Annotated in this window: 101 protein-coding genes and 1 riboswitch (2 of these 102 running past the window's edge); of the genes, 86 read left to right on the top strand and 15 right to left on the bottom strand. The window is 37.9% G+C overall.

Annotated features, from left to right (window positions below):
* Both EIH20_RS00985 and EIH20_RS00980 read left to right on the top strand, forming a co-directional pair.
* A protein-coding gene (locus tag EIH20_RS00985) for a DRTGG domain-containing protein (RefSeq protein WP_420894246.1) crosses the window boundary here: on the top strand, positions 1 to 127 show its final stretch. 1190 nt of this gene lie to the left of the window's left edge; the window shows 127 of its 1317 coding nt (coding positions 1191-1317); its start codon lies off the left edge, out of view; the stop codon is at positions 125 to 127.
* Positions 128 to 140: 13 nt separating this feature from the next.
* Positions 141 to 1127, top strand: a complete 987-nt coding sequence (locus EIH20_RS00980; RefSeq protein WP_124057482.1) for a DHH family phosphoesterase — start codon at positions 141 to 143, stop codon at positions 1125 to 1127.
* Between the two features lie 167 nt (positions 1128 to 1294).
* Here EIH20_RS00980 and zwf read toward each other — a convergent pair whose 3' ends face one another.
* Entirely contained in the window at positions 1295 to 2737 is a 1443-nt protein-coding gene (zwf, locus tag EIH20_RS00975; protein ID WP_124057481.1) for a glucose-6-phosphate dehydrogenase, read from the bottom strand.
* A gap of 207 nt (positions 2738 to 2944) precedes the next feature.
* On the opposite strand from zwf, the gene EIH20_RS00970 reads away from it, so the two are divergent.
* On the top strand, positions 2945 to 4282 hold the full coding sequence (locus EIH20_RS00970) for a DEAD/DEAH box helicase (RefSeq protein ID WP_124057480.1): 1338 nt from the start codon (positions 2945 to 2947) through the stop codon (positions 4280 to 4282).
* A gap of 43 nt (positions 4283 to 4325) precedes the next feature.
* On the opposite strand, the gene EIH20_RS00965 is transcribed toward EIH20_RS00970, so the two are convergent.
* A complete protein-coding gene (locus EIH20_RS00965; protein ID WP_164470831.1) occupies positions 4326 to 5177 on the bottom strand; it encodes a DUF1189 family protein in 852 nt (283 codons plus the stop codon).
* 64 nt (positions 5178 to 5241) lie between these two features.
* Positions 5242 to 7959: a YfhO family protein gene (locus EIH20_RS00960; RefSeq protein WP_124057478.1), complete on the bottom strand. Its 2718-nt coding sequence runs from the start codon at positions 7957 to 7959 to the stop codon at positions 5242 to 5244.
* A gap of 278 nt (positions 7960 to 8237) precedes the next feature.
* Here EIH20_RS00960 and EIH20_RS00955 point away from each other — a divergent pair, with 278 nt between their 5' ends.
* Together EIH20_RS00955 and ndk are read left to right on the top strand one after the other, a co-directional pair.
* The gene (locus EIH20_RS00955; RefSeq protein ID WP_124057477.1) at positions 8238 to 10319 is read left to right on the top strand and encodes a peptidoglycan D,D-transpeptidase FtsI family protein; all 2082 of its coding nucleotides are present in this window, start codon (positions 8238 to 8240) and stop codon (positions 10317 to 10319) included.
* A gap of 91 nt (positions 10320 to 10410) precedes the next feature.
* A complete protein-coding gene (gene ndk / locus EIH20_RS00950) occupies positions 10411 to 10809 on the top strand; it encodes a nucleoside-diphosphate kinase (protein ID WP_206424083.1) in 399 nt (132 codons plus the stop codon).
* A 163-nt stretch (positions 10810 to 10972) separates the two neighbouring features.
* Here ndk and EIH20_RS00945 read toward each other — a convergent pair whose 3' ends face one another.
* A complete protein-coding gene (locus EIH20_RS00945) occupies positions 10973 to 11590 on the bottom strand; it encodes a hypothetical protein (RefSeq protein ID WP_124057476.1) in 618 nt (205 codons plus the stop codon).
* A 14-nt stretch (positions 11591 to 11604) separates the two neighbouring features.
* Positions 11605 to 12009: a hypothetical protein gene (locus tag EIH20_RS00940; protein ID WP_124057475.1), complete on the bottom strand. Its 405-nt coding sequence runs from the start codon at positions 12007 to 12009 to the stop codon at positions 11605 to 11607.
* A 219-nt stretch (positions 12010 to 12228) separates the two neighbouring features.
* Here EIH20_RS00940 and rpmG point away from each other — a divergent pair, with 219 nt between their 5' ends.
* From rpmG to EIH20_RS00915, 5 genes are all read left to right on the top strand, one after another.
* Complete coding sequence (gene rpmG / locus EIH20_RS00935; protein WP_070755656.1) at positions 12229 to 12381, top strand: 50S ribosomal protein L33; 153 nt, start codon at positions 12229 to 12231, stop codon at positions 12379 to 12381.
* Between the two features lie 78 nt (positions 12382 to 12459).
* Positions 12460 to 13032, top strand: a complete 573-nt coding sequence (locus EIH20_RS00930) for a 5-formyltetrahydrofolate cyclo-ligase (protein ID WP_124057474.1) — start codon at positions 12460 to 12462, stop codon at positions 13030 to 13032.
* A complete protein-coding gene (locus EIH20_RS00925) occupies positions 13022 to 13732 on the top strand; it encodes a rhomboid family intramembrane serine protease (protein ID WP_164470830.1) in 711 nt (236 codons plus the stop codon). The genes EIH20_RS00930 and EIH20_RS00925 overlap by 11 nt, the downstream gene beginning before the upstream one ends.
* Positions 13733 to 13750: 18 nt before the next feature.
* Entirely contained in the window at positions 13751 to 14728 is a 978-nt protein-coding gene (locus EIH20_RS00920; protein ID WP_124057472.1) for an ROK family glucokinase, read from the top strand.
* Between the two features lie 2 nt (positions 14729 to 14730).
* On the top strand, positions 14731 to 15123 hold the full coding sequence (locus EIH20_RS00915; RefSeq protein WP_124057471.1) for a rhodanese-like domain-containing protein: 393 nt from the start codon (positions 14731 to 14733) through the stop codon (positions 15121 to 15123).
* 36 nt (positions 15124 to 15159) lie between these two features.
* Here the strand turns inward: EIH20_RS00915 and EIH20_RS08715 are convergent, their stop codons facing one another.
* Positions 15160 to 15300 carry a DUF4044 domain-containing protein gene (locus EIH20_RS08715; protein WP_420894245.1) on the bottom strand — a complete coding sequence of 47 codons (141 nt, stop codon included), beginning with the start codon at positions 15298 to 15300 and terminating at the stop codon, positions 15160 to 15162.
* Positions 15301 to 15439: 139 nt separating this feature from the next.
* Here EIH20_RS08715 and gndA point away from each other — a divergent pair, with 139 nt between their 5' ends.
* The 3 genes from gndA (at position 15440) to EIH20_RS00895 (ending at position 19247) form a co-directional block, all read left to right on the top strand.
* A complete protein-coding gene (gndA, locus tag EIH20_RS00905) occupies positions 15440 to 16882 on the top strand; it encodes an NADP-dependent phosphogluconate dehydrogenase (protein WP_124057469.1) in 1443 nt (480 codons plus the stop codon).
* Positions 16883 to 17046: 164 nt separating this feature from the next.
* Positions 17047 to 17748, top strand: a complete 702-nt coding sequence (locus tag EIH20_RS00900) for a response regulator transcription factor (protein WP_124057468.1) — start codon at positions 17047 to 17049, stop codon at positions 17746 to 17748.
* A complete protein-coding gene (locus EIH20_RS00895; RefSeq protein ID WP_124057467.1) occupies positions 17748 to 19247 on the top strand; it encodes a sensor histidine kinase in 1500 nt (499 codons plus the stop codon). Before EIH20_RS00900 ends, EIH20_RS00895 begins: the two co-directional genes overlap by 1 nt.
* A gap of 67 nt (positions 19248 to 19314) precedes the next feature.
* On the opposite strand, the gene yidC is transcribed toward EIH20_RS00895, so the two are convergent.
* Together yidC and EIH20_RS00885 are read right to left on the bottom strand one after the other, a co-directional pair.
* A complete protein-coding gene (yidC, locus tag EIH20_RS00890) occupies positions 19315 to 20259 on the bottom strand; it encodes a membrane protein insertase YidC (RefSeq protein WP_124057466.1) in 945 nt (314 codons plus the stop codon).
* A gap of 89 nt (positions 20260 to 20348) precedes the next feature.
* Positions 20349 to 20624: an acylphosphatase gene (locus EIH20_RS00885; RefSeq protein ID WP_164470829.1), complete on the bottom strand. Its 276-nt coding sequence runs from the start codon at positions 20622 to 20624 to the stop codon at positions 20349 to 20351.
* 140 nt (positions 20625 to 20764) lie between these two features.
* On the opposite strand from EIH20_RS00885, the gene EIH20_RS00880 reads away from it, so the two are divergent.
* From EIH20_RS00880 to queA, 19 genes are all read left to right on the top strand, one after another.
* A complete protein-coding gene (locus tag EIH20_RS00880) occupies positions 20765 to 23497 on the top strand; it encodes an FtsK/SpoIIIE family DNA translocase (protein ID WP_420894244.1) in 2733 nt (910 codons plus the stop codon).
* Between the two features lie 118 nt (positions 23498 to 23615).
* Positions 23616 to 24641, top strand: a complete 1026-nt coding sequence (locus EIH20_RS00875) for a BMP family lipoprotein (RefSeq protein WP_124057464.1) — start codon at positions 23616 to 23618, stop codon at positions 24639 to 24641.
* A 145-nt stretch (positions 24642 to 24786) separates the two neighbouring features.
* The gene (locus tag EIH20_RS00870) at positions 24787 to 26343 is read left to right on the top strand and encodes an ABC transporter ATP-binding protein (protein ID WP_124057463.1); all 1557 of its coding nucleotides are present in this window, start codon (positions 24787 to 24789) and stop codon (positions 26341 to 26343) included.
* Positions 26343 to 27434 carry an ABC transporter permease gene (locus EIH20_RS00865; RefSeq protein ID WP_124057462.1) on the top strand — a complete coding sequence of 364 codons (1092 nt, stop codon included), beginning with the start codon at positions 26343 to 26345 and terminating at the stop codon, positions 27432 to 27434. Before EIH20_RS00870 ends, EIH20_RS00865 begins: the two co-directional genes overlap by 1 nt.
* A complete protein-coding gene (locus tag EIH20_RS00860) occupies positions 27431 to 28384 on the top strand; it encodes an ABC transporter permease (protein WP_124057461.1) in 954 nt (317 codons plus the stop codon). Before EIH20_RS00865 ends, EIH20_RS00860 begins: the two co-directional genes overlap by 4 nt.
* 56 nt (positions 28385 to 28440) lie before the next feature.
* Positions 28441 to 29706, top strand: a complete 1266-nt coding sequence (locus EIH20_RS00855; protein ID WP_124057460.1) for an insulinase family protein — start codon at positions 28441 to 28443, stop codon at positions 29704 to 29706.
* Between the two features lie 3 nt (positions 29707 to 29709).
* Positions 29710 to 30942 carry a M16 family metallopeptidase gene (locus EIH20_RS00850; protein WP_124057459.1) on the top strand — a complete coding sequence of 411 codons (1233 nt, stop codon included), beginning with the start codon at positions 29710 to 29712 and terminating at the stop codon, positions 30940 to 30942.
* Between the two features lie 90 nt (positions 30943 to 31032).
* Positions 31033 to 32028: a helix-turn-helix domain-containing protein gene (locus EIH20_RS00845; RefSeq protein WP_124057458.1), complete on the top strand. Its 996-nt coding sequence runs from the start codon at positions 31033 to 31035 to the stop codon at positions 32026 to 32028.
* Positions 32029 to 32049: 21 nt separating this feature from the next.
* The gene (gene pgsA, locus EIH20_RS00840; RefSeq protein ID WP_124057497.1) at positions 32050 to 32625 is read left to right on the top strand and encodes a CDP-diacylglycerol--glycerol-3-phosphate 3-phosphatidyltransferase; all 576 of its coding nucleotides are present in this window, start codon (positions 32050 to 32052) and stop codon (positions 32623 to 32625) included.
* A gap of 67 nt (positions 32626 to 32692) precedes the next feature.
* Complete coding sequence (locus EIH20_RS00835) at positions 32693 to 33979, top strand: competence/damage-inducible protein A (protein WP_124057457.1); 1287 nt, start codon at positions 32693 to 32695, stop codon at positions 33977 to 33979.
* 80 nt (positions 33980 to 34059) lie between these two features.
* Positions 34060 to 35103, top strand: coding sequence for a recombinase RecA (recA, locus tag EIH20_RS00830; protein ID WP_124057496.1), 1044 nt, complete (start codon positions 34060 to 34062; stop codon positions 35101 to 35103).
* 195 nt (positions 35104 to 35298) lie between these two features.
* Positions 35299 to 36861, top strand: coding sequence for a ribonuclease Y (rny, locus tag EIH20_RS00825; RefSeq protein WP_124057456.1), 1563 nt, complete (start codon positions 35299 to 35301; stop codon positions 36859 to 36861).
* 117 nt (positions 36862 to 36978) lie between these two features.
* The gene (locus tag EIH20_RS00820; RefSeq protein WP_124057455.1) at positions 36979 to 37794 is read left to right on the top strand and encodes a TIGR00282 family metallophosphoesterase; all 816 of its coding nucleotides are present in this window, start codon (positions 36979 to 36981) and stop codon (positions 37792 to 37794) included.
* A 17-nt stretch (positions 37795 to 37811) separates the two neighbouring features.
* On the top strand, positions 37812 to 40418 hold the full coding sequence (gene mutS / locus EIH20_RS00815) for a DNA mismatch repair protein MutS (RefSeq protein ID WP_124057454.1): 2607 nt from the start codon (positions 37812 to 37814) through the stop codon (positions 40416 to 40418).
* Between the two features lie 19 nt (positions 40419 to 40437).
* Positions 40438 to 42411, top strand: a complete 1974-nt coding sequence (gene mutL, locus EIH20_RS00810; RefSeq protein WP_124057453.1) for a DNA mismatch repair endonuclease MutL — start codon at positions 40438 to 40440, stop codon at positions 42409 to 42411.
* The gene (gene msrB, locus EIH20_RS00805) at positions 42408 to 42842 is read left to right on the top strand and encodes a peptide-methionine (R)-S-oxide reductase MsrB (RefSeq protein ID WP_124057452.1); all 435 of its coding nucleotides are present in this window, start codon (positions 42408 to 42410) and stop codon (positions 42840 to 42842) included. The genes mutL and msrB overlap by 4 nt, the downstream gene beginning before the upstream one ends.
* Entirely contained in the window at positions 42842 to 43438 is a 597-nt protein-coding gene (ruvA, locus tag EIH20_RS00800) for a Holliday junction branch migration protein RuvA (RefSeq protein ID WP_124057451.1), read from the top strand. Before msrB ends, ruvA begins: the two co-directional genes overlap by 1 nt.
* Positions 43439 to 43458: 20 nt before the next feature.
* Positions 43459 to 44484, top strand: coding sequence for a Holliday junction branch migration DNA helicase RuvB (gene ruvB, locus EIH20_RS00795; protein WP_124057450.1), 1026 nt, complete (start codon positions 43459 to 43461; stop codon positions 44482 to 44484).
* Positions 44478 to 45512, top strand: coding sequence for a tRNA preQ1(34) S-adenosylmethionine ribosyltransferase-isomerase QueA (gene queA, locus EIH20_RS00790; RefSeq protein ID WP_124057449.1), 1035 nt, complete (start codon positions 44478 to 44480; stop codon positions 45510 to 45512). The genes ruvB and queA overlap by 7 nt, the downstream gene beginning before the upstream one ends.
* Positions 45513 to 45622: 110 nt before the next feature.
* Here queA and EIH20_RS00785 read toward each other — a convergent pair whose 3' ends face one another.
* On the bottom strand, positions 45623 to 45853 hold the full coding sequence (locus tag EIH20_RS00785) for a YjzD family protein (RefSeq protein ID WP_124057448.1): 231 nt from the start codon (positions 45851 to 45853) through the stop codon (positions 45623 to 45625).
* Positions 45854 to 46001: 148 nt separating this feature from the next.
* Here EIH20_RS00785 and EIH20_RS00780 point away from each other — a divergent pair, with 148 nt between their 5' ends.
* From EIH20_RS00780 to EIH20_RS00730, 11 genes are all read left to right on the top strand, one after another.
* Complete coding sequence (locus EIH20_RS00780; protein ID WP_124057447.1) at positions 46002 to 49352, top strand: DNA polymerase III subunit alpha; 3351 nt, start codon at positions 46002 to 46004, stop codon at positions 49350 to 49352.
* Positions 49353 to 49473: 121 nt separating this feature from the next.
* A complete protein-coding gene (pfkA, locus tag EIH20_RS00775) occupies positions 49474 to 50451 on the top strand; it encodes a 6-phosphofructokinase (RefSeq protein ID WP_124057446.1) in 978 nt (325 codons plus the stop codon).
* A 14-nt stretch (positions 50452 to 50465) separates the two neighbouring features.
* Positions 50466 to 52223: a pyruvate kinase gene (pyk, locus tag EIH20_RS00770; protein WP_124057445.1), complete on the top strand. Its 1758-nt coding sequence runs from the start codon at positions 50466 to 50468 to the stop codon at positions 52221 to 52223.
* Between the two features lie 135 nt (positions 52224 to 52358).
* Entirely contained in the window at positions 52359 to 53246 is an 888-nt protein-coding gene (locus EIH20_RS00765) for a CvfB family protein (protein WP_124057444.1), read from the top strand.
* A gap of 5 nt (positions 53247 to 53251) precedes the next feature.
* Positions 53252 to 54148: a site-specific tyrosine recombinase XerD gene (gene xerD, locus EIH20_RS00760; RefSeq protein WP_206424086.1), complete on the top strand. Its 897-nt coding sequence runs from the start codon at positions 53252 to 53254 to the stop codon at positions 54146 to 54148.
* A gap of 19 nt (positions 54149 to 54167) precedes the next feature.
* Positions 54168 to 55337, top strand: a complete 1170-nt coding sequence (deoB, locus tag EIH20_RS00755; RefSeq protein ID WP_124057442.1) for a phosphopentomutase — start codon at positions 54168 to 54170, stop codon at positions 55335 to 55337.
* Positions 55338 to 55400: 63 nt separating this feature from the next.
* Positions 55401 to 55832, top strand: a complete 432-nt coding sequence (locus EIH20_RS00750) for a GNAT family N-acetyltransferase (RefSeq protein ID WP_124057441.1) — start codon at positions 55401 to 55403, stop codon at positions 55830 to 55832.
* Between the two features lie 2 nt (positions 55833 to 55834).
* A complete protein-coding gene (locus EIH20_RS00745; RefSeq protein WP_124057440.1) occupies positions 55835 to 56587 on the top strand; it encodes a segregation and condensation protein A in 753 nt (250 codons plus the stop codon).
* On the top strand, positions 56588 to 57181 hold the full coding sequence (scpB, locus tag EIH20_RS00740) for an SMC-Scp complex subunit ScpB (RefSeq protein ID WP_124057439.1): 594 nt from the start codon (positions 56588 to 56590) through the stop codon (positions 57179 to 57181). It abuts the gene before it with no gap.
* Positions 57182 to 57189: 8 nt separating this feature from the next.
* Positions 57190 to 57930, top strand: coding sequence for a pseudouridine synthase (locus EIH20_RS00735; protein ID WP_124057438.1), 741 nt, complete (start codon positions 57190 to 57192; stop codon positions 57928 to 57930).
* A gap of 43 nt (positions 57931 to 57973) precedes the next feature.
* A riboswitch (FMN riboswitch) is annotated at positions 57974 to 58089 on the top strand.
* Positions 58090 to 58192: 103 nt separating this feature from the next.
* On the top strand, positions 58193 to 58801 hold the full coding sequence (locus EIH20_RS00730) for an ECF transporter S component (protein ID WP_124057437.1): 609 nt from the start codon (positions 58193 to 58195) through the stop codon (positions 58799 to 58801).
* On the opposite strand, the gene EIH20_RS00725 is transcribed toward EIH20_RS00730, so the two are convergent.
* Positions 58798 to 58998: a ferredoxin gene (locus tag EIH20_RS00725; RefSeq protein WP_124057436.1), complete on the bottom strand. Its 201-nt coding sequence runs from the start codon at positions 58996 to 58998 to the stop codon at positions 58798 to 58800. The two genes, EIH20_RS00730 and EIH20_RS00725, sit on opposite strands and share 4 nt — an antisense overlap.
* 189 nt (positions 58999 to 59187) lie before the next feature.
* On the opposite strand from EIH20_RS00725, the gene EIH20_RS00720 reads away from it, so the two are divergent.
* The 13 genes from EIH20_RS00720 (at position 59188) to nth (ending at position 72963) form a co-directional block, all read left to right on the top strand.
* A complete protein-coding gene (locus EIH20_RS00720; protein ID WP_124057435.1) occupies positions 59188 to 59805 on the top strand; it encodes a LysM peptidoglycan-binding domain-containing protein in 618 nt (205 codons plus the stop codon).
* 72 nt (positions 59806 to 59877) lie between these two features.
* On the top strand, positions 59878 to 60561 hold the full coding sequence (gene cmk / locus EIH20_RS00715; RefSeq protein WP_124057434.1) for a (d)CMP kinase: 684 nt from the start codon (positions 59878 to 59880) through the stop codon (positions 60559 to 60561).
* Between the two features lie 155 nt (positions 60562 to 60716).
* Positions 60717 to 62018: a 30S ribosomal protein S1 gene (rpsA, locus tag EIH20_RS00710; protein WP_124057433.1), complete on the top strand. Its 1302-nt coding sequence runs from the start codon at positions 60717 to 60719 to the stop codon at positions 62016 to 62018.
* Positions 62019 to 62089: 71 nt separating this feature from the next.
* Positions 62090 to 63403: a ribosome biogenesis GTPase Der gene (gene der, locus EIH20_RS00705; protein ID WP_124057432.1), complete on the top strand. Its 1314-nt coding sequence runs from the start codon at positions 62090 to 62092 to the stop codon at positions 63401 to 63403.
* A 144-nt stretch (positions 63404 to 63547) separates the two neighbouring features.
* Positions 63548 to 63823 carry an HU family DNA-binding protein gene (locus EIH20_RS00700; protein WP_124057431.1) on the top strand — a complete coding sequence of 92 codons (276 nt, stop codon included), beginning with the start codon at positions 63548 to 63550 and terminating at the stop codon, positions 63821 to 63823.
* A gap of 113 nt (positions 63824 to 63936) precedes the next feature.
* Positions 63937 to 65238: a tetratricopeptide repeat protein gene (locus EIH20_RS00695; RefSeq protein ID WP_124057430.1), complete on the top strand. Its 1302-nt coding sequence runs from the start codon at positions 63937 to 63939 to the stop codon at positions 65236 to 65238.
* 20 nt (positions 65239 to 65258) lie between these two features.
* Positions 65259 to 65807 carry a YpiB family protein gene (locus EIH20_RS00690; RefSeq protein ID WP_124057429.1) on the top strand — a complete coding sequence of 183 codons (549 nt, stop codon included), beginning with the start codon at positions 65259 to 65261 and terminating at the stop codon, positions 65805 to 65807.
* Positions 65797 to 67029, top strand: a complete 1233-nt coding sequence (locus EIH20_RS00685) for a CCA tRNA nucleotidyltransferase (protein WP_124057428.1) — start codon at positions 65797 to 65799, stop codon at positions 67027 to 67029. Before EIH20_RS00690 ends, EIH20_RS00685 begins: the two co-directional genes overlap by 11 nt.
* Before the next feature lie 22 nt (positions 67030 to 67051).
* Complete coding sequence (locus EIH20_RS00680) at positions 67052 to 69571, top strand: exonuclease domain-containing protein (RefSeq protein ID WP_124057427.1); 2520 nt, start codon at positions 67052 to 67054, stop codon at positions 69569 to 69571.
* A gap of 60 nt (positions 69572 to 69631) precedes the next feature.
* A complete protein-coding gene (locus EIH20_RS00675) occupies positions 69632 to 70114 on the top strand; it encodes a PepSY domain-containing protein (protein ID WP_124057426.1) in 483 nt (160 codons plus the stop codon).
* A gap of 39 nt (positions 70115 to 70153) precedes the next feature.
* Positions 70154 to 71452 (top strand): asparagine--tRNA ligase, encoded by a 1299-nt coding sequence (asnS, locus tag EIH20_RS00670; RefSeq protein WP_124057425.1) that lies wholly within the window; start codon positions 70154 to 70156, stop codon positions 71450 to 71452.
* 86 nt (positions 71453 to 71538) lie between these two features.
* Complete coding sequence (locus EIH20_RS00665; protein ID WP_124057424.1) at positions 71539 to 72288, top strand: DnaD domain-containing protein; 750 nt, start codon at positions 71539 to 71541, stop codon at positions 72286 to 72288.
* A 24-nt stretch (positions 72289 to 72312) separates the two neighbouring features.
* Positions 72313 to 72963, top strand: coding sequence for an endonuclease III (nth, locus tag EIH20_RS00660; RefSeq protein ID WP_124057423.1), 651 nt, complete (start codon positions 72313 to 72315; stop codon positions 72961 to 72963).
* An 82-nt stretch (positions 72964 to 73045) separates the two neighbouring features.
* Here the strand turns inward: nth and EIH20_RS00655 are convergent, their stop codons facing one another.
* Both EIH20_RS00655 and recU read right to left on the bottom strand, forming a co-directional pair.
* On the bottom strand, positions 73046 to 75517 hold the full coding sequence (locus tag EIH20_RS00655) for a PBP1A family penicillin-binding protein (protein ID WP_124057422.1): 2472 nt from the start codon (positions 75515 to 75517) through the stop codon (positions 73046 to 73048).
* On the bottom strand, positions 75518 to 76144 hold the full coding sequence (gene recU / locus EIH20_RS00650; RefSeq protein ID WP_124057421.1) for a Holliday junction resolvase RecU: 627 nt from the start codon (positions 76142 to 76144) through the stop codon (positions 75518 to 75520).
* 236 nt (positions 76145 to 76380) lie between these two features.
* On the opposite strand from recU, the gene tig reads away from it, so the two are divergent.
* From tig to addA, 9 genes are all read left to right on the top strand, one after another.
* Positions 76381 to 77661: a trigger factor gene (gene tig, locus EIH20_RS00645; protein WP_124057420.1), complete on the top strand. Its 1281-nt coding sequence runs from the start codon at positions 76381 to 76383 to the stop codon at positions 77659 to 77661.
* 122 nt (positions 77662 to 77783) lie between these two features.
* A complete protein-coding gene (gene clpX / locus EIH20_RS00640; protein ID WP_124057419.1) occupies positions 77784 to 79022 on the top strand; it encodes an ATP-dependent Clp protease ATP-binding subunit ClpX in 1239 nt (412 codons plus the stop codon).
* A gap of 14 nt (positions 79023 to 79036) precedes the next feature.
* Entirely contained in the window at positions 79037 to 79621 is a 585-nt protein-coding gene (yihA, locus tag EIH20_RS00635; protein ID WP_124057418.1) for a ribosome biogenesis GTP-binding protein YihA/YsxC, read from the top strand.
* A 50-nt stretch (positions 79622 to 79671) separates the two neighbouring features.
* Positions 79672 to 81543: a DNA primase gene (dnaG, locus tag EIH20_RS00630; RefSeq protein WP_124057417.1), complete on the top strand. Its 1872-nt coding sequence runs from the start codon at positions 79672 to 79674 to the stop codon at positions 81541 to 81543.
* A gap of 12 nt (positions 81544 to 81555) precedes the next feature.
* Positions 81556 to 82707: an RNA polymerase sigma factor RpoD gene (gene rpoD / locus EIH20_RS00625; protein ID WP_124057416.1), complete on the top strand. Its 1152-nt coding sequence runs from the start codon at positions 81556 to 81558 to the stop codon at positions 82705 to 82707.
* Positions 82708 to 82803: 96 nt separating this feature from the next.
* Positions 82804 to 83517 (top strand): tRNA (adenine(22)-N(1))-methyltransferase, encoded by a 714-nt coding sequence (locus EIH20_RS00620; protein ID WP_124057415.1) that lies wholly within the window; start codon positions 82804 to 82806, stop codon positions 83515 to 83517.
* A 1-nt stretch (position 83518) separates the two neighbouring features.
* Positions 83519 to 84319 carry a Nif3-like dinuclear metal center hexameric protein gene (locus tag EIH20_RS00615; RefSeq protein ID WP_124057414.1) on the top strand — a complete coding sequence of 267 codons (801 nt, stop codon included), beginning with the start codon at positions 83519 to 83521 and terminating at the stop codon, positions 84317 to 84319.
* Positions 84320 to 84343: 24 nt separating this feature from the next.
* On the top strand, positions 84344 to 87967 hold the full coding sequence (locus EIH20_RS00610; RefSeq protein WP_124057413.1) for a PD-(D/E)XK nuclease family protein: 3624 nt from the start codon (positions 84344 to 84346) through the stop codon (positions 87965 to 87967).
* Positions 87968 to 87970: 3 nt separating this feature from the next.
* Positions 87971 to 91885: a helicase-exonuclease AddAB subunit AddA gene (addA, locus tag EIH20_RS00605; protein WP_241152357.1), complete on the top strand. Its 3915-nt coding sequence runs from the start codon at positions 87971 to 87973 to the stop codon at positions 91883 to 91885.
* A gap of 73 nt (positions 91886 to 91958) precedes the next feature.
* Here the strand turns inward: addA and EIH20_RS00600 are convergent, their stop codons facing one another.
* The gene (locus EIH20_RS00600; protein ID WP_241152355.1) at positions 91959 to 93269 is read right to left on the bottom strand and encodes a putative glycoside hydrolase; all 1311 of its coding nucleotides are present in this window, start codon (positions 93267 to 93269) and stop codon (positions 91959 to 91961) included.
* 87 nt (positions 93270 to 93356) lie between these two features.
* On the bottom strand, positions 93357 to 93998 hold the full coding sequence (locus EIH20_RS00595) for a YkyA family protein (protein WP_124057410.1): 642 nt from the start codon (positions 93996 to 93998) through the stop codon (positions 93357 to 93359).
* A gap of 133 nt (positions 93999 to 94131) precedes the next feature.
* Here EIH20_RS00595 and lspA point away from each other — a divergent pair, with 133 nt between their 5' ends.
* The 21 genes from lspA to EIH20_RS00490 all read left to right on the top strand — a co-directional run bounded on the left by lspA (position 94132) and on the right by EIH20_RS00490 (position 114265).
* The gene (gene lspA / locus EIH20_RS00590) at positions 94132 to 94590 is read left to right on the top strand and encodes a signal peptidase II (protein WP_124057409.1); all 459 of its coding nucleotides are present in this window, start codon (positions 94132 to 94134) and stop codon (positions 94588 to 94590) included.
* Positions 94590 to 95537: an RluA family pseudouridine synthase gene (locus tag EIH20_RS00585; RefSeq protein ID WP_124057408.1), complete on the top strand. Its 948-nt coding sequence runs from the start codon at positions 94590 to 94592 to the stop codon at positions 95535 to 95537. Before lspA ends, EIH20_RS00585 begins: the two co-directional genes overlap by 1 nt.
* 29 nt (positions 95538 to 95566) lie before the next feature.
* Positions 95567 to 96292 (top strand): DUF2786 domain-containing protein, encoded by a 726-nt coding sequence (locus EIH20_RS00580; RefSeq protein ID WP_124057407.1) that lies wholly within the window; start codon positions 95567 to 95569, stop codon positions 96290 to 96292.
* Positions 96289 to 96963: an HD domain-containing protein gene (locus EIH20_RS00575; RefSeq protein WP_124057406.1), complete on the top strand. Its 675-nt coding sequence runs from the start codon at positions 96289 to 96291 to the stop codon at positions 96961 to 96963. Before EIH20_RS00580 ends, EIH20_RS00575 begins: the two co-directional genes overlap by 4 nt.
* A gap of 22 nt (positions 96964 to 96985) precedes the next feature.
* Complete coding sequence (locus tag EIH20_RS00570) at positions 96986 to 97936, top strand: magnesium transporter CorA family protein (RefSeq protein ID WP_124057405.1); 951 nt, start codon at positions 96986 to 96988, stop codon at positions 97934 to 97936.
* A 139-nt stretch (positions 97937 to 98075) separates the two neighbouring features.
* Positions 98076 to 98630 carry a QueT transporter family protein gene (locus EIH20_RS00565; protein WP_124057404.1) on the top strand — a complete coding sequence of 185 codons (555 nt, stop codon included), beginning with the start codon at positions 98076 to 98078 and terminating at the stop codon, positions 98628 to 98630.
* 12 nt (positions 98631 to 98642) lie between these two features.
* The gene (locus tag EIH20_RS00560) at positions 98643 to 98864 is read left to right on the top strand and encodes a DUF2829 domain-containing protein (RefSeq protein ID WP_124057403.1); all 222 of its coding nucleotides are present in this window, start codon (positions 98643 to 98645) and stop codon (positions 98862 to 98864) included.
* Positions 98865 to 99647, top strand: coding sequence for a 3-oxoacyl-ACP reductase (locus EIH20_RS00555; RefSeq protein ID WP_241152354.1), 783 nt, complete (start codon positions 98865 to 98867; stop codon positions 99645 to 99647).
* Positions 99648 to 99661: 14 nt separating this feature from the next.
* The gene (locus EIH20_RS00550; protein WP_124057402.1) at positions 99662 to 100618 is read left to right on the top strand and encodes a nucleoside hydrolase; all 957 of its coding nucleotides are present in this window, start codon (positions 99662 to 99664) and stop codon (positions 100616 to 100618) included.
* A gap of 168 nt (positions 100619 to 100786) precedes the next feature.
* Positions 100787 to 103408, top strand: coding sequence for a pyruvate, phosphate dikinase (gene ppdK / locus EIH20_RS00545; RefSeq protein ID WP_124057401.1), 2622 nt, complete (start codon positions 100787 to 100789; stop codon positions 103406 to 103408).
* A 22-nt stretch (positions 103409 to 103430) separates the two neighbouring features.
* Complete coding sequence (locus EIH20_RS08590; protein ID WP_124057400.1) at positions 103431 to 104057, top strand: helix-turn-helix transcriptional regulator; 627 nt, start codon at positions 103431 to 103433, stop codon at positions 104055 to 104057.
* 3 nt (positions 104058 to 104060) lie between these two features.
* Positions 104061 to 104873, top strand: coding sequence for a pyruvate, water dikinase regulatory protein (locus EIH20_RS08585; protein ID WP_124057399.1), 813 nt, complete (start codon positions 104061 to 104063; stop codon positions 104871 to 104873).
* A 402-nt stretch (positions 104874 to 105275) separates the two neighbouring features.
* Positions 105276 to 106223: an ABC transporter substrate-binding protein gene (locus tag EIH20_RS00530; RefSeq protein ID WP_124057398.1), complete on the top strand. Its 948-nt coding sequence runs from the start codon at positions 105276 to 105278 to the stop codon at positions 106221 to 106223.
* Positions 106224 to 106241: 18 nt separating this feature from the next.
* Positions 106242 to 107120 (top strand): ABC transporter permease, encoded by an 879-nt coding sequence (locus EIH20_RS00525; RefSeq protein ID WP_124057494.1) that lies wholly within the window; start codon positions 106242 to 106244, stop codon positions 107118 to 107120.
* Positions 107121 to 107132: 12 nt separating this feature from the next.
* Positions 107133 to 107933 (top strand): ABC transporter ATP-binding protein, encoded by an 801-nt coding sequence (locus EIH20_RS00520; RefSeq protein WP_124057397.1) that lies wholly within the window; start codon positions 107133 to 107135, stop codon positions 107931 to 107933.
* A gap of 485 nt (positions 107934 to 108418) precedes the next feature.
* Complete coding sequence (locus tag EIH20_RS00515; protein ID WP_124057396.1) at positions 108419 to 109735, top strand: bifunctional folylpolyglutamate synthase/dihydrofolate synthase; 1317 nt, start codon at positions 108419 to 108421, stop codon at positions 109733 to 109735.
* A 106-nt stretch (positions 109736 to 109841) separates the two neighbouring features.
* Positions 109842 to 110396, top strand: coding sequence for a GTP cyclohydrolase I FolE (gene folE / locus EIH20_RS00510; protein ID WP_124057395.1), 555 nt, complete (start codon positions 109842 to 109844; stop codon positions 110394 to 110396).
* Positions 110396 to 110878 carry an HD domain-containing protein gene (locus EIH20_RS00505; RefSeq protein ID WP_124057394.1) on the top strand — a complete coding sequence of 161 codons (483 nt, stop codon included), beginning with the start codon at positions 110396 to 110398 and terminating at the stop codon, positions 110876 to 110878. The genes folE and EIH20_RS00505 overlap by 1 nt, the downstream gene beginning before the upstream one ends.
* A gap of 11 nt (positions 110879 to 110889) precedes the next feature.
* Positions 110890 to 111699: a 2-amino-4-hydroxy-6-hydroxymethyldihydropteridine diphosphokinase gene (gene folK / locus EIH20_RS00500; protein ID WP_124057393.1), complete on the top strand. Its 810-nt coding sequence runs from the start codon at positions 110890 to 110892 to the stop codon at positions 111697 to 111699.
* A gap of 137 nt (positions 111700 to 111836) precedes the next feature.
* Positions 111837 to 112856 carry a tryptophan--tRNA ligase gene (gene trpS / locus EIH20_RS00495; protein ID WP_124057392.1) on the top strand — a complete coding sequence of 340 codons (1020 nt, stop codon included), beginning with the start codon at positions 111837 to 111839 and terminating at the stop codon, positions 112854 to 112856.
* 116 nt (positions 112857 to 112972) lie between these two features.
* Positions 112973 to 114265, top strand: coding sequence for a ferric reductase-like transmembrane domain-containing protein (locus tag EIH20_RS00490; RefSeq protein ID WP_124057391.1), 1293 nt, complete (start codon positions 112973 to 112975; stop codon positions 114263 to 114265).
* Positions 114266 to 114466: 201 nt separating this feature from the next.
* Here the strand turns inward: EIH20_RS00490 and EIH20_RS00485 are convergent, their stop codons facing one another.
* A protein-coding gene (locus EIH20_RS00485) for a glutamate mutase L (RefSeq protein WP_164470828.1) crosses the window boundary here: on the bottom strand, positions 114467 to 115343 show its 3' portion. Its footprint extends 500 nt past the window's final position; only the last 877 of its 1377 coding nucleotides appear in the window; its start codon lies beyond the right edge, outside the window; the stop codon is at positions 114467 to 114469.

Below are 115343 nucleotides of genomic sequence, written 5' to 3'. Positions count from 1 at the left end.
AATTCAATTCAAGGCTGAAATTTTCTATCAAAATCGGCGGTCTGTCTTGAGTCAAGTCGATGTGTACCATGAGAACAGTTTAGTTGCGCGGGCAATTGTAACTAGCCAAATTATTGAACAAAATTAGAAAAGAGGATTCTATGTATATTGAACAAGAACTCATTAACGAATTCGTCAAGTTGATTGAAAAGTATGAAACCATCATTATCCATCGTCATGTTCGTCCTGATCCAGATGCTCTAGGATCCCAACTAGGACTAAAATATATTTTGCAAAATCGCTATCCAGACAAACGGATTATGGCTGCCGGTACCACTTCCAAAGGTTTGGCTTGGATAGGTTCAATGGATAAGGTTACTCGTGAAGATTATCAAAATGCCCTAGTGGTCATCTGCGATACAGCTAATCAGCCACGGATTGATGGGGAACATTTCCTAAAGGGTTCACAGTTGGTAAAAATTGACCATCATCCGGTTGTGGATGCATATGGTGATTTGCAACTTGTGTATCCTCAAGCTAGCTCATGTAGTGAAATAATTAGTTTGCTTGTTGAAAATGCTGGAAATAGTTGGAAAATGACTAAAGAAGCAGCTTCTTGTTTGTATGCGGGTATCGTTGGTGACTCAGGACGCTTCCTCTTTCCTTCAACCAGTCCACTAACAATGGCAGTAGCAGGGCGTTTGATGGCGCATGGAATCGATTTTTATCAGATTAATGATCGCTTCCGTTTAATGACCTTAGCGGAAGCTAAATTTCAAGCATATTTATATGACATCATGCAATTAAATGATGATGGTGTAGCCCATGTAGTTATCCACCAAGCGGATTTAGCTCGGTTTGGTTTAACCGAGGAACAAACGAATGCTTGTGCGGGTCTTTTTGGAGCGATTGAAGGTGTTCTTTCATGGTGTCTCTTTGTTGAGCAAGTGGATGGCAATCCTCCTTATCGATGCCGCTTACGCTCTAAAGGCCCTCAAATCAATCAAATTGCTGCTCAACATGAAGGGGGCGGCCATCCTCTTGCAAGTGGGGCTAATGCTTACAACCAAGCTGATATCGATCAAATTGTAGCTGAATTAAGTGAAAATGCTTGTGCCTATCGTGACATTCATATATCAAAAGGCTAATTTGAATAAATCATTTTTAAAAAGCAAGGTTCAATCATCCTACTGTACACTTAAGACTGCAAAAAAGCGCATTATGACCAATCATTGGTCATAGTGCGCTTTTTTTTATGTTTGGAATAATTTATTATTGTTTGATGAACTCGTCTTTGAGAACAGCTACAAATTTCTTAAAGGCCTAACCATTTGAAGCCATCGCGGGCCAATAAATTTTTAGCCGCTTCGGGACCATTTGTACCTGCTGCATAATTCGGAAAAGCTATTGGGCCAATTTCTTGCCAATAGTAACGAATTTGATCTACAAACTGCCAAGCATATTGAACTTCTTGGAAATGGGCATAGTGACTTTTATCCCCTATCATACATTCATAGATTAAGCGTTCATAGTCATCGGGACTGGAGGCAGCTTGTTGGTCAGTATAGTCGGTTTTAAAGAGCTTCAATTCAGACTGCCGTTGGTAGCCCATTTTCTTATGATTTAACCATAGTTCGCATGATAAGTCCGGTGAAATTTCGATGTGTAAGAAATTTCCACACAAATCAGGTCGAGTGGATTTAAATTGAACATCAATAGTGGTTGCTTTATGTTTCATTCGTTTACCAGAGCGAATATAGAAGGGGACACCTTGCCACTGCGGTAAATCTAACTCAAGTCTAAGCGCTAAAAAGCTTTCAGTTTGAGAGTCTTCAGCCACATTTGCTTCTTGACGATAGCCATTAAGTTGACCATCCATTGAGGGACCATATTGTCCGCGAATGACGTTTTTAGCGACGTCTTCGGCATCCTTATAGGGAATGATATGTTGGAGGACTTTAATTTTTTCTGTTTGAACAGCATGATTAGACGTATCTTTTGGACGGTCCATTGCAATAAGAGTTAGTAATTGTAAGGCATGATTTTGGATCATATCGCGAAGTACGCCACTTTGTTCATAGTAGGCGCCGCGTTCTTCAACACCAACAGTTTCGGCTAGGGTGATTTGAATGTTATCAATCGTATCTTTATTCCAAGATTGACTGAAAATAATATTGTCAAAGCGCAAATTATCAATACCTTGGACAATTTCTTTGCCTAAATAATGGTCAATACGGAAAATTTGATCTTCGTCAAAGGCTTCATTTAATTGGCTTTGAAGTTGGTTGGCAGAGACTAAATCATGGCCAAATGGTTTTTCAATCATAAGGTGGTTATAACCTGTTTGTGAGAGTAATCCCTGAGTTTTTATATAGCCAGCAATAGTTGGGAAGAAGCTTGGTGAGGTGGAAAGATAGAATAGACGGTTACCACTGAGTTGATATCGCTCTTCTAATTCAAGAGCTTTAAGTTTTAATTTTTGATAATGCACACTATCAGTGACATCATGGGCTTGGTAATAAAAGTGACTAATAAATTCTTGTGCGAGCTCTTGTTCCTGTTGAGAGGGTTCAATAGAAGAGAGAACGACCTGCCTAAAGTAGTCATCTGACCAAGGGCGCCGAGCGGTGCCAATTAAAGCAAATTGGCGACTGATTCGACCGCTTTTATAGAGTTTATAAATAGCTGGATAGAGTTTGCGTGCTGCTAAATCGCCACTCGCACCAAAAAGTGTGATTAATACATTGTTTTCTTTCATAATCAGCCTCCAAAAATTCTCAAGTCTTATTATATTTAAATTCCTAATAGAAGACAAATTCTTTTTGATAACTTAAGACAATGTTTAGACAAGCCAAGCAAAGTCTGTTATGCTAAACAACGATAAGAAAAGGAAATAGAATTAGAAGGGATACTTAAACTTCTCTTTTCTGCATAAAATACCGGCAATCAATCTTAAGGAGTAAATATGACAACATTTAATGAAATTAATTTAAAACCATTTATTCAACAGGCTTTAACAGATTTAAAATTTAAAACCATGACCCCAGTTCAAACACAAGTTATTCCGCCAGCTTTAGCAGGGGATAATTTAATTGTTCAATCACAGACAGGTTCAGGTAAATCGCACAGCTTTTTAATTCCAGTTTTTGAAAAAATTCAAGCTGACTTAGCTCAAGTTCAAACGGTAATAACGGCGCCTAGTCGCGAATTAGCACAACAGCTTTATCAAGATGCTAAATTTATTGCTAGTTTCTCACCACATACGATTACTGTTCAAGCGTATATCGGCGGAACAGATAAAAATCGACAAATCGAAAAATTACAAACTGGTGATCAACCTCAAATCGTCATTGGTACACCGGGGCGAATCCTTGATATGATGAAAGAAAACGCCTTGCAGTTACAAACAGCGACGTGTTTAGTCGTAGACGAAGCAGATATGACCATGGACTTAGGTTTTCTATCAACAGTCGATGACATTGCTTCACGAATGAATGAGCAGCTCCAATTAATGGTCTTTTCAGCTACCATTCCTCAACAATTGTCAGTCTTTTTAAATAAATATGTGACAAGTCCGATTAAGGTAGAAATTGAGCCTGAACAGGTTCTCTCAGCAGAAATTGAGAATTTTCTGATTAATACTAAAGGAAGAAGTCGAGAAGAATTAGTCTATGATTTGGTGACAATGGGACATCCTTTTCTTGCTTTAATATTTTGTAATACCAAAAAATATGTAGAAGAATTAAGTCAATATTTAAAAGAACGTGGATTAAAAGTGGCTGCCTTACATGGTGATTTAAGCCCAAGAGAGCGTACTCGCTTAATGAAACAGATTAAAAATTTAGAATTTCAATATGTGGTAGCGTCTGACTTAGCGGCTCGTGGAATCGATATTCCTGGTATATCCATGGTAATTAACACCGAAATCCCGACGGAACTAGAATTTTTTGTCCATCGTGTGGGACGTACTGGGCGTAACAAAGTAGCTGGGCAAGCTTATACTTTTATCACACCAGATGATGACCAAGCTATTATTGCTCTGGAGAAGAAGGGGATTCAGTTTACACAGGTTGATTTGGTTAAAGGCCAAATTAAACCAGTGGCATCCCGTCATCGTCGTATTGAACGCCAGGATACCAAAAAAGATTTGGATGATCCTAAAGTAAGAGCCATGGTCAATCAAACCAAGAAGAAGAAAGTTAAGCCAGGCTATAAACGTAAGTTAAACTATAAAATTAAAGAACATCGACGAGCTGAAGCTAAACGGCAAGGGCGTCAACAAAGACGCAAAGAAACAAATTAATCAAACTATTTTTGATAAAAAAGAAGACTAAAGCCTTACTGCTTTAGTCTTCTTTTTTATTCATGTCATCTTCATGTTGGTTTAATTCTTGCAATTGTTCCATTAAGGCATGCACAAAGCGCGTATGTTCTTTGAAGGCTTGATATATTAACCAGAGAGAAGCGAAGACGATTAAGGAAAGTCTTTGCTGAAATCCCGGGATTACAATCGCTATTATCTGGACTAGCGCCCATGGAATAAAACTTGTTGTCATAGCTAGTTTTATTCGACTGGCTAGAGGAACTCGTTTGGATAAGCGGGCATTAAAGAAACCAGCCAGTAACCCAATGAGTAAAATTAACAGCCAGTAACTTATCATTGATCCAAAAAATGAAACGACAAATAATAGTAAGGGTAATGATTTTTTCAAACTAGCCAGATACTTGATTAATCCTTTGCGACTAATGGACAGTTGATTAAAATCTTTAAAAGGAACTAAGCGCTGATTAACAACAAGATAAGTTTGCTTTTTAAAGGCGTATAAACCCATTGGGATTTCTGGATTTATTAAATCAGCCTTATTGTCAGGTAAGGATAGGGATTTTTGCGGGTTAGTTTGATCAACTTGATCATCAAATACTAATTGAAATAAATCCGTTTGGTAGTAAAGTGGTTTGCTAGCAAGCTGTAACTCATGATTCTTAAACGAATAATTTGGAATAATTTGAATCATTTGTTGAATATCTTGATCCATTTTTTGCAAATAAGGGAATTGGTTTGAGGAAATGGAAAGGGCCATTAATAAACAAGCCAAAACATTTAATATTAAAAGCTGAGTCCAATCAAAACGAATGGTCTCAACAAAATATCTTGGATTGTCTAATCCTTGGCGAATAAGTTTAAACAGATTTTTCAAAATGAACATCCTTCACTTGGGTATATTTAACAACTACTTATCATACCGAACATCAATCATCATTTCAAGCATCTACTGTTTGAGGAGAAGCTTTTTGGCGACGCCATATCCACCATGATATGGCTAAGCATAACAAACTTATTCCCCAACCATAGAATAAACTAATGGGTAGATAAGTGAGTTCAATCTGATGATGTCCTGCAGTAATCGGGATAGCTAATAAAGTTTGATTGAGGGCGGCAACGGTTTTTACGCGCTTTCCATCCACTTTGACCTGCCAAGACGAATCAAAGGGAATGGTAAACAGGACGTAGCCTTTACTTTGTTGGGCTTTGATTTCTCCCTTGATCCAATGATGATGAAATTCGGTGACTTTAAATTGATTAGCCTGGTGTTTCTTCACTAGTTGTTGATAACGCGGAAGGTCAAATTCGTAAAGTTTAATCAAATTGGCTTTAAGTTTATCTTCTTTTAATTCAAAGCTAAGGACTTGATTATTGCGGATACTTTTATAACTCGCATTGGTGATTTGTCGAGAGCGAATAGGACTATAAAAGGCGTAAGGCTGATTATTTAACTTTAGGCGGACATTATCTTGACTAAATTGGCTAGGTAAAGTGAAATAATATGGATTTTGACTTTGGGTGTCAAAAAATAGGGATACACTTGGGTGATGCTTTGATGAGGAAGATGGATGGGTAGAATCTTGAACCTGATTGATAATCTGTTTAAGATTAGGTTTGGTTTTTTGATAGGTATAAAAATCTCCGTCGCCCTTATCGGTAATTTTAACCTGATTAAGTTGTGTTTTAGAGAAGTTACGCGGAATATAAAACGGAGAGGTTGAGCCATCAAAATTGATGAGGGAAAGGAGAAGTTCTTGGTTTTCGATAGGTTGGTTGCTGCTCAACCGAGTTTGTGGATCAGTGAGTCGAGCAGAAACTTCGAATCCTAAACCAAATCGATCCGTATTTTCTCGAATTTGATAGCGTTGCTGTTTAGCGATAATTGGATAGGCCTCGTTATCAATATCTAAAGCAGAAGGAGATAATTGATATTGGTTGCTTCGTGTATAGTGACCACTTTGAGGACTAGGTTCTAAGAGATAACGAACAGAAAATAGATCATCGGTGAATAAAGTTCCGTTAGAATAATTTGCAAAACCTTTGCTCGCAGGCAGACCTAATTTGGCGAACAAATCAGTTGTAGGCGCTTCGATGGTAGAGGCAAAATGGTCTAAACCATAATAATTTCCATAAAAAGCTTCATTTTTGGTACGTTGAAAGGTCTTATGGATACGATAGAATTCATTTGGACCTTGTTTATAGGGATCAGTAGCGGATCGGAGTTGTTGAGTATAATCATAGAATTTACTCTCGTCAACATAACTCATTTCCGCCAGAATTAAGCCAGCATTGGTCATTAGTTCGCAAGTCACAAGACCTAGCAGTAGGCATTCTTGAAGAGGAAACTTGTTTTGTGGGAAATTTAAGGCAAATAATAGAATGACCATAAAGACTAAGGATAAGCCAATTTTAGTGGGGTTCAAATAGGAAAAGTTGTTTGTTTTATCTAATTGAAAATAATAATAAGCAGAGAATCCAGTAAAAGCTAACATGGAAAGACCTAATTTAAAAGTCAGATGGCTTTGTTCTGACCAATGAGAATAGGATTTAATGGCTAATATTAAGATAAAAAAGCATAACAAAAAGGAAAAGCGATGTTCATACCAGATAGGGGCTTGTCCGCCATGCCATATACGATTGAAACTATTAAAATGAAAGGCAAGGTAAAAGATAAGGACTAAGCAGACAGCCCATAATTTTTCAATCAAGGGGAAAGCCTTGTTAGTAAAATAAAAAAGGGCTAGAACGAGACACAGTAAGCCAACATAGATGAGCGGTGCTCCTTTTGCTAGTTGGTCGAAATCAAAGGCGCCTAAAAATAATTTTCCTGCTATCGATTTTAGATCATAATCGGCTTGCCAGTTAAAGATCATTCGGGTATGGCTAGCCTTTGAGTGTTGAAGAGATAAAATGTTTGGTATTAAGATAAAGGCACTCAAACCAACGGCTAACCCAGAGGAGCCAACAAAGCGTCCATATTTGCCCAGCAGAGTTTTCCTAGAAAACTGGATTTGATTTTCTATCATGACATAGACAGAATAAAGCGTTAAAAATAGACAAATCATATAGCCCATGTAATAAGAAGAAATGAGACATAAGCTAAGACTCAGTACATAAAGTCGAATGGACTGACCCTTGATAAGATGATCAAGACCTAAAGCTATCAGAGGTAGATAGATAATGGCATCAAGCCACATGATATTGAAATTAAAGGCAACAATATAACTCATTAAACAATAGCATAAGCTAAAGCATGCCGACATAATGTTCGTGAGCGAATATTTTTGACGAGTAAAATATTGGAAAGACCAACAACTGGCTAATAATTTACCATATAGGACCAATTGGACCCCCATGGCAAAGTGGTTTTCTTTTAGGAATAAGAAAATCAGATTAAAAGGGCTCATCAAATAATAAGCACAGAGGCCAATCATTTCTCCACCAATGCCTTTGCTGAAGCTATAAAGAAATTGATCATGTTGTGTCAATAATGTGTGTTTGAAATAGGCAAAAAAATCGATATACTGCTGGCCAAGATCTACTGTTAGTAGTGTTTCATTACCGAAGGGGGCAAATTCAAATAAGCATGCTAAAACGATCAGTATACCGCTTAATAGTAGCCAACTAAGGCCATAAACTTTAAGTGTTTGCTTCACGTACTATACCCCCTCAATACTCTTAGTCACTATGATAACAGAATATTGTCACGCCATCATCTTAAAATCGTCGAAGTCAAATTTTTTTCAAAAAATGTTCGAAAAATAAATGAGAAGGACGTCTATACTAAAATAGTAAACTAAAGGAGGGCAAGAATCTTTACTGGGAAGATTTGCCTTTGTCTCGACAGAGATTTTTGTTATAATGTGAGAGATTGATGATGAGCATCCTCATCTGCTAGCCCATTAATGAAATTATTCAAGAATAGAGTGAGTATATGGTTCGATATAAATTAAAAAAACGTAAAAATAAATCCCACATTCCTTTTCGCTTAAATATCTTATTTTTTGTTTCCTTTCTGTGCTTTGCTGCCTTATTTGCTCGTTTAGCTTATTTGCAGATTTATCGAGGCCAGAGCTTAACGGATATGGTGCAACGGACAGAGGCCACTCGGTCAACCGGTTCCGTCCCTCGGGGGATGATCTATGATAGTCAGGGTAAAGTCTTGGTAGGGAACAACCCTGAACTAGCCATTTTATATACCCGGGATAAGGATTCAAAAGTTACCCCTAAGGATATCGTCAATAATGCTAAACAATTAGCTTCCTTGATTGATATTCCCGTACAAGATCTATCTAAACGCGATTTAAAAGATTATTTCATTGTGGTGAATTTAGACTTAGTTAATAGTCGTCTTTCTGAAAAAGAAAAACTTTTACGTGGGACTGAAGCCTATAATGCCCAATTAAGCAAAGTGACGGACAAAGATATTGATTTTTCTCCAGCTGAGTTAAAAATTGCGGCATTATTCAAAAAAATGAATTCGGCCTATGCCTTATCAACTGTTACCGTAAAAAATAAAAATGTGACCCAAGACGAAGTAGCGCGTGTCAGTGAAAATTTACATTCTTTACCAGGTATAATAATTGGGACGGATTGGCAACGAACCTATCCCCAAGGAAAGATGCTTAAGTCGATTTTGGGGCAAGTTTCAACTGAAGAACGTGGGTTACCTAGCGAAGAAGCTGATCGATTAACAGCTCGAGGATACGCGATGAATGACCGGGTAGGAATTTCCTATTTGGAACAACAGTATGAAGATGTTCTTCGCGGAACCAAGTCCATTTCAAATATTATTACGAACTCTTCTGATGATATCTTGGAAAATAAACAAATCTATGAGGGGGCAAAGGGAGATAACCTTCAACTTACCATCGATACGGCTTTTCAGGCAAAATTAGATAAGATTGCAGAAGATTCTCTTAAAGGTTTGGCCAACAACGGTTTAAGTGATCGCATCTATATTACAGCGATTAACCCGCAAAATGGGGATGTTTTAGGTATTTCAGGAAAACGGTTTGATTATGATGAAAAGAAAGATGCCGTTAAATACGATACGATTGTTGATGATGCGGTGGGAGCTATCAATACCTCATACGGGATGGGCTCCAGTGTTAAGCCTGCTATGGTCGCAATGGGCTATATGGAAGGGGCCATAAGTCTCGATAATAATGTTATTGTCGATGAACCACTCAAATTCCAAGCTTCCGCAGAAAAATCTTCTGTTTTCAACCGAACAGGTAAAGTCCCAATTGATGATATTCAAGCTATTCAACGATCTTCTAACATTTATATGATTAAAATGGCCATGAAAATTGGTGGTCAAGAATATGAAGAGGATGGCAAATTAAATATCAATGAAAATACCCTTAATATCATGCGGGGCCATTTCTCTGAATTTGGTCTGGGATCTAAGACAGGGATTGACTTACCTAATGAATCAGCCGGTTTTAGTCCAAAGAGTATTCAAGCTGTTTCAGCTTTGGACTTATCTTACGGACAATTTGACTTGTATACGCCTTTACAATTAGCACAGTATTCTTCAACTATTGCTAATGGAGGAACTCGCTATTCTCCTCGTATTGTTAAAGAAATTCGAGGGACTGACGCAAATGGGGAGCTAGGTGCTGTAAAACAGGGGATTCAGCCAAAAGTGATGAATAAAATTCAGGTAGACCCAGTCGTTATGGATCGCATTCATCAAGGGATGTTAGCAGCCTCGACCACTCCTGAAGGAACAGCGTCTTACTATTTCCGTAATTTCCCTGTTCAAGTAGGATCAAAAACAGGAACAACCGAAGCCTTTTACGCAGGACCTATTAAATACGCACAGAATGAACCAGTCATAAATGCAACCTATATTGGCTTTGCTCCATATGAAAACCCAGAAATTGCCATTTCGGTAGTGATACCATACTTAGGTCCAGAATCACAAGCGAGTGAATCAACTAAAGTCGCCAAAGATGTATTTCAAGCTTATTTTGAAGCTTATGGCGATCTCAAGCCAGCTGCAAATTAAACTTTAATTAAATTTGCAAAAACCCTATTAATTCAATTTGGTTCAGGATATAATGAACCAAATTGAATTTTTTTATTGGAGGGAAATACTTTTGGAACAAACTTACATTATGTTAAAACCAGATGCGCTTGAAAGAGGCTTAATGGGTCAAGTTCTTAGTCGTATTGAAAACAAAGGTTATAAAATTGTCAAAGCTGAATTAAAACAATTGGGTGAAGACTTAATTAAAGAACACTACGCTCATATCGCTGACAAACCTTTCTTCCCAGAATTAGCTGCTTTTATGACTCGTGGTCCTGTCTTAGCTTTAGTCGTTGAGGGAGACAACGTTGTAGAAGGTATGCGTACATTAATGGGGCCTACCAATATTAAAGAAGCTCAACCTGGAACCATTCGTGGTGACTTTGCTACGAATATGACAGAAAATGTTATCCATGGTTCAGATTCAACAGAAACAGCTCAAATCGAAATTAAACGTTTCTTTGGTTAAGATACCGAAATCGTTAATTTCTATGTAATTAAAAAAGAGCCAAGCGAAATTTTTAAATTTCGCTTGGCTCTTTTGCTAATTTTTGGAGTCTTTGGGGGAGCGGGAATTTTATGGGCATCAAAAAACCTCTTTCATCATCAGATAAAAGAGGTCTTAACTATTGTTATGGAATGTAATAATATTCGCCACCTGTAAGGATGGAGGCAATATCATGAGCGGACATACCGGAATTGAGTTCAAATGAACCTGTTTGAAGCACGGAAGATAAATTCCATTGGTCAACTATGCTAAGGAATTCATCCGTTGAGTTCAAGTAACCTTCATCAACGAGACGTTGAGCAATCACATCTGAGCCTTCTCCATCATTAATGACAAAAGTTCCAGATTTTACATTTTCACTTGTTTGACTTGTTTGATTTTCATCTTGACTGCTTTGATTATTGGCAAGTGTTTCATCTTGACTTGAACTAGAGTCTGAAGAATCATTTGACGACGAATCTTTCTTTGATTTTTTACTATTTTTTTCGTCTTTAAGTTTCTCCAATGACGCTTGAAGCTGACTGTTTTTCTTTTCTAATTCAGTTTTATCTTGGCTGAATAGGGCTAGTTTGCTTTCTAATTCTTTTACTTTCTTATCACTTTGCTGACTTTGGTTGACAATGGAATCAAGGCTTGTTCCTTGAACGGGAAGGTTACCTTGAAAAAAAACAGCAAAGGCACCAGTCAAAATACCTGAAGCTAAGAAACCTAGAGCCGTAGATCGAACGGTTGACTTCTTCATAAGATGCCTCCTTCTTAACGGTTTTCGATGTAGTCATCGACAACATCTTGAACTAACTTGCTAGGAACTTTCACTTGTTGTGAAATTTCATGCATGGTGTAGCCTTGAGAGTAGAAACGGATAATATCTTCATGTTGTTCATCCGTTAAATCATCCATAGTTAAAGATGGATCGATTGAATCTTCAACGGGTTCCACAACACCTACAGGACTATAATTTGTTTGGCCACTGTAGTCTGACCGATCGCGTGCTTCTAATTCTGCTAAACGCGTTTTTAGTTGATAAAGTTCTTGTGACTGTTGGACCGTTAATTCTTCAATTCTTTCTTGAACATCGCTATCTTCATTCATGAAGAAGGAAATGACAAGTAAAATGATGGAAATCACTAATAAAATAGTGACTAATACCCAAATATCCATTTAAACACCTCTTTCTTTTATTCACCTCATTATTTTATCAGAGTCTAGCTAAGATTCAACTATAAGGATATTACAATGGGATTAATTTTTTTGTTTTTGGCCAATTATTTTGAATGTATTGTAAAAAAAGATTAGTAATTTAGAAAATTAGATGATATAATACTCTAGTATTGTTCTGATGAACAAACTACCACATGGATAAAGTTTGGAGGGAAAAACATGCGCGTTAACATTAACTTAGAATGTACTGAATGTGGCGATCGTAATTATTTAACAACTAAAAATAAACGTAACAACCCGGATCGTTTAGAAGTTAAAAAATATTGCCCAAGATTACGTAAGGTAACTTTACACCGTGAAGTGAAGAAATAATTTTGGCAATTTAGTGAACAAGTTAGCAGCTACAGGTTGTTGACTTGTTCTTTTTTTTCAAGAAAATGAGGTGAAAGCATGGATAAAAAAACGGTACGACAAACTATCTTAAGCGAATTACGTCAGATGTCTGTAATAGACCGTGACCAGCAGGAAACGGCTTTATTTGCTCATATTCTTCAAGCTGTTAAGGAAAATAATTTTAATAAAATAGCTCTTTATTATGGTTTCAAGCCAGAAATTCAAACCCCGAAATTAATTGAGTCTTTAGTTAAGCAAGGGGTGGAAGTATATTTGCCACGTATTTTACCAGAAAGACAGCTTTCCTTTAATCAATATTTGGGTCAAGATCAGATGGAAGTGGTGCAGAAATATATTCATCAACCTTTAGCTTCTTGTCCACAAATTGAATGTCAGGATTTGGATTTAATGATTGTTCCTGGAGTGGCATTCTCTACTAGTGGGTATCGCTTAGGCTTTGGCGGTGGTTATTATGATCGAATTTTGGCAAACTTTGAAGGACCGACATGGTCTATGGCTTTAACGCCGCAATTAGTTGCAGAAGAGATGTTAGCCTTAGAAGACCACGATCAAGCCTTAGAGCGGATCATTTTAGCTCAAAATGATGGAGTTGTTTTGTATGGTGCGTAATTTGTCTTATCGTTGGCGCTATTGGCGTCGTAAATTCAATGATAATTTGACTATCACAAATGCCCTGATATTGATTATGGTTCTTATGTTTTTAGTGACGCTCATTCGTTTTGGTACGACTGAGAATGGGGAAGCTCTAGTGGCGATGGGGGCTCGTTTTAACCCTTTAATGATTGCCTATCATGAATGGTGGCGTTTAGTATCTGCCATCTTCTTGCATATTGGTTTTGAACACTTAGCTATCAATGTCTTCACTTTGTATTTTTTAGGCCAAGAATTGGATTATACAGTGGGTTGGATTAAATACCTCATTATTTTCTTTATCAGTGGTATGGGTGGAAATTTGGCATCTTTTGCTTTTTCATCAAATATTTCAGCAGGGGCGTCAACTGCCCTATTTGGTTGTTTTGCAGCTTTTCTGGTCCTCGGATTTATCTACCCTGAATCGTCTCGATTAAAACAACGGTCTTATACTTTCGGTGTTTTATTGGTTATTAATATTATAGTGGGCCTTTTCAGTCCTGGCTTGGATAATTGGGGTCATCTTGGTGGGGCAGTATTTGGGGCAGTGACGACTTATCTTATTTGCCAACCGAAATATGATGAGGGTAAATCAAAATGGCTCAAACAAGGGTTGAGTTTGCTTGTTCTTATTGGCTTATCCTTGGTATTATTAAGTAAAGGTTATGGAATCTTCTAATGAAAGTGAGTGATTATCATGGCAAAGAAAATTTTAGGGATTGACTTAGGCGGGACTTCTATTAAATTTGCGATTGTTTCCCAAACGGGAGAGTTGCTAGAAAAATGGTCAATTGCTACTAATATTTTAGAAGAGGGAAGTCATATTATCCCTGATATGATTCAGTCAATTCAGGATCATTTAGCTTTGTATCAATTAGGACAAGAAGATTTTATTGGTATTGGAATGGGGTCTCCCGGTGCGGTAGATGCTAAGGAAGGAACCGTTATTGGCGCTTATAATTTAAATTGGTCTAAGAAACAAGAAGTCAAAAAAGCCTTTGAGTCTGCCTTTTCAATTCCATTCTTTATTGAAAATGATGCCAATGTTGCGGCTTTAGGTGAACAATGGATGGGAGCAGGCAATGGCCGTGCTAACGTTGTAATGTTTACCTTAGGAACGGGAGTCGGTGGAGGTATTGTTGTCGATCATAAACTTATTCGCGGCTTTGGTGGCTGTGCAGGTGAAGTGGGCCATTTAAGTGTGGTTGAAGATCCAGCCTTTCAATGTACCTGTGGAAAAAAAGGCTGCCTTGAAACAGTAGCTTCAGCGACTGGGCTTGTCAATTTAGCGCGGCATTATGCTCAATCCTATGCTGGCGATTCACAAATTAAAGTTCAAATTGATGATGGAGAAATGGTTTCGGCTAAAGAAATCTTTGAAGCGGCGAAGGCCGGCGATCGCTTTGCTGAGATTGTAGTCAATCATTTTTGTCATTATTTAGGTTTAGCTTGCTCACATGTGGCTCATATTTTAAATCCACAGATTATTGTTATTGGTGGAGGAGTGTCAGCTGCTGGTGATTATTTATTAACAAAAGTTAAAGAACATTTTGAAGTAAATTGTTTCAAACAAGTAAAAGAGTCAACCCAGATTGCCTTAGCAACCTTAGGTAATGATGCGGGACTCTTTGGAGCGGCTCAATTAGTCCGCTTAGAAAGTCAATTGGAGGAATAACGATGCAATTATTAAATTTTATTACGATAACTTTAGCGACCATTATTCTAATTTACGGTGCATATTTTGCTTATCATTGGTTGATCCGTCGTCACTCTGCAGAATTAGTGTCAGAAGATCAGCTCCATGAACATATGCGTAAAGCACAAGTCATCGATGTGCGTGAAGCAACGGAATTTGATGCCAAACATATTCTAGGTGCACGAAATATTCCAAGTAGTCAGTTTAAAATGCGCTATAAAGAAATTCGTAAAGACCAACCAGTCTACTTATATGATGATTATATGTTCCAAGCCTCTCGTGCAGCTCGCCTTTTGAAGAAAAATGGTTATCAAACAATCTATATCTTAAAAGATGGTTTTTCCGGCTGGACAGGAAAAATAAAATCAAACTAAAAAAGGCTCCGAAAGGAGCCTTTTGCTTAGTAAATTTTACATTGCAGAATAGAAACTTAGGAAGACACTCAAAATAGCGGATACTAACATAATGAACACCATTATGATAGCAACGGTTCTTACCATTTTATCCATTTTTGAGCGCTGTTTTTTTGCTTTATATACTCGTTTTGCCAAAACTAGTCAATCCCTTCTCGTTTATGAACCCTATTCTACTTAAAATTTGACTAAGTTTCAACATATCAATGAGGCTTGCTTTTATAAATGCACAAACTTTGTTAAAATAGGATAGATATCACACATAGGAGGCTCTTGTATGGAAAAACAACAAATCGGGGTAGTCGGCATGGCGGTTATGGGCCGCAATATTGCTTTAAATATTGAAAGCCGAGGCTATTCTGTCGCCTTATATAATAGAACCGCTGCCAAAACAGAAGCTGTTATCGCAGCTAATTCGGGTAAAAACCTACTCGCAACTTATACTATTGAGGAATTTGTGGCGTCCTTAGAAAGCCCACGTAAAATTTTATTAATGGTTCAAGCGGGTAAAGGAACGGATATGACAATTGAAGCCTTATTACCGCATTTGGATAAAGGAGATATTTTAATTGATGGAGGGAATACCTTCTTCCAAGATACTATCCGTCGTTCACAAATGTTAGCCGAATCAGGGATTAATTTTATTGGAACAGGTGTCTCTGGTGGGGAAGAAGGGGCGTTAAAAGGTCCGGCTATTATGCCTGGCGGCCAAAAGGAGGCTTATGATTTGGTGGCTCCAATCTTGGAGCAAATTGCGGCCAAGGCTGAAGATGGTCAAGCTTGCGTCACTTATATTGGCCCTGACGGAGCAGGACACTATGTAAAAATGGTTCATAATGGTATTGAATATGGCGATATGCAATTGATTGCTGAATCATATGATCTTTTAAAACGGGTCTTAGGTCTTAGTGCCCAAGAAATTGGCCAAATCTTTGCTCGGTGGAATCAAGGCGACTTAGACTCTTTCTTAATGGAAATTTCAGCTCAAATTATGCAAACAGTTGATCCGTCGACTGGTCAACCATTGGTTGAAATGATAATGGATCAAGCGGGCAATAAGGGGACAGGCAAATGGACGTCTCAAAGTGCTCTTGATTTAGGCGAACCTTTATCTTTAATCACTGAATCCGTTTTTGCTCGATATATTTCAGCTCAGAAAGATCAACGTATTCAAGCGAGCCAAATTATTCCAGCCTATCATCCTGAAATGATTTTATCCGTTCAAGAAAAAGAAGACTTGATTGAAGCGATTCGTCAAGCCCTTTACTTTGCTAAAATAATGTCTTACGCTCAAGGCTTTGCCCAAATGAAATCGGCTAGTCAAACGTATAATTGGAATCTTCAATATGGAGAAATTGCGAAGATTTTCCGGGCTGGTTGCATTATTCGAGCTAAATTCTTGCAAAAGATAACCGATGCGTATACTAAACAACCTGACTTAGATAACTTGATGTTAGATGATTATTTCTTGGATATTGTTTCTAGTCATCATCATGCCGTTCGTCGTGTTGTAAGTTTAGCGATTCAAGCGGGTATTCCTGTACCTACCTTTTCAAGTGCTTTAGCTTATTATGATGCGTATCGGTCAGCGGTTTTACCTGCCAACCTCATTCAGGCACAACGTGATTTGTTTGGAGCTCACACCTATCAACGACTTGATAAAGAGGGAACCTATCATTTCCATTGGCAAGAAGGAAAAGAGGAACAGATTCAAGATTAGGTCTTTATTAGAAAGTAAGAATTTACTTGCATAATTTCAATAAAACCTCTTTCTTATTTATTCAAAAATGATAAAATAATGAAAGTAAAGTGCTTTCATGTGCAAATCTATAACAGATTGTGTACACTAAAATGAGACAATTTAGTATGTTGGGAGGAAGCTATATGGCAGAAACTGCAAGTCATCGCGTTCTAATCATTGAGGATGAAAAGAATTTAGCTAGATTTGTTGATTTAGAATTACAACATGAAGGGTATGAAACGGCGATTTGTTATGATGGTCGCTCAGGACTAGATATGGCTTTAAGCCAAAATTGGGATGTTATCTTACTAGACCTTATGTTACCTGAATTGAATGGCTTAGAAGTTTGTCGGCGTATTCGACCGATCAAAGATACCCCCATTATTATTATGACGGCTCGTGATTCGGTCATTGACCGCGTTTCTGGATTGGATCAAGGTGCTGACGACTATATTGTCAAACCTTTTGCGATTGAAGAACTTCTAGCACGACTTCGGGCGTTATTCCGTCGTATTGATACCGAAGAAGATCACCGAGCAAGTCATCAACCAACCGTTAAATACCGTGATTTGGTTGTCGAAAAAGCAAATCGTATTGTCAAACGGGGCGATCAAGTTATTGATTTAACCAAACGTGAATATGAGTTATTGCTTTATTTAATGGAAAACTTAAATATGGTTATGTCTCGGGAAACTTTATTGGATAAAGTCTGGGGCTACAAATCTGAGGTGGAAACGAATGTAGTGGATGTTTATATTCGTTATCTTAGAAATAAAATTGATGTACCTGGTCAGGATAGCTACATTCAAACTGTTCGTGGCACTGGCTATGTTATGAGAACTTAATGATTCCGTTTTTTTCGGCTAAGCAACAACCCCTATCTCTGAAATGGAAATGGGGGATTTTGCTTTTTATCGTCTTTTCTTTCATTGGTATGGTGAGTGTTTATGCCTACTTTTACCAAGTCAAAGAAGCTCAATTTGAAGCTTATCAACAGACCTATCAAGAAAAATATGAATCCACCATTTCTTTCTTGGAAGAATTTGAAAGTATTTTTCAAGACGATAAACGTACTAGCGATATTGATAAAACTAATCTTGAGACGGTGTTGCCAGAAGTTCGTCGAAGCATTCACTACTTTGAAAGTCAAGATGTTGCTATTCGATTATATAATAATAACAATCAATTAATTTATGAGACTAAGCACATCTCCATTCCAACAATCGAAGAAAGTGATCAACTTCAACATATCGTCTATCAGGACCATGACTATTTGGCTAATAGCAGTACCTTGATTTCAAATCATTCCCATAAATTACTAGGTCAACTAGAATTTGTTGTTTTACCTAATACGATGGAAGCTTTGATGGCTAAACAAAAGGATGATTTTTGGATTATCCTTTTGGTAATCGAGATTGTGTCCGTTATTGCGGCTATTGCAATCACATCGATATTCTTACTACCACTTAATTATTTAAATGATACCTTAGATATGGTTGAAGAAGATAGTTTATCAGAAATTCGTATTCGTCAACCGAAGAGCCATGATGAGTGGAGTGATTTAAATGTCCATGTCAATCGTTTACTGGATAAGATTGATTTGTACGTTCGTAACCAAAAACAATTTGTTGAAGATGTTTCCCATGAATTGAGAACACCGGTAGCTATTGTTGAAGGCCACTTGAAAATGTTAAGTCGATGGGGTAAATCGGATCCTGAAGTATTGGATGAATCGATTGAAGCCTCCCTTCAAGAAATTACTCGCATGAAAGATCTTGTTCAAGAAATGCTAGATTTATCACGCGCCGATCATATAGAAGTGGACTATAAAGATGAAATTACCGAAGTATATTCGACCATTCGACAAGTCTACAACAATTTTGTTATGATTCATCCAGATTTTCAGTTTTATTTAGATTCTGAAAAAGAAGGAACCGAGTTATATGTACGTATTTTTCGAAATCACTTCGAACAAATTTTAATCATCTTGCTTGATAATGCGGTTAAATATAGTCGAGATCGTCATGAGATTCATATCTCAGTTAGTCAAAGTTTTGCCCAAATTGAGATAGCCATTCAAGATTTTGGTGAAGGAATGACTGAAGAGGATAAAGAACGCGTTTTTGGTCGTTTTTACCGCGTAGATAAAGCCCGCTCTCGTAATAAGGGAGGAAATGGTTTAGGTTTAAGTATCGCCAAACAATTAGTAGATTCTTATCGAGGAAAAATTCGTGTGGAAAGTGTATTAGGGTATGGATCAATCTTCTATGTTGAATTTCCAATCCTCAATGACACAAGACAAATTCATAAGAGTAAGTTAATTCAGCAAAAGAAACAATTGTAAAGAGGGTCTGTTAAGCCCTTTAACTCAAAAAAATAAAGAGCAGCCGATTCGGCTGCTCTTTGTTTGTCTATTTTTGGCGGTTTTGTTTACCGGCATTACGTTGTTGAAGGGGTTCTTTAGTTGGAACTAAGCGGTTTTTCTTGTTTTGTTTAGGTTCACTTGCCGTTTTAGTTTGGCTAACAGTGACTGTGCGTTTTGGATGTTTCTTAGCTTCTTCATCTAACATCGCTTGGATTTTAGGACGGACTAAGTTATTAATATAGACTTGTTGACCTAATTGGAAGAGACCACCGACTAAGAAGTATAAGCCAAGACCGGCTGCTGAGATCCAAGAGAAGTAACCTAACATGACCGGATTCATAAACATCATTGTTTTTGAAGTTTGATTAGCAGCAGCATTGTCTGTCTCAGGCATTGATTTCTGCATTAACCAGCCCTGTAAACCATAGACAAGGACAACTAAAACAACTAAAAGGATCGATTTCGAACCTAAATGAATGCCTAAGAAAGTTGAAGCCTGAATCTTTTCTGAGGTACGAATAGCTGTATACACAGCAGAGATAATTGGCATTTGGACGAGTAAGGGTAAACATCCGCTTAAACCTGACATCATATCGATGTCATATTTCTTATAAATAGCCATCATTTCTGTATTAAGTCGTGCTTTTTCTTGTGGATCAGTGGCTGCCTCAATTTTGGCTTTCATTTCATCGATTTCAGGCTGCGCAACTTTCATACGAGCTTGGCTAATCATAGAATTCTTTGTCATCTTAATAGATGAAGGCATCATGAAAAGACGTGTAATGATGGTAACGATAATAATGGCGATACCATAGGATGAACCAAACATGGCCGCTAGATAGTCAAGAAATTGAATCGCTGGTTTGCCAAAGTAATCATAGACCCAGCCAGTTGGATGTCCTGCCTTGTCATATGATACACAGCCAGTAGCCATGAATACGATCGTAATTAGTAAAAGGCTAAACAGAATTTTTTTATGTTGTTTTTTCATTTCTCACACTCCGATTAATTTTCAATACCCATTTACTATAATGAATTTTAGTTGATATATCAATCATTTTTGTTTGTCTCTTAAGGGAATTAGTAAACGATGTCAAAGCCATTGAAATGGCTTTGACAGTTAATTTCTTTACATTGAATATCCTCAATGTTCATAAATCGGTGAGGATAAATTTTTAATTTTTGAATATAATCGGTGACTTTTTCAGGGTCGGTTTGAAGCAGTAAGCTCACCTGTCCGTTGCTTAAGTTGCGAACTTGCCCGTTTAAGCTCATTCTTTTGGCAAGTTGGTAGGCATGGTAGCGAAAGCCGACGCCTTGTACTTTTCCTGAAATTAGTAGTTGATAGGTTAGCATGTTGGGAGCTCCTTTCAATTCAGTCATCGTTATTTTCACAAAAAAATGATATAATTTTGACAAGGCTATTATATCATGAAAATAGCAGAGATCTGAACAGTGCAAGTTATAGATCGTGTCGTTATATAGGAGGAAATATTTTGAATCAAAAAGATCAACCTATTAAAGGGAAGGCTAATCAAGCTAAAAATACTCAAAGTAAGCAGGCGAGAACTAAGAAACCAGCCTATCAAGCGTCTTACTTGATCATTGGTGTTATGGTATCTTTTTTAGCTACCATTGGGCTCTTTAATTGGGGTATGGTGGGCATCATTATTGCCAATAGTTTTCGTCTCTTAGTCGGACAAGCTTACTCTTTACTCCTTGGAACGTGTTTAGTTTTTGCTGTTATCTTATGCTTTAAGGGACATTTGTTTTACCTAGGTTTTAAACGGGTCATTGGAGGAGTTCTAGTTCTTTCGGCGATTACAACTCTTTTACATTTTAATGCATTTTCCGGTATTATGGCCACTAATGCTAACATTTTTCAATTGACCTTTGATAGTTTTAAAAATGAGTTTTTGATGAATCAAACGGATGCTAATTTAGGCGGTGGTATGCTTGGTGCCTGTTTCTTTGCTGCTTTCGGCTATTTATTTGGCCGCTGGGGAACCTATTTATTAGTGCTTATTTTATTTACTTTTGGCCTATTACTACTGATTAATGCAAATGGTCAAGCTTTGTTGCGTGCCTTTGCCAGCCTTGGATTAAACTTACAACATGTAGTTAGAGGGCTGTTTCCAAAAATTGAAGAAGCTAGAGAAGTCTTTAATCGTCCAGATTTAAGCGTTGAAGAACAAAACTATCAACCTTCAATTAAGAAGAAAGAGGCTAAAGACAAATCGGAAAGTTGGTTCAATCGCTTTTTTGGCAATGATTATCACTATGAAGCTGAACCGACAGACATTGTTGAACATAAGTCCATTATTGAACCTTCTTATCAGCCTTCTTTAACTTCTCGTCCAGATAAAGCTTGGGATCGGTATAGCGAAGATATTCCTCAAGCTTCACGGGCGGCTAGTGTTAGACAGGAAGGTCCAGTCTTAGATTTAGACTACTTTGAACAAATGAATCCAGTGCAAGCAACGAAAAGAAAAGAGGATGCAAGTAAACCTTCTGCGGTGACACAGTCGACCGAAGTCTTTATTCCGTCTGCGAACCAAATAGATGCAGAATTTGATCAAGGGCAAGTTATAAATTCTGAGGTTAACCAATCGAATCGAGGGGATTCTGCTGAGGATGGACAGAAAATGGTTCCTCTTGAATCACCTCAGGAAATGGCTCATGCTAAAGTTGGTTTGCCGTCTGCTGGGCATTGGCAAGAACAAGCCAACCAGAAACAAGCTTTAACATCCGATGAATTAGATGACTTAGTTGAAGATAAGGTCTCTGTTATTCAATCATCTCCTAGAGCTAAGAAATCTTCTTCATACCAATTACCATCTAAAGCCTTACTCAAAAAGATTCCACCTGTGGATCAATCAGAGGAATATCAACGGATTAATGAAAATATTGAGAAGTTGGAGCGAACATTTGAAAGTTTTGGTGTAAAAGCGCAAGTGGTTAAAGCCAATTTGGGTCCATCCGTTACAAAATATGAGATTGAACCAGCAATCGGGGTGAAAGTTAGCAAAATCGTCTCCCTTTCCGATGATATTGCTTTAGCGTTAGCGGCGCGGGATGTACGGATGGAAGCGCCGATACCTGGTAAATCTTTAATTGGGATTGAAGTACCTAATACTCAAGTGAGTCCCGTTTCCTTCTGGGAAATTGTGGACGCAGCCTTAGAAAGCCCAAATTTATTGGAAGTTCCTTTGGGACGAGATATTTCAGGAGCGGTCTCTTTAGCTGATTTAAGTAAAATGCCTCACTTATTAATTGCTGGGGCAACGGGATCAGGTAAGTCGGTGGGTATGAATGTAATTATCGTATCTTTATTAATGAAGGCTCGTCCTGATGAAGTAAAATTCTTGATGATTGATCCTAAAAAAGTTGAGTTAACCATGTATGATGGCATTCCCCATATGTTGACTCCAGTTGTGACCAATCCTCGTAAAGCGGCTCAAGCCTTGAATAAAGTCGTTCAAGAAATGGAACGGCGCTATGAAGTCTTTGCAGCTATGGGGGTTCGAAATGCGGATTCTTATAATGAACAAGTAGAAGCCTACAATGCTGAAGAGGGAACAGCCTATGAAAAAATGCCGAAAATTGTGGTCTTTGTTGATGAGTTAGCCGATTTAATGATGGTTGCAAGTAATGAAGTAGAAAATGCTATTATTCGTTTAGCCCAAATGGCCCGAGCAGCAGGTATCCATATGATTATTGCGACCCAAAGACCTTCAGTTGACGTTATTACGGGGATTATTAAGGCCAATGTGCCTTCACGTTTAGCTTTTGCTGTTTCAAGTGGAACTGATTCACGTACTATCCTAGATAGCAATGGAGCAGAAAAACTATTAGGGCGTGGAGATATGCTCTTCCAACCAATGGGTAAAAATAAGCCTGTCCGTGTTCAAGGAGCCTATATTTCCGATAGTGAAGTTGAAAAAATTACTGACTTTATCAAAAATCAAGGACCAGCTGAATACGATCCGACCATGATGATTGATCAGGAAACAACAGAGGAAAGTGTGGCAAGCGACGACGAATATTTTGCGGAAGCTGTCGAAATGGTGAGAGGTCAAGAAACAGTTAGTATTTCACAGTTACAAAGGCGTTTCCGCATCGGATATAATCGTGCCGCTCGTTTAATTGATGATATGGAAGCTCAAGGAATTGTGAGCGGTCAAGATGGATCTAAACCGCGTCAAGTCTTAATTGGTGAGCTAGATTAAGTCAAATTTGGTCTTTAAAGATAAAATTTAACCGTTTTCATCTTGTATCTTGTTCTAATTATCGCTATAATATGAAGGAATTATTTGATTCAATAATTACCTTGGAGGTATGGAAAAAATGAAAAAATTTATTGGTTTAGCTTCAACAGCTTTATTATTAGCTAGCTTTGCAGCTCCTGCAGTACAAGCAGCAGAAGATTTCTCTTCAGTTATTATCACTGATGTCGGTGGGGTAGATGATAAATCTTTCAACCAAAGTGCTTGGGAAGGATTACAAGAATTTGGTAAAGCCAATAAACTTGAAAAAGGTGTGGGTGGTTTTGATTACATCCAATCCAATTCAGACTCTGACTATGTTACAAACTTAAATACAGCTGTACAATCAAACTTCAGCTTAATCATCGGTATTGGTTTCAAGCTTGAACAAGCTATCGGTGACGTAGCAACTCAATATCCAGATAAACATTTTGCGATTGTTGACTCTGTTGTTGACAAACCAAACGTTGCTTCATTAACCTTCAAAGATAACGAAGCAGCTTTCTTAGCAGGTGTTGCAGCGGCTAAAACCACTCAAACTAAAAAAGTTGGTTTTGTTGGTGGGGTTGAAGGTTTTGTAATTGACCGCTTTGAAGCTGGATTTATTGAAGGCGTAAAAGCTGTTGACCCTGAAATCGAAGTAACAGTTGAATATGCTGGTAGCTTTGCTGATGCTGCTAAAGGTAAACAATTAGCAGCTGCTATGTATTCTAAAGATATCGATGTAATCTTCCATGCATCAGGTGCAACTGGTAATGGTGTATTCTCAGAAGCTAAAGACATCGTTTCAAATGATCCTAGCAAAAACATCTGGGTAATCGGTGTTGATATGGACCAAGATAAAGAAGGTATCGTTAAAGTTGACGGTAAAGAACGTCACTTAACTCTTTGCTCAACAACTAAAGGTGTTGGTGAAGCCGTTAAACAATTCTCACAAGAAACTAAAGATGGCGAATTTAAAGCTGGTAACAAAGTTTACGGTCTTAAAGATGGCGGCGTTGGCTTAACTGACGGTCAATTGTCTGAAGATGCTAAAAAAGCAGTTAACGAATTTAAAGAAAAAATTATCAATGGCGAAATCGAAGTGCCAGAAAAACCAGCCAAATAATTTTTAAATAATTCTAAATTTCATCCAAGATAGAGCTGATATTCTTGATCAGCTCTATTATTTTGCTGATTTTTTATCTATAATGATGTTATATGCAATTGGACAAGTGTCTAATCGTGATAATCTATATAAGTGAGGGATCCAAATGACAAGCACTGAATTCCCAGTTATCGAAATGCGCAATATTTCTAAGCAATTCGGCCAATTTTTTGCTAATAAGAATATCAATCTTGAACTAAAAAAGGGTGAAATTCATGCATTATTAGGAGAAAATGGGGCAGGCAAATCGACCCTAATGAATATCCTTTCGGGTCTTCTCGAACCGAGTTCTGGTCAAATTTTTATGAATGGACAGGAAGTCCATATTGACTCACCAACTAAAGCCGATCAACTAGGCATCGGTATGGTTCACCAACATTTTATGTTGATTCAAGATTTTACCGTAGTAGAAAATATTATTTTAGGGACAGAACCACTAAAAGGAATGACAATTGATCGTGATCAAGCTCGTCAGGCTATTTTAGACTTATCTAAGAAATATGGCTTATCGGTCAACCCTGATGCAAAAGTCGAGTCGATTTCAGTCGGTATGCAACAACGGGTAGAAATCCTTAAAACTTTGTATCGTGGTGCGGAAGTATTAATTTTCGATGAGCCAACGGCTGTTTTAACACCACAGGAAATTGAAGAATTGATGGTGACCCTACGTTCGTTAGCCAAAGAGGGTAAATCAATTATTATCATTACGCACAAATTGAATGAAATTAAACAAGTGGCTGACCGTTGTACGGTCATTCGTCGAGGTGAATCCATTGACACAGTTGAGGTTGAGGGAGTATCCTCTCGCGAATTAGCTAATATGATGGTTGGACGAGCTGTTTCTTTTAGAACAGAGAAAGCACTTGCTCAACCAACCGAAGTCGCTCTAGCTGTGAATGATTTAACCGTAACCGATGAACGGGGAATCACTTTGGTTGATCACCTTAATTTCCAAGTTCGTCAAGGCGAAGTTGTCGGAATTGCCGGCATTGATGGGAATGGTCAATCTGAAACTATTTTAGCGATTGCAGGTCTTTTGCCTTATGAAGGGCAAGTCTTTATTAATCAAAAAGATATGAAGGGATTAACTCCTCGACAAATTACTGAATCTGGTTTCGCTTTGATTCCTGAAGATCGCCACAAACATGGTCTTATTCTTGATATGAAATTGGAAGATAATATTGTCTTACAAGAGTATTATCGTCAACCTTATTCAAAACATGGTTTTTTAAACTTCAAAGCTATCCAAGAACATGCTAAGAAATTGATAGATAAATTTGATGTTCGGACCACTTCGGAGAAAGCGTCGGCTCGTTCCTTATCTGGTGGTAACCAACAAAAAGCGATTATTGCGCGTGAATTGGATTTGGCGCCAAATGTTTTAATTGCAGCAAATCCAACACGTGGTTTGGATGTTGGGGCGATTGAGTTTATTCATAAAGCCTTAATTGAACAACGTGATGCTAATAAAGCTGTTTTATTAATGAGTTTCGAATTGGATGAGATTTTGAATGTCTCAGACCGAATCATTGTCATGTATGATGGAAAAATTGTGGCAGATATTGATGCAAAAGAAACCAATGAGCAAGAACTTGGTTTGATGATGGCGGGAACAAGCTATCAAGAAGTATTAGCATTAAGAACGCAAGGAGGGGAAGCCTAATGAAGAAATTTTGGTCAATCATGGTTCCTCTATTAACTGTATTAATTGGTATCCTATTTGGCGCCATTGTCATGCAAGTCTTTCATTATGATGCCATTGCTGGATATAAAGCTCTCTATACGGGAGCTTTAGGGAATCCTTTTTCAATCGGACAAACGCTCCGGGCAGCCACTCCTTTAATCTTTACTGGTTTAGGTTTTGCCGTAGCATATACAGCTGGATTCTTTAATATTGGTCTTGCTGGACAAGCTTTATGGGGTTGGTTAGTATCGGTCTGGATTGGTTTGTTGTTACCAGACGCACCTAAATATATTGTTCTACCACTTGCCATTCTTGGTGGGATGACAGCTGGCGCTTTATGGGCGGCTATCGCTGGATATTTAAAAGCTCAATTTGAAACGTCTGAAGTCATTGTCACAATTATGTTAAACTATGTGGCTATTTTCGTTGCCGACTATTTAGTACGTAATGTTATGACGGACCACATGGATGCTAGTCCTGTTATTGGCGAAAATGCTAACTTGCGGGTTGAGTGGTTAAGTCAAATGACCAACGGCTCAACCGCTCACGGTGGTTTATTCTTAGCTCTGATAATGGCGGTTTTAGTTTATATTATGATGAAACGGACAACGGTAGGTTTCGAATTAAAAGCTGTAGGTCTTAATAAAGATGCAGCGCTTTATGCGGGGATTAATGCCAAACGGAATATTATTCTTGCCATGGTCTTATCAGGCGCATTAGCCGGTCTTGGTGGCGTGATGAATGGTTTAGGTGAGTTTCGCAATATTTTCTTGATGAATGGGGTAGCTCCAGCCATCGGTTTTGATGGAATGGCTGTCTCTTTATTAGGTGCCAATAATCCAATTGGTATTATTTTTGCAGCTTTTCTATTTGGTGGCTTAAAAACAGGAGGAAACTTAATGCCAATGATGGCTAAGGTTCCTGCTGAAATTGTTAATATTGTTATTGCCTCCATTATTTTCTTCGTCGGATCAAGCTATGTCATAACTTATTTTTTAAATAAGAAAAATCGACCAAAAAATAATTTAGCCAATACGGATACGGTTGTTCAAGGAGGTGAGCAAGCATGATCAATTTATTAGCTTTAATTGTGTCGTCTTCATTAGTCTATTCTGCACCGCTTATTTACACAGCATTAGGTGGAGTATTCTCAGAACGTAGTGGTATTGTTAACGTGGGCTTGGAAGGTATTATGGTTATGGGTGCCTTTTCATCAATTATTATAAACCTAGCTTTAGGTGATCAATTTGGTGCCTTTACCCCTTGGATTGCTATGCTCTTAGCTGGTTTATGCGGCTTAGTATTCTCTCTCATTCATGCTTTAGCAACTGTTCACCTACGAGCAGACCATATTATTTCTGGTACGGTGCTTAATTTAATTGCACCATCATTAGCCGTCTTTTTAACACGGGTAATGTTCGATCAAAAAGGGCAAACAGATATGGTTGAACATGCTTTTGGTAAATTTAATTTTCCTATTTTAGCGCAAATTCCTGTTCTTGGACCAATCTTTTTCAAAGCAACTTCTTTACCAGCTTATGTGGGGATTGCCTTAGCCTTTGTTTGTTGGTTTATTATCTATAAGACGCGCTTTGGCTTACGTTTGCGAGCAGTAGGTGAACATCCTCAAGCAGCTGATACGTTAGGTATCGATGTATACAAAATGCGCTATGCGGGTGTCCTCTTGTCTGGCTTTTTTGGTGGACTGGGTGGTGCCGTTTTAGCCCAATCTATTGTATTGAATTTCTCGGTGTCGACTGTAACAGGACAAGGCTTCATTGCTATGGCAGCCATGATTTTTGGTAAATGGAATCCACTAGGGGCTATGGTAGCAGCTATTTTCTTCGGCTTTGCTCAATCTTTAGCTGTCGTGGGAACTTCCATTCCAATCATACAAAATATTCCTTCGGTCTATTTGCAAATTGCGCCCTATATTATAACCATAATTGTCTTAATTGGTTTTGTTGGTCGCTCAAAAGCACCTGCAGCAGTGGGAACAACTTATATTAAAACAAAATAGTAAGAAAAGGGCTGGTTCCAAATGGGGAGCCAGCTTTTTTATAGAAAGAGGCAGTTATGGCAACAATTTTTCCAAATGTTTGTTTAAATCATAGGTTTGAACCTGAGAGTAGGATAAGTCAAATTTCACTGCATTTTTTAGCGCCTTATTCAGTTGAACAAGCTTTAGTGAGAACATTTCTTGCTCGGTTAATTGAATCATCTTCTCAAGTCTATCCTGAAAGATGGAACTTGCGTCGCGCATTTTATCAGAAGGGCGGATCAAATTTGACTATTACATGTCAACGTTGGGGCAATCTCCATGATTGGGTTGTTGAATCTAACTTAGTTCATCTAAACAAAGAAGACTCCCTTAATGATGACGAGGATTCTTGGTTGCAACTCATCGGCCAAACACTTAGTCAGCAAGATTTTTCAGTGTCAGGTTTTCAAGCAAATTTTTTAACCTATGAAGTCCAACAGCTAGCCTTATATTTTGAACAATTACAAGATGATCCGATTGACTGGGCCTTCTACCGCGCCTTCCAGACTTTTTATGAACAGGAAAATCAAGAGGCCTATGGATCCTATGGAAATCCAAAATATTTGAATCAAATTGGGATGGAGAAAATTTATCAGGCTTATCAAGATTTAATGTTGCAAAATAAAATAGTCATCAATTACCGAGGACCTAAGACATATAACGAGCTAGCAGCTTGGGCTATAGACTTATTTTCGACTCATTCAAGATGCAAGGATATCCCGGACTTAAGACAGCTTGGATTGCCGAATCGTATCTATGCTTCTCAAGTTTGTGAGAATGGTTTCCAAGAGCAAACCATACAGATACATTTTTTTACTGGACAAATGGGGACAAGTTTGCAAGCAAATTTAGTATGGCAAATAATCGATCAAATTTTGGTTCAGTTACCTACTTCTATAATATTTCAGCGAATAAGGGAAGAGCTAGGCTTGGTCTATGAGCTTGACAGTCAACAAGATATGCAGCGTCAGTTATGGTTAATTCATTATGCGTGTCAGGAAAAACAAAGACAGACGTGTCAACGTGAGATAGCTCAATTGTTGAATCAACTTGGGCATAATCAACGGTTATCTTCTTTATTTGAATCAGCAAAATTAGCTTTAATGAATGCTCTTTTGATTCAAGCGGATGACCCTATAGAACAATTAGATACGCTTTTTTATCAACAATTATCTTATGGCACTGACTACACCGTGGAACAAATAATCGAAGACATAACAAAGATTGAATTAAAACAAGTAGAGGACATTTTAACCTCATTAACTTGTATTCATACATATACCTATAGAGGAACTGATTAGACGATGGATAAGACACTTATTGAACAATTAGATAACGGCTTAACTCTATGTTTAATTGAAAGAGAATCGGCTCACCATACTTGCGTTCAAGTCATTGTAAATTATGGTGCCCATCATCATGTGGGTTCTAGTAAAGATAGTCAGCAAGCCGGAATCGCCCATTTTTTAGAACATTTAATCTTGCAAAGTTCGGAGAAAGACGATTTATTAGGGGATTGTGCCAAAATGGGAGTCGAGCTAAACGCCTGTACTAGTGCAGACCAAACTATCTTCACCTTAATTGGCGGAGACCGCATTTTAACAGCATCCGCAGCTCTTTTAAATCGTTTAATGAGCGTAAACTTTAGCGTTGATCAAGTAATAAAAGAACGTTCAATCATTGAGCAAGAATTGGCCTTATATCAAGATAATCCCTATGAATACCTTAGTTTACTTTTATTAGCTAAGCTTTATCCTGATCATGTTTTCTGTAGTGATATTGTCGGCAGTCAACACTCATTAGATTCAATTAATGTAGATCAGCTAACGAATGCGTACGATAGTCAATATCAATTGATGAATATGGCTCTGGTTAAAATCGGTCATTTTTCTAATCAAGCTTTTTATCAGCAGTTAGCTACATTGGCTCCTCGTCAAAGTGTTTTTCAAAATGGCAAATGTGTGAAATCGGCGCCACTAGCCAAAGAGGGGATGTTTCATGTTAATCATCCTTTGGTTAAGCCAATGGCTTTATTAGGATGGCGCTTTGAACAACCTCTGTCATGGCAAGAAAAAAGGTGGCATTGGCAACTTATCCAAGATATATTCTGGGAAATGCTCCTAGGTGAAACGAGCCAAAATTATGAAACTTGGTTAAAAACGGGCTTAATTCATGAAGATTTTACCTATCAAGCGGATTTATTAGAAGGTAAACATGATCTTATTCTGCTATCTACGAGCGAAAAAACAGACGAATGCTTGGCTGCTTGGCAAAGAGTCATTATGAATTGGCAACAGTCTCTTGATATGAATTCTCAGCGGTTCGAGGCAGTAAAAGCAGCGAAAAGGGCTCAATTTATTTGGGACCAACAACAGATAACAACATATTGTGAAAATATCGTATCAAGTTATTGTGGGAGTTTTACTTACTTTGATTATGACGAAGACTTGTCCCAATTAGCATTCGAGGATGTATGGACCTATGGGCAAGCGACTTTAGCAAGTTTTCAGCTTGCTGGCTTAATTGTTGAATCATAATTTTTTCTTTTTTATAACTTTGCCCCGTTCTAACAAAAGAATTTATGTTATAATTAGCCAGTGTATAATAGAGTAAAGGATGAACATAAAATGACAAGCGAGTTAGGGACAAAATTACGCAATGCGCGGGTTGAAAAAGGCTACACATTAAATACTCTTCAACAAATGACAAAAATTCAAAAAAAATACTTAATGGCAATCGAAGAAGGGCAATATAATGAGATGCCAGGGACATTTTATGTCCGTGCATTTGTCAAACAGTACGCCGACATGGTTGGTCTGAACGGTGATGAACTATTAGAGGAATACAAAGAAGAATTATTAGTTAGCCAACAAGATGTAGAGGCAGAACTTGATATTCCTGACGATGAGTTACCGAGTCGTTTAAGTCAACGACGCAATAGTAGTAATGACCAATCGACTCTTGAAATGTTGATGGCTTACCTACCTTTAATTGGTTTGATTGCTATTATTGTCATGATTATTTTGGCCTTAATTCTTGCAATCAATAAGATTGGAACTATTGAAGAAAATCCAACACCGGTAAATAATACCGATAGCACTGTGGTTACAACTTTAACGCCAGACGGCAAACCAAAGAATAAAGCTAAAGATGCTGAAGGATCTGATGCCACGGCCGATTTAGGCCCAAATGATATTAAAGTTGGTTCTAAGAAATTAACCAATGTGTCTGTTGAAGGTGGCGAAACGATTTATCAAGTAAATCCATCTTTTGATGGTTATGAATTTGAAGTAAAAGGATTAGGCACAGACTGGGTAGGTTACTCTGAAAATGACGTGATGCTAAAAGATCAAGTCTTAAAAGAAGGAGAAAGTCTAAAATATACGGCTACTCCACAAGCGAACAGCGTTCTCATTCAATTTGGTTATCCTCAAGGTGTGGAAGTATATGTTAATGGAACAAAAATAGAATTTGAAAATACGGTTTATCCAAACTCGATTCGTTTTGTTTTACCAGGACAAAATCAAGCTGAAACACCTATTTCAGAAACGACCACTATTCAAGAATCCAATGCTATTATGGACCAATCCTCGGTCAGTCAAGAAGCTACGTCTTCTTACTAAAGGAGTCGGAACATGACTAAAATGAATATTGCAAATCAGTTGACCCTGTTAAGAATTATCTTGATTCCGATTTTTGTTTTGATCTTAATTTTACCCTTAAATTGGGGTGTTTTAACTTTAATTGGGACACCGATTCCGGTTCATCAATTTGTCGCAACTTGTATCTTTGCCGTTGCTTCTCTAACTGATTTTCTAGATGGTTATTTGGCTCGAAAATATCAACTAGTGACAAATTTTGGGAAGTTTTTTGATCCGATGGCTGATAAATTATTAGTTTTAGCGGCGTTTGTTATCTTGGTTCAATTTGGTTGGGTGCCCGCTTGGGTGGTTATTATTATTCTAAGTCGTGAATTAATGATCACTGGGTTACGCGTTCTACTTGCTCAACATGATGGACAAGTAATGGCCGCTGCTTGGCCAGGCAAAATTAAGACATTTTCACAAATGTTTGCGATTATCTTCTATCTATTGAATGATGCAGGTTTCGCCCAATTAAATATTCCGATGGCGGATATTATGCTGTATATTTGTCTGTTTTTTACAGTTTATTCAGGTATAGAGTATTTTTACAAAGGTCGTTTTGTCTTTGCTGAATAAATCGATTGGAACAACTAGCTTATTAGGCTGGTTGTTCTATTTTATTTTGTCAAAAAAATGGAATATAATGAAAAAGGTATATTTTAAAGAGGAGGTCAGTAAATTGAAGGCTGAAATCATCGCTGTCGGAACAGAATTATTAATGGGATACACTCTTAATACCAATAGTCATGATTTGGCACGCCAATTACTGACATGGGGTATCGGAACTTACTATCAACAAGTGGTCGGGGATAATCCCCTTCGCCTAAAAGAGGCGCTAAAATTGGCCAGCCAACGTTCAGATTTAATTATTTTAACAGGAGGGATCGGACCGACTCGAGATGATTTAACAAAGGAAGTCTTGGCGGATTTTTTAGGAATTGAATTAGTCCACGATCAGACCCAACTGGCCAAGATTGAGGCCTATTTAAACTCGGTTAATCGCTCCCTTACCGAATATGATCGAAAACAGGCCCTTTTTTTGATGGGTGGTCAGGCACTCTATAATGAAGTCGGTTTAGCTTGTGGAACCTTGTACTCGACTGTACAAGGACAAACTTTTATTTCCTTACCCGGTCCACCTTTTGAGATGAAGGCTATGATGTCTGGTCCTCTTAAAGACTATATCCTGGACCATTATTTCAACAATCAGGTTATTCAATCACGGTATTTAAATTTTTATGGGTTAGCCGAAGCACAGGTGGCTGCTCAATTAGATGATTTGATTCAAAATCAAATGAATCCTTCCATAGCCATTTATGCTCAACCAAAATTGGTGACCATTCGTTTAACGGCCAACGCTTCGAGTGAGCAGGAGGCTCAATCAATCTTGGAATTAGCAAGTCAACCTATCCTCCAAAGGTTAGGTACGGCTTATATTGGCCCAGGAGAACATTATGGACTTGCCGAAAGTTTATTGGATGCTTTGGTATTGAAAGGTCAGACTTTAGCTGTAGTTGAAAGCTTAACGGGTGGTCTAGTTTTATCTCCTCTTATTGAAATTCCTGGGGCTTCAAAGGTCATTAAAGGTGGTTTGGTAACTTATCAAACGGAGTTAAAGCACCTTTTATTAGATTTGAATCTTGAATTTTTAGAACAGGCAGGAGTAGTTAGCCCTGAATGTGCTCAAGCTATGGCGAAAGCTTGTTTAAATAAGTGTCACAGTGATATTGCTCTTTCATTAACAGGTGTGGCAGGTCCAACTAATCAAGAAGACCAACCAGTTGGTCGTGTTTTTATAGGCTTAGCTTCAAAAAGCGGAGACTTAATCTGTCAACGATGTGACTTTGGTCAAAAATCGCGTAATGAAATTCGTCAATTAGCTAAGAATGAAGCCTTGAACATTGCCAGAAAATACTTACAAACAAAATAGAACATTTGTTCGGTTTTTACTTGCTTTATTCAGTAGAATTGGTTACACTAGTTATGAAGATGAACGGAGGAATGAATAATATGGTCGATATGGATCGTCAGAAAGCATTAGAAAAAGCATTAAAAGATATTGAAAAAAGTTTTGGTAAAGGATCAATTATGAAATTGGGTGAGAAGGTAGATACCAAAATATCTACTGTTCCAACAGGCTCACTTGCCTTAGATATTGCCTTAGGCGTTGGTGGCTATCCTCGTGGGCGGATCATCGAATGTTATGGACCGGAATCATCAGGTAAGACAACAGTAGCTTTGCATGCCATTGCTGAAGTTCAAAAGCAGGGTGGTTTGGCTGCCTTTATCGATGCAGAACACGCTCTAGATCCTGACTATGCAGCCAAATTAGGGGTCGATGTCAATGAACTATTACTTTCACAACCTGATACTGGAGAACAAGGTTTAGAAATTGCTGATGCCCTTGTTGCGTCAGGAGCGGTGGACATTATTGTTATTGACTCTGTCGCTGCTTTAGTTCCTCGCGCTGAAATTGAAGGGGAAATGGGTGATTCTCATGTCGGCTTACAGGCACGTTTAATGTCACAAGCATTGCGGAAATTGTCTGGTTCTGTAAATAAAACGAAAACAATTTGTTTTTTCATTAATCAATTGCGGGAAAAAGTAGGGATTATGTTTGGAAATCCTGAAGTTACTCCTGGCGGGCGTGCATTAAAATTCTATTCAACTATTCGAATGGAAGTTCGTCGAATAGAGTCAATTAAATCTGGTACTGAAATGATTGGTAACCGGACCCGAATTAAATTGGTTAAAAATAAAGTGGCTCCACCATTTAAAGAAGCCGTTATTGACATTATGTATGGTAAAGGTATTTCGCAAACAGGTGAGTTAATTGACATGGCCTCTGAGATTGACATTATTAACAAAGCGGGTTCATGGTATTCTTATGGGGAGGATCGTATTGGCCAAGGTCGTGAAAATGCAAAACAATACTTAGAAGAACATCCAGATGTGTGGAAAGAAATCGAACGTAAGGTACGAGATCATTATAATATTACATCACCAAGTGATCTTAGTGACGACCAAGCGACAACTACTTTACCCATTGACTAATTTTATAAGAATATGTTTAGAGACACGACTGGGATTTAATTATCCTAGTCGCGTTTTTTACTTTTCGCTCACGTATATCTATTTGACAGTTCCCCTAGAAAACTTTATTATAGATAGTGTGTTAATTGCACATCATGCTTAAACTAATATTAAGTTGATAATAATTAAATAATTAAAGATTCGGAGGTGATTCATATGGGTGACTTTAAGTCGATCGCCTTCGCGGTAATTGCTTTAATTATTGGGATAATCATAGGCTACGTATTAAGAAAAGTAAATGACGACAAACGACTCAATGGTGCTAAAGCAAATGCTGAAGCCATCGTTGACGATGCTATCAAACAAGCTCAAACATTAAAGCGTGAAGCTTTATTTGAAGCGAAGGAAGAAAATTTAAAGTATCGTAATGAAATTGAGCAAGATTTAAAAGAACGTCGACTCGAAATTAGTCGTTCGGAACAACGTATCATTCAAAAAGAAGATACATTGGATAAGAAAAGTATTAATTTAGATAAACGGGAACTTAATTTAGAAGCGAAAGAAGAAGCTTACCAAGAACGTCGCGAGGCTTTAACTGAAAAGGAAGCAACCATTCAACAATTAGTTGATCAACAACAAGCTGAATTAGAACGGATTGCCACTTTATCACGCCAAGAAGCACAAGACATAATCATGAAAGAAACTGAGACTGCCTTGTCGCAAGAAATCGCGATAATGATTCGTGACGCTGAACAAAAAGCTAAAGACGAAGCTGACCGGAATGCTAAAAATATTATTTTGCAAGCCATTCAACGTTCAGCAACCGATTTAGTCGCTGAAAATACAGTGACTGTCGTTCATTTACCTAATGATGATATGAAAGGTCGAATTATTGGTCGAGAAGGCCGTAATATTCGAACCCTTGAAAGTTTAACGGGAATTGATTTGATTATTGATGATACACCTGAAGCAGTCGTCCTAAGCGGTTTTGATCCAATTAGACGTCAGATTGCTAAAATTGCATTAGAGAAGTTAATTCAAGACGGGCGGATTCATCCTGCTCGTATTGAAGAAATGGTTGAACGAGCGCGTAAAGAAATTGATGAAAAAGTTCGTGAAATAGGTGAGCAAGCGACCTTTGATGTCGGTATTCACTCACTTCATCCGGACATTATCAAGATCTTAGGTCGTCTATCCTTTAGAACGAGTTATGGTCAAAATGTCTTACATCACAGTATTGAAGTCGCTAAATTAACGGGTGTTATGGCGGGTGAATTAGGCGAAGATGTAGCGATGGCCAAACGGGCTGGTTTACTTCATGACCTCGGTAAAGCACTTGATCATGAAATTGAAGGTTCACACGTTGAAATCGGAGCGGAAATTGCTCGGAAATATCATGAACCAGAAATTGTAATTAATTCAATTGCTTCTCACCATGGTGATACTGATGCGGATTCTATTATTGCTGTCTTAGTCGCAGCGGCAGATGCCTTATCAGCTGCACGACCTGGAGCTCGTAGTGAATCATTAGAAAGCTATATTCGTCGCTTAGAAAAACTCGAAGAAATAGCTAACAGTTTCGATGGGGTATCACAAAGTTTTGCGATTCAAGCTGGTCGTGAAGTTCGCGTTATGGTCAAACCTAACGAAGTGAACGATGCACAATCTGCAAGAATAGCTCGCGATATTAAAAATCGAATCGAAGAAGAAATGAATTATCCTGGTAATATTAAAGTTACAGTTATTCGCGAAACAAGATCAGTTGAATATGCTAAATAAGTTAAAGGTCGACTCATGTCGACCTTTTATTTTTGAAAGCTTAAGCGTATGCTTGCTTTCATTTTAGGTGTAAGATTGGTAAAATTTAAGTAATCATGTTTTAGAAAGAGGACCCAAATGAAAGTCTTATTTATTGGCGATATTGTAGGTACAAGCGGACAGAAGGCCTTAACTCAATTTTTACCCACATTAAAACAAATTTATAAACCTCAATTAACCATTGCAAATGGGGAAAATATGGCTGATGGGCGTGGTTTAAATGAAAAGTTATATAAACAACTGCTTCATCATGGAATTGATGTGATTACCATGGGTAATCATACATGGGATAATCGTGAAATATTTGACTTTATTGACCGTGCTTCCTGTTTAATTCGCCCAATTAATTTGCCCAAGACGACACCTGGTGTGGGCCTACGTTATGTCAAGGTGAATCAAACAGAATGGGCTATCGTCAACGTTTTGGGTAGTGTCTTTATGTCACCATGTTTAGATCCCTTTGATTATTTACCTCCAGTCATTGAGACTATTCGGCGGCGAACACCACATATTTTAATTGACTTTCATGCGGAGGCCACAAGCGAAAAACAAGCCTTAGCATGGTTATTAGACGGTCAAGTATCAGCTGTATTAGGTACACACACTCATGTCCAAACTCGGGACGCTCGCATCTTACCCCAAGGAACGGCAATGATTAGCGATGTGGGAATGACTGGATGTTTAGATAGTGTCTTGGGTTTTAGGCCACAAGAAGCGATTCGCCGTTTTACAAGCAAATTGCCAGCTCGACTAGAGCAGGCAACAACGGATAATATTGTTTTAAGTGCCGTCTTATTAGATGTGGATAATGTGACGGGCAAAACTCGTTCAATTGAACCTATTTATATAACAAAAGATGGAATGGGAACGCCTAGTAAACGGCGTTTTGAATAAGAATAAGTGGTGAAACTATGACTCAAGAAAATAAACCAACTCCGATGATGGAGCAATATCTTTCGATTAAAGCTCAAAATCCAGATGCCATTTTGTTTTTTCGCTTGGGCGATTTTTATGAAATGTTTAATGAAGATGCTTTAGAGGCAGCACGCATTTTAGAAATTACGTTAACTTCACGGAATAAGAATGCAGATAATCCGATTCCAATGTGCGGTGTACCTTATCATTCTGCTCGGGATTATATTAAACGACTAGTAGAATCCGGTAAGAAAGTGGCTATCTGTGAGCAAATGGAAGATCCGCGTCAAACAAAAGGAATGGTCAAGCGAGAAGTTGTACGTATCATTACTCCAGGTACCATTCTTGATGAATCAGCCTTAGAACAAAAAGAAAATCATTATTTGGCTGCAGTGAACGTGTGTGATGGAGTCTATTATCTGGCTTATTTGGACCTTTCTACTGGGCAAGTATTCCTAACGTCAACGGATGATCAAAATCAGTTATTTAATGAATTATTAAGTCTGCAAGTAAGTGAGATTGTTCTATCAGATCAGGATCAATCTAATGATTGGGCCGTTTTATTGCAAGAACGTGTTGCGACTTTTTATTCTTTTTTTGGCAAAGAGATTGTTCAGTCGACTCCAGAGCAGATTTGGACCTTGTTGGATGCTAAAGATGCTGAGACAGACTTGTTAAATTTTTTATTCGCCTATGTTGCCGATGTGCAAAAACAAATGGCTCACCATATTCAACCCGTTGAACGCTATGAATTAAGTCAGTATTTACAATTGAATTACTATGCTAAACATCAATTAGAATTGACTAAATCCTTAAGAACACAGCGGAAAAAGGGGAGTCTCTTGTGGTTAATTGATCATACAAAGACAGCCATGGGGGGACGAATGCTTCACCAATGGTTAGATAAACCTCTTTTACGTAAAGAGCCTTTAGTGAAACGTCATCAAAAAGTAGAGCATTTAATGCAACACTATTTTGACCGAATCGATTTACAAGAAGCGCTCGGTAATATTTATGATTTAGAGCGCTTAGTCACTAAAATTAGTTTAGGATCAGCCAATGCCCGAGATCTTGACCAATTGAGGTATTCTTTGGGTCAAATTCCGGTTATAAATGCTATTTTAGAGCGAATTAATCAGGATTTATTAGGGTTAGAAGATCAAGCATTTGATTCCTTACCAGAATACGAGGAATTATGGGAACTTATCAATCAGCGAATTGTGGACGAACCTCCACTTTCTTTAACCGAGGGTAATATCATTCGCATGGGTTATGATACTCAATTAGACACGTATCGCGATGCCCTAGCAAATGGACATACTTGGTTAAGTGATTTGCAGTTGAAGGAACGCGAACGTACAGGTTTAAAAACTTTAAAAGTTGGTTATAATAAAGTCTTTGGTTACTATATTGAAATTTCTCGGTTGCAAGCCCAACAATTAAAGGATGATCGCTATATTCGTAAGCAAACTTTAAGTAATAATGAACGTTTTATTACCGAAGAATTAAAAGGTATCGAAATGACTATTCTTGAAGCCCAAGAAAAGGCTGAAAAATTAGAGTATGATCTCTTTGTTGATTTACGGAATCAAATGGTGAATTATATTCCACGTTTACAAATTTTAGCTAGTCAAGTGGCTGAGTTGGATGTACTTGCCAACTTCGCTAGCTTAAGTGAACAAGAAGGATACGTTAGGGCGACGATTTCTGACACACCAAAGGACTATTATCTAAAAGATAGCCGCCATCCAGCTATTGAGAAGTTGATTGGTCAATCTGCCTTTGTCGCTAATGATCTAGAACTTAGTCCAGACCGTTCACTCTTGCTATTAACCGGTCCTAATATGTCTGGTAAGTCAACATATATGCGACAAATTGCCTTTTGTGTTATCTTAAATCAAATCGGATGTTTTGTACCGGCTAAAGAAGCACGTTTACCTCTAGTGGATCGTATCTTTACTCGGATTGGGGCATCTGATGATATATCCAGTGGGCAATCCACTTTTATGGTTGAAATGATGGAGACTAATCAAGCTTTGATTCAAGCTACTGAGCAATCACTGCTTCTCTTTGATGAGATTGGACGAGGAACAGCTACCTTTGACGGTATGGCAATTGCCGAAGCAATATTAAATTTTATTGCGCATAAGGTTAAGGCAGCTACTATCTTCTCAACCCACTATCATGAATTAACAAGCTTAGAGCAAGACTTAACATGCCTAAAAAACATCCATGTAGGTGCGGAAGAGTTTCAAGGACAAGTAGTTTTCTCACATAAAATTATTGCGGGACCGTCGGATAAATCTTATGGGATTCATGTTGCTAAATTAGCGGGCTTACCAGAAGCTGTCCTCCAAAATAGTCAGGAAATTCTCAACGATTTAGAAGCTAAGGCTTGTCAATTGCGGAAAAAGGATGAGGGGCAATTAGACCTATTTACATTGGCCGAACAGTCCGTCTCATCTCAACTTACCTCTAATTCCGAGGGTGAATTGAAGGAAGAATTAGAGGTTATCAAGCAACTTAAAGCCCTTGATTTAAACCAAATCCGACCAATTGAAGCTATGCAACTCATTGATGAGTGGCAAAAACAATTACCTTAAATGAGAAAGGGTGGGCCAAATGGGAAAAATTCGGCAAATGTCTGAAGCATTAGCTAACCAAATTGCCGCTGGTGAAGTGGTCGAAAGGCCCGCCTCAGTGGTAAAAGAGTTAGTTGAAAATGCCATTGATGCACAAAGTACGCAAATCACGATTGATGTGATCGAAGCGGGTATACAGCAGATTCGTGTAACTGATAATGGTGAAGGAATGGATCAAGATGATCTGGTTAAAGCTTTTTTACCTCATGCTACCAGTAAAATTTATGACCTTAGTGATTTATTTCAAATTCGATCCTTGGGTTTTCGAGGAGAAGCCTTAGCCAGTATTGGTTCTGTTGCCAAGGTGAGGGTTGAATCGGCAAGACAGGATATTCAAACCAGTGATCTCGCTCATTTTGTTTATATCGAGGGTTCCAAATTAGTAGACCAAGGTCCTTGTGCAAGTCGTCAAGGGACTTCAATTCAAGTCGATAGCCTCTTTTATAATACACCTGCTCGCTTAAAACACCTCAGTTCATTAAAAACAGAGTTAAAACATATTTTAAGCTTTGTACAAGAAGTAGCCTTGTCTTACCCTGAAATTCGCTTTACCTTATTTAGTGAAGGTCAGAAGATTTTTTCTTCTGTAGGTAATGGGAGTTTGAGGCAGACGATTGCTAACGTCTACCAACCAGCGATAGCTCGGCAATTAATTCAACTATCTGCTGAAAATCAAGAGTTTCAAGTATCCGGCTTCATATCGCCACCGACTTTAACCCGGACCAATCGCTTTTATATGCATTGGATTATTAATGGAAGACCGGTTAGAAGTTATGCCTTAAACGAAATATTAATAAAAGCATATGGTAGACAATTGATGATCGGGCGCTATCCTTTGTCTGTTATTCATGTAAATTTAGATCCCCGTTTGGTCGACGTCAACGTTCATCCAACCAAACAAACAGTTCGTCTTAGTAAAGAAGCAGAATTGAGTCAGTTACTTATAAAAGGGGTGACTGATGCCATAACGGCCATTAATCCAATTCCTCAAGCCTATTCGGATAATCAGCCTGTCATTCAAAATGCTGATAACCTTAAATCAGTTGGCATAAATAGTGTCGGATCTCAGGTAGAAGAACAGAATGTAGCAGAAAAAGTATCGAATCAAATGGCCTCTAATCAAGAGCAATCTGATTCTGTAGCTGAGACACTAACAGCCTTACCAAAATTCAAGCCTCAAGTTATGCCTCTTTTTGATCAAATTTCTGAGAGTCAAGCCGTCGCTGGGCAGCCTAATCAAGCTTTCGGCCACAGTTCTGTATCTGAGCTTAATCAAAGTGAGCATAATGCGGAACCCCTTTCAGAAGGCGGCAATCAAGTAGGGACAGCTCAACGTCCATTGCCAGATTTTGATCAATTACGGTATATTGGTCAGATACATGGAACTTATTTAGTGGCCGAAAGCCCGACTAGTTTCTATTTGATTGACCAACATGCGGCCCAAGAGCGCCTTCGTTATGAACGGTTGATGGCTTATGATCCAGATGTTATGGTTCAACAGCAACTTTTGATGCCCTTAATATTAAATTTTTCAAGTGCTGAGATGCTGACTATTGAACGAATCAAACCGGATTTAGCCCGTTTGGGAATATTTTTGGACCAGTTTGGTCCCAATGCTTACCAGTTAGAGTCTTATCCTAATTGGCTAGAAGCTGATCAAGTTGAATCAACAGTCCGTGACTTAACGGAATTATTTGAGGCCAAGCAAGATTACACTATTAGTCAAATTAAAGAAAAGGCCTTAATTATGCAATCTTGCCGTGGAGCAATTAAGGCTAATCATTACCTAGATCGTCAACAGGCTCAGGCGCTTATTCAACAAATGAAAGATTTAGAGGATCCTTATCATTGCCCACACGGACGACCTGTCTTTGTAGAGTTTGATCAAAAGAGCCTAGAGAAACTATTCAAGCGTATTCAAGATAGTCATGAAGGAGGAAGAAATCAGTCATGAAATCAGAATTTCAAAATCAGATTGAACAATTAAGTCCAATAGCCTATCAAGTGACCCAAGAAAATGGAACCGAAAGGCCTTTCTCAGGTCAATATGACGATTTTTACCAAAAGGGGATTTATGTAGATGTTGTAAGTGGTCAGCCTTTATTTGTCAGTAGCGATAAATTTGATGCGGGATGTGGTTGGCCAAGTTTTGCGCAACCGATTGAACCACAGGCACTAAATGAACGGGTAGATCGAAGTTTAGCTAGGGAACGTATCGAGGTACGGTCTAGTCAAGCCGATTCACATTTGGGACATGTGTTTAACGATGGTCCAAGTGAATTGGGAGGATTGCGCTATTGCATCAATTCAGCAGCCTTACGCTTTATTGCCTATGAGGATATGGATGCTACTGGCTATGGACAATATAAAGATAAGGTGAAATAATGTACGAATATCTACGAGGAACCCTACAGACGATTCAACCTACCTATATTGTTTTAGATGTAGGAGGGTGTGGCTACAAATTAATGTGTGCCAATCCCTTTCATTTTCAAGCTTATTTAGGACAGGAATTATGCTGTTATACAGAATTGGTTGTCAGAGAAGATTCGCAGACGCTTTATGGCTTTAAAGATTTAGCTGAAAAACAACTCTTTTTAACTTTAAATCGGGTCTCGGGCATTGGACCGAAAAGTGCCTTATCCATCCTTGCAGCCGATGATGATCAGGGTTTAGTCCAAGCTATCGAAGCAGGAGATAGCCAATATTTGATGAAATTTCCTGGGGTTGGTAAGAAGACAGCTCAGCAGATGATACTAGATTTGAAAGGCGAATTAACTGTTACAGATTCGGTAATCGTGGCAAATCAGCCTTCTTCTCCAAGTGACCAGCAACTGTTAAATGAAGTTAATGAAGCCCTATTAGGTTTAGGGTACTCAGCTCGCGAACTGAAACGGATTGAAAAAGATCTAAGTCTCGGCCAATTCCAATCAACGCAAGAAGCTTTAAGTTATGCCTTTAAGTTATTGTTAAGTAAATAAGTTATCAAAGGAGGGAAAGCATGACTCAGGATCGCTTTATGTCACCTATGGCACAAGATGAAGAATTAGATCAATTAAGTTTACGTCCGCAGAAGTTGAATGAATACATTGGTCAACGAAAGATAAAAGCAGAATTAGCCATCTATATTACTGCGGCTAAACAGCGACAAGAAGCCTTAGATCATGTGCTTCTATATGGCCCTCCGGGTTTAGGTAAGACAACCTTGGCTATGGTCATCGGCAATGAATTAGAAGTGAAAGTCCAGACCACTTCTGGACCAGCCATTGAACGACCAGGTGATTTGTTAGCCATTTTAAACGAGTTAAATCCGGGTGACATTCTTTTTATAGATGAAATTCATCGACTTCCTCGTCTAGTGGAAGAAGTTCTTTATTCAGCCATGGAAGATTATTTTGTCGATATCGTCATCGGTCAAGGACCGACTGCTCATCCGGTTCATTTTCAATTACCCCCATTTACCCTAATTGGAGCGACAACTCGGGCTGGTCAGCTATCTCAGCCTTTGAGGGATCGGTTTGGCATCATTGGTCATATGGCCTATTATGATACTCAAGAATTGGAATGGATTGTTGACCGTTCAGCTCGGGTTTTTGATACGAAAGTAGAAAGTCAAGCGGCCTTAGAAATCGCTTTACGAAGTCGTGGAACTCCACGAATTGCAAACCGTATTTTACGTCGTGTCCGGGATTTTGCTCAAGTTAAAGGGGATGGAATTATTACTCCTCAACTGACGCAAGAAGCTTTGGAAACCTTAGGAATTGATCAGCGCGGGCTTGATCAAATCGACCGTAAGTTACTACAGACGATGATTGAATTTTATCAGGGTGGACCGGTTGGTCTTTCGACTATTGCTGTAAACATTGGCGAGGATGTTGAGACGGTCGAGGATATGTATGAACCCTATTTATTGCAGAATGGTTTCTTACAACGAACACCACGGGGACGCCGTGTAACAGCGCTAGCCTATCAGCACCTTGGTCTTACCCCTAATAACGAAAAGGAAGAGGAACAAACTGAATGTTAACCACAAAAGATTTTGATTATGAATTACCTGAGGAATTAATTGCTCAGACGCCACTTAAAGATCGCTCATCTTCACGGATGTTGGTCGTGGATCGTCAAAGTGGAGAATTAACGGATACCCATTTCCATCATATTTTAGATTATTTGCAACCGGGCGATGCGCTTGTTTTAAATGAAACACGGGTCTTACCTGCGCGTTTGTTTGGCACTAAGCCGGATACTGGAGGACACTTAGAAGTTTTGTTACTGACTAATATTCATGGTAATCAATGGAATTGTTTGGTAAAACATGCTAAAAGAGCTAAAGTGGGAACAATAATCTATTTTGGTGAAAATCAAGAGTTAGTAGGAACCATCATTGAAGAGAGTGAGCATGGCGGCCGTGTCATTGAATTTACCTATGAAGGAGTTTTCCTTGAAATCTTGGAATCATTAGGACAAATGCCGTTACCACCTTACATTAAGACACAACTCGACGATCAAGAACGTTATCAAACAGTCTATGCGAAAGAGTCAGGATCAGCCGCAGCGCCTACAGCTGGTTTGCACTTTACTCAAGCGCTCCTTTCTGAAGCTAAAAGTCGAGGTATCGAAATTATTCCGCTATTACTTCACGTTGGCCTAGGAACTTTTAGACCCGTATCAGTGGAACGTATTGAGGATCATACCATGCATGCTGAGTACTATGAGTTGTCTGAAGAAGCAGCTCAACGTATAAATGCTGTTAAAGCTCGTGGTAATAAGATTGTTGCTGTGGGGACAACTAGTGTTCGAACTTTAGAAACAGTAGCTAGTGAGCATGATGGTCAAATTGTAGCTAGTAAGGGATGGACCTCCATCTTTATTTCACCTGGTTATCAATTTAAAGTGGTGGACCATTTGATCACTAACTTCCACTTGCCATGTTCAACTTTGGTTATGTTGGTTTCCGCTTTTTATAACCGTGAAGCTGTTTTAGCGGCCTATGAACATGCGGTGAAAGAAAAATATCGATTCTTTAGTTTTGGCGATGCCATGTTCCTAAAATAAAGTAGTTAAAATTGACATACAAAGAGGCACCCAATTACCGGTACTATTTGGTAATTGGGTGCCTCTTTGTTAGATAGTCTAAGGAACACATTTTCTAAAAAGTGTCCACATTAAGCTTCAGTTGTTACTTGTTGCGTATTTGGATTTTCGCTACTTTCTTCTGTGCCAACAGGTAAAGGGTTTTTGATAATATTGGCTACTAAAACCACACCAATAGCGACGAAAACGCCAACTAAAGAGCCGTGGACCACATTATATGGACTGCTAGTTAATGATGAGCCTAAATAAAAGGCCACATGACCAAGGATGAATCCCCAGAATAAAGTCATTATATACTTCATTTTATCCCTTCTTTCATTCCATAGTTTAGCACAAAAATTTAAAATGACAATTAAAATATTTCTGGTTTAAATCAGTTTGCTGAATTGTCATTTTAACTAAAAAATGGCAATATAGAATGTGAAGAGTGAGTCTGAAAGGGGGAAGAAAATGTTATTAAATGTTGTGACGGCTTATTCACTGTTACATAGTGTCTTGACAATCCCCGATTATGTGAATCAGGCTAAAGAAAAAGGCTACTCCAGTTTAGCTATAGCGGATGAGAATGTGCTACATGGGGCACTCGAATTTTATAATCAGTGTCGGGCACAAGGTATAAAACCAATCATTGGCATGACATTAATTGTTGAAGGTTTAGTTAATACAAATCAACGTTTTCCAATGTTGATCTATGCCAAGAATTTAGACGGATACCGTCAATTGATCAAATTGTCACGGCTGAGTCAGTTGGCAGAATTCAATACAGGCGGTTTTTGGCAACAAGTTAGCCAATGTACTGATTTAATATGGCTAAGTCCCGGACGTAATGGCGAATTAGAACATGCCTTGATTCAGGATGATGTTAAACAAGCGCAAGCAATTTTACAGGCTCTTGACCATTATTTTGGCCGGGAAAATCTTTATTTAGGACTGCCCATTTATCCTTTTAATGAATGGGAAGTTCAACAATTAAAGGACTTTGCTAGTCAATCTGGTCTACCAATTGCCATAAATCAAAAAGTGACCAGTTTAAAGGCAGACGATGCCTTTAGTTTAAGTGTCTTGAGAGCTATCGAAGAGAATGAAACTATCGATGTTTCTTTATGCCAGCTAAAAGGTGGCCATTATCTATATGAAAAACAAGAATTGACCAGCTTATATCATAATTATGGGTTAGATCAATGTATAGCCAATACCCAAGCAATAATTGATCGGATTGATCTTGAAATGGAACAAGGTATGACCTTGCTTCCTAAATTTGAAGCACCACAAGGCTTAACTAGTGATCAATATTTGTTTGACCTATGTCAAAATGCTTTAGCTGAATTAAGCCAAGCGAAGTCAGATAAAATAAAGTTATATCAGCAACGGCTTTCCTATGAATTGTCAGTTATTAAAGACTTAGGTTTTAGTGATTACTTTTTAATTGTTTGGGACATCTTGGCTTTTTGCCATCAACATCATATTCGGTCAGGCCCTGGCCGTGGATCGGCAGCAGCTTCATTAGTCGCCTATCTTTTGCGAATTACCTTAGTGGACCCATTAGAATATGATTTGCTTTTTGAACGTTTTTTAAATCCAGAGCGATATAATATGCCTGATATAGATATTGATATTCCGGATGACAAACGTGATCAGGTTATCAGATATGTGGAACAAAAATATGGCTATGAGCAAGTTGCCCAGATTTGTACCTTTGGCACCTTCGGAGCTAAGCAAGCCATACGTGATACGCTCAGAGTTCTTGGTGAAGATGCTCAACAATTAAAACGTTGGGCCCGTGCCATTCCTACTGAGTTAAATATTAGCCTTGATCGCGCATTTGCTGAGTCTCATGCTCTTCAAGAGATTGTTCAACAAAATGAGCACAATCGACTCATTTTTCAAGTTGCTAAAACAATTGAGGGCTTACCACGGCATATTTCGACTCACGCAGCAGCCGTGGTGATACATGATCAGCCTTTATCCCAAATATTGCCTGTAATGGATCGTCCGCAACAAGCGATGATTACTCAGTTTACCATGTATGATGTCGAACGGATTGGCCTCTTGAAGATGGATTTCTTAGGGCTAAGAAATTTAACTTTGTTAGATGATATTCTTCGTGATATCAAACAAGATAAGGGGCAAGATCTGGATATTCAATCTATTCCTATGAATGATCCGCAGGTATTAGCCTTGTTCCGTCAGGCAGATACCAATGGTGTTTTTCAATTTGAATCAAATGGGATTCGCCATGTTTTGAAAAAACTAAAACCGGAAAGTTTTGAAGATATTGTGGCAGTTAATGCCCTATTCAGACCCGGTCCCATGAAACAAATCGATCGCTTTATTCGTCGTAAACATGGTCAAGAAGCGCAACAGTATTTGCATCCTAGTTTAGAGCCTATTTTAGCGAATACCTATGGTGTCATTGTCTATCAAGAACAAGTGATGCAAATCTGCCGTCAAATGGCTGGTTTTAGTTTGGGTCAAGCGGATTTGTTAAGAAGGGCCATGGGTAAGAAACAAGCTGATATTATGGCTAAAGAAAGACAACGGTTTATTTTAGGGGCAACTGAACGTCATATTGAAGCTAAGTTAGCTGAACAAATTTATGAATATATCTATGAGTTTGCTGCGTATGGATTTAATAGAGCCCATGCCGTGGTTTATTCGACATTGGCCTACCAATTAGCATATTTGAAGGTCTATTATCCTCTTTCGTTTTATAAATCCTTATTAAACATGGGCCGATCCAATTCCAAAAACTTAACGACTTATTATGGGGAGGCCAAACACAAATTAGGCCAAATTGCGGGGATTGACATCAATCTGAGTCAAGCACTGTTTACCCACGATCAAGGTCAGTTGCGGGTCGGTTTTAGCGTCATCAAAGGGATACGACAAGATTTTATCCATCAAATCATAGATAACCGACAATTGATGGGACCCTATCGTTCTTTATTAGATTTCCTTCGCCGCTTACCTAAACGATTCTTGAAAGAAGAGCTAGTTAAACCTTTAATTGAGGTAGGGGCCTTTGATAGTCTTGGGTATAATCGAGCCACTTTAAGTTATAACTTACTGGCTTTGATAAAAAGTGTAAACTTCAGTGGTGAATCGCTTTCGCTCTTTAAAGAAGTTGAACCTAAGATTGAACCCTGTCCTGATTGGTCTGTCAGCGAACAAGTTGAGCGAGAAAAGCTTTGGTTAAGTTTCAATTTGGCGGGGCATCCCTTGGATGAGTACCGAGTCATTTTTCAAAATAATTCGGCGATAAAAACACTCGCTGATGTTTGTTTAAATCCTCAACCAGGCCCAGTGTCTAGTATTGTTGAGCTTCATGCCATTCGCCCGATACATACTAAAACAAATCAATTGATGGCTTTTGCAACGGCAAGTGACCAAGAAAGCCAACTAGGCTTAGTAATTTTTCCAAATATCTATTCGCAGGTGCAAAATCTGTTAAAAGAAGGGGCTATTTTACAAGTCGATGGCAAGTTAGAGCAAGATAAACGGGGTCAGTGGCAAATTATAGTGCGCCAATTGACACTGCCTAATTTAAATCAAAAAGTCGAAGAAAAACCGGAAGAAAAAACAGTTTGCTACATCAAAGTGATGGATTTCGATCAAGATCAGGGAAAAATTGATCAACTTAAAGCCTGGTGCTTGGAATATCCTGGTCCGTGTCGAATTATCTTAGTTAACCAACATAAACAAACTTGTCTACTCAACCCACCGTATCTCATCAGTTATGGACGCTTAAGTCAGGAGAAACTTAAAAATTTGTTTGGAATTGAGCATGTTGTTTTCAAATAAAACGCTTTAAATTACTAACTATAGTTGAAAATGCTAGGACTTAAGCTGACTTTGTGTTAAACTGTACATGTCTAAAATGTTGCAAGTTTGAAGTTTTGAATTTTACAGATGGGGTGATCTGATGAAACGTATTGCAGTGTTAACTAGTGGTGGCGATGCACAAGGGATGAATGCAGCTATCCGTGGGGTTGTCGAACAAGGACTTCACCATGGGATGGAAGTTTATGGTGTTACTGGTGGATTTAAGGGCTTAGTTGAAGGCGATTTTCGCTTGTTAACTGTATCTGAATGTCAAGACAAGTTAAAAAGAGGAGGCACCTTCCTTTATTCAGCTCGTTTCCCAGAATTTAGTCAAGAGACCTATCAATTACAAGCCATCGAGCAAATGAAGGACCATGAAATTGAAGCATTGATTGTGATTGGTGGTGATGGTTCATTTACCGGTGCATTGAAATTAACTGAACATGGATTTCCTGCGGTTGGTATTCCTGGCACGATTGATAATGATATTCCGGGAACAGAATATACGATCGGTTTCGACACAGCCGTCAATGTGGCTCTAGATGAAATCGATAAAATTACGGATACAGCTGCTTCTCATAACCGTACTTTTGTTGTCGAAGTGATGGGACGTCACGCGGGGGATATTGCCACTTGGGCTGGAGTAGCGGCAGGAGCTGATGCAATTATTATCCCAGAAGTTCCGTTTAAGATGGAAGATGTCGCTAAACGGGTTCAAACAGGCCGTAAATTCGGTAAAGATCATTCATTAATTATTTTGGCTGAGGGTGTCATGAGTGTGGATTCCTTTGTCGAAGTATACCGAGCTATTTCCCATGATACATCGGTTCGCGGAGTAACCTTAGCTCACGTTCAACGTGGAGGGAATCCGAGTGCTCGAGACCGTGTTTTTGCTACATTAATGGGGGCACGAGCAGTTGATTTGTTAATTGAAGGACAATCAGGCGTTTATTTGGGCGTCAATGGCGAACAATTAAAAACCTATGATATTGTTGAAACCTTAAAAGAGAAGTCGCATCAAGTTCGTCGTGATTTGTATCAACTAAACTTAGACTTAACGAATAAAAAATCACAATAATAGGGGTGTCATCAATGAAAAAAACAAAAATTGTTTGTACCTTAGGCCCAGCAAGCTCAAATCAAGAAGTCATGGTTAAATTAATTCAATCGGGTATGAATGTGGCTCGCTTTAATTTTTCTCATGGAAGTCATGAAGAGCATTTACAACGCTTTAATACCTTAAAAGCAGCCCGACAAGAAGCAGGTAAATTAGTTGCTATTTTACTAGATACCAAAGGGCCTGAAATCCGGACCCATGACATGGAAAATGACAAGATTGAATTAGAAAAAGGTCATGAAGTGCGGGTGGCAATGAGAGAGGTTTTAGGAACGTCTGAACGCTTTTCTGTTTCCTATCCGAACTTAATTCACGATGTGCAAGTGGGGAAACATATTCTGCTTGATGATGGATTAGTGGATCTCTTGGTAACTGGATTAGATTTAGAACAGGAAGAAATCATCACCCAAGTTCAAAATTCAGGTATTATTAAATCGAAAAAAGGAGTCAATGTTCCTTATGTTTCGGTTAAATTACCTGGCATTACTGCTAAAGATGAAGCAGATATTCGTTTTGGTTGTCAACAAGGGATTGACTTTATTGCAGCGTCTTTTGTCAGACGGGCCAGCGATGTTATGGATATCCGGGCTATTTTGGAAGAAGAAGGGCGTCCCAACGTTCAGATAATTGCTAAAATTGAAAGCCAAGAGGGTGTGGATAATCTTGATGAGATTTTAGCTGTTTCAGATGGAATAATGGTGGCTCGTGGTGATTTGGGTGTTGAAATTCCAACTCATGAAGTTCCAATTGTTCAAAAAATGATCATCAAAAAATGTAATGAAGCGGGTAAACCTGTTGTGACAGCTACCCAAATGTTAGATTCGATGCAACGTAATCCGCGACCAACACGAGCAGAAGCGGGTGATGTGGCAAACGCTATTTTTGATGGGACAGATGCGGTTATGCTTTCGGGTGAGACAGCCGCTGGCGATTATCCTGTAGAAGCTGTTCAAACGATGGCTAGTATTTGCTTACGGACAGAAGAAGCCTTAATTGGACAAGATGCTTTCACTCTTAAACATTATGATAAGAATGATATGACTGAAGCAATTGGTCAAGCAGTCGGCCATACGGCTCGTAATTTAGGTATTGAAACCATTGTGGCGGCCACTTCTTCTGGACATACAGCCTTAATGATTTCCAAATACCGTCCAAAAGCTCACATTGTTGCAGCGACTTTTGATGAAGAAACGTGTCGTTCGTTAGCTTTAGCGTGGGGGGTTGAGGCACATGTAATTGCTAAACCGGCTTCAACTGATGAAATGATTGATTCAGCTACACAGTTGGCTCTAAAAGAAGGTTTTGCTAAAGAAGGCGAACTTATTATTATTACGGCAGGTGTTCCAGTTGGTGAAACTGGTACAACTAACTTGATGAAGATTCAGTTAATTGGTACTAAGCTAGCTAAAGGTGTCGGTGTTGGTAAAGGTAACTTTATTGGTAAAGCTGTATTAGCTACCAATGCAGAAGAAGCCAATCAGAAAACCCACATTGGCTCGGTTCTAGTCGTGCCGTCAACCGACCGTGATTATGCTCCCGCTTTGGAAAAAGCAGGTGCAGTCATTACCGAACAAGGTGGAATTACCTCCCACGCGGCAGTTGTAGGTCTCGAATTAGGTATTCCGGTAATTGTGGCAGCAGAGGGTGCTTTGAATTCGATCAACGATGGTGAATTAATTACTGTCGATGCACGTCGTGGCTTGGTCTATAGTGGAGCAACGGTCTCTATATAATCATTTAAATGGCTTCATCCCTCATGTAAGTGAGGGATTTTTTTGTGACCCTTTAAAACTAATTCAATCCAACTTATGGTATACTAATCATGACATGCATTAATCAAGAATTAGTGTATCGAGGAGGATGCCAGTATGAAATATGGTCAAATTATCACTGCTAAAATGATTGATCAGAATGAAGATAGTTACTTTGTTCAAAATCAAGGATTAACCTTTGCTGTAGCTAAAGAAGAATTTGATGAAGCTTTGGCTATGGGTCAAGAAGTAGAAGGAATGATTTATGAAAATCGACACCATGAGCGGGTGATGACGACTCAACTACCAGATATTCGGCCAGGTTATTATGGTTGGGCACCTGTTGTTGAAGTCCGTAAAGATTTAGGAGTTTTTCTTGATGTTGGATTAAAAGATAAAGAAGTCGTTCTTTCTTTAGATGATTTACCTGAAATTCACGCGATTTGGCCCAAAAAAGGGGACCAATTATATGTGACTTTTAATGCAGATGAACAAAATCGTCTTTGGGCATCCTTAGCACCAATTGAAACCATTCAAAATTTATTTGTAAAAGCCCCTAAGGATCTACTAAATCAGAATATTCAAGCTCGAGTTTATCATTCCAAGAAGGTCGGCTCTCTTTGTATTACGTCTGAGGGTTATTCTGCGTTCGTCCATCAATCGGAATATGAAGGGGACGAACCTCGCTTAGGTGAAGAGTTGCAAGCACGTGTAATTAATGTGCGCGAGGATGGCGGGCTTAACATATCTGAGCGTCCACGTGCCCATGAAGCCTTAGAAGATGATGCAGGTATGATTTTGGCTCTTTTGACTAAGGCTCCGAGTCATTTTTTAGGTTTACATGATAAAAGTGATCCCAACTTAATTCAGGTTCAGTTAGGTATTTCCAAATCTCAATTCAAGCGAGCGGTTGGTCAACTGATGAAGAAAAAATTGGTTCAACAAGAAAAAGGAGTAGGGATACATTTAATCGATGGTCAGAATGCGGATGAGAAGGAGGCATAGGCTTGATTCAAACTAGTATTGACGATTTCAAGCGATATTTGCGCATTGATTTAAATCGTTCAAGTAATACCATTGAATCTTATGGCCGTGATTTGCAAAAATTCGCTAATTTTCTGGAAGATGAACAGATCCAAGAGGTCAGTCAAATCGATCAATTTACCATCCAATTATTTCTGACCCAATTAAAGCAAGAGGGCTATGCAGCCAGCTCTACCAGTCGTATGCTATCAGGACTTAAACAATTTTTCCGCTTTTTATTGCAAGAAAAGCTGATTGCCCAAAATCCATTAGAATTAATTGATCGGCCAAAGAAACAGCATCATTTACCAAAAGTATTAACGGTAGAACAAGTGAATGATCTACTTAATGCTCCAGATATCCAAGAATCTTGGGGTTTACGAGATCGTGCGCTATTAGAATTAATGTATGCTACAGGCTTACGGGTAAGCGAACTTGTCCGCTTACAATTAAAAGAACTTCATTTGGAATTAGGTTTTATCCAGACCCGAGGAAAAGGAAATAAGGAACGTTTAATTCCTTTAGGTCAGGAAGCGGCCTATTGGTTGGATCAGTATCTCCATCTAATTCGTCCTAGTTTTGTCATTAAGAATTTCAAGGGTGATACGGGCTTTGTTTTTTTAACTGAAAGAGGCAACGGATTTACGCGGCAAGGTATATGGAAGAATTTGAATAAATATGTCCGTTTAGCAGGAATTCCATTTGATGTGTCACCGCATATGCTCCGTCATTCTTTTGCCACCCATCTGTTAGAGAATGGAGCGGATCTTAGACTGGTTCAAGAATTACTCGGACATGCAGATATCTCTACGACTCAGATTTATACCCATATTTCTCGTCAACGGCTACAAGAAGTCTATCGTCAGCACTTTCCACGTGCTTAAAAGAAAAGGAGTAATAACAATGAAATTTAAACGAATTCATTTAATTGTGTTAGATTCTGTCGGCATTGGTCAAGCACCTGATGCCGAACAATTTGGTGACTTTGATGTTCATACCTTGGGCCATATTGCTCAAGAAGTTGGCTTGCAGGTGCCCAATATGGTTAAGTTAGGTTTAGCCAACATTGCGCCATTAGCTGGCTTAGAAGCACAAGAACAAACTAAAGGATATTGGACTAAACTGGAAGAAATTTCAGCGGGTAAAGATACGATGACGGGCCATTGGGAATTATTGGGTTTAAATATTCAAACTCCATTCCGTGTCTTTCCTGAGGGATTTCCCCAAGCCCTAATTGACCAACTTGAACAATTTTCTGGACGTAAAGTAGTAGGGAATAAACCAGCTTCTGGAACAGCCATTCTCGATGAATATGGACCTCATCAGATGGCAACGGGAGATCTTATTGTTTATACCTCTGCCGATTCTGTTCTGCAAATTGCGGCTCACGAAGAAATTATTCCTCTAGAAGAATTGTATCGAATTTGTGAATATGCCCGTCAAATCACCTTAGAGGATCCCTATATGTTAGGACGCATTATTGCTCGTCCTTATGTAGGTCAGGAAGGGGCTTTTCAACGAACACCTAACCGTCATGACTATGCCCTAAGTCCTTTTGGTCAAACAACCCTTGATTATTTATCTGATGAAGGCTATGAAGTGATTTCGATTGGTAAAATCAAGGATATCTTTAATGGTCAAGGAATTACCCAAGCCGTTCGAACAAAATCTAATATGGACGGAGTCGATCAATTGTTGAAAGTGATGGCTCAGGACTTTACCGGCTTAAGCTTTACCAATTTAGTGGATTTTGATGCGGTGTATGGACACCGTCGGGATACAGTGGGGTATGGTCAAGCCTTAGCAGACTTCGATCGTCGTTTACCCGAGATTTATGCGGCGATGCAAGAAGATGACTTGCTCATTATTACGGCTGACCACGGTAATGATCCGACCTATAAGGGAACTGACCATACGCGTGAATATGTTCCACTCTTAGTTTACAGTCCTTCCTTAAAAGAGCCGGGTGCCTTAAGACAAGGTCATTTTTCTGATATTGGAGCCACCATTTCGGCTAACTTTGCTGTAAAACAACCGGAGAATGGTCAGTCATTTTTGGCTGATTTGGTTTAAGTTGAATTTGTTCATTTGAAATGTTAGAATCGCTTGGGTATGTTTTATGAAAGGAAGAAAAAGATGTTAGTCCGTTCAAAAAATAAGAATGAAAAAATAGTTCTAGGATTACTTTCTTATACATCTACTGAAGCGGCTTCTAGCGAAGAGCTAAGAGAGTTGTTGAAGCGTTATTGTGAAAAAGATAGCTATGAAATCTTTTTATATAAAGATAATCAACACGATAATTTTCTTGGATTATTAGCAATTGAGTGTTTACAAGGAGCAAATGACTTGGTTGGTCAATCTGACCAAAAGGAGCAAGAAATTATCTATATTCATCGAGTGGCAGTCATTCCTTCTTTTAGAAATGAAGGCGTTGGCTATCAAATGTTTAAAGAATTGCGGTCTGCCTTTCCTTTAGCTCAAATCTTAGGTTCGATGGAAATTGCCGATATTGTTTCTAAATGGCAAAGTCGCTTTCAAAGTGAGATTCAGCAGAAAGATCATCAATAATTATGGATAATACAAAACTTGAGCTTGAGTTAAGGGCGTTTAAAGGACCCTTTGATTTACTTTTGCATCTGATTAAAGAGATGAAAGTAGATATTAACGATATTCCAATGAAAGAAATAACGCATCAATATCTTGATTATGTCCATTCGATGCAAGAACTGCACTTGGACACCGTCGGTGACTATTTAGTGATGGCGGCGACCTTAATTGAAATTAAAGCGCGACTTTTACTGCCTGTTGAACCCGATTTAAAATTAGAGGGTGACTATGAACCTGAAGACCCTCGACAAGTTTTGGTGCAACAATTACTCTTGTATCAGCAATTTCAAGAGGCAGCTGATCACTTAGAGGAGAAGCAAGAGATCAGATCACGCCAATTTACCCGGAGTCCGGAAGATTTATCTTCCTTACAAGCATTTATTCCATTGGAAGAGGGCGCTTTAAGCATCGATGATTTACAAAAAGCGATGTATACAGTGATTCAACGGGAACTATTGCGCATGCCTAAGGAACGAGAAATTCAACATGATCCAATCACTGTTGCTGAAAAAATAGATCAGATTATGACCTATTTACGGACATTGGATATTAAAGAAAGAGTGGATTTCAGTCAGTTTCTTGCTCATCAATCTAAGCAAGAATTGATTACATCTTTTATGGCCATGCTTGAGTTAGTTCGCAAACAACAAATCTGCTTCTTTCAAAGCAAAGCTCTTGATAAGATTGAGATTCAACGGATCGAGGAGTATAGATAGATGTCTTTAGTAAAAAAAATATATGGCATTCTTTTTGTAGCTGGCAGCGAAGGCGTTAGTTTAGCTCAGCTTCAAACAACATTAGGGATTGAATCCAAAGAAATCGAACAAGCTTTACAAGATTTAAAGGTTTCGTTAACTAATCAAAATGATTCACCTTTAGAATTATCGGTAGTTGATAGCAAGTATCGATTGATAACCAAGTCTGAATTGGAAGAGGTTGTTGAGCAGTATGCTCAGTCACCTATGACCCAACATTTGACCCGAGCAGCAATTGAAACTTTAGCCATAGTTGCCTACCGGCAACCTGTTACGCGGATGGATGTTGACCAAGTTCGTGGTGTTTCTTCAGTGGCAATGATTCAAAAATTACTAGCTCGTGATTTAATTAAAGAAGTAGGACGTTTAGAAGCTCCAGGTCGACCTGTCTTGTATGGTGTGACACCTTATTTTATGGATTATTTTGGCTTAAGTTCTTTAAATGATTTGCCAGAAATTGAACCTTTATCCTTGAATTCTCAAGAAGCTCCTGATGAATTATTTTCGACAAAAAAATGGCAGATTGAATTATTCGATTTGTCAGAAGAGGAATAGGTGAAAAAATGGAACGTCTGCAAAAAGTGATGGCTCATGCCGGCATTGATAGTCGGCGCAAGTGTGAACAAATGATTTTGGATGGGGTTGTGACCGTTAACGGACAAACCATTACTGAATTAGGATATAAAGTGGGTCCGTCTGATCAAATTGAAGTTCGCGGAGTTCCCATTTATAAGGAACAACCACGTTATATTCTCTTATATAAACCGCGCCAAGTTATTTCAGCCGTTAAAGATGATAAAGATCGAGCGGTTGTCACTGACTATATTCAAGGAATTGAAGAACGTATCTATCCAATTGGTCGGCTTGATTATGATACGACTGGATTGATTCTTTTAACCAACGATGGCGAATTTGCTAATTTGTTGATGCATCCAAAATATAAAGTAGATAAGGTTTATGTGGCTAAACTAGAAGGAATTCCTGATATTAAAGCCTTACGGCGCCTAGAACGGGGGATTGTCCTTGATGATAAGAAAACGTCTGCTGCCCGGGCAAGGTTGCTCTCATCGAATGTAGATAATCAGACGGCCGTGGTTGAATTGACCATTCACGAAGGATGGAATCATCAAGTAAAACGTATGTTTGAGGCTATTGGTTACCCGGTTATGAAACTTAAACGTGAACGCTATGGTTTTCTAGATTTAGGTCGTTTGCAGGTGGGTGAATGGCGCGAATTGACAGCTTTTGAAGTCAATAAGCTTACCCAAGAAGCAAAAAGTCAAGTTAAGTCAGAAAATAACTAGAACATTTCCATCAGATTTGCTATAATCTGTTTAATAAAATATAAAACGTCTTCAGGGCAGGGTGAAATTCCCGATCGGCGGTAAAGTCCGCGAGCACATTGTGCAGGATTTGGTGAGATTCCAAAACCGACAGTATAGTCTGGATGGAAGAAGATAGAGTGCAGCATAGCTATATAGACTATGAATGCGCTATCTTTGCTGAAGAGTAAAGATAGCGCATTTTTTGTTCTCTAACTCCGAAGAGACGTAGGAGGAGAAGAATATGAAGAAAATGACAATCAGACACTTGGTTTTACTGGCAATATTAGGTGCGTGGGCAATAATTCTGCGCTTATTTAATTTCCCAATTCTGCCTGCAGCCCCTTTCTTAAAGGTGGATTTTTCTGACTTAATGGTGACATTGGGGCTTTTAATCCAAGGTCCTTTAGGTGCCGCTAGTGTTGCGTTTATTCGAGATGGTCTTGGTTATTTAATCAAAGGGGGAGAAGCAGGCTTGCCAATCGGAGAGACGATGAGCTTTATCGCTTCTTTGGCTTATATTTTGCCGCTTCACTTCATTTTTAAACGAGATAATTTGAGTGTTCGTAAATTGAGTCATTATATTTGGGCTTGCATGGTAGCTATAATGTCCCTAGTCCTTGTAATGGGTCTACTAAATTATTTTGTTGCTTTGCCTTTATATATTAAGGTCTTAAATTTTCCAATAGCGTCGATCAAAGACTATGTATTAGCCTTTATTTTGCCTTTTAATTTATTGAAGGGATTATTGGTAAGCTTTGCCCAGTATTTGCTTTTCCGTTTATTAGGTCAACAACTCGTTAAACGTCAATATATTGATAATCAATATCAACAATTATTTGACAATGACTAGTCATTAGAGGGAGAATCTTGGCTAATGGCTCGAGTTGGGCATTGATAGATAGCGTCTTGGCTAGTGAGAATTTGCTTCTGATTTGCCTCTGCTTTTACATATGCAATTCCCTCATCGTCGCAATCAAATACTTGAGGAAAGTTGAGATAACATTTACCACAAGCGATACATTTATCGCGATTAATATAAAAATCCATTAAATTCACCCCTGCATTATTACTATAGCATTACAATGTGGTTTCAATATAGTTTTATTGAAAGCTAGATTGTTTTTTATTTCATTAAAATGCGCTATGATTGTACTAGTCTAGGTTACTACGCTATAATGAACCTATGATTACAATCATATAAGCAATTTTATTGTAACATATGTAGGAGGAAATAAGATGCCAAACGAAAGAGATCAACATCAAAATTTTGAAAATATTGGTGAAGAAGCAAGTCGAACATCGAATCGTCCAACGTCTAAAAAAAGAATGCCTTGGAATTCAAAATTTGGCGAAGATGAAAATTTTAAAAATCGTCAATATTCTCGGACTGTCCGAAATCAACCTGCAAAAGAAGCCACCACATTATCAAAAGTTTTATTATTCCTAGTTGTTCTAGCATTTTTGACTCCCTTCCTATTTTACTGGATTATGAATATGCAACGTAATGACGATAATATTACCGCAAGAACGGCATCCCAAATTGCCATTACTCGCTCAGAAAATAGTGAGGCCCAAACTGCTGAAACGAAGGAAACAAGTGAAAAGACTACGGCAAATGAATCCTCTAGTGAAAGTGCAACAAGTCAAGAGGTAGCCGAAACTAATCAAACACAAGAGTCAAATCAACAAACACAAAATCAAACTGGCGGTTCTTATACGGTTAACCAAGGGGATTCATGGTATGCCATTGCCCGAGCCCATGGTGTGGATGTTTATGCTTTGGCTCAAGCCAATGGTGCCACCATTAATACACCATTAGCTCCAGGCCAAGTTATAAAGATACCCGGTCAGTAATTGAACGAGGGCTAGACGTGAGTCTAGCTTTTTTTATGGAATAAATTCTTTTTAGAAATAGGGTGGATAGAGATGAAACAATATAGTATTGCTATTGATGGACCTGCATCATCTGGTAAAAGTACAATTGCCCAACTAATCGCTAAGCGATTGAATCTGGTTTATATAGATACTGGAGCGATGTATCGAGCGGTAACTTATTATTTATTAAAAAAGGGTATTAGTTTAAGTGATTGGCCTAAAATTGAAGGGGCACTTGATCAGATTCATTTAGCTTTTAAACAGGTAGAAGGGCAACAGCATTTATTTTTAAATGGGCAAGATGTAGAAGTGCCAATTCGACAAGCTGAAGTAACGGCTCACGTTTCGGAATTATCAGCCATTCCTTTTGTACGTTTTCATTTGGTTGCTAAACAGCAAGAGATGGCTGAACAGGTTGGGGTTGTTATGGATGGTAGAGATATTGGGACGGTGGTTTTGCCAAATGCAAGCTACAAGTTTTTCTTCGTTGCTGATCCGCAGGTAAGAGCTGAGCGACGATTCAAAGAGAACCAAGCCAAAGGAATGACGAATCAAACTTTAGAAGAAATTAAACAGGCTATAATTGAACGTGATCATTATGATTCGAATCGGGAAACGAGTCCTTTGAGACAAGCTGAAGATGCGATTCAAATTGATACGAGTCAACTATCCATCGATCAAGTAGTGGACAAAGTACTTACCTATATCAAACCTCAAGCTTCAACTTTAAATTAATTCGACTTCTTTTACTGAAAAAGGCATGAATTGCCTAATATATTAGTTGTTAGACTAGACTATCGCTATATATTTTGCTAAAATGATAATCAGTAGGCTTGTATCGAAAGATATCAGCAACAATTTTATAGGTATTGCTTAGGAGGAACTGTTAGATGTCAGAGTTTGTAGAGAACAATGAATTAGAAGAAGTTAAGGAAGAAGTGAAAGCTGAACCAATGACTTCAATGGAAGACGCTTTAGATAGCGTTTTAGATATTAAAATTGGGGATGTTGTTAAAGGCGATGTTTTAGCTTTTGATGATAATCAAGTCCGCGTTGCTTTAAAAGAAAGTGGCGGTTTAGAAGGCGTAATCCCTCGTAATGAACTTTCTGCTGCTCCATTTGAAGAGTTGACCGATGTTGTTAATATCGGCGATGAAATCGAAGTAGTAGTTATTAAACCAATTAAAGATAAAGAAAACGGCAACTACTTAGTATCAAAAAAACGCGTTGATGCTAAGAAAGTTTGGGCTGAATTACAAGAAAAATTTGAAAACAAAGAAATCATCACTGCACCTGTTAAAGATGTGGTTAAAGGTGGTTTAGTGGTTGACTGTGGCGTTCGCGGTTTCGTACCAGCATCTATGGTTGAAAATCACTTTGTTGATGATTTTGCTCCTTACAAAGGCCAAACAATGGACTTTGCGATTGTTGAAATTGATCCTAACGAAAACCGTTTAATTCTTTCTCATAAAGAAATTGCTAAGAAAGAAGAAGAAGCGAAACGTGGTGAAGTATTAGCTAACCTTGAAGAAGGATCAGTTGTTGAAGGTAAAGTAGCTCGTTTAACTAACTTCGGCGCTTTCATCGATTTAGGTGGCGTGGATGGATTAGTTCACATCAGCCGCATTGCTCACCAACATATTGCTAAACCAGGTGATGTTCTTACTATTGGCGATACAGTAAAAGTTAAAGTTTTATCTGTTGACCAAGAAGCAGTTCGTGTATCATTATCTATTAAAGATACCTTAGAAGGACCATGGGATAACATCGAAGAAAAAGCGCCTCAAGGAGCTGTCTTATCAGGAACAGTTAAACGTTTAACTAACTTTGGTGCGTTTGTAGAAGTATTCCCTGGCGTTGAAGGTTTAGTTCATATCTCTCAAATTGCTCATGAACATATTGCAACTCCTCAAGAAAAACTTGAAGAAGGCCAAGAAATTGAAGTGAAAGTATTAAGCGTTGATCCAACTGAACAACGTTTATCATTATCAATTAAAGCATTATTAGAAAAACCAGAGGGAATGGAAACTGAAGCACCAGCTCCTAAGAAAGAGTCTGCTCCACGTCCTCGTAAGCAACACAATAAAGTGTCTAACCAAAACACAACTGCTTATAGCGATTCTTCTGAATCAGGCTTCACTTTAGCTGATATGTTAGGTGATGCTTTCAGCGGTTTAAACACTGAAGAATAATCCTAATTTGATTTTTATGAGGAGACTGACTTTAGCTGAGGTCGGTCTCCTATTTTTATGGAGGTGAAAAGATGGCCATTCCAATTATTGCTTTAGTTGGGCGCCCAAATGTAGGTAAATCTACAATATTCAACCGCTTGGTCGGTGAACGAGTATCAATCGTTGAAGATTATCCTGGCGTTACGCGTGACCGTATTTATGCAACCGGAAAATGGTTGGGACGTGAGTTTCGTTTAATTGATACGGGTGGTATTGATATGTCGGATGAGCCCCTTATGGATCAAGTTCGTCATCAAGCGGATATTGCTATGAGTCAAGCCGATGTGATCTTATTTTTGACCAGTTCTCAAGAAGGACTTACGGATGCTGACGAAGCGATAGCTCACCGTTTACATCGAACCAATAAACCCGTCGTCCTTGCAGTTAATAAGACTGATAATCCCGAGCAAAGACAAGATATTTATGATTTTTATTCTTTAGGTCATGGAGAACCTTATCCTATTTCTGGGGCTCATGGTACTGGTTTAGGGGATGTTCTGGATGCTATCATGGCTTTGGTACCACTTGATACTGATCAATCTGAAACAGATGATTCGATTAAATTTTCTTTTATTGGTCGTCCAAATGTGGGAAAATCAAGCTTAGTCAATGCCATTTTGAAAGAAGAACGAGTGATTGTTTCTAATATTGAAGGGACTACTCGGGAAGCAGTTGATACTTATTTTACTAACGAGGAAGGCCGTGAATTTACTATGATTGACACGGCCGGTATTCGTAAACGAGGTAAAGTCTACGAAAATACCGAGAAATATAGTGTTATGAGAGCCATGTCGGCAATCGACCGCTCTGATGTAGTTTGCTTAGTGTTAGATGCGGAAACAGGTATTCGTGAACAAGATAAACGGGTAGCTGGCTATGCATATGAAGCCGGCAAAGGAATCATTATTTTAGTCAATAAGTGGGATGCTGTTGATAAATCAGATAAGTTATTTGAAACTTTCACTAAAGAAATTAGGGCTCATTTTCAGTATTTAAGTTTTGCGCCAATTCTCTTTGTCAGTGCCTTAACGGGTCAACGTTTAAACAAATTGACTGATTTACTTATCGAAATTTACGAAAATCGTCATCGCCGGGTTCAATCCTCTACCTTAAATGACGTGTTAATGGATGCAGTTGCCATGAATCCGACTCCAACTGATAAAGGAAGACGCTTGAAGATTTATTATATGACACAAGTGGCTGTTGCGCCGCCAACTTTCGTCGTTTTTGTTAATGATGTGGAGCTCATGCATTTCTCTTATGAACGCTTTTTAGAGAATCAGCTTCGTCAATCTTTCTATTTTGACGGCACACCGATTAAAATTATTACACGGGCACGACAATAGGATGTTAGCGGTTAAATTAGTGCATAAACGTTGAATTATCAATATTTATATGCTATTCTATTGGAGAAATGAAGTTTATAAGATTGCTTATAAACGATTTCGATCATTTGCCTATAAGGCATTAATTTTAAGGGGGAAATACTAATGGCAAACAAAGCAGAATTAGTAGAAAAAGTAGCAGAAAAAACAAACTTAACTAAGAAAGACGTAACAGCAACTGTTGAAGCGTTATTCGAATCAATTCAAGAAGTTTTAGCTAAAGGCGAAAAAGTTCAAGTAATTGGTTTTGGTACGTTTGAAGTTCGTGAAAGAGCAGCTCGTAAAGGTCGCAACCCTCAAACAGGTGAAGAAATCGAAATTTCAGCAAGTAAAGTTCCTGGCTTCAAAGCTGGTAAAGCTTTAAAAGACGCTGTTAAATAATTAACAATGATAAGACCTAGCCATGTGGCTAGGCTTTTTTTTATTTGAAAAATTTTTTGGACTATATTGTCCTTCATGGTATAATTTTTTATAAGATATAAAGGAGGCAGGCTATGGATCAGTTTAATACTTATAAGGAGCGATTAGATGTATGTGAAACAGCTGTTGAGTTTCAAGCGCTCGCTCAAGAATTTTTACAAGAATCAGAAGGAGATCCAACTTGGCTTCACAAATGGCAGAGGATTACCGAAGCATACGGTAAGCAGGGATACTTGAATGAAAGTATTTATTTGGCTAGCCATTTATTATCACGTCAATTTGAACCAAAGCTATTTGGTAAGTTGATTAATCAGTTAATGGCCTTAGGACTTAGCGCCCAAGCTCTTAAACTATTTAATGATTATGCTGCTGAGGTTAGCGGTAATCTAACACTGAGCCTTCTAAAAGCTAAACTAATGGTTGAGGTTAACCAAATTCAAGCTGCGATTGACCTATATAAACATTTGATCGAAGAATATCCCTTGGATGAACGGCCTTATATAGACCTAGCTGATTTATACTGGCTAATTGAACAATGGCCAAGAGCTGAATATTATTACCAAGTTGTCATGGATTATTTTGCCAGTAAGTTAGATTTACGGATGGTTCGAAACCGTTTAGTTGAGATAGAATTGGCTAAAGAAATTACTGATTTCGACCGTATTGAAAGCTTGTTTCACCATGAAGGCTTATCTATCTTGACAGCAGAAGAACACTATCTTTATGCACTAGCCCAAATGCAAGCTCATCGTTATGAACCGGCCATTAAATTAGCTTTGCAATGTATCGAATTGGATTCTGATAACTTGGATTGTCACTTTTTGTTACTCGATTTGTACGAAGTATGTCAAAATCAAGTAGCCTTAAGGCAAGAACTTTCTTGGTTAACAGAAACAATTCCACCTTACCATGAAAGTTTTATTGAACTGGCTGAGATCGCAAAGCGTAATCAAATTTTCCTAACCACTTTAGCAAGAAAATTACACGAAATTTTTCCACTTTGTGAGAATTCGGATGATCAATGGCTGATACTTAATTATTTAGTGAATTCGAAATCTGCGAATCAGTCTGATTCATTTGGCTTGAAAGAGAACGAATTACAAACTATGTTAGAAATGGCTGATTTTGATGAAGCGTATCAAGCCTATATATTAGGTAAATTCTATTTATCTACGACAAATATTGAAAAGGCCATAGAGCAATTAGCACTAGCGCTACAGGGAAGTGTTAATGAAGAGACTTTAGTGTTGGATTATGTCAAGGCTCTCCTTCAATTAGGAGAAGAAGCTCAAGCAAAGAAACTTAGCCATGACTATCGTCAAACTTACTACGATGTGGCTGAATTGAAAGAGATTCGTCACCAAATCAATCAATAAAATCGAAAGGAGGGCTGATAATGGTCAATATCAACCAACGAAAACGTGAATTTTTAGCTTGGCTTTTGCAGACTTACCAGCACGTAGATCCTGCTGTGAATTATTTATTGACCTATATTGTGAATCAGCCCCATCTGATTCATTGGCTTCATTTTAGTGAAGAGGTCAAATATTGTCCTCGAGGAATCTATATTTCTTATCAACAATTTACAGCTGTACCATTTGTTTATTTTAAGGACCAACGCTCTTATCAACAAAGTGAGCAGGCCTTTCATGATCTTCGCTTAATGATGATGGTGAATCCACAACCTTTCTATATTGAGTTGAATATGCCTAACTACTTTGCAGCCCTCTATCGCTTTGATATTTTTGAAGAAAATCCATACCTTCCTATTAATCGTCAAGAGATAGAAGCATTCGATCAAGTTTTCAATCATTTTTCTATACAAGGAAGAATCCGGTTTTTACGTCAAGAACTTGATCAAGCATTGGGGCATCAAGAATTATTGTTAGCTGAGCAATATTTGGACCAAATTGACCTATTAGAGGGGGAGTTAGATGAAGATTAATTTAGATGATTCTCTCTTTCAAGCGGCACTGCCCTTGTTGAAACAAATTGAGTCTCATGGTTATGAGGCTTATTTTGTTGGGGGATGTGTGAGAGATACCTTATTAGGTCAATCCATACATGATATTGATATTGCCACCAGTGCGCGACCAGATGAAATTCAGCAGATTTTCCCTGTAACCATTGATGTGGCAAAAGAACATGGAACCATAATTGTGTTGCATCATCAAATTCCCTATGAAATTACGACCTTCCGTAGCGAAGGGGACTATTCAGATTTTCGACGTCCTGACCATGTTGATTTTGTGCGGAATTTGTCTGAAGATACTTTGAGACGCGATTTTACGATTAATGCTTTAGCCATAAATTATCAAGGTCAACTCTTTGATTATCACGGTGGACAGGCTGACCTAGAAGCTAGACAAATTAAAGCGGTTGGCCAGCCAATCGAACGCTTTAATGAAGATGCTTTAAGGATGATGCGCGCTATTCGATTTGCAAGCCAGCTAGGTTTTACCATCGAACCAAAAACGTTTGAGGCAATTCAAGAATTAGCTCCATTATTAAGTCATATCTCGATAGAACGCATTCGGATTGAATTAACCAAGTTTTTTCAAGGACCTTATTTTTATCGACAACATCATTTACTGGTTCAATCATTCTTAAGTCAATATATGAATTTGGCTGAAATACCCCATCTAAGTGAAGTTTTAAGTCAAATGGGGCAACAGTTAGAACCATTAGCAAAGGCTAATACTGAACGAGATGAACGTCTATGCTGGGCTCTTTTATTACATAATGGTTTTAAAAGTCATAGGATCAGTGAGCGAACTTTTTTAAGAAATTGGACCCATAGTAATCAATTTATTCAAGATGTCTTGGTATTAATTGAATTGCTTGAAATGATGCCTAGTCAACCTCTGACTGCTTGGCAACTATATTCTTACCCGACCTCTTTAATGATTATTGTCCAATCCTATTTACAGTATCACCATCGCGACTTAAATTCTCGACCCGTTGAAGAATTGGTTCGAGATTTACCTATTCAAGATCGTAGTCAACTGGCAGTTAATGGCAAGGATATTATGTCTTTTTTGGAAATGAAGCGAGGATCGGCAATAGTAGGGCAGTGGCTTGATGAAATTGAAAAACTCATCGTCCAAGGTCAATTACTCAATGATTACCAAACAATAAAAAACTATATTTCATGTCATAAAAATTAGAATTCTCAGAAGGAGGGACCGTATGAATCAATCTAAACTTGCGATTGTCGATATTGAAGCAACCGGTCCTAGACTTGAAGATGGGGATAAAATAATTCAAATAGCTGCCGTCATTATTGATCAGGATCAACATATTACGGAGCATTCTATGCTTATTAATCCTCAAAAAAAAATTCCCCAACATATTGTTCAATTGACAGGCATTCAACAAGAAGCGGTCGATCGAGCACCTAGCTTTGAACAAGTAGCTGGTTTATGGTATGAACGGTTAAAAGATTGTGTCTTAATCGCTCATAATTTGGCTTTTGATTATAAGGTTTTACAAGTAGCCTTTGCTCAAGTAGGATTCGATGAGTTTGAAACCATTGCAATTGATACAGTTCAATTAGCCAAAATTTTGCTGCCACAAGCTCCTGGCTTTAATTTAACAGACTTAAGTCAATATTTAGAGTTGCCAATGGAATCAGCTCATGATGCCCTCAATGATGCAAAAGCTACATTAGGTTTATTAAGTCATTTAACTCAAATAACGTCTAGATTTGACTACCAAACAAGAGAAAAGCTTATCACTATTACTCAATTTTTAAATTTTGATACAAGCCGTTTTTTTACGGATTTAGAATATTTTATTCATCGCTGCCCGTTTCAATCTAAAAGCAAAAATTTGAAGGAATATAAGCTAAATTCATTGTCAAACAACTTATTAATTGCTTCATATTTGCTTCAACAAAGGGGTGAGAAATCTAATGTCATTTTGGATAGCGAAGGCTATCCTTTAAGTCCTAAGTATGCTACTATGATGAGTCAGAAATTAGTTCAGGAAGGTCAACAGGTTTATTTAATCCTACCAAGTCAATTTGAATTAGAACAAGCCCAAGCAGAATTAGAAATGATTCAACTAAGCCAGCAAATTAGTCTACTTTATAGTCCTTACCAGTATTTTAATTTGGCTAAGTGGCAACGATTGACGCGATTATTTCCAACAGACAAGGCTAATCAACAGGAACTCATTACATTTGCTGCAGTAGAAGTCTGGTTAACTCAAACCCAAACAGGTTTATTGACGGAATTGAATGCCGAACTTGATCCGAGGACCATGATGGTAAAATATCTTGATCAGGACCAGGGCAGAATAGGAGTTTCTAATTTAAAGAATTTCTATCAACAAGCCATTAATCAGTCGCGATTGGCTGAAATTGTATTAATCCAAGAATGGGATTTCATTTATTTACTTGAACATGAGGATTTGCTTCTAAACGAGAAGAGCCACTGTATCATTGGAGATTGGGGTCACTTCTTAAACACTATTCGGCAACAAAACAGAAAAGGGTTACCCTTAGGAAAATTGAAGACTGATTTACGTTTTGCTTCTGACCGTTTGCGTTATGAAGGTCAGTTAAGTCTTAATCAGACTAAGATGACAGACTTATTAATAGAAAATCTAAATCAAGTTTATCTGAACTTTGAAGCACTCATTAAAGATAGAATCAATCAAGTATTGAATTCAGAAGGACACGAAACGGAATTTAATGAGTATCTTCCTCAAACAGAGGAAATCTGGATCTTTGACCAGTTGGATCAATTACTTGAAACGCTTAATCAATTTCTCAAACAAGAATGGGATACTGAAAATGATGAATTAGTCGGGACGTTTATTGGTCTAGTAAATAAGCTGCGAATGAATGTGTTAGACCTAACCCATAACAAGCCAAATTTTATGACTCTGTCCGGTTCTAGTTTGAACAATCAAATCTATCAATTACAACTTATGGGACATTATTTGTCTAATCAAAGGGTCATGGATCGAATAGAAGCTCAATTTCATTTTGTAACTATTCTCTCTGCTAATGATTATTATCTACCTCCATCCAGTGCATATCTAGACCAATTTGGACTTAAAAATTATTCCTATCAACATATCCCACATGAATTACTTGATTTGCCTCTCAGAACGATGGAAATTCCTCTGGCTTATACAGAAACGAGTGCCAAACAGAAGCGACTTGACTTTACTCATTTAGTTCACTATATGCAAGATTGGGCAAATTTAGAACAGGCGTGGGTCATTGTCGTCCACAATAAGGAACAAGTTCGACTCTTGTATCAAGCATTTATGCAAGTCCAAGGAGATTGGCCAATCTTGGCTCAAGGAATTCATGGTAATTTTAAGAAACTGAAGCGGCGGCTTAAAGAACAACAAGCGGGGATTATGATTACTTACCGATCTAGTTTATTCACGGATGTTTACGATAGTCATCCCTTGACTTGTAATATCATTCTCTATCAATTGCCATTTATGTCCTTAGAACACCCATACATAAAAGCCCTATCTGATCGCTATGTTGACCCTAATTTTAGCGTATTTGATCGTTTGCTATTGCCCCTAATGATCAATGAATTACTCAATATAGTAGCTTTTTTCGAAAATCAATTTCATCCGAATCATCTTATTTTGTTCGATAATCGCGTATTTACCAAATATTATGCGACTAATTTGAGACAAAAATTGAAAAGATTGATAAAATTTGACATAATCGACTAATTATTAGTGAGCTTTTGTGTTATGATTAATAACAGATTTTAATAAAAGGAGGCTTAATCAATGAGCCGACGAACTGTCACCGGTTTGACTGTTTTTATCCTATTTATTTCCTTGTGCTTTTTAGGCCTATTCATTAAAAGTCAGTCGAAAATATATCAAGCGGAAGCAGAAGCTGTCAAAATTGTTAATTATACTTATCCGGTAGATAAAGTTAATGAATTTTATTGGATAACCGTTAACGAAAAGCAAACGTATTTTTCCCTTGATTTTCTAGATGAGAAGGGAACGCACCGTTATGCCATTATCAATCAGGCAGGTGGAGACGTGATCTATCTTACTGATCAAGACATTATATCGGAAATAGATGCAAAATCGATTGCCTTAGCGGATATGAAGCCCAAACGGATTCTTCAAGCTCGCTTGGGTTTGGTCAATAAGAAACCTACATGGGAAGTGACACTGAAAAATAATAATAATACCATCACTTATTATTATTTAGATGCAAAAACAGGCGCCTGGGTTCAAAAAATTGAAAATATTTAATTGAAGGAATAATTATTCACTTATTTATTAGGAGGATTTATGGAAACTATTACAATGCGACAAGCAAAAGATTTTGTGGGACAAGAAGTGTATATGAATGCTTGGGTGACCAATAAACGGTCAAGTGGTAAAATCGCCTTCTTGCAATTACGAGACGGAGTGGCGTTTTTTCAAGGCGTAGTCCTAAAAAATGATGTTTCAGAAGAAGTCTTTGACTTAGCAAAATCTTTAAACCAAGAAACTAGTATTAAGATTAGAGGGATTATTCAAGAAGATTCGCGTTCTAACTTGGGTTATGAACTCTTGGTTAAAGACATTCAAGTAATTGGTGAGAGTCATGATTATCCGATTACACCAAAAGAACACGGCACAGATTTCTTAATGGATCACCGTCATCTTTGGTTACGGTCGTCAAAACAACATGCTATCATGCAAGTGCGTAACGAAATTATTCGCGCAACCTACGAATATATGAATCAAGAAGGATTTATCAAAGTAGATCCACCGATTTTAACGGGATCAGCTCCTGAAGGTACGACTGAATTATTCCATACTAAATATTTTGATGAAGATGCTTTCTTATCTCAAAGTGGTCAATTATATATGGAAGCGGCAGCCATGGCATTTGGTAAAGTTTTCTCATTTGGACCAACTTTCAGAGCCGAAAAATCAAAAACTCGTCGTCATTTAATTGAATTCTGGATGATGGAGCCCGAGATGGCCTTTGTTGAACACGAAGAAAGTCTACAAATTCAAGAGCAATATGTGGCTTATATCGTTCGCAATGTTATTGACCATTGTCAATTAGCTTTGAAGACCTTAGGTCGCGATACTGAACAATTAGAGAAATATACGAAAACACCATATCCACGAATTTCATATACTGAAGCGATTGAATTATTAAATAAAAATGGCTTTGATGATATTAAGTGGGGCGATGATTTCGGTTCACCGCATGAGACCTTTATTGCATCGCAATATGAGCAACCAATCTTTATCACTAATTATCCAAAAGATATTAAACCGTTTTATATGAAGCTTAATCCAGAAGATCCTTCAACTGTCCTTTGTGCAGATATGATTGCTCCTGAAGGCTATGGTGAAATTATTGGTGGTTCTGAGCGGATTGTGGATTATGATTTATTAGCTGAAAACATTAAAAAATTCGGTTTGAGCGAAGATGCTTACGGTTGGTATATGGATTTAAGAAAATACGGTAGCGTCCCTCATTCAGGATTCGGAATTGGTTTAGAACGAGCTGTAGCGTGGTTAACCGGAATTGAACACATCCGTGAAACTTCAGCCTTCCCACGCTTATTAAATCGTATTTATCCATAATAAAGTAGATCAGCTTAATTAAGACCGAAAATGATGAATTGTTATCATTATCGGTCTTTTGTTTTAGAGTGAGAAAGGATGTAAATATGACAGCCTCATCAATTTATGATTGGATGAAAAAGGGTTATACCATGGTTCCTAATGTTTTGTTACATCATATGGGAGACTTGGGCCTCAATTCTGACGAATTTGTATTGATTCTTTATTTGTTTTCGCAATTGAATCAGAGTTTAGTAAATCAAGATATCGCTTTGATGGGTCAAAGCTTGAATTGGCCAGCAGAGAAAGTCTACGAACAGTTGAATCATTTGTTAGCAAAAGGTTACTTATCCATTGAGTTAGTTCCTGGCAAAGATGGTAAGAAAACCGATCATTATTCTTTAAGGCCTTTATTTGAAATTATGGATCGGCAATATTATGCAAATGATACCCAAAAACAAGAGTCGCCTACTCAATCGGTAGTCAGCCAACTAATCGAGCAAGAAAGTAAAGTAGGTTCAGGTGAATTAGTTCAACGATTTCAAAAAGAATTCGGACGAACATTGTCACCAATGGAAATAGAAATGATCCAAAATTGGGTGAATAAAGATAGGTATTCATTTGATCTTATCTTACTTGCTTTGAAAGAGGCTGTTATTTATCAAGCCTTGAATTTTAAGTATATAGATACTATCTTATTAAACTGGGAAAAACGAAATATTCGGACTCTTGCTCAAGCTCAACAGGAGATTGACCGTCGTAATCAAAAAACAGCGACGAATAAAGAACAATCTATCAATCGAAAACAGGTTACCCCTTCAATAAACATACCTATTTATGACTGGAATCAATCTTAAGTTTGAAAGGAAGGAGGGAAGAGGGTGCTAAGTAAAAAACAAACACAGGGTGCTGTGGCTCAGATGTCAGCACTCTTTCCCGATGCTGCTTGCGAATTAATTCATGATAATGCTTATCAATTACTGATTGCTGTAATGTTAAGTGCACAGACTACAGATGCTGCTGTAAATAAAGTCACTCCTAAATTGTTTGAACGTTTCCCCGATCCATATGCGGTCATTCATGCTAATCCGACTGAGATTGAACCCTATATTAAGACGATTGGCTTATATCGCAACAAAGCGCGTTTTATCTATCTTTGTTGCCAAGAATTAGTCTCCAAATATCAAGGACAAGTGCCACAAAGTCATAAAGAATTGACTTCTTTGGCAGGGGTAGGACGTAAGACCGCCAATGTTGTTCAAAGTGTGGCTTTTGGCATTCCAGCCATTGCAGTTGATACACACGTTGAGCGTGTCGCTAAACGTCTGCATATTTGCTGTCAAAAAGATACCCCCTTGCAAGTAGAAATAACTTTGCAAGATAAGCTCCCGCAAGCTGATTGGTCTAAGGCACACCATACCATGATATTTTTTGGGCGCTATTTTTGTACGGCCCGTAATCCTCAATGTCAGGAATGTCCGTTGTTAAATATTTGTGCCTTTGGTCAGAAGCGGATAGAGAAAGAAAAATAGAAATGAAGAAAAGAGAGTAGAAGAAGCAAATGACTTCTTTTACTCTCTTTATTTGCGTATAAAACTATTAAATCAAATTTTGCTAGTTACCTGAAGGACTTTCTGTTGAATTTTCAGGTTGCCCTTGATTAGAACCTGACTCGGATTGATTTGAATTATTTGAAGATTCTGATTCACTAGATGAAGTGGTAGACTCGGTAGAAATATCCAAGTTTACAACCAGATAATCTGACGAACTATTACCATCAATCATCCTTAATTTAAGGACATATTGCCCATCTTCAGAGACAGGGAAGGAGAAGCTAGTATTCCTACCCGTATAAACAACGGTTCCGTTAATAGAAAGCTCAAATTGACCTGAATCGGAAGCCGAACCCCAAACTGCATCAATAGACTTAGTTTTTTCATTGTAATTAGCATCAAATCCAGTTGGCATGTTGAGGACCCGACCATATGAAGTTGATTGTCCACTTGGTTCCTTACCTTTAACAAATAGTTCTTTTGAACGCATGTTACTTGGTGTATAAGGTCCAGGCAACATGATTGGATCAGTATATTTTTCAATTTCGACCTCTGAAACACTAGAAGGACGCACCCAATCAGTATCTGGCAGATCTTTCATCATAAATTTCATACTATCAGCATATAGCAATTGGCTAATTTTAGTTTCTTCAAGTGAAAGATAATTCTTGTCCTTGAAAGGATTATCGTATCCAACCCAGGTTGCAACTGAATATTGTGGAGTGATACCAACGAACCAACTATCGGGAGCCACATAGTCTTGATCAGATAAACCAAACTTAGCCATTTGTTCGTCCGTATAGTTTGTGGTTCCAGATTTACCGGCGTGATGGAGATTTTCAATATTTGCTTCCGGAGCAAATTCACCAGGAACGCCTTTCAAAATATCTAGAAGCATATAAGCAGTAGAATCTTTCATTGCTTGGCTGGCAGGGGATTCAAATTCTTTTACCGTTCCGGCCGAAGTAATGACTTTTTTTACAGTAAAGGGTGCATGATATTTACCACCATTTGAAATGGCACCATAGGCAGCGGATAATTTAACTGGTGAAATTTCACCGCCTATGGCATTAGCTTCGACTAACTGTTTTTTACCGTCATTGGTGATGTTAATATCTAATTTTTGTAAGAAAGCATAGGCATTATCAAGACCGACTTTTTGTAAGGTTTTAAGAGCCGGAATGTTACGTGAGCCAACTAAGGCCTCACGAATCGTCATTTTACCTTTAAATTGATAATCGTAATTTCGAATGGGTAAACCGGAGGAATATTTGTATTCCTCATCTTCGACCATGGTGCCAGTTGAATAATTGAGATATTCAAAAGCCGGACCATAATCAGCGAGTGGTTTCATGGTTGAACCAACACTTCGATTGGATGCCGTTGCCCGATTGTGACCAAACATCACGTCTTGTTTCCGGCCACCAATAACAGCTTGAACTTCACCATTATTTACATCGATAATAGAGATAGCTGTTTGCATTTGATCATTAGGAAAAGGGATGGTGGAATCATTGTTTACTAAGTTATAAATATGTTGTTGAGCGGGCATGTTTAGATTAGTATAGACTTCCACGCCATCGGTGAAGATATTAATATTCATTTTTTCTTTAACTTCGCGAGCCACCATATCTAGATAGGAGTCGATGACCAAATCATTTTCATTGAGTGTTGACTTTTTAATTGGTGTCAACATGGATTCAATAGTTTGACTAGTATATTTTTGATAATCTTCTTGGCTAATCATCTTTCGATCGTACATTACTTTAAGGACTAAATCGCGACGTTGCTTAGCTTTATCAGGGAAGTTATACGGGTCATATTCAGTAGGGGCTTGGGGAATACCGGCTAAGAGAGCCGCTTCACCAATTGTTAATTGATCAAGATTTTTACCAAAGAATAACTTTGTAGCTGTTTTAGCACCGTAGGTGTTATTTGAATAAAATAGTTTATTTAAATACATCGTAAGTATTTCATCTTTGGTATAGGTTTGTTCAAGGCGAAGGGCCAACCAAGCCTCTTGAGCTTTCCGTTCAATGGTTTGATCTTTGAAATCAGTGGAAAAGACAGATAGTTTAATCAGTTGCTGAGTGATAGTTGAACCACCTTGAGCTACGCCACCTGCTTTTAAGTTAGCTACAAGAGCTCCGGCAATACGGATTGGATCAATGCCGTGGTGTTGATAAAAACGGGCATCTTCAATAGCGATGACGGCCATTTTTAAATTATCTGGAATTTCTTCAACGGTCATGAGATCTCTATTTTGGGAACCTAATTCCTTGATTAAATTACCTTCGCGGTCGTATATCTTACTTGAAATTTGGCCGCGAAGATCTTCAGGAGCGAGCTCAGGTGCTTTCATGGCATAATAACCAAATAATAGAGCGCCTCCTAAAATTAGTAAAAAGGCAAAAGTCACTAAACCGAATAGAATTCGTTTAATAAATTCTTTCGAACCCGTCCCTCTTTTACGAGGTTTAGTAGGCTGACTCGTTTGATATTTTTTTCTTTCAATCCGACTTCCTGTTACCATTTAATTTCTTCCTCTCAGTACAAAACGATCATGATTGTCGACAAGATATGCATCGATTGCCGCAATATAGTCCACCATAGGCTGATAAGCTTGGGGACATAAATATCCTTTACTTTTAATAAAGGCATAGGGAATACTATTTTTTTGCTCTTGTTCAATAAAAGTGAGTAGGTGTTCAAAGGGGAGTAGATAAATTTCATTTAACTGGCTAAAAGCTAGAATTAAAAAACATAGTCCGCCTTGAACTAAACATTCTTGCATGTGTTGTCGTTGATGTTCAGGTAAATTAGCTAAAGGAAAACTCGTTTTATTTTTTGTTTCCTTTGCTTCAAAATCAATATAATAACCTTGATAGATGCCATTGTAGTCTGTCGTTGAAGCTTGGCGATAGTAGGCTTCAGTAATTTTAGCAGCTTGGCGGTTAGGATAATCAACTTTAACAACCTGAATGGGTGTGGGTTTTTTATGAATAACGGCAACGTGATGGAGGCGATAATAATCATTACTTTGATTTAAGCGTTCCTCTAATGACATACCACGACTACCATATAAAATATTTTTTTGATTAGGTTTATTGGGTGATTGGTTTAGACTTTTTGGGCCTTGACCACTTGGATATTTTATCAAAAAAGCTCACCTCTTAACAGTAATTATACCTAACTTTAGCTAAATGTGATAGTAGATATATTTGAACATTTGATGAAATATCAACATTATTTGTTTCACTTTTGTAAATATTCTGATATTTTTTGATAAGATGGTTTATCTTAAGGTTTATCATTTCCTTTTTGTTTACAAAACGCCGTCAATACGTTAAAATAGCAAGGTATGTAATTAAAAATCAGTATGTTGGAGGAAACAAAATGACCACACAATTTGAAAAGAAATCAGCAAACGAAGGAATCTTAACTTTCGAAATTTCGCAAGACGAAGTAAAAAAAGGATTGGACCATGCATTTAAGAAAATTCAAAAACAAGTAACTGTACCTGGATTCCGTAAAGGTAAAGTACCACGTGCCATCTTTAACAATGTTTATGGTGAAGAAGCTTTATACGATGAAGCTCTAAATTTTGTTTTACCAACAGCTTTCCAAGCTGCGATTGAAGAAAGTAAATTAGAATTAGTTGCTGAACCAAAAATTGATATTAAATCAATTGAAAAAGGGCAACCATGGGTTTTAACAGCAGAAGTTACAACTAAACCTGAAGTTAAATTAGGTGACTATAAAGGTCTAACCGTTGAAAAACAAGAACGTGAAGTTACCGAAGAAGAAGTTAAAGCGACCATCGAAAGCAAACGTCAACAATTAGCTGAGTTAGTAGTTAAAGAAGAAGCAGCTGTTGAAGGTGATACTGTTTTAATCGATTTTGAAGGTTTCATTGGTGATGAAGCATTTGAAGGTGGTAAAGGGGATAACCATGCTTTAGAGTTAGGTTCTGGTTCATTTATTCCAGGATTTGAAGATCAATTAGCTGGAACCAAAGCTGGCGAACAAAAAGACGTTGTAGTAACTTTCCCAGAAGATTATCAAGCAACTGATTTAGCGGGTAAAGAAGCAACATTCAAAGTAACCGTTCACGAAGTTAAAGCTAAAGAATTACCAGAATTAGACGATGAATTTGCTAAAGATGCAGATGATCAAGTAGAAACTTTAGCAGAATATGAAAACAAAACACGCGTTCAATTAGAAGAACAAAAAGCTGCAGCAGCTAAAGAAATGGTTGAAGAATTAGCTATGCGTCAAGCGGTTGAAAATGCAGAGATCGTTGAATTGCCACAAGTAATGATTGATGAAGAAATCGAACGCCAAGTGGCTCACTTCAAAAACAATTTAAAACGTCAAGGAATCAATGAAGAACTTTATTTCCAAATTACAGGTTCTAATGAGGAAGCGTTACGTAAACAATTTGCTGAAGAAGCTGAATTACGAGTTAAAACTAATTTAGTATTAGAAGCGATTGTTAAACAAGAAGCGATTGAAGTTTCAGAACAAGACATTGAAAAAGAAATCAATGACTTAGCTGCGATGTATAATATGGAAGCAGATCAAGTGAAGAAATTTGTTTCTGAAGATATGTTAAAATCTGATATCAGCATGAAAAAGGCAATGGCTTTAATTACTGACTCAGCTGAAGAAAAATAAGCTCTAAAATAAAATTTGATTGATAAAAGAGGGTTGCAAAGCAAAAAGTTGATTACAACAGGTGCTTGCATCCCTTTTTCCGTCAAGAAATTAGTTTTACTTTGGCAAAAAGGAGGGAAATAATGGCTAGAAACACACATGAAAATGATTATTATTGTTCATTTTGTGGCAAATCACAAGATGAAGTAAATAAAATTATTGCGGGGCCCGATGTTTATATTTGCGATGAATGTGTCGAATTATGTAAAAACATTATCGATGAAGAAATGAAGCAAATTAAACAACATGAACCAATCAAAATACTCAAACCAGCTGAAATCATGCAAGTCTTGAATCAATATGTTATTGGGCAAGAAGCAGCGAAAAAGGCCCTCGCGGTTGCTGTATATAATCATTACAAACGAATTAATCACTTGGACCAAGAAGATGATATTGAACTGCAAAAAAGCAATATTTGTTTAATCGGACCAACTGGTTCTGGGAAAACATTCTTAGCTCAGAGCTTAGCTAGGCTTCTAAATGTGCCTTTTGCAATTGCTGACGCGACTAGTCTTACTGAAGCGGGCTATGTCGGCGAGGATGTGGAAAATATCTTGTTGAAATTAGTTCAGGCTGCTGATTATGATTTGGAACGGGCTCAAACAGGTATAATTTATATCGATGAAATTGATAAAATTTCACGCAAGAGTGAAAATGTATCAATAACTCGTGATGTTAGTGGTGAAGGGGTTCAACAAGCACTATTAAAAATCTTAGAAGGCACGGAAGCAAATATTCCGCCAAAAGGTGGACGCAAGCATCCGAACCAAGACTTCTTGAAGTTAGATACCACCAATATTCTCTTTATCGTGGGTGGTGCCTTCGACGGCATAGAAACCATTGTCAAAGAACGTTTAGGGAATAAAGTCATTGGCTTTGGTAATGCTTCAGGTAAACTAGATGATTCTAAAACAATCATGCAACAAATCACCCCAGAAGATTTACTTAAGTTTGGTTTGATTCCAGAATTTATTGGTCGCTTACCGATTATGGCAGCTTTAGAAAAATTAACTGAAGATGATTTAGTGGCGATTTTAACAGAACCAAAAAATGCTTTAGTTAAACAATACAAACGTTTATTTGAACTGGATGATGTTGAATTAGAGTTTGAAGATGGAGCTTTGCGGGCAATTGCTAAAAAAGCTATTGAACGGAATACGGGTGCGCGTGGTTTACGTGCCATAATTGAATCGATTATGATGGATATTATGTTTGACGTTCCGAGTCGGGAAGATATCCATCGTATTGTAATTTCTGAGGAAAATGTCTTAGGAAAAGGCCAACCGAATTATTATGATCACGACAATAAGAAAATTTCTTAAATAGGGGGACGAGCATGTTAATTAAGCAAGCAGAGATTGTTGTAAGTGCAGTCAGTCCTAGTCAATACCCTCAAGATAGTATCCCAGAAATTGCTTTAGCTGGTCGTTCTAATGTAGGAAAGTCATCTTTTATTAATCGCATGATTAATCGCAAGGGTTTAGCGCGTACATCGAGTCAACCCGGTAAGACTCAGACATTGAATTTTTACGCTATTAATAATCATTTTCGCTTTGTTGATGTGCCGGGTTATGGTTATGCGAGAGTTTCCAAAAAAGATCGGGCAAAATGGGGTGCAATGATTGAGCATTATTTGCTTAATCGGGAGAATGTTCGTTTATTACTTCTATTAATGGATTTTCGCCACGAACCAACCGAGTTGGACCGAGCAATGAAGGATTTTGCTGATGAAGCAGATTTACCTTATGCTATCGTTTTGACTAAAGTTGATAAAATTAAACGGAGTCAATGGAATAAGCACCTGTCGATATATAAAAAAGCCTTAGATTTACCAACCACGGATGCTCTATTTATGTTTTCAGCTGAAGATGGTTATGGCAGTCAAGAAATTTGGGAAATTATCGAAAGTCAATTAGCCTAATTGTATCTAAAGTATGATAATGACTGATATGAGATAAGGGAGGGAGCTTAGTGGGCCTAATTCCAGATGATATTATTCGCCAAGTCCGTGATCAGACTGATATTGTCGATGTCATTAATCAATATACTCAACTGACTAAAAAAGGTCAGCACTATGTGGCATCCTGTCCCTTTCATGAAGATAAAAATCCCTCGTTTTCCGTCCATACAGGTAAACAAATATTTAAATGTTTTTCGTGTGGGCGCGGGGGGAATGTTTTTGGTTTTCTACAAGAAATAGAGGGGCTTAGTTTTCCTGAAGCAGTCAGGAAAGCGGCTGAATTTTCTGATTTACCGATAAATTTTGATTTGTATTTAGGTTCAGATCAAAGTCCCCAACAACAAACTCATCAACGATTACTTGATCTTCATGAAAAAACTCAAGATTTCTATCAATATTTTTTAAATGATACGACTAATGGGCAACCCGCTCTTGATTATTTATTGAATCGTAATTTAAATGAGGACACTTTAACTACTTTCGGTTTAGGTTTATCCCCGCAAAAGTCGGAACTATTGGTTGAATATCTGAGTAATGAGGGCTTCTCAAAGCAAGAATTATTAGATTCTGGCATTTTTTATTTAAACGATCGGGAACAGATCATTGATCGGTTTCATGGACGAATTATCTATCCATTGCGAAATGCTCAGGCAAAGGTCATTGCTTTTTCGGGAAGGCGGTTTACAACAGAGCAAACGGAAGATAAAGCGATTGCTAAGTATTTAAATTCGCCTGAAACAGCGCTTTTTAATAAATCGGATCTTATCTATAATTTTGATTTAGCCAGATTACCTGCAAGACAAAAAGGTCAGATGATTGTCTGTGAAGGATATATGGATGTTATGTCATTATATCAAGCAGGTTATCAACATGTAGTTGCAACGATGGGGACAAGCTTGACTCAACAACATTTAGATCGCTTGATAAAAGTAGCAAAGGAAATTATTTTTGTTTTTGACGGGGATCAAGCTGGGCAAAAAGCTATTGCCCGGGCCCTACAAATGGGACAAAACTATGCTAATTGTCAATTTAAGGCAGTCATTATTCCTAATCGTCTAGACCCTGATGAATGGATAAAAGCAGAGGGGGCCTCTTCGTTTCAAATTCTGTTGGATCAAGCTATTTCGGCGTTTGACTTTAATCGTCATTATTTAAAAAGTCAATACAATTTGCAGGACGAGCAGGAATTGGCTCGGTACTTAGAAGCTCTCATTCAACTTATTGCTCAAATTTCATCGCCAATTGAACAAGAAATTCGGTTGCAAGATTTGAGTCAAGAGTATAACCTGAGCTTAGATATTCTTAAAGAACAATTTATTCGCTATAAACAAAGCTTACAAAATAACCAGACTAAACCATTATCGATCGACGAGAGACAAGCATCATTCCATCCTAGTGAGGAGGAGAGGGCCAGTGCCTTCATACCTGAGCAATCATTTGAAATTTTATCCGCTCGAGCTTTGCAGAGTGAAAAACAATTAATCTTGTTATTAACTCACTTCAAAGAAGCTTGGGATTATGTGGCTCAATTAAACAAGCCTGTTTTATTTGTCCATCCTTATATGCAATTGTTATATTTTAAATTGCAAGAGTTTTATTATGATTTAGGGAATCCACTACCTTTAACAGGGGTGGTAGATAGTATCGAAAACCCGGCTATGTTACAATTGATGAATAATCTTTTGTGGGATGGGGAACCCATGACCTATCATAACCAAATTATCGATGACTGCCTACAAACCATTGAAGAAGAGTTTATTCTGCTTGAAATTAAAGAGAAGCGAGCACGCCTTCTTGAGTTAAAAAAAGAACAAAACCACAGTGAGATGAATCTATTACTAGCTGATATATTACGTTTGACGCGCCAAGTCAAAAAGAAATAGGGGGCCAATTTGATGACTGACAAAGCAGATAATAAAGTAACACCAGAACATGCTGAAACTCAAGAACTTGCACTTAATTACGTGCAAGCTGTCACTGCCTTAATTCAAGAAAAGAAAATTTTAGGTCAAATTCCGTACGATGAATTAGCGGATCGTATTGCTAACCAATATGATTTGAATTCAGACGGTATGGACAAATTAATTCAAAAAATTGAAGATAGTGGTATTGCCGTTGTTGGTGAAGACGGCGGACCTACCAAACAGCAAATGCTTCGTGCTGAGGAAATTGCTGTTGAAGAACTTTCAAATGCATCTAAAGTCGCTGCTTCTAAAGTAAAAGTTAGCGATCCAGTTCGTATGTATTTGAAAGAAATTGGTCGTGTGCCTTTACTAAGTGCCGAAGAAGAAGTAAACCTGGCAATTCGAATCCAACAAGGAGATGAATTAGCGAAACAAGAACTTGCTGAAGCTAATCTACGTTTAGTGGTATCGATTGCCAAGCGGTATGTGGGTCGTGGTATGCAATTTTTAGACCTTATTCAAGAGGGAAACATGGGCTTAATGAAAGCCGTTGAGAAGTTTGATCATACCAAGGGCTTTAAATTTTCAACGTATGCTACTTGGTGGATTAGACAAGCCATCACTCGGGCCATAGCCGATCAAGCACGAACTATTCGGATTCCAGTACATATGGTTGAAACAATTAATAAATTGGTCCGTGTACAACGTAATCTTTTGCAAGAAATTGGCCGCGAACCGACACCTGAAGAAATTGGCGCTGAAATGGACTTGCCAACTGAAAAAGTCCGTGAAATTCTAAAAATTGCTCAAGAACCTGTTTCTCTTGAAACACCGATTGGTGAAGAAGATGATTCACATTTAGGTGATTTTATTGAAGATGAGGCGGCAATGAGTCCTGAAGTATTTACTTCATCTGCATTATTACGTGAACAACTTGAGGATGTTCTTGATACCTTAACTGATCGTGAAGAAAATGTCTTGCGACTTCGTTTTGGTTTAGATGACGGCAATATTCGTACCTTAGAACAAGTGGGTAAAGTGTTCGGTGTAACGCGTGAACGGATTCGGCAAATTGAGGCAAAAGCCCTTAGAAAATTACGCCATCCAAGTCGTTCAAAACAATTAAAAGACTTCTTAGAATAAGAAAAAGTATAAGCCAGATCTAACATCTGCTCGCAAGGCAAACTAGCTAATTTAATAAGCTGGTCGTTAGGTTTGGCTTTTTTTAGGAGGAAAAGCATGAATTCGCAACAACTTTCTGCTCGTTTAAATCAAGTCGCTGACTTCATAATTGTATATGGACCTCAAGGTCGGATTCGCTTAGCCGATATTGGTAGCGATCATGCCTATTTACCTTGTTATTTAGGATTAAAAGGAGCTCTTCAATATGCGGTGGCTGGTGAGGTCGTTCAAGGTCCTTATCAATCTGCTTTAGCTGAGGTACATAACCAAGCTTTAGAGAAGTTGATTCAAGTTCGGATGGGTGACGGTTTAGATGTTATTAAAGATCAGGATAAAATAAATTGTGTATCCATTTGTGGCATGGGAGGCAGCTTGATCTGCGACATCCTTACAAATGGAAGAGAACGATTAGATCCAGACCACACCTTATTCTTACAAGCAAATATTGGGGAAGCTGGCCTACGTAAATGGTTGGTTCAACATCACTATCAGATTATTGACGAAGCGATTGTTGAAGATCACCATCGTCTCTACGAAATGCTCGTAGCTAGACCTAGTCAGGAGGACATTCAATTGACGGAAGCCGAATATTTATTTGGCCCAATCAACTTACAGCAAACCAGTCCTTTATTATTTAAAAAATGGCGTCGTGAGGCAACTAATCTTCAGCGTATCTATCAATCTATTTCTCAAGCTAATCAGCGTGAAAATGAAAAAATGAGGGAATTAGAACAAACTTTAGCTTTAATCTCAAACTTAATAGGAGAGTAACATGATTAAATTAACTACTTTAACGGATTATTTGGATATTAAATATCCACCATCACTAGCTGAAAGCTGGGATAAAGTTGGTTTACATTTTGGTCATAAAGAGAGAACCGTTGGTCGCATAATGACAGCATTAGATTTGCGTCCTGAAGTTCTTGGGGAAGCGATTGAACAGCAAGTCGATACCATCATTCTTCATCACCCACCCATCTTTAAGCCTATCGATCGGTTTGATTTGGTCCTACCGTCAATTCAACTTTATTCGGACTTAATCAAACATGATATAAACGTCTTTGTATTACATACCAATCTAGATAAGGCTGCCAATGGAATGAATGATTGGCTAGCGGAGGCTTTAAATTTGCAAGAAGTTAACATATTGCAGCCGGAAGCATCCGACTCTTCAAGTGGGTTAGGTCGATATGGTCGTTTGCCTCAAGCTTTGAATTTAGCTGATTTGGCCTTATATCTTAAGGAACATTTGATGTGTAAAGATTTAACTATAATTAAGGGAAAAGTTCAGAGGGATTATCAAACGGTTGCCATCGTTGGAGGATCAGCATGGGAGTCGGTTCAGCAGGCTGTTGCGGTAGATGCAGACGTGTTTATAACGGGAGATATCAGCTATCACCATGGCCATGATTGTCTCGATCAACCTATTTTAACCATTGATGCAGGCCATTATATTGAATCAGTTTTTAATCAAAAGATGGCTAAAATTTTGCATGAAGCCAGTCAAACGAATGATTGGCAGGTGGAAATACTTGCGTCAAAAGCCAACACGAATCCATTTGAAGTCATCTAAACTGCTTGAAAAAGGGGGAGAACAATGGCAATTGGAATCATCAAAGGAGATCCACGATTAGATAAGAAGAAAGCTCTTGTCCAAGAAATTATTCAGCTTAAGCAAAAGGATAATCAAGCTAAAATTTTCTATTTAGTTCCAGACCATCTGAAATTTGATATGGAAAAAAAGATGTTAAATGAATTAAAAAGAGCTACAGGTTCGTCCCAAGCGGTTATGTTGGATATACAAGTTGTTTCTTTTAAGCGCTTATCCTGGTTTTTAGCAAAAGGCCAGTCTGTGTCTACAAGCCTAAGTTCAGTGGGAATTGCCATGTTGATCCGCCATTTATTGAATGAACATCAAGAACGGTTGACCATCTACCGACGACAAGTGAATCATCAAGGCTTTGTTGACAAGCTTGTTAGTCTTTTTGATGAATTATATCAAGGGCAAATAGAAGCCAGTGATTTGATTGCTCAAGATCGATTTGACCGTTGGTTAAAGATGGATTGTTCTGATCTTGAAGGAGATGAAGATGGTACAACACGATTAACCAGTGAAGAAAAACGGTTAAGTGAATTAGCTTATCTTTATGATGCCTTTTATCAGCGCTTGCAAGCAGAAAACATCCAGTTTCATGGGTACTTAGAGGAATTGAAAGAAAGTATAGATAAGGCTCAGGACTCCGACCTTGCTCATTCTTATCTGTATATCGATCATTATGATTATTTCTCTGCTCAAGAGTTAAGCCTAATCTTAGATTTAGCAGCTAAATTCAAGCAAGTTTGGGTTATCTTATCGCTCAATGAAAGCCATCTTTCTAAACAAACTTGGCCGGGACCTTTTGATCATCTTGCCCAAACTCGGATCCGAATTCAATCATTAGCTAAGCAATTAAACATCGATTGGCTTGCTGAACGAGAAGTCGGTCAAGTTTTTCCCGAATATCACCCATCAATACTTTCTTTGGCTGATGATTTTCTTAGCCAAAGTAGGGGGGAGAGCGTAAAAAAAGGCCGTAATAAAACTAGCACCATTCACGAATTTTGGGAATGCGATTCAATCCAAACCGAGTTACAGATGGTAGCCAACACAATTCACCAGCTCATTAGCTTTCAGGGTTATCGTTACCAAGATATTCTTATCATGACACGAAATTTAGATCGTTATCGTCAAATTGTCGATCCGATTTTTAAACAAAATCATATTCCGTTTTTTTATGATCATCAGACTAAGATGCAAAACCATCCATTTGTGGTATGGTTACAATCCTTATTCAATTTAAAGCAATTTGGCTTTCAGTACCAAGATTTAATGATGGTTATTAAAAGCCCCTTGTTTTTGCCAGCTAGATTGCGCCACCTTAAAGGTCAAGCCTTTGAATGTGCTATAGCTGAGCATCAGTATCAAATTCACTTGCTGGAAAACTTAGTCCTGGCTGAAGGTTACACACTCTATCGGTTTAGCGATGAAAATTATATTTGGCATTTTTATGGTGAAGATTTGCCGTATATTAATTTACAGGGACAAGTTCAGACTAAAACCCAGGGACAAGTGATGGCTGATTTGAGAGCTTGGATTAATCAAGAAATTCAATCTATATTTTCCACTTGGACTAAAGATCAATCAGGGACTCAAGCTAGTCAATGGTTGTATCAGGCTTTGCTAGACGGAGGAATAAAGGATCGCCTTGTTCAAGAACGCGATCGAGCCATTGAACAAAGTCAACTTGATTTGTCTCGGCAATATGAACAAGTTTGGCAAGCAACTATGACTTGTTTAGAAGAGTTTCAACTAATTTTTAAAGATTCGCCAGTAGAATTTTCTTTATTTAGCGAATTAGTTATGACGGGACTCTGCCAAGCAAGTTTTCATATTATTCCACCTACGTTAGATCAAGTTACCTTTACCAATATTGAAAGTCCACAAGTTGGACCGTATAAGGTAGCTTTCATAGTTGGTTTAAGTGATGATTTGTTACCGATTAAACGTTTAGATAATTCATTACTTTCCCGAGAAAATCGTCAGGCCATTGAAGAGGGCTTGCTAGCCTACCAATATCTATCGCTAGCTAATCAAGTTCATTTAAATCAAGAAATGTATTATTTTTATCAAGTCTTATTAGCAGCTAGTGACCGCCTTTATTGTTCCTTTGCCAGTCAAGTTGATGGAGCTATGCTAAGATGGTCACCCTATGTTCAGAATTTATTGAAGGGCAACCAGTTTACTATTAAGCACTATCAAAGTAACCTATCACTTTCCCCAACTCTTGACCTTGAAGGGGCCTATTTTGGGGCCTATTCGGTTCAATTGGCTTTTGTCATCAAGTTATGGCGATTATATTTTGAAGCCCAAAAGCAGCCAGATTCAGCCTTTATGGCTTGGTTGAACACTTTGCTGATTAATCAAGATAACCGAGACTATTTACGACGTTTGATGACTGCCAGTTTATGTGGACAAGACATGCCAACCTATATTGAAGCTGATTTGGCTAAAGAATTGTATGGAACCCATTTATCAGTCTCAGTATCGCGGATGGAAGAATATTTCCGTGATCCCTTTAGTCATTTCCTTACTTATGGATTACGGATTAAAGAAAGGGAAATTCAGCGCTTAGATGCTAATAAAGTTGGGACTTACTTCCATGATGCTCTAGATTTTCTGGTGAAAGCGATGACTCAAGAAGGACAAAGCTTTTCTAACATCAGTCCAGAACGACTAAATGACTTGTGGATAGAGTCTCAAAAAGTATTAGCTGAACAAGGCAAGTTTGATTTGTTTAGCCAAACTCCTCGTTATCAATTGATAAACGAAACGATATTAAGACGCTTATGGCAGTTTCTTTATTTAGCTCGTCATCAGAGTGATTATTTGCAAATTCAAACACTTAAAACAGAAGCCCTTTTTGGCTATGTCGGTGTTAAACAAAGCCTTCAAGGTCTTAGTTATCTATTACCTTCTGGTGCGCAAGTATCCATACGTGGTAAAATCGATCGGTTAGATCTTCTTAGAAGTTTTACAAATCATCAGGATTATCTTCAAGTCATCGATTACAAGACTGGAAAAAAACAATTCAATTTACAAGACTTTTACTATGGACTTGATTTACAAATTCTAACCTATTTGCGAGTGGCTCAATTAAATTATCTAAATCTACCTGTTTTTGGCGCGTTTTATCAGCCCGTGATAACTCCATATGTGTCCAGTCAAGATAGCGATGACTTAAGGGAAAGTGATCATTTTGCCCAAGAATCTTATTTATTAGAGAATCGTGTGTCAGGTCCGCTATTTGTGAACAAATCAGATTTGCAAGCCATCGATTTGAGTTTTGACCAAATCAATAAATCCTTAATTTATCCTGTAACAGGAACGAAGGAGGGCATTTCGGCCAATACTCCTGTATATAAAGATCAAAAAGAGGCACTTTACCGGCATTTGGATGCCTTATATACACGAGCAGCTCAAGAGATATTGAATGGCTATATCGCTTTAGCGCCATACAAAGATGAAGCCTATACATTAAGTTTACAAGCTGCTTATCGGGTTATAAGTGGTTTTGATGCGACGGAACATGCCGCTCTTTATCGACAAAAGACCGTCAGTAAAAAGCAAGTTCTTGATCACATTCAAGATGAAATTAAGCAAGAAGAAAGGGGGGAAGACTAATTGATGAGTCCAATTCCGGCTAAACCATCCAATGTCTCTTTTAACGATCAACAATGGGAGGCTATCCATGCTAGAGGAAATAATATTTTAGTCTCAGCTTCAGCAGGGTCGGGTAAAACTACCGTTTTAATTGAGCGAATCATGAATCATATCGTGACAGGTTTTGCTAATATCGATCAATTGTTGGTGTGTACCTTTACTGAAATGGCTGCCAAAGAGATGAAAGAGCGGATGGAGGTAAAGTTAAAACAAACGATTAGCCAGACAAGCGATCCTGTCTTACAAGCGCATCTCTTAAAACAGTTGCAATTGTTACCTAATGCCCATATTCGAACCTTACATAGTTTCTGTTTGCAGGTTATTCAAGAATATTTTTATTTAATTGACTTCAATCCGAGCTTTCGTCTTCAAACAGATGAAACACAACTTCATTTGATTTATGAAACTATTTGGGAGCAAATGCTGACCGATATATTCACCGGGATTCAGTCAGAGCCTTACATCATAACTAAAGAGGACTATGTCGAATTATTAGCAATTTTTGGTGATGGAAAATCAGATATAGCATTATTTAATCTTATTCTCCGAGTGTATCAGTTTTCGTGTGCTCATCCTGAGCCCCTTAATTGGCTTCGCCACTTCAATCAGGCTTCTTTAGACATTGAACAATTTAGTCAATCTCCGCTTTATCAAGAAGAATTATGGCCGTTATTAACTAGCTCATTGAGATCAGCTTTGGGAAAAATTGAACAGATAAATGATCAGATGTTGACTTTATCCGAGGCAAGTTATGGCAGATATCATCCTGTTATTCAAGACTTACAATCCAAGCTAGAGGGGATTAATCAGGTCTTACAATCGAATGACTTAAGTCGTTTTATTGAGCAGCTTCAAGCTATTCAGTTTGAAAAATGGCCGTCCAACAGTAAAAAGTCAGATGATTATGAAAGCGTACAATGGTTAAAAGAACAACGTGATGAAGTAAAAGCCAGCTTAGAACGCTTAAAAAAATATTTCTCTTATTCTTGGTCAAGCATCACTGAAATAGAGGGGCAAATTAGTCAACAACTAGAATTAATCAAACGTCTTGTTGAACATTTTATTTCGCGATTAACAGCCTACAAACGTCAGGAAAATTTACTTGATTACAATGATTTAGAACATCTTACCTTAGATATTTTGGCTCCTTTTAATTCTGATGAGCAAGAACGAAAGGCTAGTCTAGCTGCTCACTATTTTCAAGACTTATTTGCTGAGGTTCTTGTCGATGAATATCAAGATATCAATGAGATACAAGCTAATATTTTAGCTTGGCTGTCACATGAAAAACGACCAGAACTAGTTCCTAACTTATTTATGGTTGGCGATGTCAAGCAATCCATTTACGGATTTCGTATGGCTGAACCTTCACTATTTATGGCAAAGTACGATACCTTTTCTAAAGGTCAAGACGGTCATCTAATAAATCTTGATCGTAATTATCGGTCACGTCATGAAGTCTTACATTTTACTAATTCGATATTTAGTCGCTTAATGGATAAACAGTTTGGACAGATGGATTACGGCCAAGCAGAAGCCTTAAAAACTGGCAATCATAGTTTTGAGCCCACAAGTGTTTTTAAGGATTTTAAAATCGATTTGTTGCTTTTTGAGAAGGAACAAGCGATGACGGAAACAGATACCTCGACTGAAAATGAGGATGAATTTGCTTTTGACCAATCGATTGAGGCTCAAGCCTATATGATTGCCCAAGATATCAATCAACGAATGGCCCGCCAAGAATTAATTTACGATAAACAAAGCAAACAATTACGGCCCCTTGAATTCAAAGATATTGTCATCCTATCTTCTACACGGTCAGTATTTTTACCGATTCAACAAGCCTTTCAAGCTTTGCAAATTCCTTTAATGAGTCAAAAAGTTGAGAACTACTTTCAACGTCAAGAAATTCGTTTATTAATTGCGTTACTAAAGCTAATTGATAATCCGATTCAAGATATTCCATTAGTTGCTGTTTTGCGGTCGTATTTTGTTGGGTTATCTGATAATGATCTAGCTACGATTCGCCTTTACCAGAAAGAAGGATCTTATTATCAGGCTTGTCTCAATTTCTGTCAAAAAGGGTTTGAAACACAGGCTGAACAATTTATTCAAATACAGTTGCAAACCTTGTTGAATCGGCTAAATCATTGGCGACACTTAGCCAATCAAAAGTCGATTGTCGAATTAATTTGGACGATTTATGAAGAAACACATTATTTGGATTATGTTTCCGGATTGAGTAATAGCAGTCAGCGTTTAGCGAATCTCCATGCTTTTTATTCTAAAGCTCAAGAATTTGAGGAAGCCGGTTTTAGAGGTCTCTTTAGTTTCTTAAATTATATTGAACAAGTTCTTCAGCATCAGCGTGATTTAGCTGAACCTGTTATCTTAGAAAATGATCAGAATTTCGTCCGCATGATGACCGTTCATGCTTCAAAAGGATTAGAGTTCCCTTGTGTTTATCTGATGAACTTGGAGAAAAAATTCAACCTACGTGATTTAAGTCACCAGCGTCTGATTTGTTCGAAAAATTATGGGGTAGGTTGCGACTATTATCGAGCGGATCAAATGTTGAAATTTGATTCCTTAATAAAGACGTCAATAAAATTAGCTCAAGAAAAACGGCTAAAAGCTGAAGAAATGCGGAAATTGTATGTTGCCTTAACTCGTTGTGAGCAAAAATTAATCTTAGTAGGCACAATTGATCAGCGTGAAAAATGGCTAGCTAAAATCGAAGGGTATCAGAAAAATGAACCGATGAATAAGACATCGCTTGCTAGATTAGAAGATCGACAAAATGCCCTTTCATGGCTAGAGTGGATTCAACTGGCTTATGCTGTTGACCAATGTAAACCACTTAGTCAGACACCTAAATTAACCGAGCAAATGACGATTCGAATTGTGTCCGCCAGTCAGCTTCAAAGGCCCTCTTTAACGCGGTCTCATAAAGCAGATACTAAGGAGATTGAAAGTTGGATAGATACAATTATAGATACTGCCAGTCAACCGATAGAATCAACTGTTTGGACTAATAAGTTAAGACAATTAAACGAAATGAAATATCCTTATCAATTAGCTACGGCAACTTCAAGCTATCAATCGGTGTCAGAACTGAAACGTTTGTACGAAGAACCTAGCCATGAAAAATTAGCTCATTTTGAAGATCGTCGTTTCCTTAAGGAAGATCAGACTAATCTTATGAAGCCAGAAGGTATTCAAAGTATTCGTTATACTCAAGATAGTTTTGAAGCTCCAAGTTTTATGCAAGAAGATACAAATTTGGCTGCAAAAATAGGGACCTTAACCCATTATTTGATGCAACATATTGACCTTAAATCCTTCCAGTTGTGTCAAGGTAAAGGGGAGTTTGAGGCACAGTTGGCAAAACAAGTCAAGGAACTGGCGACAAACCACCCAATTTTGTTCGGTCAAACAAAATTAATTAATTTAGATCAAGTTGTGGCTTTTTTGCAGTCAGATTTTGGCCAATTCATCATTTCACAGGCGGATAATGTAAAACGTGAGGTGGCTTTTTCTTATATAGTTCCTGCTAGTCTTATGTTCCAAAAACAATTGGAAGAAAGTCAAATCAGTCAAGTCAGTCAAGATGATGTATTAATTCATGGGGTAGTTGATGGGTATTTAATCTATCAAAATCAAATATATCTATGGGATTTTAAAACGGATCGCCAACGTCCACTACTTGGCCAGGATCTGAATCTCCAGATGCAAGAGATTGTCGATAAATATCGTTTTCAAATTTCTCTCTATGCTCAAGCTTTACAAGTCAATTACCAACGTCCTGTCAAAAGTGCTAAACTCATTTTATTAGATTTCAATCAATCTATTGAGGTCACCAATCGTTATAACTTCTAAAAATATATAGAAAAAGGCTGTAAACAAAGTCTCTTGACTTCGTTTACAGCCTCTTTAATTTTTACTAACTAATCTATTGATTGCTTTCTGGTTTATAATCAACACCGTGTGTATAACGTCCGTCGACATTCCATAGTAAGAATTCGTGAATGCCATGCTTATGTAGGGCATTTATCTGTTCTTGTACTTGTTTTGGTCCATAATGTTGATAGGTTCCTACTGGTAAGGAGGAATCGGTAAAATCTTGGAGCCATGGGCGCGAAATAACGTTGTTTTTCACACCAGCAAGGGCAGATTCTTCAGAATACATATATTCATCAATCGTATCGAATGGTTGAAGGTCCGTATGAGGAATGCCAAAGAATCCAGGACCCCAGTGAGAAGGGTAAACCATTGAAGAGATAACATCGACTTGTTCAGCCATCATGGCAAAGTTTTGTCCAATACCACGGACATCCGGTTTATCGCCGGCTACCGCTGTATATCCAAAAACGTCGGCTGAAACTTTAACACCATAAGGAGCTAGTCGCTCCCGTGCATATTTTAAGAAGTCAGTCACAGCAGCGACCCGTTCTTCACCGATTTTATCTTCATCGGTACCGACATAGTTTTCATAATCACCCTTTGAGTATGAGAGAGTATCACTTAAGTCATGGAAACCTTCAGGGAAGCGGACATAGTCAAATTGGATTTCTTTAAAGCCCATTTTGGCCGCTTCAATGGCAATTTTGATATCGTAATCCCAAACTTGTTTTAAGAAAGGATTGATAAATTTAGCGCCTTGCTCATTTTGCCAAACTTGACCTGTTTCTTTACTTATAAAGGAATATTCAGGATGTTTATCGGCAAAATGCGTATCCTTAAAGGTTACAATTCGAGCAATTGGGTATATTTGATTCTTTTCAAGGACTTTCATCGTGTCCTTTAAATCTACAATAGGATTGATGCTATTTTTAATATCACTATCGTTTGTTTTTAGTGGGGTCGTGACATTTCCACTATCATCTTTAAAGTCGATGACGACCGTATTCAAATCGGTCTGATTGATATAATCAATGGCATCATTAAAAGTAGTCGGATCAGCTACATTATCAGCTGTGAGATAAATACCTTTAACGCCATCTTGTGGATAGGCAATTTCAATGCCACTATCATAGAAGAGGGAAGAAGGTAAATTACCTGGTTTTGTTAAGACGGGTTTATTACGAATAACTAAGTTTTCGTATTTATTAGTCTGTTTTTTAGTCACTCGGTTATTGAAATCTGCAATGACTTCTGACTTATATTTATCTTTAATTTTCGGCAGAGGCGTCATTTTTGCTTCTTTACTTAATCCGCAAGCCGAAATCAATAAAAAAGTAAAAGATAAAACTAATAATTGCAATATAAATTTTGTGGGTCGGTATTTTACGGAATGATTCTTTAATATCATTTAGCACCTCATTGTTGCAAATTTTAAAACGAAATGTGTCTATTGTGATTCTTTCATGTTGACAACTTCCACCTTAACATTGATTAGAGCTCGGTTTAGTGGTTCAAAATGAGCGAGAACTTTATCTAAATTAATGCTGTTGATGGTTGATAATTTATTAAAATTGTCAAAAATTCCAAAGAAGCCTTTGTAATCTGTTTTGGGATTAGCGATGGATTTAAAGGTTTGTGATTCTAAATCTAGATTGGTTTTGTAGTCAGAAAGATAGACAGTTAAATCTTTGTCTAAAGCATAGGTTTCCGATACAATTAGGGCGATTTGTTGCTTAGGATATTTCTCTTTATCCTTGTAAGATTCGAATTCTTTGTTTAGTTCTTTGAGGTTCTTTAATGCTTCTTCTATACTTTGAATATGTTGGCGACGTTGAGCGATATTATTTTCTACAAGATTGTCTTTTTCACTGAAAACAGCTAAGTTATCTTGATTTTTATTGAGGACGGTTTCAAAATCGGATTGTAAATTATCCTCTTGAACTTGAATTTCATTGAGTTCACTGACAATTTTTGTGACATCGTCTTGCATTAAACCGACAGTACGTTCAGCTTTATCTAGATTGTTGACACAGGCGGTTAAACACAGACAAGCCAACACTAAAATAATTACATGTCTAAGTTGTCTCATACAGGCTCCTTTACATAGGAAAAAATTGTATTTCACTAAGTTTTAGTTTTAATAAAAAGTAAATCTAGTATATAATTATTATTATTACTTCAGATTATAACAAAAAAGACTGTCATAACACAAGGAGGGCGCCATGGGGACCAGTTTTATCGTCGTAATTTGCATTTTTATTCTCGATCAGACCGTGAAGTGGTGGGTCGTGACTCATATTCCCCTTCATCAGGCCCAACCTTTAGTACCTGGCTTAGTTGAATGGTTTCATATCCAAAATACAGGAGCAGGGTGGGGTCTATTTGCTGGACAAATGCTCCTCTTCCAACTTGTCACTCTAGCCATGGTCTTATATATTGGACGTTTAATTTATTTAAACAGGTATCGAACAGGAACGCTCCATCTGACTTTAGGTCTATTGTTAGGTGGGACACTGGGAAATTTTGCCGATCGTTTACGTTTGGGTTATGTAGTGGATATGTTTCATTTGCAGTTCTTTGATTTTCCTGTTTTTAATATAGCCGACGCTGCCTTAACTGTGGGGGTTATCGGTCTAATTCTTCTTGTCTTAACAAATAAAGAAATGGATGGATTTATTTAATGGAAGAAAACAAACAAGTTATTCAATTAAAAGGGCAAGCGGGACGAATTGATAAAGTTTTAACGGAATTACTCGAAGAAAGTCGTTCTACCATTCAAAAGTGGATTAAAGCAGATCAAGTAAGGGTGAATCAGCAGTTGGCTAAAGCTAACTTGCAATTGCTTGGTGATGAAGAAATTACCATTAACAGAGAGCAAGATGAGGAAGATGAGGAAGAAATTGACTTAATTGCTCAAGATATAAAATTAGATATTATCTATGAGGATGAAGACGTCATGGTTATTAATAAGCCAGCGGGTATGGTCGTTCATCCGTCAAAAGGGCACCGAGAAGGTACCTTAGTGAATGCCTTATTATATTATTTGGGAGACCAACTTTCTCAATCAAGTCAAAGTTGGCGACCTGGTATTGTCCACCGCATTGATAAAGATACTTCGGGTTTATTAGTAGTAGCTAAACATAATCAGGCTCATCAAATGCTGAGTCAACAATTAACCGATCATACCATGGGACGGAAATATTATGCTTTAGTTCATGGTCAAGTGTCCGTTCCATCTGGAACAATAGATGTACCCTTAAGACGAGATGCCAACAATCGGCTACGGTGGTCAGCCCATCCACAAGGTAAATTTGCTTTGACCCATTACCGGTGTGTGGAGCTTTACCCGGTTGCTTCCTTACTTGATTTAGAATTAAAAACGGGACGAACGCATCAAATTCGGGTCCATCTAGAATACATGGGACACCCTATTATCGGGGACCCGATTTATCGAAAAGGAATTCAAGTTTTTCATGGGCACTTGGCTGACGATACTGAAGGTCAATTATTACATGCTCATTCGCTACACTTTATCCATCCGCGCAGTCAGCAAAAGATGGAATTTTCTGCGGACATACCACCACGCTTTGCCCGAATTAAAGCGGAATTAAGCCGAACTGGTATTTAATCATACTCTAGTTGATAGGAGGGTTTTTGATGACAGAATCAATCAATGAAAAAATACTCGATAAAATTAGAAATTTGTTAAGTCTTGCAGAAGATGGTGGCAATGATGAGGAAAGTCAGACAGCTTTGTTAATGGCTCAGAAACTCATGTTGAAGTATAAAATCTCGCAACACGAGTTAACGGACCAGAATCACGATGAAATTATTTTGAAATCCTTGTCCTACTACAAACGACTTTATTGGTGGGAGAAAGAGTTAGTTCGCATTATTGCCGATAATTTCCGTGTCATGTTCTATATACAGAGTAACCGATTACCTTATCAAGCCAGCGTTCAGCGGAAAATCGTCTTAATGGGTTTTCCCGAGGATGTTGAATTAGCTTACGAAATATTTTATTTAACGAGCCAAGCTATGAAACATTATGCTAAAGTTCATTTAGCTGGATTAGATGAATCTGCTCAAGAACTTAAAGAGTTACGAAAATCCTATTATCAAGGCTTTATGGATGGTTTGTCTGCTAAATTTGAACAACAACGACAAGAGATGATGCGTGAAAATCAAGCTTATGCACTGGTCATTCAGACACCACAAAAAGTTAAGGACGCCTTTCAAGAACAAGTTAATGGCTCTATTACTTTTAAACAACCTGTTCCAAGCAAAAATAACCTGGCCTATCAACAGGGTTATACGCAAGGAACCAACTTATCATTAAATAATAAACGCTTAGAACAGCGGACAAATAAGGAGAGTCTATGAATCAAAATCAAGAGCAATTACTAGACCAACTTTGTCAGCAAATGAAACAAGTCTTTTGTCAGGAATCAAGCGGACATGATTGGTGGCACCTTGAACGTGTATCTCGTATGGCCAAAAAACTTGCCCTAAGCGAGGGGGCTGATCCTTTTATTTGTCAAGTAGCTGCTCTGGTTCATGATTATGTCGATGACAAGCTGTTTGCAGATGTTGCCAGTCAAGAAAATCAGCTAAAGATAATTTTGGACCAACATGGTTTAACATCGACTCAAATCGAACAGATAATGGACATTATCCAATCTGTTTCTTATAAGGGAGGCTTTCAAACTCGGCCGCTTACTAGCTTAGAAGCAAAAGTCGTTCAAGACGCTGATCGTTTGGATGCTTTAGGCGCTATCGGCATTGCTCGAACGATGGCTTACTCTGGTGCTAAAGGGCGGGTCATTCATGATCCGACTATACTTGTTCACCAAGTCGAATCCTTGGCCGACTACCGTTCGGGCCAAGATACAGCTATTTTGCATTTTTATCAGAAATTATTGCATTTGAAGGATTTAATGAATACTCCGACGGCTTATCGAGTTGCTGAACAACGCCACCATTTTTTAGAAGCCTTTCTTAATCAATTTTATCGAGAATGGGAAGGACAAGATTTAAGTGATATGGACTTTTAAGCATAAATATTAGGAGGGCCCTATGATCGAGACAATAGAATTCCAAGACCCTAGCAAAGCAAATGGCGTTATTAACTTAACTTGGTTAAAAGTGACAGATCCCACTCAAGAAGAGATAAATCAATTATTGCAAGATTATCCCATGCCAGAAGATTTTATTACAGGTGGTTTAGATGGCTATGAAGTACCACGCACAGAAAGTTTTACCGATCAGATGGGGCAGCTTAAACAGCTCTATATCTTTCTGCATCCCTTGAAACAGGAAGAGAGTCATAAAATGGATATCTACACCGTGGTTCCTATTTCTTTCATTATGATGGATGATAAAGTGATCACTGTCAGCCAGAAAGATTTACCTATTTTGGCTGATTTTGCGACTACATTTATAGAAAATCCTCTCCACCAAAATGATGCCCTTTCTTTTCTGTTGAGCCTATTTTGGTTAATTGCTCAACGATATATCGTCTTATTAACAGAAATTGATCAACGTATTCATTACTTAGAACACCAAGCCATTCATTCAAGTGATAAAGATATTTTTTATGAACTCATTGGATTAAATAAAGGGTTAGTCTTTTTTGAAACGGCCATTGAAGGCAATCGATCCATTTTAGAAAGTATCAAAAATAGTTTGAACCAAGAAGAGAACATGATAAAACATCAATCTCTGCTTCGTGATGTACAAGTTGAACAACATCAAGCACATGTGATGATTTATGAATCCAAATCGTTAATAGAAAAGCTGTCAGATATGATATCGAATGTGATTAACTTTAATCTGAATAATATCATGAAAGTCTTAACTTCGTGGACCATTCTCTTAACCATTCCGACTATTTTGGGTGGACTTTGGGGAATGAATGTTGCCTTACCATTAGAAAAAAATCCCATGGCTTTTTTGATACTTAATGTCCTATGTATTATAGTGATGATTGCCATCTATTTCTATTTGAAGAAGAATAAGATGCTTTAGCTTTTGCATGGATTGCGGTTAATTATAATGTCTGTTATAATGACTCATAATTGTAAGACCTGCGGCACTTCAGTAGGCTCAGCCTCCTCCTTTGGTCGCAGTATATTAGTAGGTTTTTACCTATAAAGGAGAATGAAAAATGAATAATCAACATTACCAAGGCGGGAAACCGTCTCTATTTTCGACCCCTCAGGATTTGGTACGTTCTGCACTTGTTATCGCTTTATATGTAGCAACTACCTTATTACTCCTTCCATGGTCTTTTGGCCCAATTCAACTTCGACTATCCGAGATGTTAAACTTCTTAGGTCTTTATCATCCGAGATATAAGTATGCGATTACTTTAGCTGTATTTATTGCTAATTTCGCGCAATATGGCCCAATTGATATGGTGGTAGGTAGTTTAACAACCTTAGTTTCTTTTTGGATGGCTATCAAGGTAGGGGATTGGATAATTAAGTTATGGCAAGCTTATCGGCCGATACCTTTTAATCCAATTTTAGTAAAATATGGGACGCTCGTCTTTTTCTTTGCCTTCAATTGCTTTACAATTGCTTTGATGATTAGTTATTTGACAGTGGATGTAGCTTTTTGGCCAACGTATGCTTCACTCTTCTTCTCAGAGGGAACCGTTATGTTATTAGGGGCTTTTGTCTTTTATCCTATCAGTCAACGTCTAAATTTTTATCAGTAAAGGAGAAATAGTATGAGTTTTGAAGAAATTTTACCTGAACTTAAAGCTGGGAAAAAAGTTATTCGCCAAGGTTGGCATGGCCTAGAAGAATACGTATGTTTAATGGATCCTAAAGAACTTGAAGGTCAGACCATGAATCCTTATTTTGTCATTATGGTAAAAGGGGAAGGTTATACTATGTTTACACCGACCGTGTGTGATATTTTGGCAAATGATTGGAAAGTAGTGGCCTAATTGACGGATTTAATCTTAGAACGAACAGCTTCTTTACCAAAGCAAATGACGGTTTTGATTACAGGAGCGGCATCGGGTATTGGTTTGGCTCAGTTTCGTTTATTTTTTGAGCAGGGACATCGTGTAATTGGATTGGATCGGCAAGCGATGCCTAACGAATGGCAAGAACGAATTAGCCTTAATCAAGATTCAGCCAGCTTTTTTAAAGTGGATTTAACCGATTTAGCTCAATTAAAAAAAGTATTTGAGCAGATTGAGGAGCGGGTGACTTCGTTACATGTCTTATGTCTGACGGCAGGCCAATTAGATCAATATGCTAATATCGAAGAAACTTCGTGGAATGATTGGCAGTCTATTTTGGCGACGAATCTTACCGCCGCTTTTTCCGTAACCAAATTAGCTTTGCCATTGATGTTAAAAAATGCAAGTTCACGTTTGATTGTTATGGGTTCTATAGCCGGTTTAACGGCTGGTGGTGGAGGGATTGCCTACACGACTAGCAAACATGCTCTTATCGGTTTTACTAAGCAAATGGCTTATGATTATAGTAGACAAGGATTGAGGGCTAATGTGATTGCACCAGGGGCCATCGTGACACCCATGAATCTGGCAGATTTTCAAGAAGATGCTAAAATGGCTCATTGGGTTCAAGAACAAACACCAATTGGGCGTTGGGCGCAAGCGGAAGAGGTAGCTCAATTAAGTTTGTTTTTGGCATCTGATGCAGCTGATTATATTCAGGCTTCTGTTATTCCAATCGATGGTGGTTGGTTGAACCGCTAGAAGGGGGAAACATCATGAAACCCAAGCTTATTTTAGATATTGATCCTGGTATTGATGATAGTCTAGCTTTATTGTATGTTGGTTTATCTGACCATTTCGATTTGTTAGGTGTTACTATTTCAAGTGGAAATGTGGATAGCCAACAAGGGTATGCCAATGCTAAGCATGTCTTAAGTTTACTGGCAATGAATCACATTCCTGTCTTTATTGGACCAGGCACTAGCCTATATCAACCGTATACTGACGCTCGAGATACCCACGGACAAGATGGTTTAGGGGAGCAAATTTTTGCTTCGTTTTTACCTTCGCCAGAGAAGTCGGCCAGTCAATATATCCTCGATCAACTGGAACGATTTCCAAAGCAGATTACAATTATGGCACTTGGGCCATTAACTAATTTAGCCTGTTTATTGGAGGAACGGCCAGAAGGATTATTACTGGCTAAAGAAATCCGAATTATGGGTGGCGTCCATACTGTTAAGGGAAATTGTTCTGATGTTGCTGAGTATAATTTTTGGTGTGACCCGGTGGCAGCCGCAATTTTTTTCGAAAGTAAGTTACCTCGGGTATATGTTTATACCTTGGATGTGACCTATGATATTCTTTTAACACCGAACATGCGGGAAATGATTCACCAATTGCAAGGGCCGATTGCTGCCTTCATTTATCAAATTACTGGTTTCTATGTTGATTTTCACTGGAAACAAGAACGGACTTTGGGGTGCATCATTAATGACCCTTTAGTTCCGGTGGATATGATTCATCAAGTTGTAGAGTTTGAACCAGCAAGCATCCAGATGATCATTGAAGGAGAAAAGCGGGGACAGGGTGTCACCACTTGGACAGAAGATGGCCATATATTGGTCTCAAAAAAGGTGGATGGACGGGCCTTCTTTAAATATTTCTTTGCAAGCTTATTTAAAGACCAACAAGCAGATATCGATCTGATATGGACCAAAAAGATGATCTAAAAGGGTGCTAGCGCAATCAATAAGACGCATTATATCTCGGTTTTAACTAAAAAAGATAATAAATTAATTAAAAGTACGCACTATTTAATATAGTGCGTACTTTATTTTTATTAATGCGTATTATATAATGTGCCCTGTAAGATTATACAAGTATTAGGAGGATGACAAATGAAACGTGTATATGCCTTTGAAGAAGGAAATGCATCAATGAGAGATGAGTTAGGTGGCAAAGGGGCCAACCTAGCTGAAATGATGAGCTTGGGTTTACCTGTTCCTAATGGTTTTACCATTACGACAGCAACCTGTATGGAATATTTAAATAATGGTCAAGTTTTATCAACTGAAGTTAAAGAAGAAATCAAAGCTAGTTTAGAAAAATTACAAGCTAAAACTGGCAAAGCTTTCTCATCTAAAGAAAGTTTATTATTAGTTTCAGTACGTAGCGGTGCCAAATTCTCAATGCCTGGTATGATGGATACCATTTTAAACTTAGGCTTAAACGATGAAAACGTAGAAATCTTAGCACAACTTACACAAGATCCACGTTTTGCTTATGATTGCTATCGTCGTTTATTACAAATGTTTGGTTCAGTTGTTTATGCAATTCCAATGAAACACTTTGAAGGTTATTTAACGGATTATAAAGCTGATAAAGGTTATCAAAATGACGCGGACTTAACAGCTGACGATCTTAAAGTTATCGCTAATCGTTTTAAAGAAGTTTATGTTGAACAGTTAAACAAACCCTTCCCTAACGAACCTGTTGATCAAATGTTAGAAGCAGTTGAGGCTGTTTTCCGTTCATGGATGAACGAACGTGCGATTGTTTATCGTGAATTAAATGATATTCCAGAAAATATTGGTACAGCTGTAAACATTCAAGAAATGGTTTATGGTAATAGCGGACAAAATTCAGGAACGGGTGTGGCTTTCTCACGTAACCCTTCGACTGGTGAAAATCGTCTATTTGGTGAATACTTATTGAATGCCCAAGGTGAAGACGTTGTTGCCGGCATTCGGACACCAAGCCCAATTTCAGCTTTAGCAGATCAAATGCCAGCTGTATATCAACAATTTAAAGAAGTAGCAGAGCAATTAGAAAAACACTATAAAGATATGCAAGATATTGAGTTCACCATTGAAAATGGTAAATTATATTTCTTGCAAACACGTAACGGAAAGCGGACTGTTAAGGCAGCCTTTAAAGTTGCTGTGGACATGGTAAAAGAAGGCTTAATCACTAAAGAAGAAGCCGTATTAAAAATTGCGCCAAAATCGATTGACCAACTTCTTCACCCAACCTTTGATGCTAAGGCTTTAAAAACAGCTCAATTAATTACTGATCGTGGCTTACCAGCAAGCCCAGGTGCTGCTACTGGTAAAGTATATTTCACTGCTGAAGAAGCGAAATTGCGCGTAGAAGCTGGCGAAAAAGTTATCTTAATGCGTCAAGAAACTTCACCTGAGGATATCACAGGTATGGTTGTTTCGGAAGCTATTGTTACAACTCATGGTGGAATGACTTCTCATGCTGCTGTAGTAGCACGTGGTATGGGAACATGTTGTGTCGTTGGTTGTAGCGATTTAGATATCAACGAAGTTAACAAAACTGTTTCTTATCAAGGTGGCGTCTTGCATGAAGGCGATTTGATCTCGGTAGATGGATCATCTGGTCGCTTATACTTAGGTGATATTGATAAATCTTATTCTGAAAATAATGCCGATTTCGACCAAATTATGGCTTGGGCAAAAGAATATCGTAAGATGGATGTACGCATGAATGCTGAAACACCAGCGGATATTCAAGTTGGTTTGAATTTTAAAGCGAGTGGTATTGGTTTAGTTCGTACAGAGCACATGTTCTTCGGTCCAGAACGTTTATTGGAAATGCGTCGCTTTATCTTATCAAGTAACGAAGATGAACGGTCAAAAGCTTTAGAAACCATCTTAAATTATCAATTAGATGACTTTAAAGCTATCCTAAAATTAAATCATGAAAATGGAACGGTTATTCGTTTATTAGATCCACCATTACACGAATTCTTACCAAAAACAGATCAAGAAAATGAAACAGTGGCTAAACAATTAGGAATTTCCCTAGCTGTATTAGAACGCCGTGTGCATGAACTAGCTGAATTTAACCCAATGCTAGGTCACCGTGGTTGCCGTTTAGCTATTACTTATCCTGAATTATACACAATGCAAGTTGAAGGAATTATTCGTTCAGCAGCTCAATTAAAAGCAGAAGGTATTGAAACGAAACCAGAAATTATGATACCTTTAGTAGGAACTATTGAAGAATTTACTATCCTTAAAGCGCAAATTGTTGAACGTATTGATGCTGTTCAAGCTGAATTGGGTTGCCAAATCGCTTATACTATCGGAACGATGATTGAAATTCCTCGGGCTTGCTTAATTGCTGACCAATTAGCTCAAGTCGCTGATTTCTTCAGCTTTGGTACTAACGACTTAACGCAAATGACCTTTGGTTTCTCTCGTGATGATGCAGGCAAATTTATCAATGAATACTTAACTGAAGGCATTTTACCAGTAGATCCATTCCAAACTTTAGATGTGGATGGGGTAGGTCAATTAATTAAATTAGCGGTAGAAAAAGCTAGGGCTGTTAAACCTGATTTGAAGATTGGGGTTTGTGGTGAACTAGGTGGCGATCCACAATCTATTGAATTCTTTAATAATATTGGTTTAAGTTATGTTTCTTGTTCACCATTCCGTGTACCAATTGCACAACTTGCTTCTGCTCAAAGCGCGATCAAAGCAAACAAATAACTAAGATAGGTTGGAGGTCAATATGGAGTTAAGTCAACGTCAATATACAATCATTGATATCGTTAAAGCCCATGAGCCCATTAGTGGGGATAATATTGCGGCTAAGTTAGGCTTAACAAAATCGACCATTCGATCTGATTTAGCCGTCTTGACAATGTCGGGTGTCTTAGATGCCCGACCTAAAGTCGGTTATATCTATTCAGGACTGGATTTTAATCCTTTGGTACAAGAGCATTTACATAATGTGAAAGTAAAAGAAATTATGGTTGCTCCAACTGTTATTAAAGCAGATACAACTATTCAAAATGCGATTACTCATTTATTTATGTATGATGTGGGATCGCTTTATGTAGTTGGGGGACCCGAAAATGAATTAGTAGGCATCGTTTCGCGTAAAGACTTACTCAGAAGTATTGTCGGTGGAGCGGATACTCAAGATACTGCAGTTGCCATCGTGATGTCGCGTATGCCAAATATTGTAACGGCTTATCCAGAGATGACGGTCATGAATGCCGCTAAGCTCATCACAAGGCATCAAATTGATTCACTTCCAATTATGGAGAAACCTAATTCAAAAAAAGTAGTAGGAAAAGTATCAAAAACTTCACTGGTAAATTTCTTTGTTGAAGTTGCAGAAGGGATGGAATAAAGCATGAACGATTTAGCATTAACAGTTTTTGTCATTTCAGATTCGATTGGAGAAACGGCTCAACGCGTCATTCATGCCGCTTTAGCTCAATTTCCTAATTTGGAAAACGTTGAAATTCACAAGTTTCCGTATATCAAACAAGTAGATGAGTTAGAAGCCATTTTACAAGATGCCGTGACTATGAAAGCTATGGTGGTCACCACTTTGGTTGATTATCAATTGAATATTTTTGCAGCTAGTTTTGCTCAGAAAAATCAACTGAAGTATATTGATTTTATGTCGCCACTGCTATCGATGATTCAAACTCAAACGCAACAAGAACCTCTTATGAAAAGTGGTTTAATCCATAAAATGGATACCGACTATTTTAAAAGGGTTGAAGCCATTGAATTTTCGGTAAAGTATGACGATGGCAAGAATATTTCTGGCTTATCTAAGGCTGATATTGTAGTTCTTGGAGTATCACGTACTTCAAAAACCCCTCTAAGTATGTATATGGCAAATCGTTCTTTTAAAGTGGCTAATGTACCTTTAATCCCTGAGTTAAATCTACCAAAAGAACTCTATCAAATTCCGTCTCACAAGATTATTGGTTTGACAGCAAGTCCTAAGTATATTATGAATATTCGTGGTGAACGAATTAAAATGCTAGGATTAAACGAATCAACTAACTATAATGATTTAGATCGAATTAAAGCGGAATTGAGTTTTGCTGAAGATCTTTATGCTGAATTAGGTGCTTTTGTCATTAATGTAGAAAATAAATCTATTGAAGAAACAGCTCAACAAATTGAACATCATTTAAAACATTCATAAAATAATAAAGAAGATCTTGGCGAGAGGCTGAATGTCGTCAAGATCTTGTTTATTAGCGTATTTTAATAAAATTATGAGAAAACACTTGTTCTTTTCTCATAATCGTGCTAGTATAACTAATAACAAAACACGTTAAAGGATGGTAAGCATGACAAGTCGATTACTTTCAACTCAAAATGTCTTTTTTAGCTACTTTAGATAGCGTTTGTATCTAGCTTATAGGTACAAACGATGAACTTTTCAAGTTTGTATCTATGAGGAGCTAAATTGATAGTGTCCACATAGAGATTAATCTAAGTGGGCACGAGTTGTGAACAATCGATTTGGTCATTATATGACTATTTCCTTGAGCCTAGTTAGATTAGTCTAACTAGGCTTTTTTGTATATTAAGGAGGAATATAATGAAGAAAATTCATCTGGGTCTTGCCATAGTTATTTTAATAACGACTTTAATTTATAGTATGTCGCAACAAAAAAATGACCATATTTTAAATATTGGTATTCTCCAATATGTTGAACATCCATCCTTATCGGCGACACGACAAGGGTTTGTTGAAGAGCTCGATAAATTAGGATATCGCCAAGGAAAAAACCTTAAAATTACCTATTTGAATGCTGGAGCCGATGTATCCAATCTTCAATCTATGAGTGAGAAGTTGACTAGTCAAAATGACCTTGTTTTTGCGATTGCAACACCGGCAGCTCAATCCTTGGCTAATGTTAGTCAGGACGTTCCCGTATTATTTTCTGCTGTTAGTGACCCAAATTCAGCTGGATTGTCAACAAATTCAAAGACCTCCTCGATTATAGTAACTGGAACAAGCGACGCGGCTCCTATCAAACAACAAATTAATTTATTGGCTAAAGTTGTAAAGCCTAAGTCCAGTATAGGCTTAATCTATAATTCCGGCGAAGCAAATTCGAAAGCAGAAGCGACTAAAGCTCAAAAGTTATTAACTGAATCAGGTTATAATGTGGTACTAAAAACAGTCACTTCGACTAATGATATTAATCAAACGCTAGAGGCATTAGCTAAGCAAGTGGATGGCCTGTTTTTAGTCAATGATAATACAATTGCAAGCGCTATGCCTTTGGTAGCGCAAATTTCTCAGCAACATCATTTACCTGTTATTGGTGGATCGCAGGATATGGTGCAAGCAGGCGGATTAGCGACCTATGGTTTAAATTATAAGGAGCTGGGTAAACAAACGGCCCGCATGGTGATACGAGTTCAAGCTCATAATAAAAAGGATAACCCTATTCCAGTTGAAACGGCTCAAGAAATTCAGTTAGTTATCAATCAGAAAACAGCTAAAGCCTTAGACATTAATCCGGATATTTTAAAATAGAAAGAGGGAAAAGCGATGATTTCAATTATTATTTCCAGTTTAACGCAAGCCATGGTTTGGGCTGTGATGGCCATTGGTGTTTATATAACTTTTCGATTATTAGATATTGCTGATTTAAGTGCTGAAGGAGCCTTTCCACTTGGCGCTGCGACAGCTGCTGTAGCTATCAGTTCAGGAATCCATCCAATTATTGCTACAATTTTAGCCATCGTTTCAGGTTTAATTGCGGGGTTAATAGCTGGTTATATTCATACTAAATTAAAGATACCCGCACTATTAACCGGTATCTTAGTCTTGACTGGTCTATACTCGATAAATATTCATGTTATGAAAGGACAACCGAATATTACTCTTTTGGGAAAGCAAAGTATCTATAGTCTTGGACAAGCAGCTCTACCAATCTTAAATCGTAATGTGGTGATTATCCTCATAACCGGACTTATTTTATTTTTTGTGATTCTAGGTTTAGTATTATTTTTACATACGGAAGTAGGCTTGGCATTTCGAGCTAGCGGGGATAACGACAAGATGAGTCAAGCTAATGGAATTAACACGAACCGTATGAAAATTTTAGGTTACATGGTGGGAAATGGCTTAATTGCATTAAGTGGTGCCCTAGTGGCTCAAAAAGATGGCTTTGCTGATATTGGAATGGGAATCGGAACTATTGTCATTGGACTGGCCTCAATTATTGTAGCTGAAGTAGTTTTGCCCCATACCTCAATTGGAGTACGTTTATCATCGATTATTGTCGGGAGTTTCATTTATCGGCTAATCATTGACGTCTTGCTAAATCAACCGTTTATCTTAATCAGCCCTGGCGATTTACGCCTCTTTTCAGCCATCATTCTACTGGTTGTCCTTTGTTTGCCTGACTTGAATAAACGAAAAGCCTAGGGGGGATACAAGATGAAAGAAAGCATACAATTAATTAATCTTCATAAAACATTTGAAAAAAACACTATTAATGAAAATCATGTATTAAAAGGAATTGATTTGGAATTAGCTTCTGGTGATTTTGTATCAATTATTGGTGGTAATGGTGCAGGTAAATCTACCTTATTAAATTCGATTGCCGGATCCTATAGCTTGGACCAAGGACAAATTTTAATAAAGGGAGAAGATGTTACGCGGTGGCCAGTCCATAAACGGGCAAGTAAGATTGGTTACGTCTTTCAAGATCCGAAATTGGGAACTGCTGTACGCTTAACCATCCAAGAAAATCTAGCTCTAGCTCGCAAAAGAGGGTTAAAACGACAACTAGTAAGAGGGGTGACAGAAGACCTTCAAGAAGAGATGAAATCTCGGTTAACCAAGTTGAATCTTGGCCTAGAAGAGCGACTAAATACTGAAGTGGCGTATTTATCTGGTGGTCAACGACAAGCCTTAACTTTATTAATGGCAACCTATCAAAAACCGGATTTACTCTTGCTAGATGAACATACGGCAGCTCTAGATCCTGCCACGAGTCAAATGGTTATGACGATTACTGACCAATTAATTCGTGATTATCAATTAACGGCCCTTATGATTACTCATAACATGGCTGATGCAATCAAATATGGAAATCGTTTAGTCATGTTAGATCGTGGTAAAGTGGTTCTGGATTTAAATCAGGAACAAAAGGCACAGCTAACTGTTGTTGAATTGATGCAAAAATTCCAAGACGTAACAGGCAATCAAATCGTAACCGATCAGATGCTACTCTAATATAGGGATATCAACCATTATTATCGAGGCAATTCCTAATATCATGTATTATATTGTGGTTAATAAGTGAAAATAATTTCAATATCCCTTTAATATCCATCCTTGGACCTAGTGAAAAGAGAGACGTTTGTTGTACAATCTAGGTAGCAAGGAGGGCTGAAAGTGAATAATAAACAACGCCAAAGAATGAGAATGATCATTACTACTGTTGTTACCGGTCTAGGTCTACTTGTTTCTTATTTGAACCGAAAGCAATAAGGATCAAGCTTTATTTGATTATCATAATTTCTAAGTTAGCGGGGTTGCTGCTAAGAGCAGGACCTCGTTACTTTGTGTATAGGGTGTCGAATGATGGCAAAAAAATAAAATTTCACAGTCATTAATTCTAATCAAATTCTAATGTTGAAACATTGAAAGCCATTTCAATTTGTTAGATATTGTATTACAATGTTTTTATGAGTAATTTTGAAGAAACGGGTGATTAGATGCATAAACAAAACGAGAGTGTTGCTTGGTTAAATCAATACCATAGCTCACAGCCCCGTCTAGGTTTGGAAAGGGTAGAGGCTCTATTAAATCTAATTGGCAATCCTCATCTCAAAGTGCCTGTTATTCACATCGGCGGAACGAACGGTAAAGGGTCGACAGTGACTTATTTGGCCAATTTATTAATGGCTAGAGGGTTTCGTGTAGGCGTTTTTTCCTCGCCATATATAACATCGTATGAAGAACAATTTCAAATCAATCAAGTTCCAATTAAGACAGAAGTATTAGCTCGCTATATTGGGGAATATCAGGCTTTATTTCAAAATCAAGTCGATAATGAAGCAATCAAAGGGATTACAGAATTTGAATTAATCACGGTTTTGGCTTATCAATATTTTTATGACCAAGCAGTTGACTTTGTGATTATGGAAGTTGGGTTAGGGGGTCTCTTGGATTCGACCAATGTCTGCCAGCCCATTCTTACGGGCATTACTACTATTGGGTTAGATCATGTTGCTATTTTAGGTAATACTATTGAAGAGATTGCTTATCAGAAAGCAGGCATCATTAAAGAGGGTGTACCAATTGTTACGGGTAATATTCCAGATGCTGCATTACAAGTTATTGAAAAGAAAGCAAAAGAAGAACAAGCTGGTCATTTTTGCTTAAATCGGGACTATAAATTAACCTACTTACCTCATAAACAAAAGAATTATGAGGAATACTTTGCTTATGAGAGTATACAATCATGTAAAGAAATTTATCATACACCATTATTGGGTCGTCATCAGACTGAGAACGCAGCTATGGCCATTCAAATGTTTGAATTGCTAGCACAGTTACAGGGATTTTATTACGATCATCAAATTATTCAACAAGCCTTAAGCCAGACTAAATGGCCTGCTCGGATGGAAATTATTAGTGAACAGCCTCTAGTCATTTTGGATGGTGCTCACAATCCTCATGCTATTGAACGGCTGATTGAAAATATGGCCCAAAATTTCCAAGATAAAAAGGTTAGTATTTTGTTTTCGTGTATTAAAACCAAAGATTTAACTTCTATGTTGACGCAAATGCAACAAATTAAAAGCCAAGCTTTTTATCTAACTAGTTTTAATCATGAGCATGCCTACTCATTAGAAGAACTATCTGAGTATAGTAATGATCACGTACACTTAGTCCATGACTGGGCTACATTTGTTAAAGACTATTACCACCAAGACCATACAAATGAACTATTACTTATCACCGGATCATTATATTTCACCAGTCAAGTACGGCATTATATCCAAACAATTCGACAAGATGTTGTATAAGCTGGCTTTAGTGGAATAGAATTAGGATTCAATTGATTTTGCACAGAATTTAACTTAATGGGGCCTCTTGCTATGCTCCATATATAATTGAAATGAGGAATGTAAGATGGACCGTAAGAAAATTGAAGAAGCAGTAAAAATGATTATTGAAGCCGTAGGCGAAGATCCGAATCGTGAAGGATTACAAGAAACCCCTCTACGTATTGCTAAAATGTATGAAGAAATTTTTCAAGGATTAGGTCAAACAGCTGAAAATCACTTGGCTAAATCATTTGAAATTGTTGACGACAACATGGTTGTGGAGAAAGATATTTTCTTCCATTCAATGTGTGAGCATCATTTTCTTCCTTTCTGGGGTAAAGTTCATATTGCCTATGTGCCAAATGGCCGAGTAGCTGGTTTATCAAAATTAGCTCGAACAGTAGAAGTTTATGCTAAAAAACCACAAATTCAGGAACGCTTAAATATTGAAATTGTGGATGCTTTAATGGACTACTTAAATGCTAAAGGAGCTATGGTTGTCGTTGAAGCGGAACATATGTGTATGAATATGCGTGGAATCCGTAAACCTGGAACCTCTACAGTAACATGCGTCTGCCGGGGTATTTTTGAAACGGATACCCAATTAAAAGATGAAGCATATCGAATGATGGGATTTTAATGAAAAATACCGATTTATTGCTACAACATCCTTTATTTTTGGAAAAACTCCAAGCATTAGAAGCGGCTGAAGCCGATCGTTTCTTCTGTAAACATGATTTAGAGCACTTTTTAGCCGTTGCTCGTATTTGCTATATTCACTGTTTAGAAGAGGGGTTAGCTATTAATAAAGATGTGATATACGTAGCAGCCTTGTTGCATGATTTAGGACGGGTTGACCAATATCAAGCGGGAATTCCTCATGATCAAGCTTCTTATCAACTTGCGCAAAGACTACTGTCTGATTTGGACTTTACGGTAGAAGAAGAAGGCCTTATTTTGCAGGCCATTGCTAAACATCGTCAAAAAGATCAAACAGATTCAGCCTCCTTTGCTAGTTTTTTTGCCTTAGCAGATAAAGAATCTCGTTTGTGCTTCCATTGTCCAGCCTATTCAGCTTGTAAATGGTCGCCAACTAAGAAAAATAGAACCATTCACTACTAGGAGGTGGTTTGGTGGATCAATTAGCAATCAAAAAACTCAAAGTTTATGCTTATCATGGAGTATTTGCTGCTGAAAAAGAATTAGGCCAACATTTTATTCTGAATGTGACACTCGATTACGATATGTCTAAAGCAGCTTACCAGGGAAATTTACGTGAATCTATTCATTATGGTGTCTTGTGTCAACAATTAACCGAATGGATGTTAGCTTCCAAAGAAGATTTAATTGAAACAGTGGCTACCAAATTAGTCGACCAAATATTTGAACATTATAGTTTGGTTCAGGCAGTGACTCTTGAAATTGAAAAACCTGAAGCCCCAGTTCCTTTAGCTCTCGACACTTGTGCAGTGAAGATTAGTCGTCAAAGAAAACGGGCCTTTGTTGCTTTAGGTTCAAATGAAGGTGAACGTCTCAGAAATTTGGAAGAGGCGATTCATCAAATGCAAGTTGCTGGGTTAAAAATAACGCAAGTTTCTACTGTCCTTGAGACGCCCGCTTGGGGTAAAACCGATCAGGCAGATTTTCTTAATCAAGTAGTTGAAGTGGATACTTGGTGGACAGCTCCCTATTTGCTTTCACAATTACAAAGTATTGAAGAACGCATGGGAAGAGTACGGCATGAACATTGGGGGCCTCGGAATATTGATTTAGATTTACTATTTTATGGTCAGGAAGTTTGGGCAACAGATGATCTTATCTTACCGCATCCTTACATTAGCGAACGGGCTTTTGTCCTTGAACCTATGGTTGAGATTGCGCCTCATTGGCTACATCCGGTGTCTGGGCGGAGTATGCGTCAATTATTAAATGAATTAAAATGAGAATTCGATAACAAAAACCAAGCAAACAAATTCTTAGTTTGCTTGGTTTTTCTCTAAATTCCGATAGATATTAGTTTAATAAATGGGTACAATGGAAATAGTAATTTATTGAATGTGAAAGATAGAGGAGAGTATATATGGAAAAAGTTATGCTTACGGGTGATCGCCCAACCGGCCGTTTACATTTGGGTCATTATGTTGGCTCATTAAAAAATCGTGTACAATTACAAAATTCAGGAGAGTTTGACCAAGTTTTCATTATGATTGCTGATCAACAAGCTTTAACCGATAATGCGGACAATCCGCAAAAAATTCGAGATCATGTAGCCGAAGTGGCAATGGATTACCTCGCGGTCGGCGTTGACCCAAGTAAAGCCACTGTATTTTTGCAATCTGATATTCCCGAAATTGCTGAATTGAATATGTATTTTCAGAATTTAGTGACAGTGTCTCGGGTACAACGTAACCCAACGGTAAAAGCCGAAATTCAACAAAAGGGCTTTGGGGAAAGTGTACCCGTTGGTTTCTTTGTTTATTCAATCAGTCAAGCGGCGGATATCTTAGCCTTTAGGGGGACCCATGTTCCAGCAGGTGAAGATCAAAAACCATTAATCGAACAAGCTAATGAAATAGTGGCAACTTTTGGACGTTATTATGATCCGAATTTATTCCAGCCTATTGAGTTAGTCTTACCGCCCAAAGGGATGGAACGTTTAGTTGGAATTGATGGTCGAGGTAAAATGAGCAAATCCTTGAATAACGGAATCTATTTAGCTGATGACGAAGATATCATTCAAAAGAAAGTAATGAAGATGTATACCGATCCAAATCATATTAATGTCGCTGATCCTGGTCAAGTTGAAGGAAATGTAGTCTTTACATATCTCGATATTTTCTGCCCAGATAAAGAGTTAGTGGCCTCTCTAAAGGCTCAATATCAAGCAGGTGGCTTAGGCGATGTGAAATTAAAACGTCTATTAAACGATGTTTTGCAAGAAGAATTGCGCCCAATCCGCCAACGTCGTTTAGAATTTGCTAAAGATCCAGCTCAAGTGATGAAAATGTTGGAAGAGGGCGGACGTCGTGCACGTCAAACGGCTGCTGTCACTCTTTCTCAAGCAAAAACTAGCATGGGTATCAATTATTTTAATCGTTAATTGAAAAGAAGTATCTTAACGGATACTTCTTTTTTGTTAATAAAACTTAAGTAGCTTTTTATTTAGAATAATTATAATTAAGCTAACCTAATATAAAATAGTAAAGAAGGTAAATTATGATAAATTTTTCGCGGTGGATTCGTATTAGTTTAGTTTGGTGTGGTGTATTACTTGTTTCGTTTATGCCACTTTATATTTCTGTCCAAGAATCTTTGCTTTTTTATAGCCCTAGTGAAAACTATTTAATTATCATAGGTTTGTTTGCTTATTTTGCCATGCTTTGGGCAATTGTTCTAGCTTGTAAACCGGCATGGATTGAGAAGTGGATTGCTTTGCCAAACTTGTATTTGGTACATGGTATATTGTCCTTGCTAGGTCTTGCTTTTGCTACATTACATAAAGCTTTCTTGGGAGCTGATGGAGTGACCAAATTCTTTGGTGATACAGCTTGGGCAATTTTAGTGGGGCTTGCTTTGATTTCTTTGTTTTTCTTTATGGGTCGCTTATTCAATTATTTACCATTTTTACAACCGTTACGTCAATTGGCTAGCCAATATGTTAAACGATTATGGGTCCTTTGGCTTCATCGTTTTAATTTGCTAGCGGTGGTTCTTTTATTCCTCCATATTGTTTCTATGCCAGCCTTTAGTGAAAATGGGCCATTTTTTATCATACTACTAGTTTACACAGGGATTAGCCTAATTTATTACGGCATATATTATCTTCAATTTTACCACCGGTTACCTAAGGGGAATTTGAGTCAAGTTCATTTAGTCGACAAAGGTATCTATCAGTTGGCAATTCAAGCTGAATCGCGTTATTTAAAAAACATTAAACAAGGTGATTTTATCTTTGTTCGTTTTCCAAAAAGTCGTGTGGATGCATTGGAATACCATCCTTTTTCGATAACCAATCATCCAGCGGCAGATAACGAAATTCGTTTGACCATTAAACAAGCCGGCGATTTTACTAACAGTTTGGACCAATTAAAGGTGAACCAACCTGTTCAATTCAGTAAAGGTTATGGCCATTTACATAAGGTTCTAACTAATCAAGGTCTTAAAGATATAGTGATGATTGCTGGCGGAATTGGTATTACACCGTTCATTTCTCTATTATCCGGTATTGTGGAAGAAACCCATCTTGATTTATTATATTCGGTTAAAAAAGAACAAAACTTCTTGTTCCCAGAAGCCTTAGCTGATTGGGAAAGCCGACATCCAAATTGGCAGCTTCACTTGCAAAAAGGCCGCTTTAGTACGGAACAGTTAACGGCTTTAGTTCCTATAGATGATCAACACCTTTATTTAATAAGTGGACCCAGTGCGATGATTCGCACCCAAGTTGCTTGGTTAAAGGACCAAGGTATCAAGGAAGAGCAGATCATTCTTGAAGAATTCGAATGGTAAGCTCCTCGATTTTTTCACTAATCTAGATATCTCATAGCAAGCTTTAAAGCAAATTGCTCCTTGAATCGATCAATAATTCGGCAAAAAACCACCAAACTAATCTTTTATCAATCTGAGGAAAAGATTAGTTTGGTGGTTTTATTTGTAAAAAGATTTCGTTATATGCTTCCACGAATGATCAAGTAAATTTAGAAAGTCTCTCTATAGCTGGCGCAAATGGTTATCGAGTAAGGTCATAGCTAATTCAGGATAGAATTGACCCAAAATACCCATTAAACTCAGCAAATAATCTTTATCTTGCCAAAGAAGGGGACTAAGTGGTCGCAAGTCCATGTCATCATTTGCCAAAGCGTATTTAAGTATATCTTTGGCTTGGGGATGATGAACTAAAATACCACCCGTACCAATGACAGCAAACACATCTTGTAGGTTTTTACCTCTTTGATAATAGGTTGCTTGATTAGGGGTGTTCACTTTTCGTAAGCTACCAACATGGCGACTAGAAGCAATATTGGTTGCTATTTGGGCGATTAACAAATCGAAGTTTAATTCTTTGTCATTATCAGCAATATAGTTGGTTTCTTGAGTACGTCGCTGAAGGGATGCTTCAATCTCTTGCAGTGACCAATCTGGAAGCGCTTGGGCTAGCTGATTAGGTGTGACACAAGAAAGAACACTTTGGGCGGATAAGCGCATGCCTAAATCGCCTTCGACGGTTCGTTTAAGTTGAGGTTCTTTCAAGCCTTCGAAGACAATGTCCTGCCGTTGGCTATAACCTTGACTATAGGAATGAACATCGGTGGTTGCGCCACCAATATCAACAACCATGATGGGTTGATTGAGTGATTGGGAAATTAATTTAGTTGTTTCAAGCACTGCGCTAGGTGTTGGGATGATAGGTTGACTAGAATGTTTCGCAATCTCATTCAAACCATTGGTGTGTAAAATTTTATCCATAAAAATTTCTCGAGCTACTTGACGAACAGGCTCGACATCCAATTCATCGACCACAGGCATCACATTATCTGTAATAAAGAGACGGTTATGAGTCCCTTCAAATGCAGCTTGGACTTGAGGA

Source organism: Vaginisenegalia massiliensis (genome assembly GCF_900604935.1).
Taxonomy (GTDB): domain Bacteria; phylum Bacillota; class Bacilli; order Lactobacillales; family Aerococcaceae; genus Vaginisenegalia; species Vaginisenegalia massiliensis.
This window is presented reverse-complemented; position numbering and strand designations above follow the sequence as displayed.

Coding starts and splice junctions, on each gene's coding strand:
- EIH20_RS00980 (WP_124057482.1), top strand. CDS start 141: ATGTATATTGAACAAGAACTCATTAACGAATTCGTCAAGTTGATTGAA.
- zwf (WP_124057481.1), bottom strand. CDS start 2,737: ATGAAAGAAAACAATGTATTAATCACACTTTTTGGTGCGAGTGGCGAT.
- EIH20_RS00970 (WP_124057480.1), top strand. CDS start 2,945: ATGACAACATTTAATGAAATTAATTTAAAACCATTTATTCAACAGGCT.
- EIH20_RS00955 (WP_124057477.1), top strand. CDS start 8,238: ATGGTTCGATATAAATTAAAAAAACGTAAAAATAAATCCCACATTCCT.
- EIH20_RS00945 (WP_124057476.1), bottom strand. CDS start 11,590: ATGAAGAAGTCAACCGTTCGATCTACGGCTCTAGGTTTCTTAGCTTCA.
- EIH20_RS00940 (WP_124057475.1), bottom strand. CDS start 12,009: ATGGATATTTGGGTATTAGTCACTATTTTATTAGTGATTTCCATCATT.
- rpmG (WP_070755656.1), top strand. CDS start 12,229: ATGCGCGTTAACATTAACTTAGAATGTACTGAATGTGGCGATCGTAAT.
- EIH20_RS00930 (WP_124057474.1), top strand. CDS start 12,460: ATGGATAAAAAAACGGTACGACAAACTATCTTAAGCGAATTACGTCAG.
- EIH20_RS00925 (WP_164470830.1), top strand. CDS start 13,022: ATGGTGCGTAATTTGTCTTATCGTTGGCGCTATTGGCGTCGTAAATTC.
- EIH20_RS00920 (WP_124057472.1), top strand. CDS start 13,751: ATGGCAAAGAAAATTTTAGGGATTGACTTAGGCGGGACTTCTATTAAA.
- EIH20_RS00915 (WP_124057471.1), top strand. CDS start 14,731: ATGCAATTATTAAATTTTATTACGATAACTTTAGCGACCATTATTCTA.
- gndA (WP_124057469.1), top strand. CDS start 15,440: ATGGAAAAACAACAAATCGGGGTAGTCGGCATGGCGGTTATGGGCCGC.
- EIH20_RS00900 (WP_124057468.1), top strand. CDS start 17,047: ATGGCAGAAACTGCAAGTCATCGCGTTCTAATCATTGAGGATGAAAAG.
- EIH20_RS00895 (WP_124057467.1), top strand. CDS start 17,748: ATGATTCCGTTTTTTTCGGCTAAGCAACAACCCCTATCTCTGAAATGG.
- yidC (WP_124057466.1), bottom strand. CDS start 20,259: ATGAAAAAACAACATAAAAAAATTCTGTTTAGCCTTTTACTAATTACG.
- EIH20_RS00885 (WP_164470829.1), bottom strand. CDS start 20,624: ATGCTAACCTATCAACTACTAATTTCAGGAAAAGTACAAGGCGTCGGC.
- EIH20_RS00875 (WP_124057464.1), top strand. CDS start 23,616: ATGAAAAAATTTATTGGTTTAGCTTCAACAGCTTTATTATTAGCTAGC.
- EIH20_RS00870 (WP_124057463.1), top strand. CDS start 24,787: ATGACAAGCACTGAATTCCCAGTTATCGAAATGCGCAATATTTCTAAG.
- EIH20_RS00865 (WP_124057462.1), top strand. CDS start 26,343: ATGAAGAAATTTTGGTCAATCATGGTTCCTCTATTAACTGTATTAATT.
- EIH20_RS00860 (WP_124057461.1), top strand. CDS start 27,431: ATGATCAATTTATTAGCTTTAATTGTGTCGTCTTCATTAGTCTATTCT.
- EIH20_RS00855 (WP_124057460.1), top strand. CDS start 28,441: ATGGCAACAATTTTTCCAAATGTTTGTTTAAATCATAGGTTTGAACCT.
- EIH20_RS00850 (WP_124057459.1), top strand. CDS start 29,710: ATGGATAAGACACTTATTGAACAATTAGATAACGGCTTAACTCTATGT.
- EIH20_RS00845 (WP_124057458.1), top strand. CDS start 31,033: ATGACAAGCGAGTTAGGGACAAAATTACGCAATGCGCGGGTTGAAAAA.
- pgsA (WP_124057497.1), top strand. CDS start 32,050: ATGAATATTGCAAATCAGTTGACCCTGTTAAGAATTATCTTGATTCCG.
- EIH20_RS00835 (WP_124057457.1), top strand. CDS start 32,693: ATGAAAAAGGTATATTTTAAAGAGGAGGTCAGTAAATTGAAGGCTGAA.
- recA (WP_124057496.1), top strand. CDS start 34,060: ATGGTCGATATGGATCGTCAGAAAGCATTAGAAAAAGCATTAAAAGAT.
- rny (WP_124057456.1), top strand. CDS start 35,299: ATGGGTGACTTTAAGTCGATCGCCTTCGCGGTAATTGCTTTAATTATT.
- EIH20_RS00820 (WP_124057455.1), top strand. CDS start 36,979: ATGAAAGTCTTATTTATTGGCGATATTGTAGGTACAAGCGGACAGAAG.
- mutS (WP_124057454.1), top strand. CDS start 37,812: ATGACTCAAGAAAATAAACCAACTCCGATGATGGAGCAATATCTTTCG.
- mutL (WP_124057453.1), top strand. CDS start 40,438: ATGGGAAAAATTCGGCAAATGTCTGAAGCATTAGCTAACCAAATTGCC.
- msrB (WP_124057452.1), top strand. CDS start 42,408: ATGAAATCAGAATTTCAAAATCAGATTGAACAATTAAGTCCAATAGCC.
- ruvA (WP_124057451.1), top strand. CDS start 42,842: ATGTACGAATATCTACGAGGAACCCTACAGACGATTCAACCTACCTAT.
- ruvB (WP_124057450.1), top strand. CDS start 43,459: ATGACTCAGGATCGCTTTATGTCACCTATGGCACAAGATGAAGAATTA.
- queA (WP_124057449.1), top strand. CDS start 44,478: ATGTTAACCACAAAAGATTTTGATTATGAATTACCTGAGGAATTAATT.
- EIH20_RS00785 (WP_124057448.1), bottom strand. CDS start 45,853: ATGAAGTATATAATGACTTTATTCTGGGGATTCATCCTTGGTCATGTG.
- EIH20_RS00780 (WP_124057447.1), top strand. CDS start 46,002: ATGTTATTAAATGTTGTGACGGCTTATTCACTGTTACATAGTGTCTTG.
- pfkA (WP_124057446.1), top strand. CDS start 49,474: ATGAAACGTATTGCAGTGTTAACTAGTGGTGGCGATGCACAAGGGATG.
- pyk (WP_124057445.1), top strand. CDS start 50,466: ATGAAAAAAACAAAAATTGTTTGTACCTTAGGCCCAGCAAGCTCAAAT.
- EIH20_RS00765 (WP_124057444.1), top strand. CDS start 52,359: ATGAAATATGGTCAAATTATCACTGCTAAAATGATTGATCAGAATGAA.
- deoB (WP_124057442.1), top strand. CDS start 54,168: ATGAAATTTAAACGAATTCATTTAATTGTGTTAGATTCTGTCGGCATT.
- EIH20_RS00750 (WP_124057441.1), top strand. CDS start 55,401: ATGTTAGTCCGTTCAAAAAATAAGAATGAAAAAATAGTTCTAGGATTA.
- EIH20_RS00745 (WP_124057440.1), top strand. CDS start 55,835: ATGGATAATACAAAACTTGAGCTTGAGTTAAGGGCGTTTAAAGGACCC.
- scpB (WP_124057439.1), top strand. CDS start 56,588: ATGTCTTTAGTAAAAAAAATATATGGCATTCTTTTTGTAGCTGGCAGC.
- EIH20_RS00735 (WP_124057438.1), top strand. CDS start 57,190: ATGGAACGTCTGCAAAAAGTGATGGCTCATGCCGGCATTGATAGTCGG.
- EIH20_RS00730 (WP_124057437.1), top strand. CDS start 58,193: ATGAAGAAAATGACAATCAGACACTTGGTTTTACTGGCAATATTAGGT.
- EIH20_RS00725 (WP_124057436.1), bottom strand. CDS start 58,998: ATGGATTTTTATATTAATCGCGATAAATGTATCGCTTGTGGTAAATGT.
- EIH20_RS00720 (WP_124057435.1), top strand. CDS start 59,188: ATGCCAAACGAAAGAGATCAACATCAAAATTTTGAAAATATTGGTGAA.
- cmk (WP_124057434.1), top strand. CDS start 59,878: ATGAAACAATATAGTATTGCTATTGATGGACCTGCATCATCTGGTAAA.
- rpsA (WP_124057433.1), top strand. CDS start 60,717: ATGTCAGAGTTTGTAGAGAACAATGAATTAGAAGAAGTTAAGGAAGAA.
- der (WP_124057432.1), top strand. CDS start 62,090: ATGGCCATTCCAATTATTGCTTTAGTTGGGCGCCCAAATGTAGGTAAA.
- EIH20_RS00700 (WP_124057431.1), top strand. CDS start 63,548: ATGGCAAACAAAGCAGAATTAGTAGAAAAAGTAGCAGAAAAAACAAAC.
- EIH20_RS00695 (WP_124057430.1), top strand. CDS start 63,937: ATGGATCAGTTTAATACTTATAAGGAGCGATTAGATGTATGTGAAACA.
- EIH20_RS00690 (WP_124057429.1), top strand. CDS start 65,259: ATGGTCAATATCAACCAACGAAAACGTGAATTTTTAGCTTGGCTTTTG.
- EIH20_RS00685 (WP_124057428.1), top strand. CDS start 65,797: ATGAAGATTAATTTAGATGATTCTCTCTTTCAAGCGGCACTGCCCTTG.
- EIH20_RS00680 (WP_124057427.1), top strand. CDS start 67,052: ATGAATCAATCTAAACTTGCGATTGTCGATATTGAAGCAACCGGTCCT.
- EIH20_RS00675 (WP_124057426.1), top strand. CDS start 69,632: ATGAGCCGACGAACTGTCACCGGTTTGACTGTTTTTATCCTATTTATT.
- asnS (WP_124057425.1), top strand. CDS start 70,154: ATGGAAACTATTACAATGCGACAAGCAAAAGATTTTGTGGGACAAGAA.
- EIH20_RS00665 (WP_124057424.1), top strand. CDS start 71,539: ATGACAGCCTCATCAATTTATGATTGGATGAAAAAGGGTTATACCATG.
- EIH20_RS00655 (WP_124057422.1), bottom strand. CDS start 75,517: ATGGTAACAGGAAGTCGGATTGAAAGAAAAAAATATCAAACGAGTCAG.
- tig (WP_124057420.1), top strand. CDS start 76,381: ATGACCACACAATTTGAAAAGAAATCAGCAAACGAAGGAATCTTAACT.
- clpX (WP_124057419.1), top strand. CDS start 77,784: ATGGCTAGAAACACACATGAAAATGATTATTATTGTTCATTTTGTGGC.
- yihA (WP_124057418.1), top strand. CDS start 79,037: ATGTTAATTAAGCAAGCAGAGATTGTTGTAAGTGCAGTCAGTCCTAGT.
- rpoD (WP_124057416.1), top strand. CDS start 81,556: ATGACTGACAAAGCAGATAATAAAGTAACACCAGAACATGCTGAAACT.
- EIH20_RS00620 (WP_124057415.1), top strand. CDS start 82,804: ATGAATTCGCAACAACTTTCTGCTCGTTTAAATCAAGTCGCTGACTTC.
- EIH20_RS00615 (WP_124057414.1), top strand. CDS start 83,519: ATGATTAAATTAACTACTTTAACGGATTATTTGGATATTAAATATCCA.
- EIH20_RS00610 (WP_124057413.1), top strand. CDS start 84,344: ATGGCAATTGGAATCATCAAAGGAGATCCACGATTAGATAAGAAGAAA.
- addA (WP_241152357.1), top strand. CDS start 87,971: ATGAGTCCAATTCCGGCTAAACCATCCAATGTCTCTTTTAACGATCAA.
- EIH20_RS00595 (WP_124057410.1), bottom strand. CDS start 93,998: ATGAGACAACTTAGACATGTAATTATTTTAGTGTTGGCTTGTCTGTGT.
- lspA (WP_124057409.1), top strand. CDS start 94,132: ATGGGGACCAGTTTTATCGTCGTAATTTGCATTTTTATTCTCGATCAG.
- EIH20_RS00585 (WP_124057408.1), top strand. CDS start 94,590: ATGGAAGAAAACAAACAAGTTATTCAATTAAAAGGGCAAGCGGGACGA.
- EIH20_RS00580 (WP_124057407.1), top strand. CDS start 95,567: ATGACAGAATCAATCAATGAAAAAATACTCGATAAAATTAGAAATTTG.
- EIH20_RS00575 (WP_124057406.1), top strand. CDS start 96,289: ATGAATCAAAATCAAGAGCAATTACTAGACCAACTTTGTCAGCAAATG.
- EIH20_RS00570 (WP_124057405.1), top strand. CDS start 96,986: ATGATCGAGACAATAGAATTCCAAGACCCTAGCAAAGCAAATGGCGTT.
- EIH20_RS00565 (WP_124057404.1), top strand. CDS start 98,076: ATGAATAATCAACATTACCAAGGCGGGAAACCGTCTCTATTTTCGACC.
- EIH20_RS00560 (WP_124057403.1), top strand. CDS start 98,643: ATGAGTTTTGAAGAAATTTTACCTGAACTTAAAGCTGGGAAAAAAGTT.
- EIH20_RS00550 (WP_124057402.1), top strand. CDS start 99,662: ATGAAACCCAAGCTTATTTTAGATATTGATCCTGGTATTGATGATAGT.
- ppdK (WP_124057401.1), top strand. CDS start 100,787: ATGAAACGTGTATATGCCTTTGAAGAAGGAAATGCATCAATGAGAGAT.
- EIH20_RS08590 (WP_124057400.1), top strand. CDS start 103,431: ATGGAGTTAAGTCAACGTCAATATACAATCATTGATATCGTTAAAGCC.
- EIH20_RS08585 (WP_124057399.1), top strand. CDS start 104,061: ATGAACGATTTAGCATTAACAGTTTTTGTCATTTCAGATTCGATTGGA.
- EIH20_RS00530 (WP_124057398.1), top strand. CDS start 105,276: ATGAAGAAAATTCATCTGGGTCTTGCCATAGTTATTTTAATAACGACT.
- EIH20_RS00520 (WP_124057397.1), top strand. CDS start 107,133: ATGAAAGAAAGCATACAATTAATTAATCTTCATAAAACATTTGAAAAA.
- EIH20_RS00515 (WP_124057396.1), top strand. CDS start 108,419: ATGCATAAACAAAACGAGAGTGTTGCTTGGTTAAATCAATACCATAGC.
- folE (WP_124057395.1), top strand. CDS start 109,842: ATGGACCGTAAGAAAATTGAAGAAGCAGTAAAAATGATTATTGAAGCC.
- EIH20_RS00505 (WP_124057394.1), top strand. CDS start 110,396: ATGAAAAATACCGATTTATTGCTACAACATCCTTTATTTTTGGAAAAA.
- trpS (WP_124057392.1), top strand. CDS start 111,837: ATGGAAAAAGTTATGCTTACGGGTGATCGCCCAACCGGCCGTTTACAT.
- EIH20_RS00490 (WP_124057391.1), top strand. CDS start 112,973: ATGATAAATTTTTCGCGGTGGATTCGTATTAGTTTAGTTTGGTGTGGT.